Below are 113,697 nucleotides of genomic sequence, written 5' to 3' on the forward strand. Positions count from 1 at the left end.
CGCGATGCCGGCGGCGTCAGCGCCCACGATGCGGCGCTGCGCATGGGCGCGCCCGACACCGCGGCGCTGCTGGCGCCGGCTGCCTGATTACGCGCCTGTCAATCCCGGCGCGCCCGCCGCCGGCGCGCGAACCCGATGGCCGCCAGGCCCAGGCCGGCGAGCAGCACGCTCGACGGTTCCGGCACCTCGCCTTCGATCGACGCGCCCGCCAGGTAGCCGGTCGAACCCGAGCAGGGATCGGAGAAGTAGTTGCACCCGAATGGTTCGTCGCTGTGCGCATTCACGACCGTGAACAGGCCGCCGAGGCTCGCGATCTCGACGTGCGAGTTGCCGTCATTGGCGTAGATGTATCCGTCCAGCAGGCCGCCGGGCAGGAAGGTCAGGTTCAGCCGGATTCGATCGAAATAGTGCGCGGGCAGCTTGCGGTGGCCATAATCGATGTAATTCGCACGACCTTCGTCCGCCCACGGCTCTGCATACCAGTAGCGCAGCGACAGCAGGCTGTCCTGCCCATCGAGGCAAGGCTCGCCCAGGTCGCACATGTTCACGAAATCGAGTTCCAGCTTGCCCTGCGCGACCGCGTCGTCCGAAAACACGAGTTCCATGTTCAGGCCCGGCGGCGAGATTGGCGAAGTGCCGACCTCGTGCCAGGAATAGGTGACCGCGGCCTGCGCCGGCTGGGCCAGCAGCGCGGCCGCGAACAGGTAGGGGATGATGGGCGCCATCGACATGCTCCTTGTGGTTATTCACCTCGGGTGAGCAAATAGATGAGCAAGAAGCGGGCCAAATATGGTCGGAATGGCAACTCTTTGATTCTACGAAATATTTCCGCAGCCGCGTCAATACGTCGGCGAACCGTGTTAAATTTTTCGACAGCGCCCTCTTACGCCCAGGCGCGATCCGTCCGGCGCGACCGCCCCGGCTGAAGTGCGCCTCGCTCAGGCGGGCGTGTACCTGCGCACCACCACCGGGCGGTCGACCAGCGCCGGCAGGTCGGCCACCAGGGCGGCCATGTGGGCGCTGGCGTCGTGCAGTGCTATCGCCTCGGCATCGCGCCAGTATTCCACCATGATGAACTCGCGCGGGTCCTCGTCCGAGCGCTGCAGCTCGTACAGGATGCAGCCGGCTTCCTTGCGGGTGGCGTCGATCATCTCGTGCATGCGCGCCGCGAGCGCGGCTTCCTGGCCGGCCTTCGCGTAGAGGGTGGCGATGATCGTCACTTGCTGGCCTGGGGTGTCGTTCGGTTGCTGATCCATGATCTTCCTTGGTTTGGGATGGCGCGCCACGGTCTGGAGGTGCCTGGCGTCGCAGCAGTATAGAACGTCCCGCGCGCGGCTGCCGGCCGGCCCACGATTTCCCTTCATGCATCGGCATCCCCTATAATCGTAGCCGCCCAGGGGCGCGCCCGCGGGCAAGCTTCCACCTTTACCTAGGATTCCGATGAAAGCCCTGCCTCTTGCCGCTCTGCCTCTTGCCGCACTGCCTCTTGCCGCACTGCCCCTTGCCGTATTGCTGCTCGCCTCCGGCTCCGCGCTCGCCAATGCCAGCCCTGGCGATGCGGCGCTCCTGACCTGCCGCGCCATGACCGATGTCGCATCGCGCGTGGCCTGCTATGACGCGATCCCCGTCGGTGTGGCGAGCCCGGCGACGGCGGCCCGGGCGGCAAGCGCGCCGGCCCCGGCCGGCGCCGAGGACAATTTCGGCATGGAGGCGGTGAAGCAGCGCGAGACGCAGCCCAGCTCGGTCCAGAGCACGGTCGTCGGCAGGTTCGAGGGCTGGGGCCCGGGTTCGCGGATCCGCCTGGCCAACGGCCAGGTGTGGCGCGTCGTCGACGGCAGCGACGCGGTCCTGGCCCCGCGCGACGACGCCAAGGTCAGCATCGAACGCAATCTGTTCGGCACCATCTTCATGCGCGTGGAAGGCAGCAACGCCTCGGCCAAGGTGCGCCGCGTCGAATGATCCGTCCAGCAAATTAAGTGAGCGGGCGCGCCATATGGACGGCGCCCGCCGGATACGTGAGCAGGCCCGCATCGCCGGTCGAGCGCTCCTTGAAGCCGAGGCCGCTCCAGAAGCGCGTGCTGTCCTGCACCGAGACCAGCGCCGCATGGGTCAAGCCCCGGGACGAATCCAGGCGTCGGCCGCGGCCCAGCAGATGCGCCACCAGCGCGCGCGCCAGTCCGCGCCCGTGCGCGCGCGGATCGACCGCCAGGTCGTGCAGGTACAGGGTGTCGGCGTCCGGCGCGATCTCGAACGGCGCGCCCAGGGCGGTGACCCGTCCCAGGCGCGACGGGTAGGCGAACAGGTAGCCGCACACGCCGCCGGCATCGCACGCGGCCAGGCAGGTGGCGGCGGCCGCATCCAGCCGCGCCTTCACCACCGCCGCCGCTTCCTGCATCGCCGGCGGATAGCAGGCCGCCTGCACGCGCAGCACGGCGTCCAGGTCGGCGGGCAGCAGCGGACGGATGCGCATCGAGGTCGGGATCGGCATGGCGGGACGGTCAAAAGCGCGCATGGTAGCATGCCTGACCTGGATGCTTGACGGCGTCGGCCGCATCCCTCATTCTATATATTCTGACAACATCGCCTTGCCAGCGTCGCCGACCCGGCGGCGCCGGATACCAGAGCTGCCGCCGGCCCACCTGGCCGGTGTCGCGTGACGGACGACTACATTGCAATTTGCCCCTAACCGACAGGAATCACTCATGAGCAGCATCGCCCCGGCGCCAGCCGGCCGCATCGAATACATCCTCAACGCCAGCTGTCCGGCCGGCACCGGCATCGTCGCCGCCGTCGCGACCTTCCTCGCCGAGCGCGACTGCTATATCTGCGCGCTGGAACAGTTCGACGACGATTCGACCGCGCGCTTCTTCATGCGCGCCGTGTTTCGCCAGCAAGAAAATTCACCACCGATCGACCGTATCCGCAGCGAATTCGCCGACCTCGTCGCCGGCCGCCTCGAGATGCAGTGGAAGATGTTCGACCCGCTCGACCCGGTACGCACCGTGATCATGGTCTCCAAGACCGACCACTGCCTGGACGACCTGCTGTACCGCCGCCGCAATGGCGAACTGAACATGCAGATCACGGCGGTGGTGTCGAACCACCTCGACCTGCGCCCGATGGTCGAGCGCGAAGGCATCCGCTTCGTATTCCTGCCGGTAACCAAGGACAACAAGGCGCAGCAAGAGGCGCGCCTGCTCGAGATTGTCGAGGAGACCGGTTCCGAGCTGGTGATCCTGGCGCGCTATATGCAGATCCTGTCGGACGAGCTGGCGCGGCGCCTGGCCGGCAAGTGCATCAACATCCACCACTCCTTCCTGCCCGGCTTCAAGGGCGCCAATCCCTACCAGCAAGCCTTCGACCGCGGGGTCAAGCTGATCGGCGCCACCGCCCACTACGCCACGCCCGACCTCGACGAAGGCCCAATCATCGAACAGGTGCTGACCCGGGTCGACCACAACTACCGGGTCGACCAGCTGACCCGCGTCGGCCGCGACAACGAGTGCCTGGCGCTGGCGGCGGCGGTCAAGTTCCATATCGAGCGCCGTGTGTTTGTCGACGGCAACAAGACGGTGGTCTTCCGCGGTCCCTGAGCAAATTGGCAAGCAACCTCGGGAATAGGTGCGTCACCTAACCGTGACGCACCACCTGCACGGGTAAGGTCATGGCTTCTCATAGAGAGGAATGACCATGGAACTTCACCAGCAGTATCCGGTCCGCCTGCGTATCAACGGGCAAGACCGCGAATTCAACGTCGAGTCCTGGGTGACCTTGCTTGACCTGTTGCGCGAGCGCGCAGGCATGACCGGCACCAAGAAGGGTTGCGACCAGGGACAATGCGGCGCATGCACGGTGCTGGTGGACGGCAAGCGCATCAATTCCTGCCTGACCCTGGCGGTCATGCAGAACGGCAAGGAAATCACGACGGTCGAGGGCCTTGCCAACGGTGAAGACCTGCACCCGCTTCAGCAAGCCTTCATCGAGTGCGACGCTTTCCAGTGCGGCTACTGTACCCCGGGACAGCTGTGTTCGGCCGTGGGCCTGATGAACGAGGGCCAGGCCAGGTCGCGCGACGACGTGCGCGAACTCATGAGCGGCAATATCTGCCGCTGCGGCGCCTATCCGCAGATCGCGGACGCCGTGGTCCAGGTGATGGAGCTGCGCCGCGGCGAGCACGCGCGCGATGACGGCGACAAGCCGGCCTTTACCACCGGGGCGGTGCTGGCATGAATCCCTTCACCTTCACCCAATCGAAAGACCTCGACGCCGTGCTGGCGGCCCTGAGCGGCGGCCAGGCGCGCCCGATCGCGGGCGGCACCAACCTGCTCGACCTGATGAAGGAAGGCGTGATGCGTCCTTCGCAGCTGGTCGACATCAACGGGCTCAGGGTCGAGGGCCTGGCCCTGGACCAGGTCGCGCGTGATGCCGACGGCGGCCTGCTGCTGGGCGCCCTCGCCCGCAACGCCGACACCGCCTACGACCCGCTGGTGCGCGAGCGCTATCCGCTGCTGTCGAGCGCGATCCTGGCCGGCGCCTCGCCCCAGTTGCGCAATATGGCGAGCAACGGCGGCAACCTGATGCAGCGCACCCGCTGCGTCTACTTCTACGACGTCGGCACCGCCTGCAACAAGCGCGAGCCCGGCACCGGCTGCCCGGCCAGGGACGGCGTCAATCGCCAGCACGCGATCCTGGGCACGAGCGAAGCCTGCATCGCGACCCACCCGTCCGACATGTGCGTGGCCCTGCGCGCGCTGGATGCCACGGTGCACGTCCAGTCCAGCAGCGGCAAGCGGCAAATCCCCTTCGCCGACTTCCACCGCCTGCCGGAAGACCGTCCCGAGGTCGACAACACCCTGCAGCCGGGCGAACTGATCACCCATATCACGGTCCCGCAGGCCGACCGCTTCATCGCCCACAGCGCCTACATCAAGGTGCGCGACCGCCTGTCCTATGCCTTCGCGCTGGTGTCGGTGGCGGCCGCCCTCGACCTCGAGGCCGGCGGCGCCATCAAGGCCGCGCGCATCGCGCTGGGCGGCGTGGCCCACAAGCCGTGGCGCATCGAAGCAGCCGAACAGCAACTGGTGGGCAAGGCGGCCGGCGAGGAAGCCTTCGCCGCCGCGGCCGACGCCATCCTGCAGGGCGCGCGCGGCTACGGCCACAACGACTTCAAGCTGACGCTGGCGAAGAACGCCATCGTCCAGGCCTTGACCAGCGCCGCGCGCGGCACCGATATCGCCAGCGGCGCAGCGCAGCCCCAGGCCCGACATCCAGAGGGAGACCGAGCATGACCGACCTGATTCCAGAATTGCGCGCCCCGAGCGCGCCGGCCGGCACCGGCCGCGTCAAGAGCGGCATGTCCGTCTCGCGCGTCGACGGCCGCGCCAAGGTGACCGGCCAGGCCCAGTACGCGGCCGAAGTGTTCGCGCCCGACCTGTGCTACGGCGTAGTCGTCAGCAGCACCGTGGCCAAGGGCCGCATCACCCGCATCGACACCGTCGACGCCCTCACCGCGCATGGCGTGATCTCGGTGATGACCCACGAGAACCGCCCCAAGATGCGCTCCTTCGACATCGCCTGGAAGGACATGACCGCTCCCGCCGGCTCGCCGTTCCGGCCGCTGTTTTCGGACCAGATCTTCTACAGCGGCCAGCCGGTCGCGCTGGTGATCGCCGACACCTTCGAGGCCGCGCGCCACGCGGCCCAGCTGGTGCGCGTGCACTACGACGTCGAGGCGCACGAGACCAACCACCTCGAACGCCTCGACCAGGCCTATGAGCCGAAGAAGATGAAGGCCGGCTTCACGCCGCCGAGCTCCACCGGCGACGGCGAGAAGGCGTTCGCCGAGGCCCCGGTCAAGATCGACTCGCAGTACTACAACGGGGTCGAGCACCACAATCCGATGGAGATGTTCGCCTCGACCGTGATCTACGGCGAGGACGGCCACCTGACCATCTACGACAAGACCCAGAGCTCGCAGAACAGCCGCTGGTACGTGTCGCACGGCTTCGGCATCTCGAAGGACAAGGTCACGGTGCGCAATCCCTACGTCGGCGGCGCGTTCGGATCCGGCCTGCGTCCGCAATACCAGCTGCCGCTGGCGGTGATGGGCGCGCTGCAGCTGAAACGCTCGGTGCGCGTGGTGCTCACGCGCCAGCAGATGTTCAGCTTCGGCCACCGTCCCGAGACCTGGCACCGCATCCGCCTCGGCGCCGACCGTGACGGCACGCTCAAGGCGATCTGGCACGAGGCGATCCAGGAAACCTCGCGGCTCGAGGACTACGTGGAAGTGATCGTCAACTGGTCCGGGCAGCTGTACGCCTGCCCCGACGTCAAGCTCGGCTACCAGGTGGTGGCGCATGACCGCTTCACGCCGCTGGACATGCGCGCGCCCGGCGCCACCCACGGCGTGCACGCGCTCGAGGTGGCGATGGACGAGCTGGCATACGAACTCAAGATGGACCCGCTGGCCCTGCGCCTGAAGAACTACACCGACGTCTCGCCGATCGAGGACAAGCCGTACTCGACCAAGGAGCTGCGCGAATGCTACCGCCAGGGCGCCGAGCGCTTCGGGTGGGACAAGCGTGCGCTCGAGCCGCGCTCGATGGTGGATGGCGACGAGCTGGTGGGCTGGGGCATGGCGACCGGCATCTGGGATGCGCTGGTGATGGTGGCGCGCGTCTCGGCCGTGCTGCACGTCGACGGGCGCCTGGTGGTGAGCAGCGCGGCGACCGACATCGGCACCGGGACCTATACCGCGATGTCGATCGTCGCCGCCGAGCAGCTTGGCCTGCCGCTGGAGCAGGTGACCTTCCAGCTGGGCGACTCGACGCTGCCGATGGCGCCGATCGAAGGCGGCTCGTCGCACATGGCCACCGTTGGCTCGGGCGTGCACGGCGCCTGCGAAAAGCTCAAGAACCAGCTGCTCAAGATGGCCTCGGCAATGCAGGACTCGCCACTGGCCAAGGCGCGCATGCGCGACGTGGAGTTCGGCGACGGCGCGGTGTTCCTGAAAACGGACCCGGCGCGCCGGATCGAGCTGGCCGCCGTGCTGCGCGACGCGGGCCTGGACCGCCTGGAAGAAAAATTCTTCATGACGCCGCAGATGCTCAAGCAGCGCAAGTACGCGCGCGCGGTGCACTCGGCCGTGTTCTGCGAAGTGCGCGTCAACGAGAAGCTGGGCATGGTGCGCGTGACCCGCGTGGTCAGCGCGGTCGCGGCCGGACGCATCATCAGCGCCAAGACCGCGGCCAGCCAGATCAGCGGCGCGGTGGTCTGGGGCATCAGCCAGGCCCTGCATGAAGAAACCCATACCGACGAAAAGTACGGGCGCTTCATGAACCACAATTACGCCGAGTACCACGTGGCGGTGAACGCCGACATCCACGACATCGACGTGATCTTCGTGGAAGAGGACGACCGCATCGTGAGCAAGCAGCTCGGCGTCAAGGGCGTGGGCGAGATCGGGATCGTCGGCGTGGCCGCGGCGGTATCGAACGCCATCTTCCATGCGACCGGCAAGCGCCTGCGCACCACGCCGATGACTCCAGCCAAGATGCTGCTGGGCGACCGTGAACTGCCGGTGAATCCGCCGGTGTAAGCGCCGGTCTGAGCGCCTTTGCTGGCGCCGCTGCAGGTGCAGTTTCGCGCGCGAAACGGGCGGCGTTTTCACGTCGCCCTGATGTCGTTCTTACGCCGACAGCGCCCGCTGTCGGCGTCATATTTACCGAATTCCCGTCAGTATTTGTGTCCCGCGCCATATCGCTTTTGCTGACCCTCGTCACAGCTATGCGACATACGTATTTCCACGTAGTTGCATATCAATATGTTTACTGGTACAACCCTAGCTGCGTAAGACAACGCTAGAGCGCAGCAGCGCACCGCAAGGTGCGGTGCCGCCATCCCATACCAAGAACGAGATTTACGAGGACGACAAACATGAAGCTCAAGATGCTGTGCGCTGTCGCGTGCCTGACCGCTTTCGGCAGCGGCCTGGCCCAGGCCCAGAACTATCCCAACAAGACCATCACCATGATCGTGCCGTTCGCGGCCGGCGGTCCGACCGACACCGTGGCGCGCCTGGTGGCGCAGTCGATGGGCACCACCCTCAAGCAGCAGATCATCATCGAGAACGTCGGCGGCGCCGGCGGCACGATCGGCGCGGCGCGCGCGGCCAAGGCCGCACCCGACGGCTACACCGTGTTCCTGCACCACATCGGCCAGTCGACCGCCCCTGCCCTGTACCGCAAGCTGCCGTACAACGCGATCGACAGCTTCGAGCCGATCGGCCTGATCACTGACGTGCCGATGACCGTCGTCGCGCGCGCCAACTTCCCGGCCAAGGACATGAAGGAGCTGATCACCTACGTCAAGGCCAACAAGGACAAGGTCACCTACGCCCACGCCGGCCTGGGTTCGGCCTCGCACCTGTGCGGCATGCTGCTGCAGACCGCGATGGGCGTCGAGCTGACCACCGTGCCCTACAAGGGCACCGGCCCGGCGATGAACGACCTGCTGGGCGGCCAGGTGGACTTCATGTGCGACCAGACCACAAATACCACCAGCCAGATCAAGAGCGGCAAGATCAAGGCCTATGGCGTGACCACCAAGACGGTCGTGCCGTCGCTGCCCAACCTGCCGACCCTGGCCTCCGGCGCCCTGCCGAACTTCGAGGTCGGCGTCTGGCACGGCCTGTACGCGCCGAAGGGCACGCCGAAGCCGGTCGTGGACGCGCTGGCGAGCGCCCTGCGCGCCTCGCTGCGCGACCCGAACGTGATCAAGCGCTTCAACGACCTGGGCACCGAGCCGGTCCCGACCAACCAGGCGACGCCGGAAGCCCTGCGCACCCACCTCAAGCAGCAGATCGACCTGTGGGGTCCGATCATCAAGAAAGCCGGCGCCTTCGCCGACTGAGCATGAGGAATTGACACTGCGCACCGCGCCGGGTTCGCCGGGCGGTGCGTTTTGTTGTACCTGCCGTAGCCACGGCGCCGTCGCTGAAATACACTTCGAACCACTGCATCTGTAATACCGCATTTGCATCACAAAAAAAGGGGACCATCACGTGCCAGCATTCATACGCCACCCAAAGGATTTTTGGAGTGGCATCGTCTTTCTCTTCTTTGGCCTTTCCGCCATCATCATCGGCCAGGACTATGAAATGGGGACGGCCGGCCGCATGGGTCCGGCCTACTTCCCGACGGTCCTCGGCGGCATGTTGTCGCTGGTCGGCGCAGGCTCGCTGATTCGCTCCTTCTTCCGACAGGGCGAACCGGTCGGCCGCCTCTACTGGAAGGAACTGCTGCTGGTGCTGGTCGCCGTGCTGCTGTTCGGCTTCCTGATGCGCAACGCGGGCCTGGTGCCGGCGACGCTCCTGCTGATCATGATCAGCAGCTATGCCGGCCGCAAATTCAACCTGGCCAAGGCCGTGGCCCTGGCCGTGGGCGCGACGCTGTTCGCCGTGGGCCTGTTCGTCAAGTTGCTCGGTTTGCCGATGCCTATCTTCGGTCCATGGTTCGGTGGGAATTAAAACAATATGGAAATCTTCAGCAATCTCGCACTCGGCCTGGAAACGGCCTTTACCCTCCAGAACCTGTTCTACTGCCTGGTCGGCGTGTTCGTCGGCACCGCCGTCGGCGTGCTGCCGGGCCTGGGTCCGGTCGCCACCATCGCCATGCTGCTGCCGGCGACCTTCGGCCTGCCGCCGGAATCGGCCCTGATCATGCTGGCCGGTATCTACTACGGCGCCCAGTACGGCGGCTCGACCACCGCGATCCTGGTCAACCTGCCCGGGGAGTCATCCTCGGTGGTCACGGCCCTGGACGGCTACCAGATGGCGCGCAACGGCAACGCCGGCAAGGCGCTGGCCACGGCGGCGATCGCCTCGTTCTTCGCCGGCTCGGTCGCCACCGTGCTGCTGGCGCTGTTCGCGCCGCCGCTGGCCGATGTCGCGCTCCAATTCGGCCCGGCCGAATACTTCTCGCTGATGGTGCTCGGCCTGGTCGCCTCGGTGGTCCTGGCCAGCGGCTCGCTGCTCAAGGCGATCGGCATGGTGCTGCTCGGCCTGCTGCTGGGCGTGGTCGGCACCGACGTCAACTCGGGCTCGGCGCGCTACACCTTCGACCTGCCGGAACTGGCCGATGGCATCAACTTCGTGATCGTGGCGATGGGCATGTTCGGCATCGGCGAAATCATCCGCAATCTGGAACACGACGAAAGCCGCAACCTGGTCATGAAGAAGGTCCAGGGCCTGATGCTGAGCAAGGACGACTTCAAGCGCATCATCGCGCCGGTGCTGCGCGCGACCGGCCTCGGCTCGGTGCTGGGTATCCTGCCGGGAGGCGGCGCGATGCTGGCCTCGTTCGCCTCGTACTCGCTCGAGAAGAAGGTGTCGAAGAACGCGGCGCAGTTCGGCAAGGGCGCGATCGAAGGCGTGGCGGCGCCGGAAGCGGCCAACAACGCCGGCGCCCAGACCTCGTTCATCCCGATGCTGACCCTCGGCATCCCGTCGAACCCGGTGATGGCGCTGATGATCGGCGCGATGATCATCCAGGGCATCCAGCCGGGTCCGGCCGTGATGACCGAGCAGCCCGCCCTGTTCTGGGGCCTGATCGTCTCGATGTGGATCGGTAACCTGTTCCTGGTCGTGCTGAACCTGCCGATGATCGGCCTCTGGGTGCGCATGATCATGGTGCCTTACCAAATGCTGTATCCGGCCATCCTGATGTTCTGCGCGATCGGCGTGTTCAGCCTGAACAACAGCACCTTCGACGTCTACCTGATGGCCCTGTTCGGGCTGCTGGGCTACCTGTGCGCGAAGCTGGAACTGGAACCGGCGCCGATGCTGCTCGGCTTCATCATCGGCCCGATGATGGAAGAGTACCTGCGCCGCGCCCTGCTGCTGTCGCGCAGCGATCCGATGGTGTTCATCGAGCGTCCGATCTCGGGCGTGATGCTGGGCCTGGCCGCGGCGGCGATGATCGTCGTGATGCTGCCGTCGCTGCGCAAGAAGCGCGAAGAGGCGTTCCAGGAAGACTGATGCACTGAAAGCGGTATCCACACCCGCGCGCCGCCCGGCGCCGGCCTTTGCAGGCTGGCGCCGGGCGTTGTCTTTTCGGGGTGCAATCCGGGCCACCTCCGGGCGTCGCCGGACCAAGCCGGCGACCAGGGCCAGGGCCGCGAACGACGCCACCGTCGGGGTTCAATCGAACCTGCGCTGCATGGCCAGCAACACGGCGCCGGCCAGGCCCACCCACATCACGATCCAGAACAGGTCCTGGCCCGCCAGCAGGCCGGCCTGGCGCGCCAACTCCAGGCCGCCGTCCCCGATCGCGCCGGCCTTCTCGGCCAGCCGCGACGCATGCAGGGCGGTGCGTTCCTGCAGCGCGACATTGGTCACGCCAACGCCCAGCGCCAGGCCCACCTGGCCCAGCATGTTCTTCAGTTGCTGGCCGTGCGCGAAGACCACGTTGTCGGCCTGCAGATCCTTGAACGAGTGGATCGCCGCGGTCGCCATGCCGAGGGTCAGGAAGCCGCCGAACAGGCCCAGCCACAGCATCACCGTGTCCCAGGCGTCGGCGCGCGGATCGAGGGTGGCGAAACGCCAGCCCAGCGCCGCCAGCATCAGGAAGCCGGTCACGAAGAACCTGGTCGGATGCGGATTGCGCTTGACCATCTGCAGCATCACCACGAACACGACGAAGGTCGACAGCAGGCCGATGCCTTGCAGGACTCCAGCTTGCTCCAGTCCCATGCCCAGGCCCTTCTGCACCGCCTGCGGCAACAGGGTGTTGACCATCCCCAGCACCGCGTAGCAGACCGCGAAGATGACCAGGCCCAGCCGATAGCGCGCGCTGGCCAGGATGTTCAGGTGCAGGAAGGGTTCGCGGCGGCGCGCCTTGACGAGGCCAAAGGCCAGCAGCAGCGCGAGGCCCAGCGCCAGGTGGCCGAGCAGCGCGCCGCGCTCGCCGCCATGCCAGTCGTACGTCAGGTGCTGCAGGGCGAACAGCGTGATGGCGGCGCCGCCGCCGAGCAGGATCGCATCCGGTACATGCAGGCGCGTCGGCGTGCCGTCCAGCGTGTCGGCGCCGAGCGGCAGCCAGCGCGCCGCGATGCCGGCGCCGATCACGGCCAGCGCCGCCAGCAGCAGGAACATCCCGCCAGAGGCTTCGTGCCCGATGAATTTCGCCGCGGCCAGCGGGCCGAGCGCCAGGCCAAGCGAGAGCGCGCCGCCGAAGGCCGCGATGCCCTGCAGGCGCTGGGGCGAAGGCGGAATCAGGTTGACCATCATGCGCGAGGCCGTCATGAACACGCCGCCACCCATTGCCATCAGGAGCCGGCCGCCGGCGAAGGCGGCGACGCTGCCGCTGCCGGCGCAGATCCAGGCGCCGACCAGGTAGAACAGCACGCCGCCGAGCAGGTAGTTGCGCCAGCCCAGGCGCTGCACCAGCACCGTCAGCTGCGAGATCGACAGCACCGCCACCGCCGCGTACAGCGCCGAGACGGTGGCGTATTCCTCGGGCGAGGCGCCGACGTGGCCCATGATGGCCGGCGCCGCGAACACCGTCATGCCGGTCGCCAGGAATTCGATGAAGTTGAAGACGAAGATCGCGGCCAGCAAGGCCGGACGCGGAATCGAAAGCGGAGCAGCTGGTCTAGCAAGGGCGTTCATCGCCTGCCCTTTCCATCAACGCGACGCTACCGCGCCCGGGCGGCCGAGCGCGCGCCGGATCGCCTCCTCGGCGCCATGCGACTCGGTCTCGAACACGACGGTCTGGTACTGCTGGCGCGCGGCGCCGGCCTGCATCAGGCTCGGGCCCTGCTTGCTGCTGGTGTCGATCGCCACCTTCATCGACAGGCCCAGGCGCAGCGGATGGCGCACCAGGTCGGCCGGGTCGAGCGCGATGCGCACCGGCACCCGCTGCACCACCTTGATCCAGTTGCCGGTCGCGTTCTGCGCCGGCACCGCGGCGAAGGCGCTGCCGGTGCCGGCTTCCTGGCCGGCCACGCGGCCGTGGAACACGACCTCCTTGCCGTACACGTCGGCCGTCACCGCCACCGGCTGGCCGATGCGCACGTCCTTGAGCTGGGTTTCCTTCAGGTTGGCGGTGACCCACATCTGGTCCAGCGGCACGATCGCCATCAGGGGCGCGCCCTGCGCCACGCGCTGGCCGATCTGGACGTTGCGGCGGGCGACGATGCCGCCCACCGGCGCGGCCAGCGTGGTGCGCGCCAGGCCCAGCGACGCGTCGCGCAGCTGCGCGATCGCAAAGCGCACGTCGGGATGGCTCTCGACCGTGGTGCCGTCGACCATGGCCAGCGCCGAGCCGGCCTGCTGGCGCGCGGCGGCGAGCCCCGCCCGGGCCGCGGCCACGGCGTCTTCGGCGTGGCGGATGTCCTCGCCCGACACGGCGCCGGTGCCGGCCAGCCCGCGCCGGCGTGCCAGGTCGCTGGCGGCCTTGCCGAGATCGGCTTCGCGCTGGGCGACCGTCGCGCGCAACTGCTCGACGCCGGCAAACTGGGCCCGCACCTGGCGCGCCGCCTTGGCCAGCGCCGCCTCGGCGCGCTCCTGGGCCAGGCGGGCGTCGACCTCGTTCAGCTGCACCAGCACGTCGCCGGGGCGCACGAAATCGGTGTTGTCGGCCGCGATGCGGGTCACGGTGCCGCCGACCTGTGGCGTCACCTGCACCAGGTTGCCCTCGACGTAGGCGTCTTCGGTGTGCTGACTGTTCCAGCCGATGCCCAGCACCTCGGGCGAGGACCAGGCGATGCCGCCGGCGGCGGCGAACACCGCGACCGTCAGGCCCAGCGCGAGCCTGCGGCGGCCCTGGGGAGCAGGATTCGTATTGTTCGTATTGTTGGTGTCCATGGCGTTCTCTCGATTCTTCAATGCGCGCCCAGGGCGGGAGGCGCGGCGGCTGCCCGGTAGCCGCCACCCAGGGCGCGCACCAGGTTCACGTCCAGCTCGTAGGCGCGGGCGTCCAGGTCGGCCTGGGCGCGGCGCTGGGCCACGACCTGGGTTTCGGCGATCAAGACCTGCACGAAGTTGCCCAGCCCCGCGCGGTAGCGCTGTTCGGCCAGCGCATGGGCCTCTTCGGCCGCCGCCAGCGCCTGGTCCTGCTCGCGCACCCGTTCGCCCAGCCAGCGCAGCGACGTCAGCTGCGCCGTCACGTCGCGCAGCGCGTCGATCACGGCGGCGTTGTAGTTCTCGACCGCGACGTCGAATTCGGCGCTGCGCGCCGCGAGGTTGCCGCGCAGCCGGCCGCCGTCGAGCAGCGGCAGGGTTATCAGCGGGCCGGCGGCAAAGCTGCGGCTGCCGCCCTGCAGCAGGCGCTCGAACCCCAGGCTGGCCAGGCCAGCGGAGACGCCCAGGTTCACGGTTGGATAGAACTGCGCCCTGGCGACGTCGATCTCGCCGCTGGCCGCTTCGACCTGCCAGCGCAGCGCGACGAGCTCCGGCCGGCGGCCCAGCAGCGCGGCCGGAATGTCGGCGCTCGCCGCGGCCGGGCGGTAGAGGCGCAGTTGCGGGCGGGCGATCGCCCCGGCCGCATCCTGGCCCTGCCCCCCCAGGGCCGCGATCTGGCCGCGGGTCAGCGCGATCGCCTCGTCCAGCGCCGCGATCTGGCCGCGCACGGCCGGCACGCCGATCTCGGCCTGCTTCAGCTCCGCCTTGCTGTCGAGCTGGGCGGAGACGCGCTGCTGCACCAGCTCGAGAATGCGACTGCGCTGGCGCAGCTCCCGGCCAGCCAGGTCGCGTTGGGCGTACAGGTGGTCCAGGCGCAGGTAGGCCTGCACCACGGCGCTCGACACGGCCAGGCGCGCGGCCTGGGCTTCGGCCTGGCGCGCATTGACGCGGCCGGCGGCGGCGGCCACGCTGGCGGCGTTCTTGCCCCAGAAATCGAGTTCATAGCCCAGGTTGACGCCGGCGTCGGCGGCCCACTCCCAGCTGCCGGCCAACGGCTTGGGCACGCTGCCATGTTCGCTGTAGCGCTGGCGCGCGGTGTGGACCGACGCACTGGCTTGCGGCCCCAGGCTGGCCGCGGCCAGGCCCTCGAGGGCCGCCGCCTGGCGCACCCGTGCGAGCGCAGCGGCGATCGTCGGGCTGGCGTCGCGTGCACCCTCCACCAGCCGGTCGAGCTGGGGGTCGCCATAGGCGCGCCACCAGTCCTGGGTCGGCCAGGCGGCGGTCTCGGTCGTCAACGACCCAATAGCGCGCGATGAATTCAGGGGCGCGTCCCCGTTCAAGCGCGCCAATGGCGGCTGCGCGCCCATCGACACGCAACCGCCCAGGACGAGCATGGCAGAAACGAGCGCCAGGCGGGTCGCCGACCGGCCTGGCGCGGGGTGGAATGGAAGCATGGAGTGCCTCGGCAAAATACAGGAAGCCGAAGCATAGTTGCTGTGAGTTATTTAGGCCATGCCATAAGCGGCATGAACGTCATGCAGAATCTGCATGATGGTCGTCGCCGCCCAGCGTGTTGGTGAGGGTCGTGAGCACGAAGTCGCGCAGCCAGCGGTTGGCCGGGTCGCGATGGCTGCGCTCGTGCCAGTACAGCGCCAGCTGCAGCGGCGGCAGCTCGACCGGCATCGGCGCCAGCACCAGGCCCAGGTCGCGCGCCAGCGGCCGCGCCAGGCGCAGCGGGATGGTGGCGATGGCGTCGGTGTGCAGGGCGATATGGGCGGCCGAGGTGAAGCTCGGCACGTGGCACAGGATGCGGGTGGGCTCGAGCAGCGTTTCGAGCTTGCGGGTCACGGCCACGTTGTGATGGCTGGTGTGCTCCATCTCGATCAGCACGTGGCGGTGGGTCAGCCAGGTGTCGTGGTCGAGTTGCCCGGCCCAGGGGTGGCTGCGCCGCATCAGGCAGGCGTATTCGTCGTCCCACAGCTTGCGCTGGCGGATGTTGTTGAGCAGGTGCGGAAAGCGGCCGATGGCCAGGTCGATATGGCCGCGCTCGAGCTGGGCCTCGAGCGAGCCGGGATCGATGTGCACGCTGCGCAGCTGCAGGCCGGCAGCGCCGTTTTCCAGCCTGGCCAGGCCGTCCAGCAGTTGGGGCAGGATGTTCACCACTGCGCCGTCGACCATGTACAGGCCGAAGGAACGGGTGGCGTTGAGCGGATCGAACGCGGCCGGGCCGCCCTCGAGCTGGCGCGCCGCGTCCAGCACCGCCGCCACCGGGCCGGCCAGCTCGAGGGCGCGCACGGTCGGCTGCATGCGCTGGCCCGAACGCACGAACAGCGGGTCGCCGAAATGGCGCCGCAGTTTCGCCAGAGCACGGCTGACGGTCGGTTGGGTCATGCCGAGCAGTTCGGCGGTGCGGGTCAGGCTGCCCTCGCGCAGCAGGCTGTCGAGGATCAGTAATTGGGAAAGGTCGGGGATCACGGCCGCATCATAGCATCGCGGCAACTAGCTCATCATCCCCGGGCGCCGGATCAGCCGCCCAGCACCTTGCGCAGGGTGCGCGACAGGTCTTCGGCCGAGAACTTGGCGACGTAGGCGTCGGCGCGCACGTTCTTGACGTGCTCTTCGTTGGTGCTGCCCGACAGCGACGAGTGGATGACGACCGGCAGGTTGCCGAAGCGGTTGCTCGACTTGATGTTGCGGGTGAGCGTGAAGCCGTCCATCTCCGGCATCTCGAGGTCGGTCAGCACCATGGCCACGCGGTCGTACACGGTGCGGCCTTCGGCTTCGGCCGCCGCGGCGATCGTGCCCAGCTGGTCCCAGGCTTCCTTGCCGCTCTTGGTCATGATGTAGGGCAGGCCCATCGCTTCCAGGCCCTGCTCGATCAGTGCGCGCGCCACCACCGAATCGTCGGCCGCCAGGATCACGGCGCCCGGCTTGATCGTGATCCTGGCGCCCACGGCCTGCTCCATGTTCTCGCGCTCCTGGGTCGGGTTCAGGTTGCGCAGGATGGTCTCGACGTCGAGCACCTGGGCCAGGCGCGCCGGCTGGCCATCCTGCTCGGGCAGGCGCGCGATGCTGGTCACCATGCCGCTGCCGGCGCTGTGCTCGGCGGTCATCACCTGGCTCCAGTCCAGGCGCACGATCTCTTCCACGCTCTCGACGGCGAAGGCCTGGGTGGTGCGCGCGAACTCGGTCACCAGCATGATGTTCAGGCCTGACCTGGGCTTGACGCCGGTGATGCCCGGCAGGTCGAGCACCTGGATGATCTGGCCGCGCAGGTTGACCACGCCCAGCACGTGGCGCGGCGCGCCGGCCACCGCCGTGATCTCGGGCATGGCGACGATTTCGCGGATCTTGAAGACGTTGATGCCGAACAGCTCGTTGTGGTTGCCCTGCTCGTCACCGCCCAGGCGGAACAACAGCAATTCGAATTTGTTGGTGCCGGTCAGGTTGCTGCGCTCGTCGACTTCTTGTTGTACCGATTTCATGTTCCATCCTGGAGTAATAGTGCTGCACGGAAACCATTTCGGAAGTCATTGTAGTCGCGCGGCTGTTTCTTGGGTCAAGACACGCCACAAGCCTTGCTGATATTGCAGGAACCAGTGCAAAAAAACCACGATTTGTCACACGACGCCGAAGACGTAATAGACACCGATGACAAAGAACACGGCCGCCGTCTTGATCAGCGTAACGGCGAAGATGTCGCGGTAGGCTTCGCGATGGGTCAGGCCAGTGACCGCCAGCAGGGTGATCACGGCGCCGTTGTGCGGCAGGGTGTCCATGCCGCCGCTGGCCATCGCCACTACCCGGTGCATCACCTCGAGCGAGATCCCGGCATGCTCGGCGCCGCGAATGAAAACGTCGGACATCGCGGCCAGCGCAATGCTCATGCCGCCCGAGGCCGAGCCGGTGATGCCGGCCAGCGAGCTGACCGAGACCGCCGCGTTCACCAGCGGATCCGGAATGCTGCGCAGCGCATCGCTCACCACCAGGAAGCCCGGCAGCGCCGCGATCACGCCGCCGAAGCCATACTCCGACGCCGTATTCATCGCCGCCAGCAGCGCGCCGCCGACCGCCGCCTTGCTGCCATCGGCGAAGCGCCCGGCCACGCGCCTGAACGCGGTCGCGACCACGAACAGGATCCCCAGCCGCAGCGCCGCCTGCACCGCCCAGATCGCGGTCACGGTCTTGATCGTGGTGGTTACCGGCGTGGAGATACCCGGCAGGATCGCGGGCGGCACGGTGTGGCTGTCGGCGCCATACCAGACCGGGATCATGCGGGTGAAGACGAAGTTGGCCACGCCCACCAGCAGCAGGGGCGCCAGCGCCAGCAGCGGATGCGGCAAGCCGCCGGCATCGATATCCACCCGTTCCGGTTCGTTCACCAGCGAGGCGCCATAGCCCTCCCCCTTGCCGGCCGCCGTGCGGCGGCGCCACTCGAGGTAGCAGAGCCCAACCGCCAGGATGAACAGCGCGCCGATGGTGCCCAGGACCGGGGCCGCCCACGCGGTGGTCTGGAAGAAGGTGGTCGGTATGATGTTCTGGATCTGCGGCGTGCCGGGCAAGGCGTCCATCGTGAACGAAAAGGCCCCCAGCGCGATCGCTCCCGGCAGCAGGCGCTTGGGGATATCGCTCTGGCGATAGAGTTCGGCCGCGAACGGGTAGACCGCGAACACCACCACGAACAGCGACACACCGCCATAGGTGAGCAACGCGCACACGGCGACGATGACGGCATTGGCGCGCGCGGCGCCGATGTGGCGGATCGCGGCGGCCACGATGGACTCGGAAAAGCCCGACAGTTCGATCACCTTGCCGAACACCGCGCCGAGCATGAATACCGGGAAGTACAGCTTGACGAAACCGACCATCTTTTCCATGTAGATGCCGGAAAACACCGGGGCCACCTGCGCCGGGTCGGTCAGCAGCACCGCGCCGAGGGCGGCGACCGGCGCGAACAGGATGACGCTGTAGCCGCGGTAGGCGGCGAACATCAGGAATACCAGTGCGGCCAGGACGATCAGGAAGGACACGACGACTCCATGGTGATGGCGTGTAATGACGGGATCATTATAGAAAGGGAGCGCGGTCGCGGGCCAGCGCTTGCGACGCCGCCGCGCGCGTTCATGCGGGCGGCATCGAAACCTTGCCTTGGGGCCATGTCGTCATCGAGCGGCGGCGCCGGATCCTGCCGGCAGTCCAGCGAGCAATAGCGAAGCATGACGCGGGCGACGGTGATGCTAGAACAGCGTCTGCTGCGGGCTCGTCAGATTGGCGAAGCTGTCGCCCAGGAAGGGCAGGATGGCGTCGGCCACCGGTTCGAGCTGGCGCGTGAGATAGTGTTCGTAGTCGATGGCCCCACGGCGCGCTTCCATCGGCTCGGGGCCGTTCGAGGTCATCACGTAGCGGATCCAGCCGCCCTTGCGGTACAGCGCCGGGCGGCCCTGGCGCAGGTGGTGTTCGTCGGCCATGCGCGCGGCGCGCACGTGCGGCGGCACGTTGCGCTGGTATTCCTCCAGCGGCCGGCGCAGGCGCTTGCGGTAGACGAGGTCGTCGTCGCATTCGCCGCGCAACATGCGCGCGACCAGCTCGCGCACGTAGTCCTGGTAGGGCTGGCCCTTGAAGATGCGTTCGTAGAGCCCCTGCTGGAAGGCTTGCGCGAGCGGGGTCCAGTCGGTGCGCACCGTCTCCAGGCCCTTGTAGACCATCTCTTCGCCGCCGTCCGCGTTCGCCGCCAGTCCGGCGTAGCGCTTCTTGCTGCCTTCGTCCGACCCGCGCACGGTGGGCATCAGGAAGCGGCGAAAGTGCACGTCGTATTCCAGTTCGAGCGCGCTCTCGATGCCCAGCTCGGCCTGCAGGTGCGCACGCCACCAGCCGTTCACGTGCTCGACCAGGGCCTGCCCGATGCGGCGCGCCTCGCCTTCGGCATGCGCGCGCCCCAGCCAGACGAATGTCGAATCGGTGTCGCCATAGATCACCTGGTAGCCCTGCTCCTCGATCAGCTCGCGCGTGCGGTGCATGATGTCATGGCCGCGCATCGTGATCGACGAGGCCAGGCGCGGGTCGAAGAAGCGGCAGCCGGTGGTGCCCAGCACGCCGTAGAAGGCGTTCATGATGATCTTGAGCGCCTGCGACAGCGGCGCATTGCGCTCGCGCTTGGCGGCCTCGCGGCCGGCCCAGACCTGGGTCACGATGCCGGGCAGGCAGTGCCTGGTGCGCGAGAAGCGCCCGCCGCGGTAGCCCGGCACCGTGGCGTCCTCGGGCTCGCGCAGGCCTTCGACCAGGCCGAGCGGATCGATCAGGAAAGTGCGGATGATCGACGGATACAGGCTTTTGTAGTCCAGCACCAGCACCGAATCGTAGAGGCCCGAGCGCGAATCCATCACGAAGCCGCCGGGGCTGTCGGCGCCGGCGACGTCGCCGATGTTCGGCGCCACCCGTCCCTGGCGGTGCAGCAGCGGCATGTACAGGTGCTCGAACGCCGCCACCGAACCGCCGCTGCGGTCGGCCGCGAGCCCGGTCACGCTGGCGCGCTCCAGCAGGAAGGCCATCAGCTTCGTCTTGTCGAAGATCCGGGTGACCAGCTCGCAATCCTTGAGGTTGTACCAGGCAAGCGCCGGCTTGTCCTCGGCGAACATGCGGTCGATCTCGGCCATGCGGTCGTGCGGATTGTCGATCGCCTTGCCTTCGCCGAGCAGGGCGCGCGACACGTTCTCGAGACTGAAGGACGGGAAGCTCCAGGTGGCCGAATGCAGCGCGTCGATGCCGTCGATGACCAGGCGGCCGGCGATGCAGATGAAGTAGTGTTCCTGCTTGCCGCCATGCTCGCGCCACTCGATCGCGCTGCCGTCACGGCCCAGGCGCAGCGGGCGGTTGAAACGCTCGGCGTGCTTTTGCAGCACGCGCAGGTCGAACTGGATCAGGTTCCAGCCGATGATGGCGTCGGGGTCGTGGCGGATGATCCACTGTTCCAGGCGGTCGAGCAGTTCGAGCCGGGTGTCGCAGTAGTCGAGTTCGAAATCGCGCTCACCGTCCTGGCCATTGGGCGGACCGAGCATGTAGACCTGGCGCTGGCCGCAGCCTTCGAGCGCGATCGAGCGCAGTTCGCCCTGAAAGGTGGTCTCGATGTCGAGCGACACGGTGCGGATCGCCGGCCGGTAGCCCGGCGCCGGTTTCAGGACCGCGTCGACCAGCAGCAACGGATCGCCGTCGACCGGCGTGCCGCCAAAACTCACTGGCGCCGTGATGAAGCGCTCCATCAGGTAGCGCTCGGGCGGACGCACGTCGCCCTCGAACACGTCGAGGCCATGCTGGCGCAGCTGCTTTTCGATGCGCATCAGCTGGCGGTACTTGCGACAGTACAGGCCGGCGACCGGCCGGTGGCGAAAGTCGCGCAACTCGAGCGCACGCAGCTCCCATCCGCGCTCATCGACCAGCAGTTGTTCGACGGCGGCGCGTTGTTCCTCGGGAATGAAAGCCACGGGCGTTTGCAGCGGCAGGCGCAGGCGGCGCGGGCCGGCATCGGTGGCGAGCCAGAACTCGACCTCGCAGCCGGCGGCGGTGTCGCGCCAGTGACGCGTCAACAGGAAGCCCGTTTCCACACCCGTCTCCATCAGCGGTAGCGCTGCAGCTCGGCCTCGGTGAAGCCGGCCTGGCGCCGGCCCTCGATATTGAACGGTCCCTTGAGGACGGGCGCCTTGTAGCGCGCGGTCAGTTCATCGTAGGTGGCGATCGGCTCGAGCCCGCGTTCGCGGCACAGGCTGAAGTACCAACGATTGCCGATCTCGACGTGCCCTACTTCGTCCACCAGCAGCCGGTCGAGGATCAGGGCTGCCGCCAGGTCGCCGGCCTGGGCGATCTTCTTGCGCAGCGGCGGAATCGCATCGAGCCCGCGCGCTTCCAGGGTGCGCGGCACCAGCGCCATGCGCGCCATGACGTCGTCGCCCGTCTTGGCCACCATCTCCCACAGGCTGTCGTGGCCGGGAAAGTCGCCGTAGGCGTAACCGAGCGTGGCCAGGTGCGCGCTGAGCATCGTGAAGTGCAGCGCCTCTTCGTCGGCCACGCGCAGCCAGTCGAGGTAATACTGCGCCGGCATGCCGTGGAAACGCCACAGCGCGTCGAGCGCCAGGTTGATGGCGTTGAATTCGATGTGCGCCAGCGCGTGGATCAGCATGGCCCGGCCTTCGGGCGTGGCCATCGAACGGCGGCCGACCTGCAGCGGCGGCACCAGTTCGGGGCGCAGCGGGCGGCCGGGGATGCCGGCGGGCGCGGCGAGCGCGATGGCGGTGTCGATGCGCACGGTCCCGGCCTTGCTGGCGGCGGTCAGGGCGGCGACCGCCCGGGCCTTGGTTGCGGGATCGGTTTCGAGCAGCGCATGCAGTGCGGCGGCGCGGAGTTCCATGGTGAGGTGTGTGCTGGCAAAACCCGCATTTTACTCAATTCCAGTGCATGCTCTTGAGGGGCGCCAAACTACATTTTCGGGAGACATGGAACACTCAAACGTTGATTCGTACCAGGAGTTTCAGAATGCCCACATCGGTACTAATGAAAATTTGGAAACTCAGCAATAGCGAGAAAGTCTACTTGATGATGTACCCAGAGCATGCGGCCTCGATCGACGAGGCAGCGCGTGCTGCAACCGAAGAGACGAAGCGGCGATTCGGCAGACACGACCACAACGGCCAGGGTGACGCGTTTCGACATTGCTTCTGGTCTGCAATTCTCTGTCGCGAGATTGGGTATAACAATGCGCTCAGATACACGTCGGCGCACGAAGATTTCCCGGAGAACCCACCGGACGAAAAAGCCATGGATCTGCATAACAATGAAGTCGGTCTCAGGATTGGTCGCATTCCCACTTCGAATCAATTGCTCGGTCAACTTTGTATCAGTGCTTTACGGTCGGGCCAGTTAAAAGTAATCAGACAGTGAGATGAGCAGATGCCGACCCGAGCGCAAGTCTTATTGCTTTCGATTCTACTTTCCGGCTGCTGGAACTCAGTCGAGGATCAAGCCAAAAAACTGGGGGCGCGTGAGTTTACCACGCAGACGTGGGCAACCGCCACTGACCTGCAGCGTGGCGAGATGACTGCCTCGCTTCTTAGAAAGCATGACGTCACCAGCTTTCATCGTAAGGAAGTGGTTGCACTGCTTGGGGCGCCAACGGGATACTACGACTATGACACCAATCCAGCCTATTTTGTTGGGCCAACGACCGTCGAGAGTATGTACGGAAAAGGCTACTTGCTGGTATTTGAGACCGACAAATACGATGGGGAGGTCGACAGAGTATTCTTCCTACCCGAAGTGGAATGAAAGCTGATCGCACGCATGTCTGACAGCGTTACTGTGCTTGCCCACCTTCAGTCGGTCCGGTTGACCGCCATGCGCGTAGTCTGTCCGCTATTGCTTTCGATGCTCGGGCTAGCCGGATGTTGGCTGAACTCGGTTGAGGATCAGGCGCGCAAGCTCGGAGGGCGCGAATTCACGCCCGAAGCTTGGGCGTCTGCGTCTCAGGTGGAGCGGGCGAAAATGACCGCGTCCTTCCTCGAACAGCACGACACCAGAAATTTCACCAGAAAAGACGTGGAGGCGTTGCTCGGCACTCAGACCGCCTATTACGACTACGATACGAACCTGGCCTATGTTGTCGGGCCGGACACCGTCAGTAGCATGTACGGAAAAGGGTATCTGCTGGTCTTCGAAGCCGACAAAGACGACGGCAGGATCGACAGTGTATTTTTTGTCCCGGAAGTCGAATAAGCCACCCAGCCCCCTACATGTGTCTGAACAAGTGCGCATACACCGGGCTGACCCGCGGCTTGTCCGACCGCCCGCGCAGGTTCAGGGTCACCTTGCCCATGTCATCGCGCCCCGCGCTCAGCACGCACGCCATGTTCACCACCATGCTGCGGCTGACCTGCCGGAACTGCCCCGGATCGAGCTGCGGCAGCAAGTCCTTCAGCGGCACCCGGATCAGCGCCTCGCCGTCCGCCGTCACCACGTTCACGTACTTGTCGACCGCCTGGAAGAACACGACGTCGGCCACCGGAATCATGCGCACCACGTTGCCGACCGCCGCGCGCACCGTGCTCAAGCGCTCGCTCACCGCTGACGCCGGCAGCAGCGCCTGCAGCTGGCCGAGCAGCCGGCCCAGGGCGTCCGCATCCGTGGCGTCCACTGCCGCCGCATGCCGCGCCCCGACCAGCGCGCGCAGGCGCTCCACCGTCTTGCCGAGCCGCCCCGCGCTGACCGGCTTGAGCACGTAGTCCACCGCGGCGCGCTCGAAGGCCTCGACCGCGTAGTCGTCGAAGGCGGTCACGAACACGATGTGCGGGAGCGGCTGCGGTCCTTCCCAGCGCTCGGCCAGTTCCTCGGCCGCCTCCAGCCCGGTCTGGCCCGGCATGCGGATATCAAGGAACAGCACGTCGGGCCGCAGCGCCAGCGCCTGCTCCACCGCCGCCACGCCGTTCGGCGCCGTGCCCACGATGTCCAGCCCAGGCCACAAGTCCCGCAAGGTCCTGGCCAGGGTGGCGGCCAGGATCGGTTCGTCTTCGGCAATCAGGGCGCGGGTCATGCGGTGGTCTCCAGGGGAAGGCTCAAGCGGGCCAGCGCGCCGCGTGGCGCGGCCGGCGTCAGGAACAGCGTCGCGCGCTCGCCGTACAGGGCCTCGAGGCGTTCGCGGGTGGTCGACACCCCCACCCCGCCGCCGCGCCGGCCATGCAGCTGGCCCAGGCCAAGACCGGTGTCGCGCACCTCGATCACGAGGCTGTCGCCGGCCACGCTGGCCTTGACGACGACCTCGCCGCCATCGACCTTCGGCTCCAGACCATGCACGATCGCGTTCTCCACCAGCGGCTGCAGCAGCATCGTGGGCAGGCGCGCCGTCGCCAGCGCGGGCGGCAGGTCGAGGCGATAGGCCAGCCGCTCGCCCATGCGCACGCCCATCAAGCCCAGGTAGGCGTCCATCGCCGCGAATTCCTGCTCCAGGGTCGTGGTCTCGGCGCGCGAAACGCTCAGGGTCGCGCGCAAGTACTGGATCAGCTGGTCGAGCATCTCGCTGGCGCGGTCGGGGTCGATCGCGATCAGGCCCTGCAGGTTGGCCAGCGTGTTGAACAGCATGTGCGGCTCGATCTGCGCCTGCAGCAGGCGCAGTTGCGCCTGCAGCGCCTGGCGTTCAATGACCTCGGCGCGCAGCCGCGCCGCCGCATGCTCGTCCTCGATGCGGCGCACCCGTTCGCGGTATCTCACCAGCACCACCATCGTCATCGTTCCGAGCATGGTGAAGAGGATCATGCTCATGCGGCCGGGCGTCGGATACTCGGCCAGCGCCGGGGTCGGGATGCCGAGCATCGCGCCGCCGGCGCTCAGGCCCATGAAATGCGCCACCGGTGCCGCCGCGATCGCCAGCGCCAGGAACGGCGCCCATTCGCGCAGGCCCCAGTGCGGCCGGTCCCACCACAGCAGCCTGCCGCCATTGACGATGGTGAAGGCCACGATGCCGATCAGGATCGACACCAGCAGGTTTTCGAGGAACTGCCCGGATACCAGGCCGATGAAGGCGGCGAGCACGGCGCTGATGGCGATCGACAACGGCAGATCGGCGAGCAGGCGCCGCAGGCGCGAACGCGGGGCTGGCAGGAGGCAATGGATGGAGCTGGACATGCTGGCTCGCTTGACTGAAAGTAAAGCCATTGTGCCCAGCAGCCGGGCGACCGGCAAGATGCGCTGCGACGAACCGGAGAATGGATGGCGCGAAGCGGCTCCGGCGTCGACCGAAACGGCTTGGCGCAAGCACCGGAGCGCGGCGTTCACAAGCGATCATCACCGTCACCGACGTCGCCCGTCCGCGCGGATCGCCCTGGGGTGATCGAAGAAGGCGATCGACGAAGCCCGCGACGGACGCTCGCAATACGTGCGCCTCTCGCTCCAGCCTCGATGGACGGGTGCGCAATTTGGCGGCATGTGTCAGGCGATCAGAGGCGCGCCGCGACCGTCCCTGGGCGCTTGAGTGGCAGGCCGGGCGTGAAGCGGGCCGCCGCGAATGCGATGACTGGACCTTCGTTGGATGCCCGTGCAAGACCTCTGATACCGGGCGCAAATGCCATGCCAGACGAACCAATCAAACCATGCCAACACAACGCGCCATGAGAACGCTTGGTTTACCAGGCAATTGACCGCAGTTACCTGGCATGTCATATTGCAATTTTTTTACCCCCCAAGGAAGTCCACGCATGCGTCACCTCGTCTCTGCCCTCGGCCTCAGCCTTGCCCTCGCCGGCTGCGCGACCCAGACCGATGCGCCCCGCGCGTTCGCCCAGGATGCGCTCGCCAGCCACATCTCGGCCGACTCGCTGCGCGGCCACCTGTCCTTCCTCGCGTCCGACATGCTCGAGGGCCGCGGCACGCCCTCGCGCGGCGTCGACCTGGCCGCCGAATACATCGCCGCCCAGTTCCGCCGCGCCGGCCTGGAAGCAGCCGGCGACGACGGCTACTACCAGACCGCCAACTGGCAGTACGCCAGGCGCGGCGAGAAGGACATCACGATCACGGTGACGGCGGGCGGCAGGACGATCGAGGTCCCGGCCGGCAGCGCCTCGGCCAACTTCGTCGATCCGGTCGCCCTCGGGACCACGCCGGCCGTGTTCATGCAGTGGCAGGCGGCGCTGGACGACGAGAGCGCGGCCAATGGCAAGGTGCTGGTCGTGCCCGCGGCGGCGATTCCCGGCGCGGCCGGCGTGCTGAAAGCGAAGCTGCGCAGCAAACCCGCGCTGGTCGTGATGATCGACCGCGAACGCCGCCACGGCCGCACCCGGGATGGCTGGCTGATCGACCCGAGCCAGCCGGTGCCCAAGGACGGCCCGCCGGTCGTGCTGCTGCACGCGGCCGACGTTGCCGCCACGCTCGAACGGGGCGGCGCGAGCATGGCCGCCAGGGTGGCCGCGCCGACCGTCAGCCCGGTCAAGCTGCGCAACGTGATCGGCGTGCTGCGCGGATCGGATCCGCAACTCAAGCACACCTACGTCATGCTCAGCGCCCACTACGACCACCTGGGCATCCGCGACGGCGAGATCCATAACGGCGCCAACGACGACGGCAGCGGCACCGTATCGGTGATCGAGATCGCCGCAGCCATGGCGGCGCAGAAGGAGCGTCCACGGCGCAGCATCGTGTTCGTGGCCCTGTTCGGCGAAGAGCTGGGCCTCCTGGGGTCGCGTTACTATGCGAAGAACCCGGTGTTTCCGCTGAAGGACACCGTGATGAACCTGAACCTCGAGCAGCTGGGCCGCACCGACGACAGCGAAGGAGCGCAGGTCTCGTCCGCGACCATGACGGGCTTTGACTACTCGACCGTGGGCACGACCATGCAGCGCGCCGCCGAGCGCACCGGCATCCGTTTCTGGAAGCATCCGACCAACAGCGACCGCTATTTCGCGCGCAGCGACAACCAGGCCCTGGCCAACGCCGGCGTGCCGGCCCACACGCTGGCGGTGGCCTTCGGCTTTCCCGACTACCACGGCAAGGACGACACCTGGGACAAGATCGACTACGACAATATGGCGCGCGTGAACCGCATGATCGCCGTCGCCGTGCAGGACATCGCCAACGACCCGGCCAAGCCGGCCTGGACCGACGTGCCGAATGCCGCCAGGTACCGCGAGGCGGCGCGCGCGTTGCACGCCGCCCCATGACGTCAGCACCCGCCAGGTGATCGCCGACCTGTCGATCCGCCCGGCCGGCGCACCCGCGCCGGTGCGGGTCGACGCCATGTGCCTGGTCGCAGGCAGCGGCGCCGCAGGGGACCGCCATCTCGATCCGCTTTCCCCGCGCCAGCTGCTGCTCGCTTCCAGCGCCAGCTATGCCGCCCTCGCGCTGGCGCCCCAGGCGCTGCGCGAAAATCTCCTGCTCGACGACGACATCGACCACCTGCCATCCGGCACCGTGCTGCGCATCGGCGCAGAGGCGCAGGTGCGCCTGATGTTCGCGTGCGAAGCCTGCGCACGGCTGGACGGTCATGGCGAGCGCCTGGCGGCCCGGATCGGCACGCGCCGCGGCGTCCTGGCGCGCGTCGTCGCAGCCGGGATCATTCATCCGGGCGACCCGGTGCGCGACCTCGGCCAGCGCTTCCCGTCATGGGCCGACGACTGGCGCCTGCGGGTACGGCAGGTGCTCGACGCCGTTGCGCCGGGCGCGGTGGTCGAATACGCCCAGCTGGCGCGTCTGGCCGGGATTCAGTCGAGCTACTGCCGCGCCTTTCCGCGTCTGCTGCGCGCGCTGGGGCCGGCTTACGCGCAGAAGGCCATTGCGGCGCGGAGCGTCGTTCCCCAGGCACGCTGGGCGGGCGCTGGCCTGTTCGACGCCGTTACGAGCGGTCGGGGGAGCGCTTCGGCGCCGGTTTGAGCCGGCTCACGCCGAAGATCACCAGCGCCAGCCCGCCCAACTGGTACGGCGATACCGGCTCTCCCAGCAGCAGCCACGATGCGAACACGGTCAGCACCGGTCCCAGGTTGCCCACTGCCGCCGCCTGCGCCGCGCCCATGCGACCGATCGCCAGCGCCAGCCAGTAGATCGGCAGCGTGGTCGAGACCACGGCCATCAGGCCGCCATTGAACCAGACCGCCGCCGGCAGCGCCGGCAGCGCGGCCGCATCGCCCACCGCCATGAAGTGCCCCAGCACGAACACGCACGATGCGCTGCCGGCCAGCCCGGCCAGGCGCATGGAGCCGATACGGGTCACCAGTGCCCCGGTGCCCAGGTAGTACAGGGCGTAGGTCACGGCGCTGGCGAATACCCAGGCCGAACCCACCATCACGTCGCGGCTCCAGCCCGCCACCTGCAGGTCGTGCACGAAGCCGATGCCCAGGCCGAGATAGCAGATCGCCAGCGCCTGCAGGGTACGGCCGGAGGGCTGCTCGCGCGTCAGGCAGACCTGGAACAGCAGCACCAGCGTCGGGTACAGGTAGAGAATCAGCCGCTCCAGCCCAGCCGTGATGGTCTGCAGGCCGTAGAAGTCAAACAGGCTGGAAAGATAGTAGCCGAGGAAGCCCAGCAGCGCGATATGGATGCCGTCCCTGACCGACAGCGGCGCGGCGGCATGGGCGCGCGCCAGCCAGGCCAGCCACAGGAACAGCGGCAGCGCGAAGCCCATGCGCACGGCCAGCAGCGTGAGCGGCTCGACCGGCGCCGCTGCATAGCCCAACTTGACGAATACCGCCTTCATGCTGAAGCCGGCGGCGGCCAGCACCGCGTACAGGCGGCCATCCTGCGACCAGCGGCGCAGACGTACCTGGGTTGGACTCATGTTCGGATTTCGGTGGCAAAGACCTTATTCTGCCAAGAAAGTATCTGCGCTGGAATGCGTGATTCCCGGACCGGGCCTTCGCGAGAAGAGAAATCCCGTGCAGGTCGACCAAACGGGCAACTCCGTGTGTGCTTCGCTCATCCGCAGACCTCGGCTCAGCAGCCAGACATGTTGTTAAGTTATCTAGCGCACAGCCGATGAGTGTTGGAAATGTTGTAATAGCTCCATCGCGCACGATTGAGGTCGTGGCGTGAGTCAAAAATTAGCAGCTGGTGTAAGCTAAACGACAACATTTATTTTAGGAGCCCACAATGAAAACCACTATCGCCCTGTCCGCCATCATGCTGTCCGTCGCCGTCCTGGCCACTGGTTGCAACAAGAACGACAATATGGGCCCGGCGCAAGAAGCCGGCGCCGCCATCGACAACGCAGGCCGTAACGTCGCTGAGGAAACCCGCGAAGGCGTGGCTGCCGCCGACGCCGCCGCTGAGCGCGCGGGCGACAACATCGAAGCCGCCGGTGAGCGCGCCGAAGCCGCTGCCGAGCGCGCTGGCGACCGCATCGAAAACGCCACCGCCGAAGTGCGCCAGGAATCGCGTGAAGCCGCCGCCGAAGCCAAGGACGCCGCCAGCGACGCCACCGCCGCAGCTGGCCGCAGCGTCGAGCGCGCTGGCGAAAAGATGCAGGACGCTTCGAAGTAATCCTGTCGCGTTTCAATCATCCACGCCGCGCAACCGGGTAACCGGTTGCGCGGTTGTTCCGCTTTCCTGGCGCGGCGCTTCTTCGGCCGGCCACTCCTCTGCTATGCTGGCATGCCCGACAACCAGCATGCGCCTGCGCTCATGCCCGCGCCTATGCCCCGCCCGCCCCTGTCCCTACTGACGCTCGGCCTTGCCTGCCTGTGCGCCGCCACGTCCGCGTTTGCGCGACTCCCCGCGCACCGCCTCGACAATGGCGTGATCGAGGCGCGCGTCGCCGACGTGGCTGGCGGCCGCCTGCTGTCGTTCGCACTCAAGGGCAAACCCAATTTCCTGCTCGTCGACGAAACGGCCGGCGATCCCGCGCTCGCGCCGGACGCGATGTCCAACCACGTCCGCTACCAGGGCCATGAGGTCTGGATCGGGCCGCAACACGAATGGTGGGTCCACCAGGAGGTCAATCCGGCGCGCGCCGCGGCGAAGGCGAGCTGGCCGCCCGATCCCTGGTTGAGCCTGGCGAAATACTCGGTGGTGGAAAAAACACCGGGCGAGATCGTGCTCGACAGCCCAGCCAGCCCGGTGTCCGGGATCCAGTTGCGCAAGCGCTATGCCCTGGTGCCCGGCCGGCCCGACAGCCTGCAGCTCGATGCCGAGGCCACCAACCGCAGCGCCAGCCCCGCGGGACGCGACATCTGGTTCAACACCCGCGTGCCGGCGCACACCCGGGCCTACGTGCCGGTGGCGTCGCACGACGACGTCCGGCTCGAGCCGGGCGCGGCGCTGCGCTACACACTCGAACGCGGCATGCTGTCGCTCGATTTGCCGGTGCCGGGTGACGCCGCGCGCAAGGGCAAGCTGTTTGCCCAGCCGTCACGCGGGTGGCTGGCGGCGTTTGGCGACGGCCAGGCCCTGGTGATCCAGTTCGCGCACCAGCCGCGGGCCGCCATCCATCCGGCCCAGGGCCAGGTGGAGCTGTACCAGGACGCCGATGCCGACGCGCCAGGCAAAGGGATGCTGGAGCTGGAAGTGCACGCGCCCTATGTCGAATTGGCGCCCGGCCAGACGATGCGGGCGTCCGAGCGGTGGACCATCCTGCCCTACGACGGGCCCGCCACGCGCGGCGCCCACCTGGCATTCCTGCGGCGGCATGCGGCGCAGCTCGGAATAGCAGGCATCCCGTAGCGGGGGCGCCGCCCACGCACGTGGTCGATCCCAGCCTGCGCGCCGGCCCGGCGCCCCATGCACGGCTGGAATCTCAGCGTTCGATCGGGCAGGTTTCGTCGCGCGCCCAATCAGAAAAGCTCAGGTAGTAAACGCGCACGTTGTGGTAACCGGCATGAAGGGCAGCCGCTGCCGCCAGCGCGGCGCGTCCTCCCCGTCGCAATGCGTGATGATATCGTCGCCGGACTGAAATCCTGCCTCAGCAAGAAGCTGACGCAGCTCGTCGCTGTGCCGAAGCCGGTTTTGAATCAACAGCGCGCCGTGCGGAAGGTGCCGCGCGCCAGGAATGTGGCCCCCACGCTTGTTACGACGCAGGTCCTCGCCACGAAACTCGGCGACGGTACGGGCATCGAGAATGTCGATGCCATCCTCTAATTCGGATTGAAGCGTGACCCTGTCGGTCAGCCCGACACGGCCGCTATCCGGGCTGGCATGGAAAGCGGCGCTGCCGGAGGCAATCCATTCCGCAGGAATGTCAGGCGATGACAGCGCAGGCCAGCCGCCGTTCAGGATGGTCGCGCGGACTCCGAAATACTGCAGGATGAACCAGACGCGCGCGGCTTCGGTCATGCGCCCATCGTCATAGACGACCGCCAGGGCGTGATCGTCGATGCCGAGTTGGCGAATGGCCTGCTCCCAATAGGCGACGTTGTCGAGCCCGGTGGTGTCGGCCTTGGCGGCCGCTTCCCACTCCTCGATCGGTACGCGTATCGCCTTGGTTGCGTGGGCGGCGTCGAACGCCGGGACGTCACGCACGTCGAGCAGGCGTAGAGGGCGCCCCGCGGCGAGCGCATCCGGTTCGATGACGGAGGCAGTGTTCATTATTTTCTCCCAAAAAAGTCTACAGCGTCCTGGACACCATCCCGGCTGCTGCAAGCACCACCACCAGAGTCCATGGTGGCGCCTTCCAGGCGGTGAGCAGCACAAAACCTCCGAGCGCGACCGCAAAGTCGCGTGCATCGAGCACGGCGCTGGTCCAGACCGGGTCATACAGCGCGGCGCCAAGGATGCCGACGACTGCTGCATTGGCGCCGAGCATGGCGTGCTGGGCGAATGGATGCATGCGCAAACGGTCCCAGAATGGCAGCATTCCATATACGAGCAACAGACCAGGAAGAAAGACCGCGATAAGGGCAATGGCTGCGCCGGTCAGCGGATCCGCAGTCTGGTTGGCTGCGGCGCCCAGATAGGCGGCGAAGGCAAAGAGTGGACCGGGGACCGCTTGCGCCATTCCGTACCCGGCAAGAAAGGCTTCATTGGTGACGTGCCCAGGCGTGACCATCTCTGCCTCCAGTAGCGGCAGCACGACGTGGCCGCCGCCAAAGACCAGCGCACCTGACCGGTAGAAGGCATCGAAGAAGGAAAGTTGCTGGTTTCCTGTCAGGGTAACGAGAACAGGCAGTCCGATCAGCAAGGCGGCGAACAAGACGATTGCAGCAATGCCGGCGCGACGTGTGATCGGAAAAGCGGAATGTCCATGCGTCGGAACATGCTGCCCCCGGCAGAGCCACAGCCCTGCAAGGGCTCCCATGGCAATGGCCGCAATTTGCCCGATCGCGCCGCCATGAAAAACCACGATCAGGACGGCGCCCAGTGCGATCGCTGCGCGCTGCCGGTCGGGTGTCAGGCTTCTTGCCATGCCCCAGATCGCTTGAGCCACAACGGCCACTGCAACCAGTTTGAGTCCATGCAAAAAACCTTCGGCCAACGGGCCGGTAAATGCAGCGGCTCCCAGAGCGAACGCAGCCAGGACGATGGCCGACGGCATGGTGAAGCCCAACCACGCCGCCAGTCCTCCCGACAAGCCATTACCGCGCAACACGCCCAAAGAGAAGCCGACCTGACTCGAGGCCGGCCCTGGCATGAACTGGCACAGTGCTACCAGATCGCCATAGCTGGCATCGTTCAACCAGCGCCGCCTTGTTACGAACTCATCCCGAAAATAGCCAAGATGCGCTATCGGGCCACCAAATGAGGTCAGGCCGAGCTTCAGGAATATCCAGAAAATGGAAAGAAAGGAGTCGGTGCCGTGCGAGCAGGTCGTGCCATCATGTGAAAGAGGCGTTTTATCGCGCAAGTGCATGGAACATCCCGAAAAGCCATATTTTCATTATCATCTTGAACAATCGTTCAGCAGGGCGGACTCGGAAGCTGCCCACCCTTTAGTTCGGCAAGAAAAACCGCTCGATCACCCACCAACTCCCGGCCAGCAATCCCCAGGAGGTTGCGCATGCAACAAGCGCCAACACCATGCCGACGAGAATGGCTACACCGTCACGTTGCCCCAATCCTAAGGCAAGCAATAGCACGGCCAGGCCCGGAACGGTATTTCCGAACGGGATGGGTAAGGCGATAAGAACCCCCATGACGCATATGACCAATCCAATTGCACGTGTGGCAAAAGGCGTCACCAAGCTGGACAAACGTGGTCGTATCCAGCGCTCTGACTTTTCCAGATAGGGAACCGTGCGCGCGATGACGCGATGCAGCGTCGCATGCTCGATGCGCAAGCCGGACAGGCCTGGAGGAATGCGAATCGGAAGTATGCCTAAAGTCATTTGCAACCCTACGAGCGTCAGCAGCGAACCGAACAACATTCCCGCGGGTACCCCCGGAGTAGGAACGATGGCAGGCAGCGAAAATAGAAGCAGGACAAGCGCGGCAGAGCTCTCCCCCAGCGTTGCGAGGATCTCGCGCAACTGAGGCCTTTGCGCATGCAGGCGCTCAGGAAGCGTTCGTAATTGGTCGATCAGTTTCATCAATTAACTTTCGGAGACAGTTCCCCCGTCCAGACGCCAGTCAACCGCTCATGAGCATGCACATTCCATCGGACCGGCAGGACCGGCGTGGTCACGACATCATCGTGGTATCCAGCGTTCTTGCATGAGTGTACCTGAGCCGCAGATCGTTCGGCTGTAAGGTGAACTGAAAAAATATTCTTCGCCAGGGATCGCAAGGCGACGTACCCACGCGGATGGCGTCCGGGTCGGCGTCCGGGTCGGCGTCCGCGTTGGCGTCTTCGTCGGCGTGCGGGATCGGATTGCGTCAGCACCCATTGCCCGCGTGTTAAGCTGCCGAGTCAGCCGTCAAATACGTCGTCCCCGCGCAGGCGGGGACCCAAGTTCTGCAAACGTCGTCGAAACGCTTGCAGGATTGGGTCCCCACCTTCGTGGGGACGACGTTTTTACGCTAACTCAAGAAAACTCTCGCTTTAACTTAGCGTCATTAACGCTTGCTCGGGCTTTTTTTCGCTCCAGCACTGGCCGCAGCAACCTTGCCCGATTTGCCAGTCCATTTTCTTCATGTAGGCTACAATCGAAGACCAACCAGGCGAGCGCACGACGCAAGCGATCTATACAACCTGTCAGCGAAAGAGACATGAGCACCTCGAACGAGCACGATAACGGCCTTCCCCTCGACATGACCATCTTCGGCGGCATGGGCGACCTTGCCATGCGCAAGCTGTTGCCCGCCCTGTACATGGCCTTCCTGCACGGCAACCTGCCGCCGTCGACCCGCATCCTGTCAACCGGTCGCCAGGACTACGATCGCGCCGCCTATCTGGCCTTCGTCGAGGAGCATTCGCGCTCCTTCATCAATGCCGCCAATTTCAACGAAAAGAGCTGGGCTGGCTTTCTCGACCTGCTGGTCTACGTGCGCCTGGACGTCTCGAACGCCGAGATCTTCGACACCCTGCGCGAAGCCTCGCGCGACGGCGCCCAGCGCGTGTTCTATCTGGCCACCGCGCCGGCGCTGTTCACCACCATCTGCGACAAGCTGGCCGCCACCGGCCTGGTCGACGCCAACGCGCGCGTGGTGCTCGAAAAACCGCTGGGCCGCGACCTGGCCTCGGCGGTCGAGATCAACGAGGCCGTCGGCAAGCACTTCGCCGAGTCGCAGATCTACCGTATCGACCACTACCTGGGCAAGGAAACGGTGCAGAACCTGATGGTGCTGCGCTTCGGAAATTCGATCCTCGAACCGCTGTGGCGCGCGCCGAACATCGCGAGCGTGCAGATCACGGTGGCCGAGGAAGTGGGCGTGGGCAGCCGCGCCGGCTTCTACGACAGCGCCGGCGCGATGCGCGACATGGTGCAGAACCACCTGATGCAGCTGCTGTGCATCGTCGCGATGGAACCGCCGACCTCGCTGTCGCCGGACGCGGTGCGCGACGAGAAGCTGAAAGTGATCCGCTCGCTGCGCCGCATGACGCTTGCCGACATCGCGCGCGACACCGTGCGCGGCCAGTACACGCGCGGCGTGAGCGGCAACCAGGAGGTCAAGGGCTACCACGAAGAAAACAACGTGCCGCCGCAGAGCCATACCGAGACTTTCGTCGCCCTGCGCGCGCGCATCGATACCTGGCGCTGGTCGAAGGTGCCGTTCTACCTGCGCACCGGCAAGCGGATGGCCCGCCGCTCGTCCAAGATCGTGATCGAATTCACCAATCCGCCGTTCCCGCTGTTCCCGGAAACCCCGGGCGGCGTCGCCAACCGCCTGGTGATCGAGCTGCAGCCCGAGGAGGCGATCAAGCTGCAGATCTTCGCCAAGCAGCCCGGCAGCGGCATGCAGATGCAGCAGGTCGAGCTCAACCTCGACCTGCAGTCGGCTTTCCAGCAGCGCCGCGCCGAAGCCTACGAGCGCCTCCTGATCGACGTGGTGCGCGGCCGCCTGACCCACTTCATGCGCCGCGACGAACTGGAAGCGGCCTGGGAATGGGTCGAACCGATCATCAAGGGCTGGGAAACCCTGAACGAGAAGCCGCATCCGTACGCGGCCGGCTCGTGGGGTCCGGCCGAGTCGTTCGCGCTGCTGGCGCGCGACGGATTCGGCTGGGTCGAGTAATCAACGATCGCCCGGCGGGCTAATCGGCCCGCTGTCGTTCCAGGTTGGCGCGCACCCGCGCCAGCAGCGCCATCAGCTGGGCCTGTTCGTCCCCGGACAGCCCGGCGAGCGCCGCCGCCCCCAATGCGCCGCTCTCGCGCTGCAGTCCGGCAAACACCTCCTGCCCCGCCGCGCTCAGCGTCAGCCGCGTGCTGCGCCGGTCGTGTTCATCCGGGGCCGCCTCCAGCAGCCGCGCCTCGCGCAGCGCACGGATCAGGCGCGCCACCTGCGCCTTGTCCCGTCCCGAATGCGCCACCAGATCGCTCTGCGTGGCGCCGGGGTGGCGCGCAAAATATCCGAGCGCTCTCATCTCCATCTGCGCCAGCTCGTGCGGGCCGCCGCGCAGGTCGCGCAGCTGCCGTGAACGGTAGAGATGCACGATCGCGTGCATCGTCTCCAGGGGATCGTCCGCCCGGCCGTCATCCGCCCGCCCGTCGTTCGCCCGGCCCTCGCGGCCCTGGTTGACTCTATCAACTTCTTTTCGCATAATGGTGGACACTATCAACTAATTCTGGAGTGTAGCATGGCCGACTCCCGCATTCCCGCGCCAATTCCCGCCATCGAGCGCGTTCGCCATGACCTCAAGCTGCGCGAGGTCGAGGTGGCGCGCATCGCGCGGCTCAGCCCTGGCTTTGCCAGCATCACTTTCCGCGGCGCCGCGCTCTCGGATTTCACCTCGCTGTCGTTCGACGACCACGTCAAGTTCATGTTCATTGATGCCGACGGGCAGCAGGTTCGGCGCGACTGTACGCCACGCCGCTTCGACCGCCAAGCCTGCGAGGTCGACCTCGAGTTCGCCCTGCACGGCCATGGCGCCGCCGCCGAGTGGGCGCGCAACGCCGCGATCGGATCGAAGGCCGTCATCGGCGGCCCGCGCGGCTCGATGATCCTGCCGCTGGTCATGGACTGGCACCTGCTGGTCGGCGACGCCAGCGCGCTGCCGGCGGTGACGCGGCGCCTGGAAGAACTGCCGTCCGGCGCCCGCGTCCAGGCCGTGCTGCTGGTCGATGCGGCCGACCGCCGCGCTTTCGCCACCGAGGCCGACGCCGACGTCCACTGGGCGGCGTCGAACGAGGAACTGCTGCAGGTGCTGGGCGATCTGCGATTACCGGGCGGCGCGGGCCTGGCCTGGGGCGGCGGCGAGGCTTGGCTGATGGCCCAGGTGCGCCAGCGGTTGATCGACAAGGGCCTGCCACGCCAGGCGGGCCGGATCTCGGCCTACTGGAAGCTGGGAGTGGCCGATCATCACGAGCATCTGGACTGAGCCGGGACGCGCATCTTCCGCTTCATCGTCGACCACCCTGCCCGTCAATGGCCATGGGTGGCGACTCTGCCAGAGGAACAAGCCCTGGGGCGGACGCCGTTGTGTTGCCGGCGGCCGGATTCCCGTACAATCCCGGCCGATATGAACCCGAGTACCTCCCCCCTTCCAATCCACGACGCGAGCAGGCGCATCGCCTCCATCGACGTCGCCCGCGGCCTGGTCATGCTCCTGATGACGGTGGACCACGTGCGCGAGACATTCTTCCTGCAGCACCAGGTCGGCGACCCGATGGACGTGGGCGCGACCGATCCCGCCCTGTTCTTTTCGCGCCTGGCCGCCCATTTCTGCGCGCCGATGTTCGTGTTCCTCACCGGCCTGTCGGCCTGGCTGTACGCCCACCCGGCGGACGGCCCGCGCAGCGCCACGGGGTTTCTCGCCAGGCGCGGCGCCTTCCTGATCCTGCTCGAAATCGTGGTGATCAACTTCGCCTGGACCGGCAGCTTCACGCCGCACATCGTCTACCTGCAGGTGATCTGGGCCATCGGATTGTCGATGCTGGCGCTGGCCGTGCTGCACCGGCTGCCCCTGGCGCTGCTGGCGGCGATCGGGATCGCGATCGTCGGCGGCCACAATGCGCTGTCCGGGCTGTCGTTCGAACCCGGCTCCTGGGCCGCCTCCGCCTGGACCGTGCTGGAGCAGCGCGGCTACCTGCTCGAAGAGCCGGTGCGGGTGCGCATCAGCTATCCGCTGCTGGCCTGGATCGGCGTGATCCTGCTGGGCTATGCCTGCGGACCCCTGTACGCCCGCAGCCTTGACCCCGCCCTGCGCCGGCGCTGGCTGGTCGCCGGGGCCCTGGCCTGCCTGGCCCTGCTCGTGGTGCTGCGCACCTGGAACATCTATGGCGAGACGCTGCCGTGGGCGCCGCAGGCCGAGCCGCTGCGCAGCGCGATGTCGTGGCTGAACTTCACCAAATACCCGCCCTCGCTCGACTTCCTGCTGCTGACCCTGGGCGTGGGCCTGCTGGCGCTGGCCTGGATCGAGCGCGCCGAAGCGGGTTGGATGCGGGTGGCGGCGGTGTTCGGCGGCGCGCCGCTGTTCTTCTACATCCTGCACCTGTACGTGCTGCTGGCCACGCAAAGGATCGCGGCGACCGTGCTGGGCGTGCCGCGGGCGGATTTCACGCAGGTATGGCAGGTATGGCTGGCCGCGGTGGTGCTGGCGGCGCTGCTGTACTGGCCGACGAAACGCTTCGGCCAGTACAAGCGCAAGAGCGGACAAGCCTGGGTCAAGTATCTGTGAGCGCAATTCGATTCCGCTCGGATATATCTGTTCGTGCGTTGTTTTACCTAGCGCAAACAGGGCCGCGATTCGAAACGTGCGCGGTTGGAGCCGGACGGGAGTTAGCGTAGAGTCTCGTGATCGCCAATTCGACGGGATCGCCATCCATGTACGCAAGCAACTGGAACAACCTCGGGGCCTTCGCACACCTGGGAACCCACGCCCTCAAGCAGATGGACCGCAGCCGCCAGGCGCGCGGCAAGATGCTGGAGCGGGCCGGTTACGGGCCGCAGCAGACCCCGTCCACCGTGATCCTCGAACAGCCCGGCGTCAAGCTGCACCGCTACCAAGACGCTCCCGGCGGCGGCCCGGCGGTGTTGCTGGTGCCGGCGCCGATCAAGCGCGCCTACATCTGGGACCTGGCGCCCGACATCAGCGTGGTGCGGCGCTGGAGCGAGCGCGGCTACCGGGTCTACCTGGCCGAATGGCTGCCAATGCCTGACGGCGACGGCGACGTCGGCCTTGACGACTATGGCGAGCGCATGCTGTCGGCCTGCCAGCGCGCGATCATGGAAGACAGCGGCCAGGAACAGCTCACGATCGTGGGCCACTCGCTCGGCGGCATCCTGGCCGCGATCTACAGCTGCATGCATCCCGAGCGCGTGGCCGCGACCATCCTGCTCGAGTCGCCGCTGCACTTCGAGCAGGCCAGCTGCTGCTTTACGCCACTGGTCAACGCCACCCCGCACGCGCGCGGCATCGCCGACGCCTTCCGCCACGTGCCGGGCGCCTATCTGAACATGATGAGCGCCATCGCCGAACCGCAGGCGTTCCAGTGGGAGCGCATCGCCGACCGCTGGCTGTCGCTGCTCGACCCGAAGGCGCTGGCCACCCATATGCGCGTCGAGCGCTGGACCCATGACGAATTTCCGCTGCCCGGCCGGCTGTTCACCGACATCGTCGAGTCGCTGTACCGCAACGACGAGTTCATGCAGGGCCGGCTTGACATCAATGGCCGCGCGATCGGCCCGCGCGACCTGCGCGCGCCGCTGCTGTGCGTGGTCGACTTCCGCAGCAAGGTGATTCCGCCCGCATCCGTGCTGCCCTTCCACGAAGCCGCCGGCAGCGAACGCAAGCGCGTGCTCGCCTACGACGGCGACGTCGGCGTCAACCTGCAGCACGTCGGCGTCCTGGTCGGCCGCAACGCGCACGCCGCGATCTGGCCGGCCATCTTCGAGTGGCTGGGCGCGCCCGCGCTGGCGCATGCATCGGACGACGGACGCACGCCGGCGTTGCCTGCGGTCGCGGCCAGCGCCGGGGCCGACGCCAAGGCTTCCCCGCCAGCAGACTGAGAACCGGTTACGGCAGCGCTCATGCTGCCGGCACGGCGCGGCGCCCGGCCGCGCCGCGCACGGACTATAGCGTCGCACGTTGCCTCCACACTGTATTTATCTTTATAGCAATTCAATCGCGCGCCATCTGCTCTGCGGTCTGGATAACATCCAGTACCGAAAAACGGGTGAGCGCTGGTGTCTGTACAGGCTCCCCATGTGCAACCAAGCGCGACGCAGCCACCGGCCGCTGCCGTGCCCAACCGATCACGACATGGATGCCATAGAAGCGCAGCGTACTGTTTCAGCCCCTCACGATACCCGACCCCGCCCCACCATCGGCCTGCGCGAAGCGGTTGCCGTCATCGTCGGCGTCGTGATCGGCGCCGGCATCTTCAAGGCCCCATCCCTGGTCGCCAGCATGAGCGGCGGGGCGACGGCCATGTTCACCCTGTGGATCATGGGCGGCGTGGTCTCGCTCATCGGCGCCCTGTGCTACGCCGAGCTGACCACCGCGTATCCGCATACCGGCGGCGACTACCACTACCTGCACCGCGCCTACGGCCGTTCGGTCGCCTTCCTGTTCGGCTGGGCGCGCTTCTCGGTGATCACCACCGGCTCGATCGCACTGCTCGGCTTCGTCTTCGGCGACTACATGCAGCAGGCGATTCCGCTGACCATGCTGCCGGCCGGCTGGGGCAGCACCGTGTACGCCGTCGCCGTGATCACCGGCCTGTCGGCGCTCAACCTGCGCGGCATCCGCACCGGCGCCAACACCCAGACCTTCCTGACGGTCGCGGAAATCCTCGGCCTGCTGCTCATCGTCGGCGCCGCCGCATTGTTCACCGACCCGGCGCCCGCGCCGGCAGCCGCCGCGACCGCTGCCGGAGGCGCATCGGGCCCGGCCGCCGCCGCCCTCGGCATGGCGATGGTCTTCGTCCTGCTCACCTATGGCGGCTGGAACGAGGCCGCCTACATCAGCGCCGAGATGCGCGGCGGTCCGCGCGAGATGGTCAAGGCGCTGACCATGGGCATCGTCGTCATCACCGCGCTCTACCTGATGGTGACCTGGGCTTACTGGAAGGTGCTGGGCATGGACGGCATGGCCGCCTCCGAGGCCGTCGCGGCCGACGTCATGAAGGTCGCCTTCGGCCCGGCCGGCGAGAAAATCATTTCGGTGCTGGTGGCGATCTCGGCGCTCACCTCGATCAACGCCACCATGATCGTCGGCGCCCGCACCAGCTACGCCATCGGCCTCGACTGGAAGAAATTGGGCCGCCTGGCCGAGTGGGATAGCGAGCGCGGCACGCCGACGGTCGCCATGACGGTGCAGTGCGTGGCGGCCCTGGCCCTGGTCGCGACCGGCGCCGCGCTGGGCGGCGGCTTCAAGGCCATGGTCGAATTCACGGCGCCGGTGTTCTGGCTGTTCTTCCTGCTCACCGGCATCTCGCTGTTCGTGCTGCGCCGGCGCGAGCCGCACACGCCGCGGCCGTTCAAGGTGCCGCTGTATCCGCTGCTGCCGCTGCTGTTCTGCGCCAGCTGCGCCTATATGCTGTGGTCGAGCCTGTCGTACGTGTACAGCCAGCAGCTCGGCGGCCTGAACGCGGCCTGGATCGGCGTCGCCGTGCTGGCCGTCGGCGTCGTGCTGCTGCTGCTGCTGCGCTCGAAAAGCGATCGATAATGTCCAAGAGAGTTTTTACCCCCAAGACCCCACCTGACCAAGGAGCTGTGCTGATGAATCCGCAACCTCGCCGTCGTACCCTGCTGCTGTCCACCGCCGCCGCCACCGGCCTGATGATGTTCCCGTTCGGCCGCGCGCTGGCCCAGGCCACCGCGGCCACCGCCGCCACGCCGCGCCTCGACGTGCCTTACGTCCCGACCCCGCAAGAAGTGGTCGACAAGATGCTCGACCTGGCCAAGGTCGGCAAGAACGACACCCTGTTCGACCTGGGCTGCGGCGATGGCCGCATCGTCGTCACCGCCGCCAAGGAACGCGGCGCGCGCGGCACCGGCATCGACATCGACCCGACCCGCATCGCGGAAGCCAAGGAAAACGCCAAGAAGGCCGGCGTCTCCGACCGCGCCCAGTTCCGTGTCGGTGACCTGTTCAAGACCGATTTCTCGAACGCGACCGTCGTGACCCTGTACCTGCTGCCGACCATCAACGCCAAGCTGCGTCCGCAGCTGTGGAAGCAGCTCAAGGTCGGCACCCGCGTGGTGTCGCATGCCTTCGACATGGGGTCGGAATGGCCGGCGGAGAAGACGGCCGAGGTCGATGGCCGGACGATCTATTACTGGACCATTACCGAAGCGAACAAGAAAGAAGTGGCCTGATCCGGCCACGCCCTGTTTGAGGGCCACCATTATCCATCCTGATGGATCATGGTGGCCCATGTGCTTTTCCATCCCGCTCGCCTGTGCATGCACCAGTTCCTGGCCATGCGCGCCTTCCCCCGCGCGACCGACACCGGCTCATTCAGCCGCCTCGCAGCAGCTAGGCCTGCCCGCGCCACGGCCAGCCAGCCGACCGGCGATCTTGAGGTCCGTCTCGGCAACAGACTGACGCCGAAGAATTTGCCTGATCCATTGCACCACCTGTCCAGTGCTGTCGTCGACGTGACACCTGCTTGCCCATCCAGAACCGGCCGATAGAGCCTTGCCCGCTCTCGGCCATCCTGCATTTACGCGATCCTCGCTTCAGGACAAGGTCATTGCCATACTTGACACTCATAGATGAGAATGCTTATCATTCTTAATCGCATTCAAGTTATTGCAGGGCGATGCACGCTCATCGAGCGCTGGTCCGCCCCCACTCATCGTTAAGAACAGGAAAAAAGATGGAAAAGCAGGTCAGCGCAATCCCAAGCCATACACTGAAGACCCTGACGTTCTGTGTGGGCCTCGCGCTCCCGCTCCTCGCCCAGGCCCAATCCACCGAGGCCAGCAATACCGCCGCCGGCACGACCTCGATGCCGCAGGTGCAGGTGCAGGCCCAGAAACTGGCCGACGACGTCGGTTCGTACACCATCGGCCGCACCCGCACCGCGACGCCGCTCGACATGTCGCTGCGCGACACCCCGCAATCGGTCTCGGTCGTCACCCAGCAGCGCATCGAAGACCAGGGCCTCCTCACGATCACCGACGTGGTCAACAACGTCACCGGCGTCTCGGTCAACCAGTACGAGACTCACCGCGGCAGCTTCACGGCGCGCGGCTTCGAAGTGACCAACCTGCAGATCGACAACATCCCGACCACCTGGGACGCCGCCTGGAGCGCCGGCGAAGTGCTGGGCAGCCTGGCGCTGTACGACCGCGTCGAAGTGGTGCGCGGCGCGACCGGCCTGATGACCGGCGCCGGCACCCCATCGGCCGCGCTGAACCTGGTGCGCAAGCGCGCCTTCAGCAAGACGCTGGGCGGCCGCATCGAAGCCACCGTCGGCCGCTGGGACAAGCGCCACGTCATGGCCGACGTCTCGACCCCGCTCAACGAATCGGGCAGCGTGCGCGGGCGCTTCGTCGGCGAGGTCGGCGAAGGCGACAGCTGGGTTCGGCACCTGGAGAACAAGGACCGCACCTTCTACGGCACGGTCGAAGCCGACATCGGCCGCGACGGCACCTTCTCGGCCGGCTTCAGCCGCCAGAAGATGAGCCCGCGCGGCCCGATGTGGGGCGGCCTGCCCTACCGCTACGCCGATGGCTCGGTCATCCCCGAAGACCGCTCGCTGACCACCGCCACCCCCTGGGCCGGCTATGACAACCAGTACGACAACTTCTTCGCCGACTACGAGCACCGCTTCGCCAACGGCTGGAACCTGCGCTTGACCTATACCGACGCCACCCGCGACGGCGATTCGCGCCTGCTGTACCTGTCCGGCGTGCCGGATCGCCAGACCGGCGCCGGCATCGGCTCCTTCGCCGGTTCCTATGTCACCCAGACCAAACAGAAGGACTTCGGCATCCACGCCAGCGGTCCGTTCTCGGCGTTCGGCCGCGAGCACCAGGCGGCCATCGGCTACCTGCATGCCGATACCGACTTCTATGCCAACAACCGCATCGCGACCTTCCCGGGCATGGCCACAGGCATGACGCCGCCGGTCACCGACTTCAACGGGTGGAATCCGGCCGCCTACCCGACGCCGACCTGGGGCGCGCAAGCGCGCTACCAGGACAGCGAAACGACCCAGCAAGGCCTGTACGGAATGGCGCGTTTCTCGCTCACCGACCAGCTCAAGGCCATCGTCGGCGCGCGCGTGACCAACTATGAGAAGCACGGCGGCGGCGCGTGGGAAGCCCCGTATTCGATCAAGCACACGAACGAGATCACGCCGTACGCCGGCCTGGTGTTCGACCTGAACGACACCTATTCGCTGTACGCCAGCCACACCAGCATCTTCCAGCCGCAGAACCTGAGGGACCTGGCCAACAACCTGCTCGACCCGATCGAGGGCAAGGCGAGCGAAGCCGGCATCAAGGGCGAGTTTTTCGACCGCCGCGTGAACGCCTCGCTGGCCGTGTTCCACCTGAAGCAGGACAAGCTGGGCCAGGCGGCCGGCCGCATCGATCGTGACGGCCCGTCCGGCCCGCTGCTGGAAGAAACGCACTACCGGGCGGCGGACGGCGCCACCAGCAAAGGCATCGAGCTGGACGTCTCGGGCGAGATCGTCTCTGGCCTGAACGCCAGCATCGGCTACGCGATCTTCCGCGCCAAGGATGAAACCGGCGCCGACTTCAATGCGATCTACCCGCGCAAGACCCTGCGCGCCTTCGCTTCCTACCGCCTGCCCGGCGCCTGGAGCAAGCTCACCATCGGCGGCGGCGTCAACTGGGAAGGCAGCACCTACACCATCGACGGCACCGTGGCGCCAGGCATCGACGGCCGCATCGAGCAGGAGTCGTTTGCCCTGGTCAACCTGATGGCGCGCTACGATTTCACGAAGCAGCTGTCGGCCCAGCTCAACGTCAGCAACGCAACCGACGAAACCCACTTCGCGATGTTCTCCGCCTTCAACCAGATCACCTACGGTGCGCCGCGCAACACCTCATTGACCCTGCGTTACCGCTTCTGATGTCCTGAAGGTGAAGTCCTGGACGGGGCGCCGCGGCAAGGCGGCGCCCCGTTTCCTTGGGGCCTGCGCGCGGATTTATCTCAGCCGGTAGAATGAGGTCCAACTGTTACATCAGGAGTACTTACATGAAACGAACCGCACTGGTCGTCGGCGTCACCGGCATCGGCGGCAACCACGTCGCCCGCGAACTGCTGGCCGGGGGCTGGGAGGTGGTCGGCCTGTCGCGCCGCGCCCCGCAAGACCTGCCCGCCGTGCGCCACGTGGCCGCCGACCTGCTCGACCCCGCAGCCCTGGGCGCCGCGCTGGCCGACGTCGATCCGACCCACGTCTTCATCACCACCTGGATGCGCCAGGACAGCGAGGCCGAGAACATCCGCGTCAATGCCGCCCTGGTGCGCAACCTGCTCGACGCGCTGGCGCCAAAGAAGAGCGTGCGCCACGTCGCGCTGGTGACCGGCCTGAAACACTACCTGGGCCCGTTCGAAGCCTACGCCAGTTCGGGCACCCTGCCCGACACCCCGCTGCGCGAAAGCCAGCCGCGCCTGCCGCTCGAGAATTTCTATTACGCGCAGGAAGACGAAGTCTATGCCGCGGCCGAGCGCGACCGCTTTACCTGGACCGTGCACCGCCCCCACACCGTGATCGGTCTGGCGGTCGGCAACGCGATGAACCTGGGCACCACCCTGGCCGTCTACGCGACCATCTGCAAGGAAACCGGGCGCCCGTTCCAGTTCCCGGGGTCGAGCGCGCAGTGGAACGGCATGTCGGACGTCACCGATGCGCGCATGCTGGCCAGGCAGCTGGTATGGGCCGCCGACACCGACGCCGCCCGCAACGAAGCCTTCAACATCGTCAATGGCGACGTGTTCCGCTGGAGCTGGCTGTGGCCGAAGCTGGCCGCGTTCTTCGGCGTGCAGGCGGCGGGCTTCAACGGCACGATCCAGCCCCTGGAGGCCGCGATGGCGAACGACCACGCGGTGTGGCGCGAGATCGCCACGCGCCACGGCCTGGTCGAAGCCGACCTGGATCGCCTGGCCTCGCCCTGGCATACCGACCTCGACCTGGGCCGCCCGCTGGAAGTAATGACCGACATGGCCAACAGCCGGCGCCTGGGCTTTGCCGCCTGGCAGGCCACCGACGATTCGTTCTACGACCTGTTCGCGCGCCTGCGCGCGGAGCGCCTGATTCCCTGACGGTTCAGCCGGCCGGACAGGCCGGCGCCGCCCCCCCGACCTGTCCCTCCTGCTGGGCGCGCACCGCCAGCACGATGGTGGCCGAGAGCTTGTCCAGCGCCGCCCGGTGGCCCGCCACCAGGGCGTCGTGGCCCATCCCCACGGGTTCCTGGAACACGCTGCGGCAAGTCTGCATCTGGCCGCCAATCTGGCCGCCATCGAGCCTGCGCACGCTCCACACCACATCGATCAGCGCATGGCTCCCGGGGCGCGATTCGAAGCGCTGGACGTCGGCGCCGATCCGGTACAGCGTGCTGCCGTCCGGCGCCGCGCTGCGGTAGACGTCCACCCCGCCCACACGGGCCGCGATCCCGAGCGACAGGCTGTTGCCGATTTCCTCGGCCAGCGGCCCGGCCCAGCGATGGTGTTCCTCGAGGTCGATCGTGCCTTCTCCGGTGCTCACCACCATCTGCGGACGGCGCAGCTGGGCCGGCACCGTCACCGGCCGCATCTCGAAATACAGCGGCGCGGCGCCGCCGGCGGGCGGCGCGACCGTCGGGCCGCCGCTCAGCGTATAGAAGCGGTCGACCGGCGTGCTGCTGCAGGCGCCGAGAAAGGCGCCGAGCAGGCCGGCGGCGCAGGCGGTGGCAAGGGCGCGGCGGCGCAACGGGAATGACGTCATCACTTCTTCTCCTGGGGTTTGCCGCGGATGATCGACTGCGGATTGCGTTCGAGGTAGTCGGCCAGCGCATTGAGCTTGGCCATCGTGTCCGTCACTTCCTGCAGCGCCTGGCGCAGGTCGGACTGCAGCGGCGAATCCTGGGCCAGCAGGTTCTCGGCGCGCGCGAACGTGCCCTTGGCGGCGGTGAGCGTGCCCGTCATCTCCGGCAGCACCTCGCCTTCGAGGCGCGCGAGCGTCGCGTTCGCCTGCGCCAGCGTGCGGTTCAGGTTGGCGCCGATCTCGTCGAACGGCACCTTGTCCAGCTTGTTGGCGATGCGCGCCACCTGGGCTTGCAGCTCGTCGAGCTGGCCCGGCACGGTCGGCAGCACCACCAGCTCGCCCTGCTGGCCGATCGCGGCCTTGGCCGCCTTTGGGAAGAAGTCGAGCGCCACGTACAGCTGGCCGGTGAGGATGTTCCCGTTGCGCAGTTGCGCGCGCAGGCCGCGGCCCACCATCATGCCCAGCATGTCCTGGCCGGCGCGGCCCTGGTTCAGCGCGTTCATGAAGTCCTGGCCCAGGCGCCCCGGGTACATGTCGATCGTCACCGGCATATTGAAGCGGCGGCGCTCGCGGTCCCATTCGATGCCGACGGTGCGCACCTCGCCCAGCGCCACGCCGCGGAAATCGACCGGCGCGCCCGGCGCAAGGCCGCGCAGCGTCTGGTCGAAGTACAGCACGGCGCTGGTGGCCGGGCCGTCGGGCGGCCGCAGGGCCGCGGCGCGGTCTTCGGCCAGCCGGTAGCGGCTGCCCGCCGGGGCCGGCACGGCCGGCTTCTTGCCGTCGGTCGATTCGAAGGCGATGCCGCCGGTGGCCAGCGCCGCCAGCGACTGAGTATTGAGCTTCAGGCCGCTGGCGTCCAGGCGCAGGTCGACGCCGCTCGCGTGGTACCAGCGCGTGTCCGTGCCAACGAAGCCGATATACGGTTCCTCGACGAATACCGACATGTCGACGCCCTGGCCGGCCTTGTCCAGTTCGACCTTGGCCACCTGGCCGACGCGCACGCGCCGGAAGTAGACCGGCGAGCCGGGCGCGACCGACCCCAGGCTGTCGGCATGCAGCAGGTATTCGCGCCCCTTCAGGCCGATCGGGATCGGCGGCGCCGTCTCCAGCCCGGTGAAGGCGTCGCTGGACTCCTCGGACACGCCGGGCGCGGCGCCGATGTACGGGCCGGACAGCAAGGTGCCGAGTCCCGACACGCCGCTGGCGCCGATCTGCGGCCGCACCACCCAGAAGCGCGAATCCTTCGCCGTGAAACGGCCCGCCTCCTTGACCATCGCGATCTTGGCCACCACCCGGTTGCCGTCTTCGGCCAGCGTCACCGACACCACGCGGCCGATGTCGACGTCCTTGTACTTGACCCGGGTGGTGTTCGCCTCCAGGCCTTCGCCGGTGGCGAAATAGACGTACACCGTGGGGCCCTTGTCGGTCACCCACTGCACCACCTGCCAGGCGCCGATGACGGCCGCCAGCAAAGGGATCAACCAGATCAGCGACGGCAGCCAGCGGCTCGGCCGGTCGACGTCGGGCGAAATGGGGCCCGGGGCCGGCGGCCCCTGCGGCGCTCGTACGCCGTCCTGTTCAGGCATGTCGTTCTCCATTCGATTCAATAGGGTCCCAGATCAGGCGCGGGTCGAACTGGTGCGAGGCGACCATCGTCACGATCACCACGCAGCCGAAGGCGATCGCGCCGGGCCCCGCGGTGATCGTGGCCAGCGCGTCGAAGCGCACCAGCGCCACGGTCAGCGCGACCACGAAGATGTCGAGCATCGACCAGCGGCCGACGAATTCGACCACGCGGTAGGCGCGCGTGCGCGCCAGCGGCGCCATGCGCGAACGCAGCTGCGCGGTCGCATTGAGCCAGGCCAGCGCCACCAGCTTCGACACCGGCACCACCATGCTGGCGATGAAAATGATGATGGCCAGGCCCGGCGAGCCGGTGTTCCAGAACAGCACCACGCCGCTCATGATGGTGTCGCCCTCGGCGCCGCCGCCGATCGTGCGGGTGTACATGACCGGCAGCACCATGGCCGGAATGTAGAGCAAGGTGGCCGCGGCCAGCATCACCCAGGTCCAGCCGATGCTGTTCGGGATCCGGCGGTACAGCGCGGCGCCGCAGCGGCGGCAGTGCGCCGCGCCATTCTTCGCGCGCTGCCAGGGATGGCCGTTGACCAGGCCGCAGGCGCCGCAGGAGACGAGCGCGCCGGCCACGTGGGCGCCGGCGTGCGGATGGGCGCCACCACCGGCCGCCTGGCCTGGACGCGGCGCCAGGCGGTCGGCCAGTTCCCACAGCGCCTTGGGTTCGTAGCGCATCACGAGCGCGCACAGGATGGTCAGTACACCGAAAGCGAACAGGCCCGGATGAGGCACCACCCGCGCCATGCTGGTCATCTTGATCACCGTGATCAGGATGCCGATCATCAGCACTTCGGTCATGGCCCAGTGGCGCGCGCCCTGCACCACGCGCAGCACCATGTTAAATCCCGGAACGCGCCGGCCACGGCGCAGGCCGACGGCGACATACAGGAGCGATGCCAGCTCCAGGCCGGGGAAGACGATCGCGCACAACAGCACCATCGCCGCGATCACCTGCATTCCTGCGTTCCACAGCACGCCCACCGCTTCCAGCAGGGTCGCGCTGGACGCCATGCCGCCCATCTCGAGCGTGACGATCGGGAAGCTCTGGGCCAGCAGGTAGACCAGCACGGCGCCCAGGGTCAGCGCCACCAGCGAATCAGCGCGGCGCAGGGGCCCGCCGGCATGCCAGCGATACAGTTCGTGGCGGCAGCGCACGCAACGCGCGCGCTCGCACGAATTCAGCGGCTCCCGGTGGTACAGGCTACCGCAATCATGACAACCGATCAGATGCTCCGCGCTCAATCGCTCTCCTCGCTCCGCTACATTAGTGCTTTCGCACTATGTATTATGACCGGAAGCAATTGAGCGTGCAGTCCAAGAGGAATCGCGTGCGCCTCGCCGGTCAGAAACGGACCTTGACGAAGGCCGATGGGCCCTTCAGTTTCAGGTCCAGGTCGGCGGTGCGGTCGCCGTTGCGGTGCAGGTCGATCTTCTGGACGGTGTAGTCGAGCACCAGGCCGACGTTCTGGTGCGGGAACCATTCGACGCCGACCGCGCCGTTCCAGATATGGCCTTCGACCGTGCCGCCATTCTTCTTGATGCCCGAGGCCTCGGCGTAGAAGCGCCATTGCTCGTTCAGCGCGTGGCGCCATGCCAGCTCGACGGTTGGCGCCCAGACGCTGTCGCTGCCCGAGGCCGAACCGCTCCACGAATAATTCTCGACCGGATTCGAGGCGCTCAGGTTGGCATCGACCGAGCCCGAGACCTTGGCGCGCAGGTAGGCCGCGCCCAGGCCGACCCCGAAGGCGTTCCTTTCCTTGCCCATCCACCATTTATAGGCGAAGCGGGCCATTTCGAGGCGCAGGTCGGCTTCGGCGCTGATGGTGCCGCTGACCGGCCGGCCTTCGTAGACGGTATCGCCGCTGGCGCTGCCGGCCCAGTCTTCATCGAAGCGGAAGTAGTCGAACGACAGGCCATGCCTGTCGCCGATCAGCATCTCGGCCTTCACGCGCGGCAGGGTGACGTCGTCGATCTTTTCGTCGGGCGTATCGACGCGGCCATAACGGGTGTCGCCGCCCAGGTGGATCGTCGGCTCGGCATGGAAGGCGCCGGCCGAGATGCTCATGCGGTCGAGGGCCGGCGACTGCTGGGCCTGGGCCATGCCGGCGCTTGCCGCACCCAGCACGATGGCGCACTTCAGGGCCAGGGCGAGTGTGGTGGGAATGGTGGACAATGTGAAGCGCGGCGCGATGCGGGACATGGGTTCTCCGATAAAGAATGATATTCAATTGCCCGCCAGACCATGTCTAAGCGTAGCGACATTCATTATCGCAAGATGGCATTTGAGCAATGCGCACGATTGATGACTTTGTGGTCAACAAGCGACAATTTACTAAAAGTAGAAACATATGTTAGCTGGCGTACCGCGCCATGCAAAAGGCAGCCGTGGTCGCAACGCCATGGTTTATCATCAGGAAACATTAACCATTTCGCCTTGCGCCTCACCGATGAAGCAATTCACGCTGCCCCAGAACTCCTTCCTCCTGTTACTGGCGATCGTGACGATCGCGTTCTTCTGGGTGCTGCTACCCTATTCCGGGGCCGTGTTCTGGGGCGTGGTGTTCGCCATCCTGTTCGCGCCGCTGCAATCGCGGCTGCTGCGCGCGACCAAGGGGCGGCCGACGGCCGCCGCCCTGCTCTCGCTGCTGGTGATCGTCCTGATGGTGCTGTTGCCGCTGGCCGTGATCACCTCGTCGCTGATCAATGAAGTCACCGCCATCTACGCGCGCCTGAGCGCAGGCCAGCTCGATGTCGCCTCGTACTTCAACCTCGTGGTCGGTGCACTGCCGGACTGGGCGATCTCACTGCTCGAGCGGTTCGACCTGACGAACCTGGCTTCGCTGCAGGAAAAAATCACCGAAGGCGCGGCCCAGATCAGCCAGGCCACGGCGCAATACGCGCTCAATATCGGCCGCAACACGCTCGATTTCGTGATCAGCATGGCCATCATGCTGTATCTGCTGTTCTTCCTGCTGCGCGACGGCCGCATCCTGGCGGCGCGCATCCAGCGCGCAGTCCCCTTGTCGAGCGAGTACAAGGGTCGCCTGTTCCAGAACTTCACCACGGTGATCCGCGCCACGGTCAAGGGCAATGTGCTGGTGGCGATGGCCCAGGGCGCGCTGGGCGGCCTGATCTTCTGGGCGCTGGACGTCAGCGGCGCGCTGCTGTGGGGCGTGGTGATGGCGTTCCTGTCGCTGCTGCCGGCGGTCGGCGCGGCCCTGGTGTGGGCGCCGGTGGCGGTGTACTTCCTGGCTACCGGCGACATCTGGCAAGGCGTCGTGCTGGCCGCCTATGGCGTGCTGGTGATCGGGCTGGTGGACAATATCCTGCGCCCGATCCTGGTCGGCAAGGACACCAAGTTGCCGGACTACGTGATCCTGCTCTCGACCCTGGGCGGCATGGCCCTGTTCGGCCTGAACGGTTTCGTGATCGGGCCGGTGATCGCGGCGCTGTTCATCGCGGCCTGGGATCTGTTCTCGCGGGCCGATGAATTTCACGAGCCGCCGGAGGACTAGTCGCACAGCCCGTTCTGCCGGGCAAGGCAGCGTGCGCCAAGCAAAACGCCCTGCTCGAAGCAGGGCGTCTGTTCGTGGCGCGGCGCGCCGGTTACTTCTGCTGTGCGTGCGCTTCCAGGCGGCGGGCGACTGCCGGCGAGATGGCGTCCGCGCCGCGGGTCATGCGGTACAGCGCCCAGACGTCGCCGGCGTCGGCGCTGCGCGGGACGGCGACTGGCGCCGCCTTTGCACGCAGGAAGTTGGTGAGGGTTGCGGCGACGGCCGACAACTGGGCTGCAAAGCTGGGGCGAAGCGACAGGGTGGACATGATCTTCTCTTTCGTGTGTGAACTGGTATGACTCCAGTATGCGCCCACTGAGATAGAAATCAAATTGCGATCCATGATGATCGCCATTCACAAACCATCTATCTCATCGACCGCCAGTCATACTGATCCTGTATGACCGCTATCGCCCTATGACCCGCCGCTACCGCCTTGCCAGGGCAATCAGGCCAGCAATCTTGTCAATGATCTTCGTCAGCTGGGCGTCGTCGGTGAAGGTGACGTCGGTCCGTTCCAGCTTGCTGCGGCGCTCGACCCAGTCCTGCTTGTGGGTGTTGACCAGGATGTCCGACACGCTCGGGTCGGCAAGCAGACGCTCCAGCGGGCCAAAGCCCACCATCTCGTTCTGGCTGTTGCGCGTCAGCGTCGTGCGCCCGGCGTCGTTGATGACGAGGCCAGGGGGGCGTTGCTTGTGGTTTGGCTCACAGCGGCAGTTCCCCGTGCGCACGGGTCCACAGCACGCAGCCGATGGCGGCGGCCGCGATCGCCACCGCGTACGGCAGGCGGCCGCTGGCTGCCTCCGGCGGCGCGGGCGGGGCGGCGGTGCGGCCGGCCAGCGCGGAAAAGACGGCCCGCATGACCATCTGCCAGGCATTTCCGGCCAGGCGCCGCAGGCTGCCCTTCCAGGCGGCGAAGGCCGCCGCCAGCAGGCCGCCGGCGAGCAGCGTGACCAGGCCGACGGTCAGGGTCTGGCCGGCGCCGACGAACGCGCCCACCATCGCCAGCAGCTTGACGTCGCCGGCGCCCATCAGGCGCAGCGCATACATCGGCAGCAGCAGCGCCAGGCCCAGTCCCCAGCCGCCCAGCGACTGCAGCAGGCCCAGGCCACCGACCTGCGGACCGAACAAACCCGGCCCCGCCGGCAGCAGCGCGTGCAGCGCGAACGCCGCCAGCATGCCGGGGAACATGACGGCATTCGGGATGCGGCGCGCGCGCACGTCGTGCCAGACGGCGGCGCCGAGCAGCGCAAGCAGCAGCATGAGTGGCAGCGTCGTCATGTTCGACTCCGGTCGAAAAAAAATCCGGCAGCGGAAAGACCGTGCCGGATCGGGGCCGCCGTCGGGCGGTGGGATGTCTCAGGGCTTGCTACTTGATCTTTGCCGCCAGGGCGTTGAACAGGACGCTGATGTTGCTGCCCAGCAGAGTGATCACCGCGATGATGACGCCGGCGATCAGCGCGGCGATCAGCGCGGCGATCAGCGCGTACTCGATCGCCGTGACGCCATCCTCTTCCTTGATCAGGTTGGCGATGAAGTTCATGGTCGTGCCTTTCGTTGATATGAATAAGTCGGGCTTCATGCGATCGTCCACACGGCCATCGCCGCGATGAAGCAGACGACTGCGAGCAGGACGCTCAGGACCAGGTACGACATTGCCGGGCTGCTGTTTCTTTCGTAGTTGTGCTCCGGATTGTCTTCCCGCGTGGGTTCCATGTCGTCCACGTTCGCTCCTGTCCTGTTGCCGCCATGCCGCGTGAAACGGTACGCGGCGCACGGGTCGAATCTTACGGATCGGCGGTTCTGGCGCCATCCGTCAAAACTACCTTTTCGCGGGGGACTTGTTGCCACGGCGGTCTGGGACAAATGTCCCAGACGCCATGTGGAGAGGATCGCCAGGCAGGCTGGAGAAGTGAGCGGCGCCCGGGAGCGCGCCGGCGGGGAGGGTCAGGACAGTCCGTGCCTGGTGGCGTAGACGTAGAGTTCGAGGCGGTTCGCCACGTCCAGCTTCTGGTAGATGGTGGTCAGGTGGTTGCGCAGCGTGCGCTCCGAGATGAAGGCGCGCTCGGCCAGGTCCTTGTTCAGGGCGCCCTTGCCCTGCACGATCATGCCGATCACCTCACGCTCGCGCGCAGTGAGCGAGGCGATGCGCTGCGCCTCCGGATCGGCCTTCGGCGCTGGCGCCACCAGCTGGCCCAGCAGGACCTGCATCAGCGTCTGGTCGAGCCACAGCTCGCCGCCATGCACCTTGCGCACGGCGGCCAGCACGTCCTCGGTCGGCGCCTCCTTGCTGACCACGCCGCGCGCGCCGGCCTTGACCGCCGCCGCCAGCGTCGCCTGGTCGCGATTGGCGCTCAGGATGACGACCCTGGTGGTTCCGTTCTGGATCAGCGTCGGCAGGAAATCGATCGAGCAGGTCCCCTTCAGGTCGAGGTCGAGCAGCACGATGTCGGGCTTGAACTCGGCGCACAAGGCCCTGGCCTCGATGCCGTCGCTGGCGCTGCCGACCAGCTGGAAGGCATCGCCCTCGGCCTGGATCAGGCGCTCCAGTCCCCACAACATGGTTTTATGGTCATCGACCAATAAGATACGAATGGTCATGTTTCTCCTTGCAACTTTGCGTGTTCAGATCGGTATGTGGATGCGCAGCAGGGTCTGGCGGCCGTCGGCTTCCATCTCCAGTTTGCCACCCAGGCCCTGGACCCGTTCGGCGATCGAGCTCGGCACGAAGGCCGCGGCGGCCTTTCCGCCCACGGCTGTCGGATTGACAATATCGATGGCGAGCGTACCGCCCTTCGCTTCCACCACCACGCCGGCCGTGCGCGCCCGCGTGTGCTTGCAAATATTGCTGATGCCTTCGGTGACGATCTGGAACACTTCGGCCGCCATGCGGTCCTGGATGGGGCTGTCGGCATGCATTTCCAGCATCACATCCAGGCCATAGAAGGTCTCGACCTGGTGCAACTGGCGCCGCAGCGCGATCAGCAGTTCCGGTTCTTCCTGGCGCCCGCTGCGAAAACGCTGGGCGAAGTCGCGCATGTCACCGATCACGCCCGAGCACATTGCCAGCAAGCGATCCAGCTCCGGCGCGACCGCGCTGTCGTCACCGGCCTGGTTGCGGATCGCGGCCACCGCGTGGCGCAGGCCGATATACGGCTGGATTGTGCTGTCGTGCAAGTCGCGGGCGATGGTCTGGCGCTCGCGGAACGCCGCTTCCGACGCCAGCCGGTCGAGCAGGTCGATGGTTTCGATGACCGGGAATGCCTGTTGCACGATGTGCTTCAGGAAACTGGCGTCGCTGCGCTTGAGCCGCGCGCCGGTGACGATGATGCGACCGCTGCCCTTGCGCAGCGGCAGCGCGGCGCTGATGAACCCCTCGGCATCGAGCAGGTCGGCGACATGGCGGCAGGCGTGGGGGTCGGCCTGGCGCCACTCGCGCGTGTCCTTGCCCTGGTTCAGCGCCGTGGCGCGACCCAGCGCGAACAGGCCGAGGTAGCGCGGCGGCGCCTGGTACAGGCTGGCGTCGTCCTCGAGCCTGAGGAGCGGCGCGATGTCGGCCGCATCCGGCCGGCTGCGGCTGATCGCACGCCCGCTTTTCGGATGGTGAGCCGTGCTCATGACCCAGCGCTCGTGGCTGTCCTGCATCAGCAGCACGCAGCTGTCGGCGCCGTAGAAGCGCAGGATCTTTTCCATCAAGGAGTCGAGGGTGTGCTGCACCCCGAAGCGCGGATTGGACAGGCGGCTCACGTCGCGCAGCAGCGCCAGGCGTCGGCGCTGGTCGACCGCCAGTCCGCCCCAGAACGCGACCATATAGCCGAGCGCCAGCATGAAGGTCGCGCGCAGCAGCAGGATGTGCAGCGACGCCAGGCCTTGCGCCGCCGCCACCGACAGCGCCACCACGGCGACCGAACCGAGAGTGAGCTTGGCGCCGGCGTCGAAGCCGTGGCGGAACGAAGCGGCCAGGATGGCGAAGAAGAAAAACGGGAAGAAAGGGCTGGCGCTGCCGCCGCTGGCCCAGACGAACAGGCCGTACCAGGCGATGTCGATCCAGTACACCAGCGGACCATGCGAAAAGCCGGCGCGGTAACCGGCGAGCGCCAGCAGGGTCAGGCTGTGGAGGACATAGGCGGCGAACACGGCCCAGGTCCATGCGCCCGGGGCCGTCATGCCGCCCGGCCCGATGAACAAGGTGAGCAGCGCCGACACGGCCAGCAGCCCGCGCATGCCGAACACCATCCAGACCTCGGCGTCGGCGTTGGCCACGCGCTGCTCGGCGCTCGACTGGCGCGTGCGCGCGCGACCCGTTGAACGAAGAAAGGAAGGGACGATGCTTGCTAGCCAATTCATGTTGTGCGGCGCCGACGGAGGCGTTGAATCCTTTCTAAAACCGATGCGGGAAATGTTTTTTTCCCTATAGAATCCCGAAGCTTACCGCATGACTGGTCAACCCTTCCGTAAAATGTCCTGAATTACGATGTATCCGCCGTCAGTCCGACGCCACGATCGTCGCGATGGCGATCGCCGCACCGGTGTTCCTGCTGGTGGTCGCGATCATCGAGTTCAGCACGGTGTTCCTTGCCACCCTCACGCTGCAGCATGCCGTGCACGAGGGCTCCCGCTTTGCCATCACGGGCGACAGCGCAGCGTCGCAACAGGCAGCCGGCTGCGCGACGAGACCGTCGTCGCCAATGCGCGACAACGCGCCCGGCATCGTCGAGCGCAACGACATCTAGCCATGCCCCAACTTGAAGCGCGGAAAACTGTCACGACTGTAGCGAAAATCCGCGCATGTGAGCGCGGCCTTGCGGCGGTCGAGCTTGCTGATTAGCGCCTCCACGTTCGGCGAGAATGCCCTGCCCGCCTTCGGAGCCGACCTGTGTTCCATGCGCGTGGTCGGATAGGCGCCCGACTCTTTACCGGCAGCGCGGCGCCGGGCCATCATCGACGTCGAGGCGGACGCGAAGACGCCGGTGTCGATCATGCAGCGATGGGCCTCGGGTCGCTGATCCCGGTGGCCTGGCCTGCGCCATCCTGCGCACCCCGAGATCGGCGCCGGGACGCCCGGCAAGCGTCCCGGGCGCCCTCACCGCCCGATCACATCAGCTTGTCGAGTGTGATCGGCAACTCCCGCACCCGCTTGCCGCAGGCATTGTAGATCGCGTTGGCGATCGCCGCCGCGGTGCCGGTGATGCCGATCTCGCCGATGCCGCGCATGCCGGCCGGCGCATGCGGATCGGGAATGTCGAGCCACATCACCTCGATCGGCGGCACGTCGAGATGGGCCGGCACGTGATAGTCCGACAGGCTCGGATTGGCGATGCGGCCATTGCGCTCGTCGAAATGCGTCTCTTCCATCAGCGCCGCGCCCAGGCCCATGATCATCCCGCCCCGGAGCTGGCTGGCGGCCGTCTTGGCATTGAGGATGCGGCCGCAATCGAAGGAGCCCAGCAGGCGCGTCACGCGCGGCTCGCCGGTGACCACGTTGACCCGCGCTTCGCAGAAGATCGCGCCGTACGAGTGCATCGACCAGTGCAGGCTTTCCTGCGACGGCGCCGCCTCGGCCGTCACCTCCACCTCGGCGCGCCCGGCCCTGGCAAGGATGCCGGCATAGCTTTCCCAGCGGCCGGCGTCATCGATCTTGCACAGGCCGCCGCCACGCGCGCGCACCTGCTCGGGCTTCAGGCCCGCCAGCGGCGAATCGCGCCCGGCGAACTTCAGCAGCTCGGCGCACAGCGCCTCGTGCGCGGCCTTGACCGAAGCCGCGATCGCGGCGGTCTGCTGCGAGCCGCCGGCCAGGATCGCCCCCGGCAGCGACGAGTCGCCGTAGTCGAAGCTGACCTTGTCCAAGGGCAGCCCGAGGCGCGCCGCGCACAGCTGGGACTGGGCGGTGGCCGTGCCCATGCCCATCTCGTGCGCGCCGACCGATACCCGGGCGCGGCCGTCGCGGCCCAGGACGATGCGGGCTGCGCCGCCATTCATCCGGTAATAGGGAAACACGGCGCTGGCGCAACCCAGGCCGACCAGCCACTCGCCCTCCTGGCGCATGCGCGGCTTCGCATGGCGTTCCTGCCAGCCGAAGGCCTGGGCCCCGGCGCGGTAGGCCTCGATCAGGTGGCGCGACGAGAACGGCGTGCCCTGCGTCGGGTCCTGGACCGGCTCGTTGCGCCGGCGCAGCAGGATCGGATCGATGCCGAGCAGGTCGGCCAGCTCGTCCACCGCGCACTCCAGGGCGAAAGACCCCACCGACTCGCCCGGCGCGCGCATGGCGGTATTGGCCGCCATGTTCATGTTGACCGTCCGCACCTCGAGCTTGATATTGCGCGCCGCATACAGCGCGCGCGCATTGTGGATGAACGGCTCCGGGAAAGCGTTGTACTCGGTCATGACCGTCGTGCCGGCATGGATCAGGGAGTCGAAGCGGCCGTCGCGGTCGGCGCCGATGGCGACCCGCTGCTCGGTCGGCGCGCGCCCACCGACCACGCGGTAGACGCCCGCGCGCGACAGCATCATGCGCACCGGCCGCCCGGACACTTTCGACGCCGCCGCCGCCAGCAGGTGGTGCTGCCACAACAGCTTGGCGCCGAAGCCGCCGCCCACGAAGGGCGACGTGACCCGCACCTGGTCGTGTCCAATGCCGAACACCTGCGCCAGCGTCCAGGCCGTGCTGGCCACCCCCTGGCTGGCGTCGTGGACCCGCAGGACGTCGCCTTCCCAGACGACGGTCACCGCATGCAGCTCGATCGCATTGTGGTTGTGGCGCGGCGTGCGGTAGACCGCATCGACGCGGTGGGCCGCGGCCATCAGCGCGCCCTCGGCGTCGCCGATGACGTCCTGCAGCGGCTCGCCCTGGAACTGGCCGAGCCTGTCGCCGGCGGCGCGGGCGGCCTCCATCGACGTCAGTGCATCCTCGCTCTCGTAGCGCACCCGCACCAGCGTCGTCGCATGGTCGGCCTGTTCCCGCGTCTCGGCCAGCACCAGGGCGACGGGCTGGCCGTTCCAGTGCACGCGGTCGTCCTGGAATACCGGCAGTGCGTCGCCGCTCGCCCCCATGGGCTCGCGCATCAGCACGGCCGGGGCCCACATCCTGGGTGCGTTGCGGTGACTCAGCACCAGCACGACGCCGGGGGCGGCCTCGGCGTCGGCCGCGTCGATGGCGGCGATGCGCCCCTTGGCCACCGTGCTGTGCACGAGTGCGGCATGGACCATCCGGTCCAGCGCGAACTCGGCGGCGTATTTTGCCTCGCCCTTCACCTTGACCGGGCCGTCCAGGCGCGATACCGGCGCGCCGATCAGCGGATCGTCGCTGGACGTGAGCGGATCGGGCTTGCCGCCGGTGACGTAGCGGTCGGGCGCGAGCGCCACCGCCTTCTGCATGATCGCCTGGCCGGCCTTCTGGATGTTCTGCACGATCTTCATGCTCTAGCTCCTCAGGAATGGGCGGTGGCCAGCCGGTCGAGCACGGCCACCATCGTGCGCTGGGCCAGCGGGATCTTGAACGCGTTGTCGCGCAGGGGCCTGGCGTCGGCCATCTCGGCGCGCGCCGCTGCCTCGAAATGGGCCGCGTCGGCCGGCTGGCCGCGCAGCATCTGCTCCAGCGTCGACGCGCGCCACGGCTTGTGCGCCACCCCGCCCAGCGCCAGCCGCACGTCGCTGACCAGCCCGTCCCGGACCTCGAGCGCGGCCGCCACCGACACCAGCGCGAAGGCGTAGCTGGCGCGGTCGCGCACCTTGCGGTAGGTGGAGTTGGCGCCGAAGGCCAGCGCCGGAATCTCGATCGCCGTGATCAGTTCGCCGCTCTGGAGGACGGTCTCGCGCTCGGGATGGTCTTCGGGCAGCAGGTGAAAGCCGGTGAACGGCACCTGACGCGTCCCGCCCAGGCCCTGCAGGTGGACCACGGCGTCGAGCGCGGCCAGCGCCACGCACATGTCGGACGGATGGGTGGCGATGCAGGCGCTCGAGGCCCCCAGCACCGCATGCATGCGGTGCACGCCCTGGAGCGCGTCGCAGCCCTCGCCCGGATTGCGCTTGTTGCAGTGGGCGCCGTCACGGTCGTAGAAATAGGCGCAGCGGGTGCGCTGCAGGACGTTGCCGGCGACGGTGGCCATATTGCGGATCTGGCCCGAGGCGCCGGACGCGATGGCGCGCGCCAGCAGCGGAAAGCGCGTGCGCACCGTGCGGTGCTCGGCCAGCGCGGTGTTCTTGACCGCCGCGCCGACCAGCAGGCTGCCGTCGGCGCGCTCGTCGATCTGTTGCGACAGGCCGCTGACGTCGACCAACTGCGCCGGCCGCTCGATGGTCTCGCGCATCAGGTCGACCAGGTTGGTGCCGCCGCCGAGATAGCGGCTGCCCGCCGCCGCACCCTTGCGCACGGCGTCCTGCGCGTCGTGCGCGCGGGCAAAGGTGAACGGGTTCATGACGTCTCCCCGGCCGGCGCCCTGGCGTGCGACTGCATATGGTGCTCGGTCACGGCGGCGACGATGCCGTTGTAGGCGCCGCAACGGCACAGGTTGCCGCTCATGCGCTCGCGTACCTCGTCTTCGCTGAACGCGATCGTATCGAGACCGAGGTCTTCGGTGACGTAGCTCGGCACGCCGCGCCGCAGCTCGGCCTCCATGCCCAGCGCCGAGCAGATTTGGCCTGGCGTGCAATAGCCGCACTGAAAACCGTCATGCTCGATGAACGATTGCTGCAGCGCATGCAGCTGTTCGCCGCTGGCCAGCCCCTCGACCGAGGTGATCGCGCGGCCCTGGTATTGCACGGCCAGCGCGAGGCACGACAGGATGCGCTGCTCGCCGTCGAGCAGCACGGTGCAGGCGCCGCAGGCGCCCTGGTCGCAGCCCTTCTTGGTGCCGCTCAGGTGCAGGTGCTCGCGCAGGAAGTCGAGCAGGGAGACGCGCGGATCGGTTGGCAGTGCGACGACGTTTCCGTTGATGGTGATGGTGGTCGACACGGTGAAATCTCCTTCTCGGGTGGCGGGCGCGGGCCCGCCAGGTCATGCATGCAATCATGCGGGGAAGTGACCGTATGTGCTCCGACAACGAGTACCAAGTCTAGAGTCAGCCGTGCCGAAAAGGCGCACGCTTGCGGGTCAGGATGGCGGTTCGGAGGATCGTGCAGTGCGCGGATGCGCACCCGGAGCGGCCGAGCTGATCGAGACGGCCACGGGGTCGCTGGCAGGGAAGGATTCGGCAAGCGCTTCGTCGAGCGCCTCTTCCAGGTGTGGGTCTGGCCCCCCTTGCACCTCGCCGCTCGTTTGCCGGAGGGGTGCTTCCTCGCGCTGCTTCACCCCGGGGCTGGATATGTTCATCTGTTGGCTCCCATGCGATGCGGCCGCCCGACGGCGCCCGCCTTGTTTCAAGGTCGTGCAGTGCGGGCGGCGGCGCCAGCACGGAATCCATCCTGCCCCGGCATCCCGCCCGGCGTCAAGCAGCCGCATCCGCGCGGGCGCCATGCCCGAGCGGCAGGCCGCGCTCGTCCATGCGCCGGCGCACAGCCAAGGGCGGGCGTGGATGGACGCGGATGGGCACGCACCGGCGCCGTGCTATAGAATCCGCATCCTCCCTTTCATGTTCAGAGGTACGCCTTGTTCCCCGTTTCCGCCCTCGACATGGGCGCCGCCATGAAGACCCTGGTGCTGACGCTCGACCTGGTCGGCACCTTCGTGTTCGCCCTGAGCGGCGCCACCGCCGGCGTGCGGCGCCACCTCGACCTGTTCGGCGTGCTGGTGCTGTCGTTCGTCGCCGCCACCTCGGGCGGCATCGTGCGCGACCTCTTGATCGGCGCCACGCCGCCGGCCGCCTTCACCGACTGGCGCTATCTTGGCGTGTCGCTGCTGGCCGGGGTGGCGATCTTCTTCTGGTCGCCCGCCCTGCACCGCCTGCGCCACCCGGTGCTGGTATTCGACGGCGCCGGCCTGGCCCTGTTCTGCGTCGCCGGCGCCCAGAAGGCGCTGGTGTTCGGCCTGGAGCCGGTGATGGCGGCGCTGCTCGGCATGTTGACGGGGATCGGGGGCGGCGTCGCGCGCGACGTCCTGCTGTCGAACGTGCCGGCCGTGTTCAGGTCGGACATCTACGCCGTCGCCGCCCTGGCCGGGGCCAGCGTGGTGGTGGCCGGCGACGCCCTGGGCCTGCCCAGCACCCCGACGGCGCTGGCCGGCGCGGCGCTGTGCTTCGGCCTGCGCCTGGCGGCCATCCGCTACGGCTGGCACTTGCCGACGGCGCGCGCGCAGGAACAGGCCGAGGGCGATCAGGAAGCCGGCCGCGACGGCCGTTAGGAGCCTGTCCCACCTACCGGGGTAGGCTCTTAAAAGTATTTCGACAGGTAGAACGCGCCGGAGTCCGGGAAGATCGTCACGATGCGTGCATTGCCCAGTTGCGGCAGCAGGCGGGCGATCCCCGCCGTCACGCAGGCGCTCGAACCGCCGGCCAGGATGCCCTCTTCGCGCGCCAGCCGGTGGATCCAGGCCAGCGCTTCTTCATCCGGCACCTGGACCACGTCGTCGACCACCTTTGGATCGAACACCGGCGACGGACAGCCCTTGCCGACGCCCTCGATCGCGCTGGCGAATTCGCCGCCCGCCGGCTGGTCGGTGACCAGTGTCCGGTAGGCCGAATCGCGCGGTTCGACCCCGATCACGCGGATCGACGGATCGCGCTCCTTCAGGTAGCGCCCGATGCCCGAGATCGTCCCGCCCGAGCCGACGCCGCACACGAAGACGTCGATCTGGCCTTTCATCTGCGACCACAGTTCGGGCGCGGTGTCGGCGTAGTGCGCCTGGCTGTTCAGGCTTGACCGGTACTGGTCGAGATGATGGGCGTCGCCCTGGCGCGCGATGCCCAGGGCAGTCTCCTGGTAGTCGGGGCCCCGCTCGGCGTCGCACACCCGCACCGTCGCGCCATAGGCTTCGATGCGCCTGATCTTTTCCCGGCTGGTGGTGAGCGGAACGGCGACCTCGCAGTCCAGGCCAAGGACGGCGCTGGCCATGGCCAGCGCCGCCCCCGTGTTGCCGGAGGACGCCTCGACCACGCGCGTCGCCTGAGGCGGCAGCTTGCGCAGCATGGCCCGCACCATGCGGTCCTTGATGCTGCCGCCCGGATTCATGAATTCCAGCTTGGCCACCACATTGGCCGCCGCGAATACGCGGCCGAGCCTGACCACCGGCGTGTTGCCGATCGCTTCCATGACAGATGACTTGATCTCGGTTTGCACGCCACTTCCTTTCGAACCAGGCCCGCGATGCGAACTCCGCCGGGGCGGATATGCCAGCTGCATGCGAGGCACAACGAACGAGCGCCCGCACAAGGCGGGCGCTGACGGGTGCATCGTGACGACAGGATGCATTTCGATTGTAGTGGCTATTCTGCAAAGATGTCAGCAATATTATCGGCACTTTCTCCCAGGCTATAAAACTGGCGCGCTTCAGGTGCGCGCCCCAAGGCTGATCTCCGGCTCCATCGGACCCATGCCCGAGGGCTCGGCCGGCTCGCGCTGCAGCACCTTGCGGTACAACACGCCGGCCAGCGTGCCGCCGAGCAAGGGAGCCAGCCAGAACAGCCATAGCTGGGCCACCGCCCAGCCGCCGACGAACAACGCCGGGCCGGTGCTGCGCGCCGGGTTGACCGAGGTGTTCGTCACCGGGATGCTGATCAGGTGCACCAGGGCCAGGGCCAGGCCGATCGCGATGCCGGCGAAACCGACGGGGGCCCGCGGGTGGGTCGCACCCAGCACCACCAGCACGAACATGAAGCTCATCACCAGCTCGCACACGAAGGCCGCCTCGAGCGAATAGCCGCCCGGCGAATGCACGCCGTAGCCATTGGCCGCGAAGCCGGCCTGGACGTCGAAGCCGGCCTTGCCGCTCGCAATCACATAGATCAGGGCGGCGGCCAGCACGGCGCCGGCCACCTGCGTCACGACGTAGGGCGCCACGTGGCGCGCCGGGAAGCGCCCGCCGGCCCACAGCCCTACCGACACGGCGGGATTGAAGTGGCCGCCGGAGATCGGGCCGAGCGCATAGGCCGCCGTCAGGACGGTCAGGCCAAAGGCCAGCGACACCCCGGTCAGGCCGATGCCGACCTCGGGAAAGGTGGCGGCCAGCACCGCGCTGCCGCAGCCGCCCAGCACCAGCCAGAATGTGCCGATGAACTCGGCCAACAGTTTGTTCAACATGACGCTCTCCCCATCTTGCCGGACGCACGTACGGCGCGCGCCTGCGGATCGCCATCCTGCCCTGGCCGATGGCAAGTGCCTATTGGACCAAAGGGCGATGCCGGCGAATGGGGGCGCTTGGCCGCGGGGCGCCGAATGTGGCCGCCGTCACAGCGCATCCTTGTCGACGCCGTCGCCGGCGAATACCGCCCCCGCCTCGAGTTCCAGCGTCTCGCGCACCAGCTGGGCCAGCGAGGTCGCCCCCATCTTTTCCATGACCCGGGCGCGGTGCACCTTGATCGTCTTTTCGGCGATGCCGAGGTCGAAGGCGATCTGCTTGTTCAGGCGGCCGGACACCACATGGCGCAGCACCTGCTGCTCGCGCCGGGTCAGGGTGTCGAGGTGGGCGCGGATGCGCTGCAGCTCGACCCGCACCGCGCGCTCGTGGGCATCGCGCGCCAGCGCATGGCGCACCGCGGCGATGAAGCCATCCACCTCGAGCGGCTTGATCAGGAAGTCGACGGCGCCGGCCTTCATGGCCCGCACGCCCAGCGCCGCATCGCTGGCGCCGCCGGCGACGAACACGATGGCGCGCTCGGCGCCGCCCTCCTGCAGTTCGCGCAGCAGCGCCAGGCCGTCCAGCCCCGGCATCCGCACATCGATCACGGCGCAGCCGGGGGCGGTCGGATCGTGGGCCTGCAGGAAGCTGTCGGTGCGGTCGAAGGCGGCCACATGCAGGCCCGCCGCCTGCAGCAGGCACGCCATGTCCTTCAGCGCCCCGGCATCGCCATCGACGAGATAGGTCAGGGGTTCGATCGTTTGCATAGCCAACTCCCGCTGCAAGAATGCACCGGAAGCCACCTCCATACTTTCAGGCGCGGCGTCTTCCGCTGTCAACCATGATCCTGCGCATGCCAGCGCGGTGCAGACGATTCTAGATGCGCGGTCACCCACGCACGGGACGACACATGGCCTATTTGATATGTCACAAACATCAAGGGCACTTAGCCAGCCTCCTGTGAAACCAATCTTGAGTAACGCGGTCACACAGCATCAACCTTTCCGTGCAACCCTATTTTGAACGCATATAGACCGTAAAAATTGCCGATCAGAAGCGGAAGCCAACACCGACATACAGGCCCTGCATCGTCGTGTCGACGTCGACGCGCTCGCCGTCGTACTTGGTCTTGAGCTGGCGATAGCCAAACTTGAGCGAGCGGTCGGGCCGCCAGGCATAGCTTGCGCCCACCAGCAACTGCCACGCGTAGTCGCTGCCGTCGAACGTGCCGACGTCGAGGTAGCCGACCAGCGTCCAGCGCGGGTCCAGCGGATAACGGCCGCGTACGCCGACATAGGGATCGAGCGCATCCTTGCTCTGGCCGCGCTCGACGCCGCCCAGTTCGAGCGTCGGCTTCAGGTAATTGAAGCGCAGGCCGGCGATCAGGTCGACCGGGGCCGGACCCTCGAGCGCACGCCAGGCGCCGCCCAGCGTGTACATCTGCTGCACCACTTCCACATCCACCGGTCCGCGTGCCGTGGCGACGTCGTCCGAGAGCTTGATGTAGATGCCGTCGAACAGGACGCCCCAGCGCCCCTGGCGCGCCTCGAAGCTGCCGCTCAAGCCGAAGTCGAGCTTGTCCACCAGGTCTGAAAAGCTGTGCTCGCTCTCGACCGACAGATCGCCCACCGTCGTCGTGCCATCGAGGCCGGCCGCCCACAGATAGGGCGAAAATTCGTAGTCCCAGCGCTCGCCCGCCTGCGCCTGGGCCGCAGCCGGGGTGGCCATCGTCGCCAACGCTGCACAGCTCGCCAGTGCCATTGCCGTCTTGCTCGTGGTACGGATGTTCATGCCAGCCTCCGATTGTCATGATCCATGGTGGTAAAGGACGCGGCAACGTCGCCATGGTTGCGGACCGGCCTGCGATGGCGGCACGCGCAAGCGCCGCATCAAGGCAAACCGATGAACAGGTACAGCGACGAGCGGCCGCCCTGCGCCAGTCCGGCGCCGAAGTACAGCGGACCAAGCGGCGTCGTGCCGCCCAGGTAGATGGCGGCCGCGGCCTGCCAGCCGTCGAGCCGGGTTTCGGTGAAGCGGTTGCGCGCACTGCCCGCCTCGAGCGACAGGCCGACGCGCAGGTCGCCGCGCAGCCCCAGCGGCATGCGCCCGATGATCTTTTCGCCGCGCAGGCTGGCGAAGCGCACATCGTCGGCCAGGACCTGGTTGCGCACATAGCCGGACAGATTCAGGAAGCCGCCCAGCGCGGCGGCGTCGGCCAGCGGCATCCGCCCCTGGGTCGAGCCGGTGTAGTGCAGCCGTCCATTGAGCACGTACTCACCCCAGACGTACGCGGCGCGCAGCTCGGTCGCCAGCCGGCTGTAGTCGCCATCGTCGTGGCGGAACCAGGCGGCGCGCGCCGCCCAGCCGCGGCTGGGGAAGAAAGCGCTGTCGAACTGGTCGAAGTCGGCCACGACCTGCCAGCCACGCAGGGTCGACTCGCCGGTCGGCAAGGACGCCGGCCCGGTCTCGACCGTGGCTTCGATCTTGCGCACCGTGCGTTCCAGGCGCAGCTGGCCGACGGTGCCGGCATTCATGCCCAGCCCGAGGCTGGCGCCGCGGCTGCGCAGCGCATATTCGGCGATGCGGCGGTCGTCCTGGTAAACATTGAGCCGGTCGCGCACCAGCGCCAGCGCCGGCTGGAGGAAGAAGCGCTGGCGCGGCCCCAGCGGCTGGTAGAACTGGGTGAACAGCGTGGCGCGCTCGCCGATCTGGGCCCCGGACAGCCATTCGCCGCCAAGCGGATTGAGCCATTTGCGGTGGTAGGCCATGCGCAGCGCGAAGTCGTTCTCGTCGTTCGCGGCCTGCAGCTCGACACCGAAGCGCAGGTAATCGGGGCCCCAGCTCTTCTCGGTGGGCGTGACCTGCAGGATGCGCCGCGCGCGGGTGCCCAGCAGCGCGTAGTCGACGCTTTCGAAGTCGCCTTCGCCATACACGCGGGCCAGGCCAGCCTCGAGACGATTGGTGTCGAGCGGCTGCCCGGGCACGATATCGAGGTGTTCATGCACCAGCACCGGGTTCACATGGCGCAGCCGGGCGACCTCGACGCGGTCGATGACGGGCGGCGGCGGCGCCGGGCTGCGCAGGCGTGCGGTCCACGCCGCGTAGTCGGCGACCGGCAGCGCGAGCCGCGCCAGCTGCGGCGCCACCGCCTCGGCCGCCGCCTTGCCGCGCGCCGCGCCCTCGCGGAACTTGCCGAAGTCGGCCGCCGTGATGCCTGTCAGGTCGGGCTTGATATAGATGTCGCCCGGCCCCAGTTGGGCGCGCGAAGCCTCGGCGTTCTGCTCCGTCAGGATATTGATCATTTGCAGGGACACGGTGGCGACCGACGCGACCTGCTGCGGCTGCAGCAGCGGCGAGCCGACGTCGACCGCGATGATGACGTCGGCCTGGCAGCGCTCGCGCGCTTCGCGCACCGGCAGGTTGTCGACCAGGCCGCCGTCGACCAGGTAGCGGTCCTGGTAGCGCACCGGGGCCAGCACCGCCGGCACGCTCATGCTGGCGCGCATGGCGGCCGCCAGTTCGCCGCTGCGGAACACGACCCGCTCGCCGGTGCCGATGTCGGTGGTCACGATCGACAGGGGCAGCGGCAGGCTCTCGATGGTGCGCTCGCCGCGGTCGGCGCCGACCAGGGTATTGAAGAACAGCTTGATCTTCTGACCGCCCAGGAGACCGCGCGCCATGCGCAGTCCGTCCGGAGTGATGCCGGCCTCGAGACCGGGATAATAGCTTTGCGCCAGGCGCCGCTCGCGGTAATTGGTCTGGCCGCGGGCGGTCGCGTCGTCGAACAGGTCGCGCCAGTCGACCTTGCCAATGCGCTCGAGCATCTGCGGCGGGGTGAGTCCGCCGAGCCAGGCGCCGGCCACCAGCGACCCCATGCTGGTGCCGGCCACGCAATGGACCGGCACGCGCAAGGCGTCGAGCACGTCGAGCACGCCGACGTGGGCGGTGCCGCGCGCCCCACCCCCGCCCAGCACGAGGCCGATGCGCGGCGCGGCCGGCTGCGCGCCCGCCGCGGCATCGGCTGCGGTGTCGGCTGCGGTGTCGGATGCGGCAGCGGCATCGGCGACTGCACCGGCGGCGGCCGGGGTCAGCGCCAGGGGGAGCATCCAGATCAGTGCCAGTCGCAGCCAGGTCGTCGCCGTCATCCTCGTCTCGTCCTTTGCGCCGCCGGGCCGCGCATCGTCTGTGTCCGTCTGTCCGAGGTAGGACCAAAGGACAATGGCCTTGTTCCCGCGATTCGACCACGATGACGATGGCCGTCAGACCTTCGGGGGATCCTTTCGATGAACACTTCCATCGGCACAGTGCCCGTGGCCACGGTGCTGGCAGGCTGCCAGGCGCGCCGGACCACCCAGCCCGGCGCTGCCGGCGCGGCCCGGGCGCTGCGCTCGGGTTTCCCGGGCAACTATTCCCAGCCAGCGCCGGAGCGCACCATGTCGCTCACGCGACGGCTCACCCGCCAGCTCGGCTGTGCGGTCCTGCTGGCCGCCAGTGCGACGGCGGCCCAGGCCCAGCGCCCGATCGCCTATCCGTCCCAGGGCCAAAGCCAGGCGCGCCAGGAGCGCGATGACGGCGAGTGCACCACCTGGGCCAGGAAGCAGACCGGGATCGATCCGGCCGCCCTCGCCTCCCAGCCGCCGCCGCAAGAGACCGGCCCGGCCGTCGGCGGCGGCGAACGGGTGCGCGGCGCCCTGCGCGGCGCGCTCGGCGGCGCCGCCATCGGCGCGATCGGCGGCGACGCCGGCGAAGGCGCCGCCATCGGCGCCGGGGTCGGCACCATCGCCGGCGGCCATCGCGCGCGCCAGAACCAGGCCGGCCGCAACGCGGCCAGCGCCGGCGCGCAGCAGGCGGCGCTGGACGACTACGGGCGCGCCTACAGCGCCTGCATGCGGGGGCGCGGCTACACCGTCGAGTAGCCGCAGAGACAGCGCCACACCGGCTAAGACCGCAGGATGCAGCGAAAGCCCAGGTGGCAGGTCGCGGTGTCGAGCGGATGCGGATAGCGCGCCGCCGGCCGGTAGCGCCGGCAATAATTCGGCGCGCACAGGTGCGAACCGCCCTTGATGGTCTTGCGTGCGATCCGGGGGCCGCCGCGTTCGCGCCCCGCCTCGACACTGCCGTCCTGCGCGCCGCCGCGCGGGTTGAGCGGCACGCAGCAGGCCTTGTGCGCCGCCGCCGGATGCCGCGCGCGGTACCAGTCGGCCGTCCATTCCCAGACATTGCCTGCCATCTGGTACAAGCCATAGCCGTTCGGCGCGAAAGCGCGCGCCGGCATCGTGCCACGGGCGGTCGAGGGCGGCAGGCGCTGCCAGGGAAATTCGCCATGCCAGGTATTGGCCATCGGCGCGCCATCCGGCATGAAGTCGCCGCCCCACACGTAATCGGCGCCGTCCAGGCCGCCGCGCGCGGCGAATTCCCATTCGGCCTCGGTCGGCAATTCGAGCCCGGCCCAACGCGCATAGGCGAGCGCGTCCTCGTACACCACCTGCACCACCGGATGCTCGTCCAGGCCGTCGAGCGCGCTGTCGGGCCCGCGCGGATGTTTCCAGTCGGCGCCGCCCACATAGGCCCACCAGTTGCCGATGTCGCGCAGGTCGACCGGTCCCGGCGGCTTGAGGAACACCATGCCGCCCGGCACCAGCATCTCGGGCAAGGCGCCCGGATACAGGGCCGGATCGGGATCGCGCTCGGCCACGGTGACGTAGCCGGACGCCGCCACGAAGCGGGCGAATTCGGCATTGGTCACCGTGCTCGTGGCCATCCAGAAGCCGGACACCCGGACCGGATGGGCCGGCGCCTCTTCGGGATAGTGGCGGTCGGACCCCATCCGGAATTGCCCGCCGGGGATCCAGGCCAGGCCTGGACGGGGCGCCAGCCCCGGGGCCGGCGCCGCTTCCAGATAGGCGTCGCGGCGGTCGGCGCCGGCCGCCGTCTTGCTTGTTGCTTCCGGCATATGCCCTCCTGGTCAGTGACAGGCGCCGCTGGCGGCGGCGATGCGTCCCGGCCAGCGCACCGCCATCGGCACCCGGGACGCGCTTTTCCGGTTGGTGTTCTTTGATGTGTTCGCCATGCTGACCTGCCTCTCGCTGCCTGTGGATTCATACCACCGACCCAAAGCCCAGCACCATGTCCCCGATCGCGAACAGGCCGATCAGCAGCATGGCCAGGGCCACGATCAGGGTCAGCGAAACCGGGAACGCGCTCTCGCCGTGGATCAGTCCCTGGGCCTTCAGTTGCGCGCGCTCCCTGCGCAGGCCGCGCATGAAGGCCACGTGAAAGCCGATGCCGGAGACCAGCATCGCGATCCCGAGCAGCACCAGCGACACGCCGAAGCCGCGCACCGCGCCGCTGCCTTCATCGAGCACCTCGGCCTGGGCCAGCTTCAGGAACAGCTGGAAGATGGTGAAGCCAAAGCTGATCAGGGACAGCGAGGTGCGGATCACCGACATCAGGGTGCGGTCGGCGCTCATGCGGGTGCGCTGGAACGACATGCCGGTGCGGCGCGCCGACAGCTCGACCGCCGGGTCCTCGAAGGGGGACGCGCTGACAGTATCCATGGCCGGCCCGCCCTTTACGCCACCAGCCCGGCGGCCGGGATGGTCCAGCCCCCCGGCAGCAGTTCGGCGTCGTCCACGTTCACCGGAGCCGGGCGGCCGCGCGCCGGCTCGGGGTTGATCGGTTCGTTCATGGTTTCTCTCCTCATTCGCCTGGAAGCCGTGCTAGCGGCGCCGGAATCCGCCGCGATGCCCGCCGAAGCTGCGCTGCAAGTTCATCGATGAACGGTCGAAATTCCGGGTGCGCACCTCGCCCATCTGGCGCGCGCCGCGATCCACGTCGAGCCGCTGGCGCAGCGTCGCGGCGCCCTGGCCGCCACCGGCCGCGCTCCAGCCCTGGGCGCCGTGCCGCTCCCAGCCGGCGCCGGTGTTGCGATACACCCGGCCATCGCGTCCGGCGTACACGTCGTTGCCGACCCGCGCCACCGCACCGCCTCCGGCCCCGCGCGCGCCGGCCACCCGTTCGGCCTGGCCGCTGGCGCGGTCGACGACCACGCCGCGTCCGCCCTGCACCGCCCTGCCGCTGGCCGGGTCGGCGATCACGCCCCGGCGGCCGGCGGCCGCGACCCCGCGCGCGGGGTCGGCCACGATGCCACGCCCGCCAGCGGCCAAGCCGCCGCGCGGCCCCTGGGCCACGCCGCGCGCGCCGGCGGCGAATTCGCCCGTATACACGTTGCGCACGGCGCTGCGCTGGCCGGCGGCGGCCACGCCGGTGCGCGAGTTGTACGAAGAACCGACCCGGCTGGCCCAGGCGTTGCCGCTCCAGGCATCGAAGCCGCCCGCGGCGCGGCCCACGCTGGCGCGGCTGCCCCACTGCGAGTAGATATTCCCCGTATAGCCGGCCCAGCCGCGCGCGCCATAGGCGGCGCCCCATGCCGGCGCCGCCCAGGCGCCCCAGTACGGATAGGGGCCCCAGCCCCAGCCCGAGGACGAGACGGCCGCGCCCCAGGCCCAGCCCAGGCCGAAGGCCACCGCCCAGCCGGTCCAGGGCGTGTAGGCCACCGACGCGCCATAGCCATAGGTGACGGGCGCGCCATACCAGGCGCTGCCCATCCAAGGCTGGTAGGCGTAGCCGGTGCCGTAGACCACGACGCCGCTGCCGGGATCGACCAGGGTGCCCTGGTAGGCCGGCGTATAGCCGACCGTCACGCCGCCGTCGTCGACGCCGTAGATGCGCACCGCCGTCACGAAGTACAGCGGCGACTCGGGCGGGATCGCATAGATCTCGGCCGGCACGCTGGTGGCCACCCGGTATGGGCCGGCGGGCGCGCTGGCGGTGAACCAGACGCCATCCTGCACCGCGTAGTAGCTGGCCGGAGCGGCCTCGATGATGGTGGTGGCGGTATTGACGATGTAGCGCAGCGAGGTGCCGTCGATCGGCCTGAACTGGGGCGCGCCATCGAACACCGGCGTCGGCAAGGTGGTCTGCGCGATCTGCACGGTCGCCGTCTGTGGAATGGCGGCGGCGATCGCCGCCTCGCGCGCCTGGGCGGTGCCGGCAACCGACGCCTTGACGTTTTCCTTGGCGCTATCGTCAGGAATCGCCGCGAAGTCGGGCGGCAGCGCGGACGGCGCCACGTATTCCCAGGGCCCGCTCTCGTCGGCGGCGCCGAACCAGCGGCCGGAAGCCAGCACGTAGCTGCGGTTGTCGAGCGTCGACTTGAACAGGTTGCCGGTGGTGTTCTCGACGTACAGCAGGCGGGTGCCTTCGATCGGGACGTAGCGCGGCGCGCCGTCGGTCACCACCAGCTCGGTCGGCACGGTGGCGAAGTACAGCGCCGGCGCGCCGTCGGCCAGGCGCGGCGCCGGATCGTCCGGCCCCGCCTGGCCAGTCAGCGGATCGGCCAGGTGCGCGTCCGACACCTGGCGCCAGGCGCGTTCCAGGTCGGCGCCGGGCGCCGCCAGCACGCGCCAAGGGCCGTCCAGGGACGGCGCGCTCATCCAGCCGTCGAAGATCTTCAGGTAGTGCACGCCGCGCGCATCGCGCAGCAGCAGCGGCCGGGTGTTGATCACGCGCTCGAACGGCAGCCCGGCCAGGCGGCGGTACACCGGCGCGCCGTCGATGCTCACCAGGAGCGCCGGCACGGTCGAAAAGACGAAGCGCGGCGGCGTATTACGCAGCGCCTGTTGCGCGCTCGCGCGCCCGGCGCCGAGCGCCTCCATGGCCGCCTCCAGGCGGTCGAGTTCGATGGTGCGCGAACGGCCTTCGAGCTCGGCGCGGATCGCCGCCTCCCAGGCGCTCTTCTCGGCAGCGGAGGCGGACGGGAACTCGGAGCCCACGATGCGGGCCCGCACCAGGGTCACGCTGCGGGTGCCCTTGTCGACCAGGGTGTCAGCCTCGAGCGTCATCACGCCATAGCGGGTCTGCGGCGGCGCGCCGGCGCTGGCCCCGACGGCGGCGCGCGCCTGCAGCCGCGCGCCATCCCAGGCATCGAGCTGGGGCTGGTACATGGTCAGGGTGGTGGCGCCCGCGCGCACCTGACGCGGCCAGGGCGCGGCTTGCGGCGACGCGACATCCTCCTGGCGGCCCTGCGGATCGTCCTGCGGCGCGGTGGGCCCCTGGGCGGCGCCCAACGGGCCGGACGCCACCAGCGCCAGCATCACAAGCTGCGCCAGGACCGACCAGGATCTGGAGCCGGGCCTCATCACAGCGCTCCCGCGGGCGGCGCGAACACGGTGCGCCAGGCGCCGGCCATGGCGGCCACGGTCCAGCCATCGCGGGCCGCGCGCAGCAGCGCCGCCTCGGCGCCGCCCGTGTAGGCATATTCGCGCGCGGCGTCGTCGTGGTGGATCAGCAGGCACATCGACGCGCCAGGTCCGCGCGCGCAATAATCGAGCATCTGGATGTCGCCGTTGGCATTGCCGGCGGCGAAGATCGGCCGCCGTCCCAGCCGGCTCCAGATGCGCACCGGCTTCATCGGCCCGTCGTCGAACACCTCGACCGCGACGGTATGGACGATGTCGCCCACGTCCTCGCGGTATTCGAGCGCGACCGAACTGCCGATCACGTTCTCGGGCTGGATGCCATACACCTCCTCGGTCACCGTGCGCATGAAGTCGCGCGTGCCGCCGCTGGCGATGCAGTTGGTAAAGCCGTGTCCGGCGAGGTAGCGCAGCAGCTCGGTCATCGGCGTATAGGTGCACTCGACATAGGGCCGGCCCAGCTGCGGATGGCGCGCGACGTGCAGGAAATCGGCGGCCGCGCGCGCGAACTCGTCGGTGCTCAGCCCGACATAGCACTGCAGCAGGCCATCGACCATGGCATGCAGGGCGGCGCCGTCGCCCCGGTAATGCTGCTCGATGGCGGCGCCCAGCCACGCATGGTCGCGCGCCAGCGCCGCCTTCCACGGCTGGCGCACGACCAGCGCCGGCTCGCGCGCGGCCATGCGCGCGAGCCGGTGGAACAGGAACTCGGCCTGGATCGGACCGGGCTTCTCACACCATAGCGTGCCATCGTTGTCGAACACGGCGATCCGGCCGGCGGGCGGCACATGGGCGCTCGACGCCTCGTCCGTCACCCGCCGCACAAAATCGATGATCCGGTCGCGGGCGGGGCCGTCGGCCCAGGATGGCAGCGCCGGCGTCATCGGCGTCTCCTTACTGCGGCGCCAGCGCCTGACGGCGCAGCCAGAGCTGGTAGGGAACGATCGCCACCAGGCCGAGAACGACGAACAGCACGACCGTCGCCCGCACCTCGTCGCCCAGCGCATTGGCGCCGGCGACCAGCATCGCGATGGCGGGATGGCGCGTCGCACACGACAGCGCCAGCGCGACCCGGTCGTGCGGATCGGGCCCGCCCAGCAGGTGGCCGGCCACCAGGCCCGCCAGCACCACGGCCAGGATCGCCAGCGCCGTGCCGTCGCCGATCAGGCGCGCCAGCTCGGGCGCCACGGTCACCAGCAGCGGCAGGCAGGCCAGCGCCAGCAACCCGAAAGCGAAATTGCCGACCAGCGGCGCGGCGCGCGCCGCCGGGCCGGGCGCCAGCGCGCGCAGGCCCAGTCCCAGGCCCAGCGGCACGAACAGCGAAACGAACACCAGTTGCGCCACCGCCAGCGGCGACACCGCGGCGTGGGCGTCGAACAGCCAGGCCAGGATCGCCACCGCCGCCGGCACCGTCACGATCGACAGCGTTGCCATCGCCACCAGCAGGCCGTAGGCGTAGGGCTTGCGGGCGCCGAACCGGATCTCCCTGGCCAGCACGATCGGCGGCAACGGCGACACCGCCATCAGCACGATCGCGATCTCGACCGATTCCCTCAGCGGCAGCAGCGCCACCAGCAGCGCCGCGACCAGCGGCACCACGACCACCACCGCCAGCAGCGCGCGCAGCAGCAGGCGCGGTCGGCGCAGCAGGTACAGGCCGTCGCCCTTGGCGATATCCATGCCGATGCCCAGCGCCAGCAGCAGCAGGCTCGCGTGCGTGGCCAGCGTCAGCAGTTCGTGCAGTATGTCCATCGTGTCTCCCCAACCCGGCGCCTGGCCGCCAGCGCAGGCCGTCCACCGATGTTAGGCGCGGCGGCCGCGCGGCGGCATTGGACCATGGTCCAAAGGAATCGCCGTGTACGACGAAAGTCCAATGGCGCCGGCGCCCGCGGCGGCGTTAGGCTGTGCTGCCCGGGCAATCCGCCGCGAAGGGATGGATACCGGATGTTCTACCCGATGATGTCGTTCCCCGCCATCATCGGGAGCAATGCGCTACAAGCCAGGCGATGTTGAGCCGGCACTTACCCTACCGCCATCTGCGAGGTGATCATGTCGACGTCATTGCACAGTACCGCGCGGCGCAGCCGCGTGCTCGCCGCCGTTGCCGCGTTCGGGCTCGCCGCCTGCGCCAGCGAGCCGACTCTTGACGACACCCGGGCCCAGGTCGACGCGGCCCAGGCCACCCTGACCAACTTCGTGCGCGACCCCGACATGACGTGGTTCCGCGAACACGTGGGCAGCGCCAGGGCGATCCTGATCAGCCCCCAGATCGTGCAGGCCGGTTTCATCGTGGGCGGCTCGGGCGGTTCGGCGGTTCTCATCGCACGCCATGGCAACGACTGGGCCGGCCCGGCCTTCTACCGCATCGCCGCAGGCTCGGTGGGATTGCAGGCCGGCGCCCAGGCGTCCGAAATGGTGGCCCTGGTGATGACCGAAAAAGGCCTCGATTCCCTGCTGTCGACGTCGTTCAAGCTGGGCGGCGAAGTGAGTGTCGCGGCCGGCCCGGTCGGCGCCGGCACGGGCGCGCCGATCAATGCCGACATGGTGGCGTACACCCGGTCGAAAGGGCTGTACGGCGGCGTGAACCTCGACGGCACCGTGATTTCGGTCGACGAGGGCCGCAACCACGCCTATTATGGCCGCGCCGTGACGCCGGTCGACATCCTCGTTACGCGCACCGTCAGCAATCCCCATGGCCAGGGCCTGGCCCGGGTGGCGTCGAGCGCGATCAAGGGCGCGCGCTGAGGTCGCGCGCCAGCAGGCGGCGCAGCTGGGCCGCCTGGTAGGCCCCGAAGGTGTCGCCGAACAGGCAGCGGATCAAGGGGTCGTCGATCACGTCGGCCTCTTGCAGTTCGCGCTCGACAGCGGGCTCGAACTGCACGTCATTGATCCGCATGTACATCGAGGTCAGCGACTCGCCCAGCGCGAGCGCCGCGTACAGCTTGGCGGCCGGGATCTCGGTGCTCCAGCCGAGCGGGCCGGCCGTGGCGTCCACCAGCGCCGCGTCCTCGCCGTCGAGGCGGTAGTGATAGTGGCTGGGCTGGCCCGCATGGTCGAACACCGACAGGCGCCAGATGCGGGGACGGTCGAAATAGGCCGAGCCGGCTTCGGTGTCACGATACTTCGTCACCAGTCCCCGGCGGCAGTACTCCATGACGCGCGCCTGTTCCTGCGCGCCCAGCGGCGCGAAGTGGCGCGCGATCTCGCCCGTGGACGGGGGCGCCGCATTTCCCTCATAGGCGTAGTCGACGTCCTGCTCGCCCACCGGAATGACCCAGGCCAGCGGCGGCGCCGGGTGCAGGCCGGCGGCGTCGAGCCGCACCGCCACCGAGGGGTCCAGGCGCACGATGCGCGCGTCCGGCAATGCCGCTCCCACCTCCTGCGCGAAGCGGGCGTAGGAGATCGGGAAGAACGCGCGGTTATACCAGGACCACGGCTCCTGCAGGAACTGGCATGAGCTCGGGACCACATGGCGCGGCGCCAGCGCCCGCAGCTGGTCCAGCCATTCCGCGGGCACGCCGGGCGGCGCCGCGGCGTGACGCGACGGCGCCAGCACCTCGAGCTCGCGCATCGTCTGGAACGGCCACAGCACCATGTCCCATGGCCCCAGGCCGGCCAGCTGGCCGAGCGTGTCGTCGTCGATCCATGAATCGACCACGTTGAGCACGTTCATGCCGGCGGCGCGCACCTGGAACATCGAATCGACCTCGCGATCCATCGCCTCGCGCGGCGTGACGGTGAACGGCCCGACCTCGACCACCCGGTCCAGCGCCAGCGCGTGCACCCGGGTGAAGCCGAGCTGGCGCACCATCTCGAACAGCGCGTCGAACTGGCAGTAGATGTACAGCGGCGTGGTGCGCTCCAGCAGGTCCAGGCTCTCGAGCGAGCAGTGGTCGTCGTGGAAATGCGAGATGAAGACGGCGTCGAACCGCTGGCGCCGGATGGCGTCGAGGTCGAAGCGCACGTCGGGAAACGCGTGGCAGTTGCGGCTGAAGGGATTCTCGAAAATCGTGTCGAAGGCGATACGGCTGCCCTCGCATTCGAAGACGTACCCCGCATGCAGGATTCTCGCGATCGTCAGTCCCGCCGTGTCCATGGTTTTCTCCGTGAAAGGCGGCAATTCTACACCCCGGTCGCCCGGCGCCGTCCGTCAGGCTGTAGAATCGCGCCTTTGCCCAGCAGTTTTCCATGCCGACACCCCCAAGCCAGCACGCCGTCCAGGCGCCCCCACCGGAACTGATCCTCGGACTGGACGACCGTCCGCCCCCGCTGCTCGGCATGCTGGCCGCCCTGCAGCATCTGCTGGCCATCATCGTTCCCATCGTCACCCCTGGCCTGCTGATCTGCCAGGCGCTGGGCGTATCGAGCCGCGACACCAACCTGATCGTCTCGATGTCGCTGGTCGTCTCCGGCATCGCCACCTTCGTGCAGTGCCGCCGCTTCGGTCCGTTCGGCGCGGGCCTGCTGATCGTGCAGGGCACCAGCTTCAACTTCGTCGGACCACTGATCGCCGGCGGCGCGCTGATGGTCAAGCAGGGCACGCCGGTGGAAGCGGTGATGGCGGCGATCTTCGGCGTCGTGGTGGCCGGCTCCTTCATCGAGATGGGCGTCTCGCGCGTCCTGCCGTTCGTCAAGCGCCTGATCACGCCGCTGGTCACGGGCATCGTGGTGCTCATGATCGGCCTCACCCTGATCAAGGTCGGCCTGACCAGCATGGGCGGCGGCTATGCGGCCATGGCCGACGGCAGCTTCGCCAACGGCGAGAACCTGCTGCTCTCCGGCGTGGTGCTGGCCATCATCGTGATCCTGAACCGGGTGCCGGTGGCCTGGATGCGCAGCGCGGCCATCGTCATCGCGCTGGCCGTCGGCTACGCGCTGGCCGGCTGGATGGGCCGCCTGGACTTCAGCGGCATGCACGAGGCCCCGCTGTTCCAGGTGCCCGCGCCGCTGCACTTCGGCCTCGGCTTCTCGTGGTCGCTGTTCATCCCGATGATCGTGATCTACCTGGTCACCTCGCTGGAAGCGATCGGCGACGTGACGGCCACCAGCAAGGTCTCGCGCCAGCCGGTCGAGGGTCCACTGTGGATGCAGCGCATCAAGGGCGGCGTGCTGGTCAACGGCGCCAACTCCCTGCTGGCCGGCATCTTCAACACCTTCCCCAGCTCGATCTTTGCCCAGAACAACGGCGTGATCCAGCTGACCGGCATCGCCAGCCGCCACGTCGGCATGTGGATCGCCCTGTTCCTGGTGATCCTGGGCCTGTTCCCCGCGGTCGCCGGCGTGATCCAGGCGGTGCCGGAACCGGTGCTGGGCGGCGCCGCCATGGTCATGTTCGGCGCCGTGGCCGCGGCCGGCATCAACATCCTGGCCGGCGTCACGCTCGACCGGCGCGCGCTGCTGGTGATCGCGGTGTCGCTGGCGCTGGGCCTGGGCGTGTCCCAGGTGCCTGAATTCCTGGCCCATATGCCGGCCGCAGTGCGGGGCGTGCTCGAATCGGGCGTCGCCACCGGCGGGCTGTGCGCGCTGCTGCTGAACTGGTTCTTGCCCGAACAGCCGGCGGCGCCGCAGGAAGCGCGGTGAACCGCAGGCGCCTGGTCCGGAGCCTGTCGGCGCTGCCGGTCGTGGCCGTCACGACATGGGGCGCGGCCGCCCTATGGTTTCAGCTGGCGCCCGCGCCGGCGCTGGCCGTGGGCGGCGCCTGGACCCTGCTCGGCCTGGCCGTGGCGCTGGTGCTGGCGCGCGCGCCCGGCTGGCAGCACGAGCGCAGGCTGCTGCTGGCCGGCGCGTTGGCGTTGCTGGCGATGCTGGGATGGTGGCAGTCGCTCGCGCCGTCGCACGCCAGGGCCTGCGCCGACGACGTCGCGCGCCTGCTGGAAGCCTCGGTCGACGGCGAGCGCCTGACACTACGCAACGTGCGCGCCTTCGAGTGGCGCACCGAGACCGACTATACGCCGCGCTGGGAAACCCGGCGCTACGACCTGTCCCGGCTCGAGACGGCCGACCTGGTCCTGTCGTACTGGATGGGACCGCACATCGCCCACACGCTGGTGTCGTTCGGCTTCAGCGACGGCCAACGGCTGGTGCTGTCGCTCGAGATCCGCAAGGAACGCGACGAGACCTTCTCGGCCGCCGGTGGGTTCTTCCGCAAGTTCGAACAGGTGATCGTCGCGTCCGACGAGCGCGACCTGATCCGCACGCGCAGCAATGTGCGCGGCGAGCAGGTCTATCTATACCGGCTGCGCGCCACGCCGGCGCAGCTGCGCGCGGCGCTGCTGGACTACCTGGCGCGCGCCGAGCGGCTGCGCCGCCAGCCCGAGTTCTACAACACCCTGACCAGCAACTGCACCACGATCCTGTTCGAGCTGGCGCGCCGGATCGATCCCGCCCTGCCGCTCGACTATCGCCTGCTCGCGTCGGGGCACTTCGCCGAATACGCCTACGAGCAGGGTGCGCTCACCTCGCGCCTGCCCTATGCGGTCTTGCGCGATCGTGGCCACATCAACGCGCGCGGGCGCGCCTCCGACACCGGTGCGCACGACTTTTCGCAGGCGATCCGGGTCGGCGTGCCAGGCGTCAACGCGGCGGCGCCCTGACGCCGACTCCCGGCCCCTGAGGCCGGTGCGCCTCAGCGCGACTGCAGGGCCGCGATGCGTTCCTCAATTGGAGGATGGCTCGAGAACAGCGCCAGCGCGCCGCCCTTGCCCGAGATGCCGAATGCGCTCATGTTCTTCGGCAGCGCGCCTTCGGCCATGCCGCCCAGGCGGCGCAGGGCCGCGATCATCGGCTGCGGCTGGCCCATGATGGTGGCGGCGCCGCGGTCGGCGCGGAATTCGCGCTGGCGCGAGAACCAGGCCACGATGATGCTGGCCAGGATGCCGAACGCGATCTCGCACACGATCACGGTGGCCATGTAGCCGATGCCGGGACCGGTGTTTTCCTGGTCATTCTTGCGCAGCATGCCGTCCACGAAATAGCCGACGATGCGCGCCAGGAAGATCACGAAGGTGTTGACCACGCCCTGGATCAGGGTCAGCGTGACCATGTCGCCGTTGGCGATGTGGGCCACCTCGTGGGCCAGCACGGCTTCGACTTCCTGCTGGGTCATCGACTGCAGCAGGCCGGTCGAGACCGCGACCAGCGACGAGTTCCTGGTGGCGCCGGTGGCGAAGGCGTTCGGTTCGCCCTCATAGATCGCCACTTCGGGCATGCCGATGCCGGCGCGCCGGGCCTGGGCCGCCACCGTGTCCAGCAGCCACTGTTCGGTCGAATTCGACGGCTGCCCGATGACGCGCGCGCGGGTGCTCCACTTGGCGATCGGCTTGGACAGCAGCAGCGAGATGAAGGCGCCGCCAAAGCCCATCAGGCCGGCGAACATCAGGAGCTTGGTGAGATCGAGGCCATTCGAGGTCAGGAACCGGTTCACGCCCAGCAGGCTGGCGGTGATGCCCAGCACCAGCATGATGCCCAGGTTGGTTGCAATAAACAACAAAGTACGTTTCATGATGTCCTTCTTGGTACGGTTACGGTAAAAAGCGGTGTCAGGCGGCCAGCCCGGCATCCTCGGCCACGATGCGCTGGACCAGCACCCGCGCGATGCGGCGCTCCTCCACGCTCAGGATGCGGTAGCGCAGGCCCTCGATCTCGAGCTCCTGGCCAAGCTCCGGCATGCTCTCGAAGCGCGCCAGCAGGAAGCCGGCCAGCGAGGTGTAATCGTCGTCGCTGCTGACCAGCCCCTCGGTCTCGAGCACCTGCTCGAGCTGGTGCAGGTCGGCCGTGCCCATGACTTCCCATACGCCGGGGCCCACCGGCTGGATCGCCAGCTGCTCGTCCTCGTCGGGGAATTCGCCGGCGATCGCCTCCAGGATGTCGACCGGGGTCAAGAGGCCCTGCACGATGCCGAATTCGTCCGTCACCAGCACCAGCTGGCCGTGGGCGCGCTTGAGCGTGTCCATGGCCTTGAGCACGCCGGCGGTGTCGGGCAGCAGGATCGGCTTGCGTATCGATCCATTGGAGCCATTGCCGTCGTCGACGACGTCGTCGATGCGCGCCTGCAGTACCAGCTGGCTGATCAGGTCCTTGGTGCGGGCGATGCCGACCAGGTTGTCGAGCTGGCCGCGGCAGACCGGCATCCGGCTGTGCGGCGTTTCCTGCAACTGGCGCAGGATGGCGTCGGCTTCGTCGTCGAGGTTGACCCAGGACATCTCGGAGCGCGGCGTCATGATCGAACGGATCGAACGGTCGGCCAGGGTCAGCACGCCGCTGACCATATTGCGCTCCTCGACGCCGAAGGCTTGTGGCTCCCCGGCCTGCGTGTCCTCTGGGTCCGGCTCGGCATCCTGGCGCCGCTTGCCGCCCATCAGGCGCAGCACGGTGTCGGCGGTGCGGTCGCGCAGCGGGACGCGCGCCTCGTTCTTGAGGAAGTTACGGCGCGCGAACTGGTTCAGGGTCTCGATCAGGATCGAGAAGCCGATCGCCGCGTACAGGTAGCCCTTCGGAATGTGGAAGCCCAGGCCCTCGGCCACCAGCGACAGGCCGATCATGAGCAGGAAGGAGAGGCACAGCACGACCACGGTCGGGTGCGCGTTGACGAAGCGGGTCAGCGGCTTGGACGCCAGGATCATGACGCCGATCGAGATGATGACGGCCGCCATCATGACTTCCAGCTGGTCGACCATGCCGACCGCGGTGATCACGGCGTCGAGCGAGAACACGGCGTCGAGCACCACGATCTGCGCCACCACGGCGCCGAAGCTGGCGTACACCTTCGACTGGGTGTGGACGTGAGTCACGCCTTCCAGGCGTTCGTGCAGCTCGACGGTGGCCTTGAACAGCAGGAATACGCCACCGAACAGGAGGATCAGGTCGCGCCCCGAGGGCGCCCACGGCCCGAGCGCGAACAGCGGCGTCGTGAGCGTGACCAGCCACGACACGATCGTCAACAGGCCCAGGCGCATCAGCATGGCCAGGGAGAGGCCGATCAGGCGCGCCTTGTCGCGCTGGTGCGGCGGCAGCTTGTCGGCCAGGATCGCGATGAAAATCAGGTTGTCGATGCCCAGGACGATTTCCAGGACAATGAGTGTGAGCAGACCCGCCCAGATTGCCGGGTCGAATAGCCATTCCATGGTATTACCTCGTTAATTTGCTAAAAGTGAATCGCGGCCGCGATCGCGGGCACGGCGGCGCGGTCGTGTCGACATGCGCCGTCCATGCGGGGATCGTGATCGGCCAGGGGCGCCGCGGCAGCGGCGAAGGCAGGCCTCCAGGGCCGGCGCGGGGGTTTCAGCAACGGGAACGAGGAGTGATTGGCGCGCGGCGGCGCCGGGGGTCCGATCGCGCCTTCCGCCAGGCCGGACAGCCGCAGGCCGAGCTCTTCGTACACGGAGTCGTGGACGTCGGCGCCGGCGGGCGGTTCATCGGGATCGATATCGCAGGCGGACTGACAATCGGCGCCGCCGGCCAGGTAGGCGTCGGCGAACAGCGGCACGGCGGCGTCGGTCTCGAGCGCAGCCGTGTGGATGAGGACTTCGGAAGGTGTGACGTGTTCCGCCGCTGCGGCGGGCTGCATCGCGGATGCGGCCATGGCCAGGGCAAACATATTCAGGGGTAGCAGAAGGGTCAGGCAGATGACGAAAAATCGTCTCATATACGATGCAGGAGTCGGAACGGCGCCAGTATAGCATGGCCGCGCACCGCGCCGACGTCGGTCAGCTCGGACGGCCTTGCCGGCCGGTTAACGAAAAACGGCGCCGCCGGCAGCCGTCGATCTGACGAATGCCGACGGCGCCGCCGTCCGATACGGCATCAGTGCCTGGTATTGCCCTGGTCCGCCGTATGGATCTCGTGCTCCTTCAACAGCTTGCGCACCTTGGCCACGTCGGCCGCGCCGACCGGCGAAGCCTGGTTGCCCCAGCTGCTGCGAACGAAGGTGGCCAGACGCGCCGCCTCGTCGTCCGACAGGCGCCATGCGAAGCCCGGCATGCCCAGGTCGGACGGCGCCGTGTGGGTCGATGGCAACCGTGCGCCGGCCAGGATCACGCGGATCAGCGAGGTCGGGTCGGCCGAGAGCGCCGTCGGATTGCCCGGCAGCGCAGGGAACACGTCACCGGCGGCCTTGCCGTCCACGCGGTGGCAGGCCGCGCAGTTGTCCAGGTAGAGCTGGACGCCGCGTTCGCTGTCGTTGCCCGCCATGATCTTCTGCACGGTGGCGTCGCTGGCGGCGAAGCTGGCCTTCTTGTTGCCGGTCTCCGGCAGGCTCTTGATGTAGAGCGCCATCGCCATCAGGTCGTCGTCGAGCATGTTCTGGGTGCTGTGCTTGACCACGTCCTGCATCGGCTCGCCCAGCACGCCCGAGTGCTTGTTGCGGGCGGTCTTGAGCGTGTCGACGATGTCCTGCGCAGTCCAGTTGCCCATGCCGTCGACCCTGTCGCCGCGCAGGTTGACCGCCAGCCAGCCGTCGATCAGCGGGCCGCCCGCCAGGTATTCCGGGCCGGATTCGTCCAGCGCCAGTTCACCCAGCGTCACCGCACGCGGGGTGTGGCAGCTGCCGCAGTGGCCCAGGCTCTGCACCAGGTAGGCGCCACGCGCGATGCGCTGGTCCGAATACTTCGACAAGTCCATCGGGCCCTGCACCGGCACGAAGGTCTTGCGCCAGATGCCCAGCGGCCAGCGCATCGACAGCGGCCAGCTGATCTCGTTGTCGCGGTTGGCCTGCCTGACCGGCTCGACGCCGTGCATGAAGTAGGCATACAGGGCGCGCATGTCGACGTCGCTCATCCGGGCGTAAGACGGGTACGGCATCGCCGGATACAGCGTGCCGCCGCCCGGCACGATGCCGTGGCGGACCGCACGATCGAAGTCGTCCAGCGAGTAGTTGCCGATGCCGGTTTCCTTGTCCGGCGTGACGTTGGTCGCGTACATATTGCCGATCGGCGACTGGATCACGCGGCCGCCGGCGAACTCCTTGCCGGCGGGCGCCGTGTGGCAGGCGATGCAGTCGGACGCGGTGGCGACGTAGCGGCCCTTCTCGATCAGGCCCGCATCCGGCCTGGCGCCGGCGGCCAGGCCGGCCAGTTGTGGTCCGGGTTCGATCTTGCGGGTTTCGGTCGGCGCCACGGCGTAGCCATAGGCGCCGGCAAGAATCACCGCGCCGGCGATGGCCAGGCCAAGGACGATTTTCTTGACAGGTTTTTGTTGGGTCATGTGGTCCTCTTATGCCTGCACCAGCGGGCCGGGGTTCTTGATGTATTGTTCCCGGATCGCTTTCGCGCACCAGTACGCCAGCGCGCCGACCATGCCGGTCGGGTTGTAGCCGTTGTTCTGCGGGAAGGCGTTGGCGCCGGGCGCGAACACGTTCGGCACGTCCCACGACTGCAGGTACTTGTTCAGGGCCGAGGTCTTCGGGTCGGCGCCCATGATCGCGCCGCCGACCGTGTGCGTGCTCTGGTACTGGTTGATGTTGTAGTGCGTGCCCGGCTTCTTGGCGTCGCCCTTGGTCGCCAGCGGGTTCAGCACCTTGCACATCTCCTGGGCCTTGTCGACCAGGTAGGCCGACGCCGCGATCTCGTTGTCGTGCCAGTCGAAGGTCATGCGCAAGAGCGGTCGGCCGAACGCGTCCTTGTAGTTCGGATCGAGGTCGAGGTAGGCGTCGTCGTAAGCCATGCAGGAACCCTGCACTTCGTAATAGAACGAGTGACGCATCGCGTCCTTGGCGCCCTTTTTCCAGTCGCTACCCCAGTTCGGCACGCCCGGCGCGGTCGCGATGCCGCGCACCGGACCACCGCCCGGCTGGCGCGCCCAGATCACGCCGCCGCCGACGAAGCCCGACTTGGTCGGATCGTTGCGGTTGCCGTTCAGGTCGTCGAAGGTGGTGCCGCCGCCGCCGATGCCCATGAACTGGTTGGCGTGCACGTTCTTGTCGAAGAACAGCGAGACGCGGTTCAGGTTCTGGTACGAGTAGTTCTTGCCGACGGTGCCGGTCCTGGTGACCGGGTCGTAGGCCGGGCCGATCTTCGACACCAGCATCAGGTGCACGTTGTACAGCGAGAACGCGCCCAGGATGACGATGTCCGCCGGTTGTTCGCACTCTTGTCCGCCGGCGTCGAGATAGTTCACGCCAGTGGCCATCTTGCCGTCCGCCGTCAGGTTCACCTTCAAGACCTGGGCAAGCGTGCGCATTTCGAAATTCTTGCGCCCGCGCAGCACGGGGAAGATGTTGATGTTCGGGCTGGCCTTCGAGTAATTCAGGCAGCCGTAGTCCGAGCAGAAGCCGCAGAAGTTGCACGGACCCATCTGGCAGCCGTACGGGTTCGTATAGGTCGCCGAGGTGTTCGAGGCCGGGATCGGGAACGGGTGGTAACCCATTTCGCGCGCCGCCGTGTAGAACATTTCGCCGCCCAGGTAGTCCGGGTTCGGTCCCAGCGGGTATTCGCGCGAGCGCGAGCCTTCGAAGGGATTGCCGCCTTCGACCACCTTGCCGTTCAACACGCCGGCCTTGCCCGACGTGCCGCACACGTATTCGAAATGCGAGAAATGCGGCTCCAGCTCTTCGTAGGTGACCGGGAAATCCTGGATCGACATGCCGGTGGGCATGATCTTCTTGCCGTAGCGCTGCTCCATGGTGCTGCGCAGGTTGAAGTCTTCCGGCAGCGCGCGAAAGTGCACGCCCGACCAGTGCGAGCCCGCGCCGCCCACGCCGGTGCCCGGCTTGAACGAGCCCATGCGGCGCTTCGGCACCGCCACGGTGTTCAGGTTGTGGCGGATGGTCACGGTCTCTTGCGCCAGCGACTGCAGGTATTTGCGGTGCACCGAGCCTTCGAGCTCGTCGATCACGCGCGGATAGGCGAAGTCGGTCTGCGTGTCGCGGTCGGGGCCGCGTTCGAGGATGACTACATTCAGGCCGGCGTCCGTCAGTTCCTTGGCCATGATGGCGCCGACCCAGCCGGCGCCGACGATGACCGCGTCTTTTTTCTCTTTTACGATTGCCATATTCTCTTATCCCCTCCGTCCAGCCAGGTCCACCGGTCCCAGCGGATACGGTTTGTCGCGAATCTTCACCCACTCCAGGTAGTCGCCCCGCATCCCGGGGTAACCGATCATCTTCCAGGCGCCCATGTCCTTGTTGCCGCCGTGGCTAGGATCGGAGAAGTAGCCGGCGCGGGTCTCGGACAGGAAATCGGCGAAGAACTGCTTCGACGAAATATCGTTGAGCTTGATCTTGCCGCCCTCGAGTTCCTTGAGGACGGATTCCTGCATGCGCACGTCGAGGTCGGCGAAGGCCTTGCCCGAGTAGGTCCTGGCGCAATACGCGTCCACGTTGGCGATGCCGACGCGGATGATGTCCTTCAGCGCCAGCTTGCCCTGGTAGCCGAAGTCGCCGGTTGCTTCGAGGAACGGGCCCTGCATGTACCAGATGCTGCCGGCGGCGTACGGCGACTGCATGTGGCGATCGATGAACTCCGGCACGCCGAGCTCGACGGCGCCAGGGCCGTGCTCGTCATGCGGGATCAGGCGATCGACCGCGGCGATCACGAATGTCCATTCCTTCGCGTTGAAGAACTTGGGCGTATAGGGATTCGGCTTGCCTTCCGCGGGTGCGCTGGCGGTGGCGTTGGCGTTGGGCAGCCCCTGGTGAATGGCTGCCGCCGCTCCCGCGCCCATCGGCACGAACACCAGGCTCTTGATGAGGCGCCGCCGCGATGGGGATTGTTGATCGTCGGACATGAAGTCTCTCTCTCGGATTGAAAAATGTATTTTGTATGCAAAATGCAAGATACATCGTACCAATAACTCAGGGGGGATGCCAATCCCCGCCACCAGCATTGGATAGCTTCTACAGAGAAATTTCGTCTCGATCCGGCATTCCAGGGGGCATCGGCTGCGCGTCGAACGCCCCCTCGCAACCGTCGCATCACTACCATAAGTTACAACGCTGGTAGCGTGGGCACTGCTAAAATGGCAGTTTCGGAGTTTCAGAAATTTTGGAATATTTCCATCGAGGTGATGGGCGGTAAGGGATCCCTTGATCTGGTCGCCTCGACCGGCTCAGCGCCCCCTTGCCGCTGCCAAGAGGCCGCGCGATCTGCATCACGCGCGTGACGCAAAGCGCCGAGCGCCAACGGATCCCCGATATGATCGGCGTGTGCCAAGGAATCCTGTTTGATACTTGGTCAACGCGCATGGCGGCCAATGGCAGCCATCGTCACTGGCTGGATTTGTTGCAGAATTGAAACATACTGACACCCAGGCTTATGCAAGGCCGATCATTATTTTTCAGGAAGTCAGGTCGACGTTCAGTAATGCAAATACAACCGGGTGATAGAATCCCACCAAAATTATGAAAGTGGAGACATTGAATGCAAGACGCGGAAGTTGATCCGGTTTCGGCAAACGGCGCCGCGGCGCCGGCGCTTCCCAAGCTGGCCAGGCAGCACCTGCACGACACGGTGGTGTCGCATCTGCGCCGGCTGATCGTCGAGTCCGTGTTTCCTCCCGGAATGAAGCTCAATGAGCGCGAACTGTGCGAAACCATGGGCATTTCGCGTACGCCGTTGCGCGAAGCGCTGAAAGCGCTGGCCGCCGAAGGCCTGATCGAGATCGCGCCGAATCGCGGCGCATCGGTCTACAAGATGACGCAGCAAGAAGTATGGGAAACCTTCGAATTCGTCAGCGGCCTCGAAGCCCTGGCGGGCGAATATGCGTGCGCGCGGATCACGCCCGAGGAAGTCGCCGAGATCCGGGCGCTGCACGACGCGATGCTGGCCTGCCGTGAGCAGGGCGACCTGCCCGGCTACTACAGCCGCAACCAGGCGATCCACAACAAGATCTCGGAGGCCGCCCGCAACTCCGTCCTCCATCACACCTATCTGAACATGAACCGGCGCCTGCAGTCGTTGCGGCTCAAGTCGAATATCGTCCCCGAAAAATGGGACCAGGCGATCGAAGAGCACTGCCAGATGATGGAAGCGCTCGAAGAGCGCGACGGCAAGCGCCTGGCGGCGATCCTGTCGCGGCACCTGCTGGACAAGCGTGATTCAGTGATGGAGATGGCGGCCGACGCCGCGCCGCCGCGCACGGGGTCCTGACCCGGCCGAGCCGACCAGCGGCGCACGCCCGCACCGGGGCGCGGTCGCGGCCCTGCCCGCCTTCGCGTCGCCGGGGCCACGGCAAGGCGGACGCCGGCGTCCGTGGACGCGCGCACGCTACATCCGGAACCTCAGGCTCAGGCCATAGGTCGTCGGGTTGTAGCGTACGTCGCGCGGCATGTACTCGCCCAGCGTGCTCTCGAACTTCGTCCTGGTCAGGTTGATCGCATCGAACTGCAACGAGACGGTGTCGTTGATCTCGTAGCCGATGCTCAGGTCGACGAAGGTCGCCCCCTTGACCACGCGGTCCTGGTTGAACGGCGCTTCGGCGATCTGCTCGACGTAGTCGCCGCGGCGGGTGGCGGCCAGGCGCCCGGTGATGCCGTTGCCCTCGTACAGCAGCGCGAGGTTGTAGCTCTTCCTGGCCACGCCGGTCAGCGGCGTGGTGGTGTAGGTGTCGCTGTCGAAGGCAGTACGGCTCTGGTTGTCGCCGTCGATCCACGTAGCGTTGGCCTGGGCGCCGAAGTTGGCCCATGGGCCGGGCAAGAAGTCGAAGAACTTCTGGATCCCGAATTCGGCCCCGCGCAGCCGGCCCTTGCCCGAATTCTGCGGACGCGTCACACGGTAGACCTGGCCGCCGATGACTTCATCGCGCGTGAAGCTCTGCTCGTAGCCGTCGATGTCGCGGTTGAACAGCGCGACCTGGGCGAAGCCGTTTTTCTGGAAGTAGTATTCGAGCGTGGCGTCGATATTGGTCGAGCGGGTCGGCGCCAGGTACGGGTTGCCGGCGCCGCCGCTGCCCGGCAGATTGACGGTCGACGGCACCAGGGTCAGGGCCGGATTGAGCGTGCCGAAGTTCGGACGGGTGATGGTCTTGCCGACCGAGAAATGCGATTGCAGATCTTCGGTCCAGCCGACCACCGCCGAAGCGCTTGGCAGGTAATTGGTTTCGTAGGTCGACAGGTCGACGTTCGACACCGCGTCGCCGATCCGGGTCATGCCGCTCAGCTCGCGATTGAGGCGCACGACGCGCGCACCGATCTCGCCCTTGACGTCGATGCCGCCCGGGTTGGCTGCCCAGCGCGCCGCCAGGTACAGGGTCGCGTTGCGCTCGCGCTGGTCGAACAGGCGGCCCGGGTCGTCCGGCACGCGGCCGCTGGCCGCGCCGTACAGCGCGCGCACGGCGTCGGCATCGTCGATCAGGAAGTCGGATGACGGGCCGTACCAGGCGCCGCCCAGGCGATCGAGGCCCGGCACCCGCGCCTGGAACGCCGGGCCGAGGGCGCCGGCAGCGCCTGGACGCTCGCCGCTGAAATCGGCGTAGCCTTCGGCGCCGTGATAGCTGGCCTTGCGCGAGGACAGGCGCAGGCCGCCCAGCAGGGCCGTGAAGAAACCGTCGCCGCCAAGGCGCCAGGTGGCGTCGGTGCGCCATTGCAGCTGGCTGCCGGCCTGCTCGTTCCAGTTCTGCACCAGGCCGCGCAGCACGTAGTTGCGCGGGTCCTGCAGGGCATTGCCGCCGCTGCCCGGCAGCGTGATCGCGTTGAAGCCGCCGTGGCCGTCGGCGCCGTACGAGTACACGCTGGCGCTGGCGCCCGGCACCTGCTGGTCGACGATCACGGTGTCGTTGACGAACCTGGAGCGGGTGTAACCGAACTGTGAGTCGACGCTGAGCGGGCCATCGGCGTACTTCAGGCCAAGGTTCAGGTAATGGGTGGCGGTGCGCTCGTTCTGGCCCCAGCTGCTCGACGCCGTGTACGGATCCCAGTCGTAGGCGTTGCCGAACCGCGCGGCCGGCGCGCTGGCGGCCAGGATCGGGCAGATCGCGCCCTGCGGCGTGGCGCAGGCGCTGCCTTGCGGCGCCAGCACCACGTCCGTCAGGCGCGGCGCCCAGGTGACGTTGCTCATCACGTAGTTGACGCCGGAGCGGCCCTGGTAGCCCATGCCCAGGTACTGGGCGCTGGCCGTCAGGCGTGGATTGACCTTCCACTGGAAGGCGCCGTGCACGCTCTGGCGCTCGCGCTGTCCGGCGTTGTAGATGCCGCCGATGTTCGGCAGCTGGCCGAGCACGTCGTCCGGCGCGGCCGGCGCATACGGACCGACGTTGCCGAGGCGGGTGGCGCTGCCGTCCGGGCGCACCGAAAACACATTGTCGGGACGGTCGACGTATTGCACCGGGTAGGCCCAGTTGTCGCGGTTGACGGCGACGTCGAACAGCGCGCCCATCTCGCCGAAGGCGGTGTTCCAGCGGTTGCTGACCAGGAAGCCGCCGCCCGGGCTGTGCTTGTCCGGGGTATTGCCGCTGCCATTGGTCTGGTTGACGCGGTCCTCGATGTAGCCGGTCCCGGTGAAGCCCTTGTTGTCGAACGGCGCGCGCAGGCGGATGTTGACGGCGCCGGCGATGCCGCCTTCGAACTGGTTGGCGGTGGCCGACTTGTACACTTCCATGCCGGCGATCGACTGGACCGGCAAGTCCTGATAAGACAGGCGGCGGCCGGCGGCGGTGAAGATCTCGTTGCCGTCGAGCGTAGTGGCGACGTCCGGCAGGCCGCGGATGATGACGGTGCTGGTTTCGCCGCGGTCGCGCCCTACCTGCACGCCGGCGATGCGCTGCAGCGCGTCGCCGGCCTGGCGGTCGGGGAATTTGCCGATGTCGTCGGCGTTGATGGCGTCCACCACCTGCGGGGCGTCGCGCTTGATGTCTTCGGCCGAGCGCAGGCTCTGGCGCAGGCCGGTGACCTGCACCACGGCGGCGGCAGGAACGGCGGCGGCCTCTGCGGCTGGAACGGCCTGCGCGGCCGTGGCGGCCTCGGTGTCGGTCCGGGCCTCGATCTCGGCGTTGGTCCCGGCGACGGTTTGCGCCAGGGCCGGCGCGCCATAGGCCGACATCAGCATGATGGCGGCGCAGATCGGCTTGACTCTCATTCATTCTCCAGTTCTGTGATGCGCTCTGGCGTGCACGTCCTGTGCACGACGGTTGCGCCCTTCGATACCAGGCTCAACGCTTCGCCATCGGATTCCGTTGACATAAATACACAAATTAGTTCATACATCTTTTTACAAACGACGAACCAGTCCGGCAAATACATCGAACAAGCGCGCCGTAGCGCGCTGGTTACTTCCAGATGGCGATGGCAATGTGTCGTGGCGCCGGTGTATGGCGCGGTGATGCCGGAGCCCCGGCGCCCGGCGACAAGGGGCGCCGTTGCGCACAGGTCGAGCGGGCCTGCCTGCAGGTGTAAGGTGGAGACCGGACGCGCCAAGGCCGCACGGCGGGGGCCGTGCGGATGCGCCGGTGTTGGCAGCGCGCGCGGCGCCATGTATGCTGCCGGGCATACCACTCCGGCAACTATCAAGAAAGAAGCCTATGAAACACCTGCTGTCCTCCTGCGTCCTCGGCCTGGGCCTGACGCTGGCGCTGGCCGGCTGCGACCGCGCCCAGGCGCCGCAGTCGGCCGCGTCGGCCGTCGCCTTCCAGAAGATCGACACCATTCCCGGTACCGGCAAGGAAGCCGTGGCCGGCGCCACCGCTGTCGTCAACTACACCGGCTGGCTGTACGAGCCGGGCAAGGAAACGCTGCGCGGCGCGCAGTTCGATTCGTCGGCCGGACGCGCGCCGTTCAGCTTCCAGCTGGGCGCCGGCCAGGTCATCCGCGGCTGGGACGAAGGCGTGCAAGGCATGAAGGTTGGCGGCAAGCGCACCCTCATCCTGCCGCCCGAGATGGGTTATGGCGCCGGCGGCGCCGGTCCGATTCCACCGAACGCGAGCCTGATCTTCGACGTCGAGCTACTCGACGTGCGCTAAGAGCCTATTCCGGACCACCCCCAGGGCGGCCCTGGGCGCGCGTCCTGGCCCACGCGCAAGCGCGATGCGGGACTATGCCGGCGCGACCGGCGGCGCAGCGCGCCCCCGCCTGAAGTCGCGCAGGATCTCGCGCGCGGCGTTGTGCCCGGGCGCGCCGGTCACGCCGCCGCCGGGATGGGTGCCCGCGCCGCAGGTATACAGGCCCGGCACGGGGCCACGGTAGTCGGCGTGGCCGAGCATCGGACGCGCCGAGAACAGCTGGTCGAGCCCCAGCGCGCCATGAAAGATGTCGCCGCCGACCAGCCCGAACGTGCGTTCCAGGTCGAGCGGGCTCATGATCTGGCGGCCCAGCACCGCGCGTCTGAAGTTCGGCGCATGGCGGTCGACGGTGTCGATCATGAGGTCGGCCACCTGCTCGCGGTGCTCGTCCCAGCTCGCGCCATCGGGCAGTATCGGCGCGACGTGCTGGCAGAACAGGCTCGCCACATGCTGGCCCGGCGGGGCCAGGCTCGGGTCGAGCGTCGACGGGATGAGGAGCTCGACGATCGGCGCCTGCGACCAGCCCTGGGCGCGCGCGTCGTGGTAGGCGCGCTCCATGTAACGCAGGCTGGGCGCGATGATGATGCCGCTGCCGTGGTGTTCGGCGATGCCCCGGCCTGGCAGGCAGCGAAAGTCCGGCAGTTCGGACAGCGCGACGTTCATGCGGAACGTGCCCGAACCGCAGCGCCACGCCCCGATGCGGCGCAAAAAGTCGGCCGGCAGCGCGCCAGGGTCGACCAGCCGGGTGTACAGCAGTCGCGGATTGAGGTTGGAGACGACGGCGCGCGCATCGAACCGCTCGCCATCGGCCGTGACGACGCCGGTGGCGCGACCCTTGTGCAGCACGACTTCGGCTACCCCGCATCCGGTGCGGATCTCCACGCCCAGGGCCTGCACCGCCTTTGCCATCGCCTGGGTGATGGCGCCCATGCCGCCGATGGCGTGGCCCCAGGCGCCCTTTTTTCCATTGACCTCGCCGAACACGTGGTGCAGCAGCACGTAGGCCGATCCCGGCGTGTAGGGACTGGCGTAGTTACCCACCACGCTGTCGAAACCATAGGCCGCCTTGATTGGATCGCTCTCGAACCAGCCGTCCAGGACGTCGCCGGCCGACTTGGTGAACAGGTCCAGCAGTTCGCGCTGGCTGGCCAGCGACAGCTTGCGCATGCGGTTGCCGATGCGGCCGGCCTCGAGCAGCTCGGGCAGCGCGGCCAGCCAGCCGCCCTGGCTGCGGTTCGGTGGCGTGCGCAGCACCAGCTCGCGCAGCAGGTCGGCCGCGTCGTCCAGGTGCCGATGGTAGTCGTCCAGACGCCCGGCGTCGCGCTGCGAGAACCTGGCGACTTCCAGGGCGGTCCTGCCGGCGCCGACCTTCAGGTAGCGGCCATCTTCCAGCGGGAGAAAATTGGAAAGCGGACGTTCGACGATGCGCAGGCCGTGCCGGCCCAGCGCCATGTCGTGGATCACCTTGGGATTGAGGAGCGAAACGGTGTAGGCGGCCACCGAGTTGCGGAAACCGGGATGGAATTCCTCGGTGACCGCGGCGCCGCCGACGACGTCGCGCCGCTCGAGCAGCGTCACCTTCAACCCGGCGCGGGCCAGGTACCAGGCGCAGACCAGGCCGTTATGGCCGGCGCCGATGATGATTGCGTCGCGCATCTGGCGTCTCCCCGGGCGTGCAAGCGAAGACGCCGATTCTACCGAGGGAATCGCCCGATGGCAAAAAAATGCCCCTGCGGACAGGGGCGCGATCATGCTTGCCTTATGCTTGCCTTACCTGGCGCCCGCCGCCTTCGCGCGCGCCGCGTGCAGCTTGCGGTAGCTGTCGATCAGGCGGTGGTGGCGCTCGAGCCCTTCGAGCCGCATGCTGGTCGGGGTCAGGCCATGGAAGCGCACCGTGCCTTCGACGGACCTGAGCACCGCGTCCATCCTGGCGTCGCCGAACATGCGGCGGAAGTTGGCGACGTAGTCGCCCAGTGCCAGCTCGTCGTCCAGCACCACCTCGAGCACCACGTTCATGGCCTGGTAGAACAGGCCTCGCTCGACGGTGTTGTCGTTGTACTGCAGGAAGGCGCCGACCAGTTCGTGCGCGTCCTCGTAGCGCTTGAGCGCGAGGTTGATCAAGAGCCGCAGTTCGAGCACCGTCAGCTGGCCCCAGTCGGTGTTCTCGTCGAACTCGATGCCGATCAGGCTGGCGATGTCGGAATACTCGTCCAGCTCATTGTTTTCCAGGCGCTCGAGGAGCAGCGCCAGTGCTTCGTCGTCCAGGCGGTGCAGGTTGAGGATGTCGGAGCGGAACAGCAGCGACTTGTTGGTGTTGTCCCAGATCAGGTCTTCGACCGGATACACTTCGGAATAATCGGGCACCAGGATGCGGCAGGCCACGGCGCCCAGCTGGTCGTAGACGGCGGTATAGACTTCCTTGCCCATCTCCTCGAGGATGGCGAGCAGGGTCGCGGCTTCCTCGGCGTTGGCATGCTCGCCCTGCGCGGTGAAGTCCCACTCGACGAAATCGAAGTCCGATCTGGCGCTGAAGAAGCGCCACGAGACGACGCCGCTCGAATCGATGAAGTGTTCGACGAAATTATAGGGTTCGGTCACCGCTTCGCTGGCGAAGGTCGGCCGCGGCAGGTCGTTCAGGCCCTCGAAGCTGCGCCCCTGCAGCAATTCGGTCAGGCTGCGCTCCAGCGCCACCTCGAAGCTCGGATGGGCGCCGAAGGACGCGAAGACGCCGCCGGTGCGCGGGTTCATCAAGGTCACGCACATCACCGGATACTGTCCACCCAGCGAGGCGTCCTTGACCAGCACCGGGAAGCCCTGCTCTTCCAGGCCCTTGATGCCGGCCACGATGCCAGGATATTTCGCCAGCACCGCCTGCGGCACGTCGGGCAAGGCCAGCTCGCCTTCCAGGATCTCGCGCTTGACCGCGCGCTCGAAAATCTCGGACAGGCACTGCACCTGCGCCTCGGCCAGCGTGTTACCGGCGCTCATGCCGTTGCTGGCATACAGGTTTTCGACCAGGTTGGACGGGAAATACACGACCTCGCCGTCCGAATGGCGCACGAAAGGCAGCGCGCAGATGCCGCGCTCCACGTTGCCCGAATTGGTGTCGATCAGGTGCGATCCGCGCAATTCGCCATCGGGATCGTAGAACGCCAGGCTGGAGTCGTCGAGGATGCCTTCCGGCAGCGCATCGTCCGGGCCCGGCTTGAACCAGCGCTCGCTCGGGTAATGCACGAAGTCGGCGTTGGCGATGTCCTCGCCCCAGAATGCGCCGGCATAGAAGTGGTTGTTGTTCAGGCGTTCGATGAATTCGCCCAGCGCCGAAGCCAATGCGCTTTCCTTGGTCGCGCCCTTGCCGTTGGTGAAGCACATCGGCGAATGCGCGTCGCGGATGTGCAGCGACCAGACGTTGGGGACGATATTGCGCCAGGACGCGATTTCGATCTTGATGCCCCAGCTGGCCAGCATGCCCGACATGTTGGCGATGGTCTGCTCCAGCGGCAGGTCCTTGCCCGCGATATAGGTGCGCGATTCCGCGTCGGGCTGCAGGGTCAGCAGCGCCTGGGCGTCGGCGTCCAGGCTGGCCACCTCCTCGATCACGAATTCGGGGCCGGCCTGGACCACTTTTTTCACCGTGCAGCGCTCGATCGAGCGCAGGATGCCCTGGCGGTCCTTGTCGGAGATGTCCGCGGGGAGCTCGACCTGGATCTTGAAGATCTGCTGGTAGCGGTTGTCCGGGTCGACGATATTATTTTGCGACAGGCGGATATTCTCGGTCGGGATATTCCGGGTGTTGCAGTACAACTTCACGAAATACGCCGCGCACAGGGCCGACGAGGCCAGGAAGTAATCGAAAGGGCCCGGCGCCGAGCCGTCACCCTTGTAACGGATCGGCTGGTCGGCGATGACGGTGAAATCGTCGAACTTGGCTTCCAGGCGAAGCTTGTCGAGGAAGTTGACTTTAATTTCCATGAAAAATCCAGAAACGATGGGGTAAAAATAGAAAGCCCTGCCGGGACAGTAATACCGTTAAGTTGAGCTGCTGAGCTAGCCGTCAAATACGTCGTCCCCGCGCAGGCGGGGACCCAAGTGCTGCAAACGTCGCCGAAACGCTTGCAAGATTGGGTCCCCACCTGCGTGGGGACGACGCTTTTACGCTAACTCGAGAAGACTTTCGCCTTAACTTAACGTCATTACTACCGGGACAGGGCTCATGGTCGCTGATTACAGTACCGAATTTCTCGTGGGAGTCGCACTTCGCTCGATCCGCTACTGCCAGGGATAGCGCGCGCATTTTATCACGGGGCGCCGTATCGCCTGCCGGCCGGAGGATCATTCTACTGCTCCGCCGGCCGCCGCCAGCCTGGACGTATCGGCGCAACAACGTGGAAATTGGCGAGTTTTGCCCGTCGAGGCGTCCGGTAGAATGATTCGCGAGTAAAACTAGGAGTGCACATGGCAACGCTGATTCCTTCGATCGGCGCTTGCGCCTCGCGAATGACGCCCGGGGAACGGCGCCTGGCGACCCGTCTCGAAGACAAGCTCGAAGACGACTACCTGTGCTGGTACGACGTGTCGATCGGCGAGCGCACCCAGCACCCGGACTTCGTCGTGTTCCATCCGAACCGCGGCCTGTTGGTCCTCGAGGTCAAGGACTGGCGTCCCGATACGATCCGCAGCATCGACAAGCAGACGGTGGCGATCGTCGCCGGCGACGGCGTCAAGCACGTGCAGAATCCACTGGAACAGGCACGTCAGTACATGTACGCCGTGATCAACAAGCTCGAACGCGACCCGCAACTGGTATGGCCCAGCGGCTCGCTGAAAGGCAAGCCGGCATTTCCTTACGGCCATGGCGTAGTGTTGACCAATATCACCCGCAAGCAGTTCGACAAGGCCGAGCTCGATGGCGTCCTGCCCCCGCACCTCGTCATCTGCCAGGACGAGATGACCGACGCCGTGGACCCGGAAGGTTTCCAGCAGCGGCTGTGGCAGATGTTCCCCATCAAATTCACGCGGAAACTGACGCTACCGCAGATCGACCGCATCCGCTGGCACATCTTCCCCGAGGTACGGATCCCGCCCCAGCCGGGCGCGTTCGACGAACCGGGGCAAATGACGGTCGAGCTGCCGGATGTCCTGCGCGTGATGGACCTGCAGCAGGAGCAACTGGCGCGCAGCCTGGGCGAAGGACACCGCGTCATCCACGGGGTCGCCGGCTCGGGCAAGACGCTGATCCTGGGTTATCGGGCCGAACACCTGGCGAAATCGTCCACACGACCGATCCTGGTGCTGTGCTACAACAAGACGCTGGCGACCAAGCTCGCGAGCGTGATGGCGGCGAAGGGCTTGCAGGACAAGGTTCACGTTGCCACCTTCCATGCCTGGTGCGTGCGCCAGCTCGACGCCTACCATGCGGGCAAGCCGGTCAACGACGGCGACGCCAACGCCTTCTTCGAAGCCTGCGTGGAGCGCGTGATCCGCTCGGTCGACCAGAAGCTGATTCCATCGGCGCAGTACGACGCCGTGCTGGTCGACGAAGGGCACGACTTCAGGCCGGAATGGTTCAAGCTCGTGGTCCAGATGGTGCACCCGGATTCGAACTCGCTGCTCGTGCTGTATGACGATGCCCAGTCGATCTATGGCGACCGCAAGCGACCCCGGTTTTCGTTTTCCAGCGTCGGCATCCAGGCAAAGGGCCGCACCACCATCCTGAAGCTCAATTACCGCAACACCGCCGACATCCTGGCGGTGGCGCGCGCCTTTGCCGACAACCTGCTCTCGCCCAGCGATGCCGAAGAAGACCAGGCGCCGACCGTGCTGCCGATGAGCGCCGGGCGCCGCGGCCCGAAACCGCTGCTCGTCACCTTGCCGACGCTGAAGGATGAAGCCGCGTTCCTGGCCGATCGCCTGACCGAAGCCAATCGCCTGGGAACGCCATGGAACGAGATGGCGGTCGTCTACCGCCGCTATGGCATCGGCAAGCTGCTCGTCGACGCCCTGGAGCACAAGCGCATCCCCTTCCAGTGGCAGCAGGACCGCAAGGGATCGTTCACCCCGGAGCACGACAGCGTGAAACTGATCACCATGCACAGCAGCAAAGGGCTGGAATTCCCGCTCGTCTGCATTCCCGGCATCGGCGCACCGGCAAGGGACGGCGAGGACGAGCGCGACGAGGCGCGCCTGCTGTATGTGGCGATGACCCGCGCCACGCAGGAGCTGGTCATGACGCACAGCGACACGTCGCTGCTGTCGGAAAAGCTGGCCGGCGCCATGGGCGTGTTGCGCGCCCTCTGAGCGATCGATCGGCGCCATCCATGCGGCGCCGCCTGCGGACGCCGACCGGGGTCCGGCTCGCCCCCTCTCCTGCAAGCCTTGCGTGAGTAGGGTTAGCCTGTTCGTAGTCGTCAGCGTTCAGGTTTTTCTTTGGTGTGTGCGTAATGTTGGTTAGTTACGTTTTATGGTATGGTGGCGCCATCTCCATCCAATGCGCCGCGCCATGCACACCGCCACCTCCTGGGACGCCGACCCGGTCACCTCATTCAACGCGTTCGTGTCGAGCACGGCCTTCGCCGAAACCGGCCGGCGCCAGCGCGCCGACGGCACGCTGCGCGTGCTGTCGGCCGAGTCGGCGAAGATCTACCTGTTCATGTTCAACAACCTGGCCGGCTGGCTGCGGGAACAGCGCCTGCCCTTCTCCAGGGTGTCGAAGGCAGACCTGCTGCGCTTCATCAACCGCACGGTCAAGGGCAAGCGCGTCCTGAACAGCAAGATCGCCTACCGCTACCTGCGCCTGCTGGAACGCTGCTACGAGCATCTCGGGGTCGTGCCCAATCCGGCGCAAGAGGCGATTCTCGGCATCGACCGCGCCCACATGGCGAAGGACGAGGCCGGACGCACCCTGTCGGAAGACCAGCTGGCGCGCTTTTTCGCGGCGCTGCCGGCCGAGGCGCCGCGGCGCCGGCGCTCTACCCCGTTCGATGGCTGGAAGCGCCGGCGCGACCGCGCCATGCAGGTGGTCATCGCGCTGGCGGGGCTGAAGGTATCGGAAGCGGTTGGCCTGTTGACCACGGAAGTCGGCCGCCAGGCGTCGATCGACGGCGCGATCGTGCTGACGATCACCCCGGAAGAAAAGCACGACACCAGCCACGAACACGAGGTCGCCCTGCCCGCCGAAGGCGCCGACGAACTGCGCGCCTGGCTGGACGAAAGAGAAACGATGGCGATCCCGGGCGAGTTCGTGTTCCCGGCCAACCTGACCGGCGCCCGGATGACCAGGAAAACCGTCTACATGCAGATGCGCGCCACGTTCGAGCGGGCCGGCATGGACTTGTCGCGCTCCGGCGGGCGCACCTTGCGCAACACCTTCGCCAAGCGCCAGCTGGACGCCGGCGCGGATCCCGACGAACTGAAGGACACGCTGGGCCTGGCGCTCGAGCGTTCCGCCGCCGACTACAAGCTCACCCGCGTGAAACCGGACCCGGACGGCTGAGCGCCCTATCCGAAAGTCAGGCCGCCAGCAGCTCCGGCCCGATCTCGCTCACCGCACGCACGCCGGTCAGGACCATATTGGTGCGCAAGTCCTTTTCCATGATCTGCAGCAGGCGCTCGACCCCGGCCTGGCCTTGGGTGGCCAGCGCATAGACGAAGGCGCGCCCCAGCAGCACGCCGTCCGCCCCCAGCGCCAGCATGCGGAACACGTCGGTCCCGGTGCGCACGCCGCCGTCGGCGAAGATCGTCATCCGCCCCTTGACCGCGGCGGCGATGGCCGGCAGCACCGCCGCGCTCGACGGCGCGCCATCGAGCTGGCGGCCGCCGTGGTTCGAGACCACGATGCCGTCGGCGCCGAAGGCCAGCGCAGCGCGCGCATCCTCGGGGTCGAGGATGCCCTTGATGACCAGCTTGCCCTGCCACTCGTCGCGGATCCATTGCAGGTCGGGCCAGGCGATGCCGGGGTCGAAATTGGCGCCGAGCCAGCCGATGTAGTCGGCCAAGCCAGTGGCGCTGCCGCGATAGGCGGTGATGTTGCCCAGGTCATGCGGACGCCCGAACAGCCCCACGTCCCAGGCCCAGCGCGGATGGAGCGCGGCCTGCAGCAGGCGCCGCAGCGGCGCGTTCGGCCCGCTCATGCCGCTGTGGGCGTCGCGGTAGCGCGCGCCGGGCACCGGCATGTCCACCGTGAACACCAGGGTGCGCGACCCGAGTTCCCATGCACGGCGCATGACGTCGCGCATGAAGCCGCGGTCTTTCAGCACGTACAGCTGGAACCAGATCGGGTGGGCGGCCTGGGCCGCCACCTCGGCCAGCGGACAGACCGAGACGGTCGACTGGATGAACGGGATGTTGCGGCGGCAGGCGGCGCGCACCGCCTGCACCTCGCCGCGCCGGGCATACATGCCGGTCAGGCCCACCGGCGCCAGCGCGATCGGCAGCGCATAGCCTTCGCCGAACCACTCGACGCCCAGGTCGAGCTGCTCGGACCCGCGCAGCACGCGCTGGCGCAGCTTGATCGCCTGCAGGTCGTCGACGTTGCTGCGCAGGGTCTGCTCGGCGCCGGCGCCGCCGTCGAGGTAGTGAAACAGGAAGGGTGGCAGCCGGCGGCGCGCGGCCTGGCGGAAGTCGGTGGCGGACGAGATGATCATGTGCGGATAGCGGATGAACAGATGAGCGGATCGAATCCGCAGTCTACGCCGCCGCGCGCGTGCTCGTCCATCGCAGGGCCAGCATATCTTCTCCTCGTCCCATCCACATCCTGCGGCTCGGCCGCGATCTGCGTGCCGCTGGTCGCCATCGATGGCGTCGGGTGGTAAGCTCCAGGCGATCCGACCATGACGAGGAATGCGATGTTCAATCCCACCGACCACCCGCACCGCCGTTACAATCCGCTCGGCGGCGACTGGGTACTCGTATCACCCCACCGCGCCAAGCGCCCCTGGCAAGGGCAGCAGGAAGCCCCCGACCGCGCCACCGGGCCGGCGCACGATCCCGGCTGCTACCTGTGCCCCGGCAACGTGCGCGTCAACGGCGAGCGCAACCCCGACTACAAGGGCACCTATGTGTTCGCCAACGACTTCGCGGCCTTGACACCCGACACCCCGGAAGCGCCGCCCGGCGCCGACCCGCTGTTCCAGAGCATGAGCGCGCGCGGCACCAGCCGCGTGATCTGCTTTTCGCCCGACCATGCCAAATCGCTGCCCCAACTGCCCCTGCCGGCGCTGCGCGAGGTGGTCGACACCTGGTGCGAACAGGCGGCCGAGCTGGGCGCCAGCTACCGCTGGGTCCAGGTATTCGAGAACAAGGGCGCGGCGATGGGCTGCTCCAACCCGCACCCGCATGGCCAGATCTGGGCCACCAGCTTCCTGCCCGACCTGCCGGCGCGCGAGGACATCCATCAACGCGCCTATCATGACCAGCATGGCCGGCCGCTGCTGCTGGACGTCGCCGGGCGCGAGGCGCAGGCAACCGAGCGGGTGGTGGTCGAGACCGCGCACTGGCTGGCGGTGGTGCCGTACTGGGCGGCCTGGCCGTTCGAAACACTGCTGCTGCCGCGGTTCAAGGTGGCGCGCCTGGAAGCATTGAATGACGCGCAGCGCACTGACCTGGCGCTCGCCCTCAAGCGCCTGACCACCCGCTACGACAACCTGTTCCAGACCTCGTTCCCGTATTCGATGGGCTGGCACGGCGCCCCGTATGGGCAAGACGGGCAAGACGCCGACACCGCGGCCTGGCAGCTGCATGCCCACTTCCATCCGCCGCTGCTGCGCTCGGCGTCGGTGCGCAAGTTCATGGTCGGCTTCGAGATGCTGGCCGAGCCCCAGCGCGACCTGACGCCGGAACAGGCGGCCGCCATGCTGCGCGCGGTCTCCGACGAGGTGCACTACCTCGACGCCGCCGCTGCCCCTACCCCTTGAGCGCACGCTGCGCGGCCTGTCGACGGCACAGCCAGCCGATCGACAACGCCAGCGACGAGTGCGGCCCGGCCGGAATCAGACCCCGACCATCGAGACGGCCTTGGTGTTGAGGTAAGATTCCAGCGCCTCGGGACCGCCTTCGGAACCATAGCCCGAATCCTTGACCCCGCCGAACGGCAGCTCGGCGCTCGGCGTGGCGGGCTGGTTAATCCACAACATGCCGACTTCGATGCGGTTCATCAAGAGCTGGGCGTTCTTGATCGAGCTGGTGAACGCATAGGCGGCCAAGCCGTACGGCAGGCGGTTGGCCTCGAGAATCGCATCCTCGAGGCTGTCGAAACCGCGGATCGCCGCCACCGGGCCGAACGGCTCGTCATTGAATACGCTCGCCGCCAGAGGCACGTCGGCCAGGATGGTCGGCGCGAAGAAGTTGCCGGCATCACCGACGCGCACGCCGCCGGTGGCGACCACCGCGCCCTTGGCGCGCGCGTCGTCCACCAGCTGCGACATCGCCGTCAGGCGGCGCGGATTGGCCAGCGGCCCCAGCGTGGTGCCTTCCTGCAGGCCGTCGCCCAGCTTGAGGCTTTCGGCGTGCTTGACCAGCGCGCGCGTGAACTCGTCCTTGATCGCGTTGTGCACCAGGAAGCGGGTCGGCGAGATGCACACCTGGCCCGCGTTGCGGAACTTGGCGCCGCCGGCGGCCTTGACCGCCAGCGCCACGTCGGCATCGGCCGCCACGATCACCGGCGCATGGCCGCCCAGTTCCATCGTCACGCGCTTCATGTGGGCGCCGGCCAGGGCCGCCAGCTGCTTGCCGACCGGGGTCGAGCCGGTGAAGGTGACCTTGCGGATGACCGGGTGCGGAATCAGGTAGCCCGAAATCTCGGCCGGGTCGCCGAACACCAGTCCCACCACGCCCGGCGGCACGCCGGCGTCGACGAAGCACTGGAACAGCGCCGCCGGCGACGCCGGCGTTTCTTCAGGCGCCTTGCACAGGAAGGAGCAGCCGGTGGCGAGCGCCGCGGCCAGCTTGCGCACGACCTGGTTGATCGGGAAGTTCCACGGCGTGAAGGCAGCGACCGGGCCGACCGGCTCCTTCAGCACCAGTTGCTGCGCGGCCGGATTGCGCGACGGCACGATGCGGCCATATACGCGCATGCCTTCGGCGGCGAACCAGTCGATGATCTCGGCGCCGGCCATGGCTTCCATCTTCGCTTCGGCCAGGGGTTTGCCCTGTTCCTGGGTCAGGAGGCGCGCGATGTCGCCGGCGCGCTCGCGCAGCAGGCTGGCGGCGCGGCGCATGGTGGCGGCGCGCTCGGCGGCGGGAACGACGCGCCAGGCCTCGAACCCTTTCTGGGCGGCGGCCAGGGCGCGGTCCAGGTCGGCGATGGCGGCATGGGCCACGGTGCCGATCGGCTGTCCGGTGGCCGGGTTGACCACAGGAATGGTCTTGCCGCCGGTGGCGTCGACCCATTCGTTGGCGATCAGGAGGCGGATGTCGGGATAGCTGGAAGTCGTCATGAGCATCAAGGTCCGGGTTGATAAAGCGATCATGATAGTCCTTTTCGCGCAGCTTGGCCGGGCGTGGCGCAGCCGCGATATGGGCGCTGGTATCCGCCCCTGCCGGCCACGGTCGGGATCGGCATCCATGTTCAACAAATGCGCTGCCGGGACGCCCGGCGTCGCGCCCGGCGCCTCGCCGGCGGCTGCCCTCATCGCCGCCGCTGCCCCCACCAGCAACACGCGGGCGCCGTCCGGCATGCCGCGCGGACCGCAGGCACGCTTGACGGTCCAGCCATATCGGCGGATAAAGATAGATTCCGCATCGGCGAGGGAGGCGCGCCATGGTCAGGGTCACCACATCGGACATCGCCCAAGGGCTGCGTAACAGGGAATTCATCCTGCATTACCAGCCCAAGGCATCTCTGGTCACCGACCGCATCGTCGGCGCCGAGGCCCTGGCGCGATGGCAGCGGCCCGACGGCACGATGCTGCCACCGGCCACCTTCATCGAGGTGGCTGAGCACAGCGGCCTGATCAAGGAACTGACCATGCAGTTGCTGTCCACGCTGGTCCACGACCTGGTGGGCAAGCACCTGGAAGAGGGCTTGCACTTTTCGCTCAACGTGACCGCCCGCGATCTCGAGGACGCCCTCGTCACCAGGGCCATCCTCGATGCCGTCTTGCAGTACGGACTGTCCCCCACCACCCTCGAGCTCGAAATCACCGAAACCCAGGCCTTGCAGGGTGGTGCGTCCATGCTCTGGAACGTCCAGGAGCTGGCCGACGTCGGTGTGGGACTGGCAATGGACGACTATGGAATCGGTTACTCCAGCATGGACACGCTCAGCCAGTGGCCGTTCACGACGATCAAGCTCGACAAGGGAATCATCGGCCGCATGCTCGACTCGGCCAAGAACGCGACCATCGTGCGCTCCTCCATCCGGCTCGGGCACGAGCTGGGCCTGACCGTGGTGGCCGAAGGCGTGGAAACGCCGGAGCAGCATGATTTCCTGGTCGAGGCGGGCTGCAAGGTGGCGCAGGGCTACCTGATCAGCCGCCCGCTCCCCCTGGACCAGTTCGACCTGTTCCGGCGCGACAACGGCAAGCGCCGCGGCATGCCGATCGGGCTGGTGCACATGGCGATCGTCGACCACATCCAGTGGCGCCGTCAGATGGTCAGCTACGTCATCCAGCGCGCGGCGCTGCCGGCCGATTCGCCGCTGCGCCAGATGGACGGCTATCCAGCCATGGGCGTGACCAAGTGCGCCCTCGGGGCGTGGTACGTGGGCGACGGCCGCTACTTCGCCGATACGCCGATGTACCAGGCGATCGACGCCCCGCACCGCGCGCTGCACGAGGCCGGCGCCCGGCTCATCGAGCGGGTGCGGGCCGGCGCCGCGCTGGCCGACATGATGCCGCTCCTGTACGAGTGCAAACAGGCGTCGGCCACCCTGATCCGCCTGCTGGAAGACCTCGAGGACGAGGGCCTGGCGGCGCTCTACGCCGCGCCGCCGGACTATTCCACCCCGCCGGCCTGACGCCGCTTCCAGCGCTCGGGGCCGCCGCCGGTCATCCCGGACCGGAGCGCATGTGCCGGCCCTGCCCGCTTCCGGCCGCCCGCTTCAGAACGCGCCCACGTAGTTTTCCGCCAGCGCCGTGCGCATCGCGCGTGAGGACACGACGTTTTCCAGCTCCGCACGCTGCACCTGGCGCTCGAATGGCGACGCGTCGGCGAAGGTGTGCAACAGGCGCGTCATCCACCACGAGAAGTATTCGGCCCGCCACACGCGCTTGAGGGCCGCGTCCGAATAGCCGTCCAGCAGCTCTTCGGTGCCGCGCTGGTAGAAGGCCTCCAGCGCGCGCGCGAGCAGGCGCACGTCGGAAATCGCCAGGTTCATCCCCTTGGCGCCGGTCGGCGGCACGATGTGCGCGGCGTCGCCGGCCAGGAACAGGCGGCCGGAACGCATCGGGGCGCAGACGAAACTGCGCATGCCGATGATGTTCTTCTGGAAGATCCGGCCCTCGTTGAGCTTCCAGCCGCCGTCGCTCGCGGTACGCGCATGCAGTTCGGACCAGATGCGGTCATCCGACCAGTTGTCGACATGGTCTTGCGGATCGCACTGGAAATACAGGCGCTGCACGGTGGGCGAGCGGGTGCTGACGAGGGCAAACCCGCGCTCGTGCTGGGCGTAGATGAGTTCGTCGGACGACGGCGCGGACTCGACCAGGATGCCGAACCAGCCGAACGGATAGGTGCGCTGGAAGTCCTGGCGCACACCCGCCGGAATCGCCGGGCGCGACACGCCATGGAAGCCGTCGCAGCCGATGACGAAGTCAGCCAGAAGCCGCTGTGCTTCGCCCTGGTGCGAGAACGTGACCGACGGCTGCGCGGTATCGGTGCCGTGCAGCGCCACCTCGCTCGCTTCGAACAGCAGTTGGCCGCCGGCCGCCAGCCGCGCCGCGACGAGGTCGATGATCACCTCGTGCTGCGGGTAGACCGTGATCGCCTTGCCGGTCAGTTCGGTAAGATCGATGCGATGGCGCTTGCCGCCGAAGGCCAGCTCGAAGCCGTGGTGAAGCGCCCCTTCCCTGCGCATGCGCTCGCCCACGCCGGCCTGGTCCAGGATGTCCATGCTGCCCTGTTCGAGGACGCCGGCGCGGATCGTGGCTTCGATATCGGCGCGACTGCGCGTCTCGAGCACGACCGACTCGATGCCGTTCAGGTGCAGCAGGTGGGAAAGCAGAAGGCCGGCAGGACCGGCGCCGACGATGGCGACCTGGGTACGCATGATGTTGTCTCCGTTTGTGTTTTGTTGACATCATCGTAGTACCCAGGCGCGCGGATAAGAATGGATAGAACGCGGAAAAACTTGTACTATTTTTACATTCGCTTCCCGTGCCCGTTGCCCTCATGCCCAAGCCCGCACCATCCCCGAAGATCCCCGAATTCGCGCTCTATGGCGAGCTGACACGGGGCACGGACGCCGAGGGCGTGCATATCGAGCTGATCGAAACACGCAGCCGCCAGCATGACTGGCACATCGGGGTGCACCGGCACGCGGGGCTGTTCCAGGTACTTTTTTTATTTGGCGGACGGGTCGTGGCCGACATCGAAGGCGAGCGCTGGGAGTGCGCCGGCCCGGTCGCCCTGACCATCCATCCGTCGCTGGCGCACGGTTTCGCCTTTTCCGAGGAAGCGCATGGCTATGTGCTGACCCTCGACCAGAACGTGCTGTTCGCCGCCGCCGGCCACGAGGGCGACCTGTTCGCCGCGCTGTTCGTGCAGCCCCTCGCCATCGCGCTGGACCCCGTGCCAGAAGTGCGCGAGCGCATCGAGGCGCTGCTGCGCAACCTGATCCTCGAAGCGGCATGGCCGCGCCAGGGGCATACCCTGATGCTCGAATGGCTGGCGCGCTGCGCGCTCCTGAACCTGGTGCGGGTGCAGGCCGAGCGCCGCCTCGCCGACAAGTCCGGCCGCGGCGACTTCGAGCTGTTCAGCCGCTTCCGGGTCGAGGTGGAACGCCATTACCAGGAACAGTGGCAGGTCGGCCGCTACGCGGACCTGCTGCGGATCCCGCCGGCCCGCCTGAACCGGCTGTGCCTGAAGCTGGCCGGCAAGACGGCCTTCGACATCACCCAGGACCGGCTGATGCTGGAAGCCTGCCGCAAGCTGACCTACGTACCGGCCAGCATCGCCAGCATCGCCTATGAACTGGGGTTTCAGGATCCGGCCTATTTCAGCCGGCTGTTCAAGAAACTGATCGGGGTGACGCCGAAGGAGTTCAGGCGGCAGACCCAAGCCGCGGTGACGACTTAGAACGCCTAACCTCTTACTTGTTCCGGCAGTAACAACCTCGTACACTGAGCCGACGTCCTCTATCGGCCCAGCCCGTGTAAAAACTCAAATCGATGGACTGGGAGCCCAATTTTCCCGACCAGGGCTGCTCTTGGAATGTAGAGAAACATTCCAGGCCGCGTAGTCCGATTTGGCTACTTTGGCCCGGCAAAGGTGCAGGGTCACGTTCATGGGCAGCTGGTGATAGGCTGCGAAACCGTGGCCTCGGCAGCCAAGACGCAGCCTTCGGGCAACAGAGCACAGGGGGCGATCGCGACCTGGCGCCGACCTGCGTTACCGATGGCGCGCATCAGACGCCTACCGGTCCCGCGACGCCTGCGGCGGCCGCATGGACGTCCACGTGTGCAGATCCTCGTACGCAGCAGCGGCGCGGAAGATATCTGTTTCGCAGTGCAATTTCGCCACCAGTTGTAGTCCGACAGGCAAGCCGCTCGCAGTGAAACCCACCGGAAGCGACGCTGCGGGCTGCCCGGTCAGGTTGAACGGATAGGTGTAGTACTGCCACGAGCACGCATTGCGGTCGGCAAATTGCGGCGGGACATTGACCTCGACGTCGAACGCGCAGACCGGCACCGTCGGCGTCAACAGCAGGTCGAAACCGTCGAACATCGTGCGTACCTTTTCGCGGAACCGATAGCGCTCGAACACCTGGGTATAATAGCCGAGCAGTGACTGGTCCAGGGCGCTCTCCAGCAGGGACGACACCGCAGGGCAAAGCAGGTCGCGGCTGTTGCACATGGCATCGTTCAAGCGGGTCCCGACGCCGGCATAGAATTCAGCCATCCACACGTCGGCCGGATCGCTCCCGAACGCTTCACCGAGGTCGATGATTTCGCAGCCCATCGCCTCGAACGCGCGCACGGCGCGTTCGGTAATGGTCACGATTTCCCGATCAGGCTTGGCGTAGCCCAGGGTCGGACTCCAGGCCAGCTTCATGCCTTTGACGGGCTGACCGCAAGCCCCCAGGAAATCGGGCACAGCCGCCGTGATCGAAAACGGGTCGCGCGCATCATAACCGGATATCGCCCCCAACAACAATGCCGCATCGCGGACCGTGCGTGCCAGCGGCCCGACGTGTGCCAGCGTGGGCGTTGCCGACGCGGGAAATACCGGCACCCGCCCGAACTGCGCCTTGATGCCGAACAGCCCGGTGAACGAAGATGGTTCGCGAATCGAACCGCCGCCGTCCGTGCCCAGCGCGAAGGGCGTCACGCCCGCGGCCACGCTTGCGGCAGCGCCACAGCTCGAGCCGCCGGGGGTCTTGTCGGTATTCCACGGATTGCGCGTCACCCCGGTCAGCGGCGAGTCGCCCACCGCCTTGCAGCCGAATTCGCTGGTGGTGGTGGTCCCGACGATACAGGCGCCGGCGGCCTTGATGCGCGCCACCGCCGGTGCGTCGCACTGGGCGACGTGATCCTTCATGACGCGCGAACCGAAGGTCTGGTGCACGCCGCCAATGGCGATCAGGTCTTTCACCGAAATCGGCAATCCGTGCAGCGCGCCCGGCTGCGCGCCCCGCGCCAGGCACTGGTCGGCACGGTGCGCCGCCGCCAACGCCATCTCCGGCGTACGCGTGACGAAGCTGTTCAGCCGCGGCTCGGTTTCCTCCTGGCGTGCCAGGCAGGCCTGCATGACCTCCAGCGCCGAGACTTCCTTGCTCAGCATCGCGTCGCGCAGTGCGATCGCGCCAGGGTATTGAGTCAGCATGTCATTCCCCGGATTCAAATCATGCACAGCGAGCGGTCCAGCGTCGCCGTCTCGGCCGCCACGCACTGCGCAAAACCGCTGGCGATCTCTTGCCTGTCGAGCTGCTTGCCGATGATGACCATACGCGTACTGGTATCGCCGCCGGGCCATTGTTCCGCATAGGCCAGCGGGCTGAATACGGTTTGCACGCCCTGCAGGATCACGGGCTTGTCGATGCCTGAAAAGCGCACCAGCCCCTTCACCCGATACAAGTTGGCGCCATGCACATTTGACAGGCGCTCGAGAAATTCCATCAGCTTCTGGTAATCCATGGCGTGCACTTCGCGCAGGCTGATCGCCGTGATGCCGTCCAGGTGGGCGGCGTGGCGGTGTGCCGGGTCGTCCAGGCAGGCCGGGCAATCGTCCGCGGCGCCATGCACGTGTCCTTCATGGTCGTGATGGTGATGCCCCTGCGCTGCCGGAGCCGCGGCTTCCCCCAGCCAGGCGGCGATCGCCGATTCCTTTGCGTTCGGGTCGAACAGGTTCAGGTCGACCAGGTTCCTCAGCTCGAGCGAACCGTAGGTCGCGGTTTCCTTCGGCGAAAACGGATTGAGCGCATTGACCGCATCGACGACGCGCGCATAATCGGCGTCGCCGACCAGGTCGCGTTTGTTGAAGATGATCTTGTCGGCCATCGCCAACTGGCGGCGCGCCTCCGGCGCGTCCCTCAGCTGGGATTCAATATGCTTGACGTCGACCAGCGTGATGATGGCGTCGAGCCGGTAGGTCAGGCTCAAGGACATGTCCCTGTAAAAGGCCTGCGCCAGCGGGGTCGGATCGGCCAGGCCGGTGGTCTCGATCACGATGCGGTCGAACTCCACCTTCGGTTCCGCCAGGCCAGCCTTGCGCATGTACAGCTTGTAGAGCGCCTCGATCAGGTCGTCCTTGCTGGAACAGCAAATGCAACCGTTGCTCAATTCGAGCATGTCGTCGGAGGTCTTGGTGATCAAGTCGCCGTCGATGCCGATGTCGCCGAATTCATTGACGATGACGGCGGTCTTGCCGCTGTCGGGTGCCGACAGAATCCGGTTGACCAGGGTGGTTTTTCCGGCGCCGAGAAAGCCGGTGAGCAGCGTGATCGGAATCCGCTGATCGGTCGTGTTCGTGTGCGTCATCATTGCTCCGGTCAGAAAGTGCGGACGTGGCCGCGGCGTATCATGTGCGCTGCGCGGCCGTCAGGCAGGGGTTACAGGGTGGACGCTCAGTCGTTCAGCACGGCCCAGGCGCGCACCGGCGAACCGCTGCCCTGATGGATCTTCAGGGGTGGACCGTAAAACATGAACTCGCCTTTCCCCACCAGCTCTTCCAGATTGACCAGCCACTCATAGTGCGTAATGCCACGGTCGCGGCACACCCGGTGGCTCGGGAACAGGTTGTGCGACGGCTTGTCGGTCGAGGGTCCTTCCACGCCATGCAGCCTGGAGCCGCGGTCGGCCAGCCAGTGGGTCGCTTCGGCGGTCAGCCCGCAATTGCTCCACACGACTTTAATGTCGGGATAGTGCCGCTTGTGCAAGCCGGTGTTGAGCAGCACGATGTGGCCGTCAACCTTGATGCCGGTCTTGCGCTCGGCTTCCTCGAGATCGGCGACATCGATATCGCCGAGATCGGGGATATGCGTCATGTCGAAGCAGACTGCCTTGCCCATGAACATTTCAAGCGGCATGTCGTCCACGCTCATGCCGTTCGGATCGGTGTGGTAGAACGCATCGACGTGGGTCGCGATGTGATCGAGGGTACTGATGAAGGTGGTCGCGAAGGTCATCGCATCGCCCGGCACCCCGAGCCCGAGCGACTTGGTTTTTTCATGCGTCATGTGCGGCGCCACGATGGGGCGCTGGAACAATTTGTGGGCCGGCATGTTGTCCGACAAGGTCAGCGTCAGGTCGACGATACGTTGTTTCATTTGCATAACTCCAGAAAATACGAGTGTGGGAAAAGACAGCCTCCGCCAGCGGAAGCCGGTACTGCGCGCAACAAGGGCCAGGCCCGTGGTGATCAGTGCTGTTTGCCCAGGTAGGCCTCCATGACGGACGGGTCGCGCATCAGCTGTTGCGACGGTCCGCTCTGCGTGACGCTGCCGTTTTCCATGACGTAGGCGCGCGACGTCACCGCCAGCGCACGGGTGGCAATCTGCTCGACCAGCAAGATCGCCAAGCCCTGCCGGTTCAAGTCTTGCAGCACCGGAAACAGCAGTTCCAGCACCTTGGGCGCCAGTCCGAGCGACACTTCATCGATCATCAAGAGCCGGGGCCGCGACATCAAGCCGCGTGCAATCACCAGCATTTGCTGTTCGCCACCGGACAGCGAACCGGCAAGCTGGGTGCGCCGCTCCTTTAGCCGTGGAAACAGCTGGTACATGCGCTCCATGTCGTCCTGCAGTGCGGCCGGGCCGCCGCGCTCGGCACGGATGTAGCCGCCGAGAATCAGGTTGTCCTCGACGCTCTGGTCGGCAAAGACGAAGCGCCCTTCCGGCACCAGGGCCACGCCATGCCGCACCATCTCGTGCGAGCCGCAGCCGTGCACCGGCTTGCCCGCCATGGTGATCGTCCCGGCGGCCGGCCTGACGACGCCCGCCACCGCTTTCAGGGTGGAACTCTTGCCGGCGCCATTCGATCCGATGATGCCGACGAACTCGCCTTCGCCCACTTCGATCGACACTTGGCGGGAGGCCTGGATATGGCCGTAGTTCACCGAGAGGTTTTCAACCTTTAACAATGGGGCGCTCATGCGTACTCCTTGGATTCGACTGCGGGCGCCGCGCCGAAGTAGGCTTCGATCACCGCTGGGTCATTGCGCACTTCGGCCACGCTGCCGGACGCAATCACCTTGCCGTAATCGAGGACCGTCACGTGATCCGACACCGCCATGATCATGTCGACGTGGTGCTCCACCAGCAAAATGGTCAGCCGGTGCGATGCCAGGTTGCGGATCAGCTTGATCAGGTCTTCGATTTCGCCATGGGTCAGGCCGGCAGCCGGTTCATCGAGCAACAACAGCTTCGGCGACATCGCCAGGGCGCGGGCGATTTCCAGCCGACGCTGGTGACCAAACGGCAGGTTGCGCGCCTTTTCGTCCGCGTACTCATCCAGGCCGACGTAGGCGAGCAGTTGCCTGGCCTCTTCGGTGTACTTTTTTTCGTCGCGGAAGAAGGACGGCAGGCGCAGCAAGGTCGCCACCAGTCCGCTCCGGTAACGCGCGTTGGCGCCCACCAGCACGTTTTCCAGCACCGTCATGTCGCCGAACAGTTCGGTGTTCTGGAACGTGCGCGCCAAGCCCATGCGCGCCAACTGGTGGCTGACCTTGGCGGTCACGTTCTCCCCTAGGAAGCGGATCGTGCCGCCGGTCGGCGTATAAAATCCCGACACGCAGTTGATGAAGGTCGACTTGCCGGCGCCGTTGGGGCCGATCACCGCATGCACCTGGCCAGCTTTGAGCGACGCGCTGACGTCCTGGTTGGCGACCAGGCCGCCGAACGCCATCGTCAGGTTGACCGTCTCCAGGCAGGCTGCGCCGGCCACCGCTTCGACGCCGAGCAGGTTCTGCGCGTCGTTATCCGGGCGCGGCCAGGGGCGTGAACGACGGCTGACTTTCTTGCTGAAGCGCGTAGCCCAGGCATTGGCCGTGCCGACGATGCCCAGCGGCATGCCGAACATGACCAGCGCCAGCAACGCACCATAAGCGAAGCGCTGCCAACTGCCGAACGCTTGCAGGTACTCGGGGATAAAGGTCAGCACCGTCGCGCCCAGCACCGGGCCGATCACCGTGCCGGAACCGCCCAGGATGACCATCAGTAAGAAGCGCACCGAATCGTCGAAGCGGAAGGTGTCCGGATTCACGTACAGATTGAGGTAGGCATACGCGCCGCCGGCGGCGCCAGCGAAGGCTGCGGCAATCACGAAGGACATCAGGCGCATCATCACTGGATTGATGCCGACCGTGCGCGCCGCGGTCTCGCTCTGGCTGACCGCACGCATCGCGCGGCCATAGCGTGATTTGATGAGGTTGTAGTGAAGAATGAACGCCACCATCGCCAGCACTGCCAGCGCCGTAAAGTAGCCGGTTTCGTCCAGCGTGGCTCCCAACAGCGCCGGGCTCGGAATGCTGGAAATGCCGGCCGTTCCGCCGGTCAGGCTTTGCCACTCGATCGCCACGTTCTCGACGATGATGCCGAAGGCGATCGTGATCACGGCCAGGTACACGCCGCGGACCCGTACCGTCGGGTAGGCCAGGATTGCGCCGAACACTGCCGCAAGGGCGGTGGCGATCAGCATGCAAG

The 113,697-nt window shown here is 67.4% G+C and carries 99 protein-coding genes and 1 pseudogene (2 of these 100 only partly in view); 38 read left to right on the forward strand and 62 right to left on the reverse strand.

Annotated elements, in window-relative coordinates:
* On the forward strand, window positions 1–87 hold the 3' end of the coding sequence (locus ABIB38_RS04275; RefSeq protein ID WP_429202032.1) for an ankyrin repeat domain-containing protein. The gene continues 447 nt to the left of window position 1, outside the view; only the last 87 of its 534 coding nucleotides appear in the window; its start codon lies beyond the left edge, outside the window; the stop codon is at window positions 85–87.
* Between the two features lie 11 nt (window positions 88–98).
* Here the strand turns inward: ABIB38_RS04275 and ABIB38_RS04280 are convergent, their stop codons facing one another.
* Both ABIB38_RS04280 and ABIB38_RS04285 read right to left on the reverse strand, forming a co-directional pair.
* Complete coding sequence (locus ABIB38_RS04280; RefSeq protein ID WP_429202034.1) at window positions 99–725, reverse strand: PEP-CTERM sorting domain-containing protein; 627 nt, start codon at window positions 723–725, stop codon at window positions 99–101.
* Between the two features lie 213 nt (window positions 726–938).
* Window positions 939–1,256, reverse strand: a complete 318-nt coding sequence (locus ABIB38_RS04285; protein WP_429202036.1) for a putative quinol monooxygenase — start codon at window positions 1,254–1,256, stop codon at window positions 939–941.
* Window positions 1,257–1,440: 184 nt separating this feature from the next.
* On the opposite strand from ABIB38_RS04285, the gene ABIB38_RS04290 reads away from it, so the two are divergent.
* Entirely contained in the window at window positions 1,441–1,959 is a 519-nt protein-coding gene (locus tag ABIB38_RS04290; RefSeq protein ID WP_429202037.1) for a hypothetical protein, read from the forward strand.
* A 13-nt stretch (window positions 1,960–1,972) separates the two neighbouring features.
* On the opposite strand, the gene ABIB38_RS04295 is transcribed toward ABIB38_RS04290, so the two are convergent.
* Complete coding sequence (locus tag ABIB38_RS04295; protein ID WP_429202039.1) at window positions 1,973–2,512, reverse strand: GNAT family N-acetyltransferase; 540 nt, start codon at window positions 2,510–2,512, stop codon at window positions 1,973–1,975.
* Window positions 2,513–2,702: 190 nt separating this feature from the next.
* Between ABIB38_RS04295 and purU the strand changes: the two genes are divergently transcribed.
* The 7 genes from purU (at window position 2,703) to ABIB38_RS04330 (ending at window position 11,035) form a co-directional block, all read left to right on the forward strand.
* Window positions 2,703–3,593 carry a formyltetrahydrofolate deformylase gene (gene purU / locus ABIB38_RS04300; protein WP_429202041.1) on the forward strand — a complete coding sequence of 297 codons (891 nt, stop codon included), beginning with the start codon at window positions 2,703–2,705 and terminating at the stop codon, window positions 3,591–3,593.
* Between the two features lie 97 nt (window positions 3,594–3,690).
* Window positions 3,691–4,230: a (2Fe-2S)-binding protein gene (locus ABIB38_RS04305; RefSeq protein WP_429202042.1), complete on the forward strand. Its 540-nt coding sequence runs from the start codon at window positions 3,691–3,693 to the stop codon at window positions 4,228–4,230.
* Window positions 4,227–5,288, forward strand: coding sequence for an FAD binding domain-containing protein (locus ABIB38_RS04310; protein ID WP_429202045.1), 1,062 nt, complete (start codon window positions 4,227–4,229; stop codon window positions 5,286–5,288). Before ABIB38_RS04305 ends, ABIB38_RS04310 begins: the two co-directional genes overlap by 4 nt.
* Window positions 5,285–7,597, forward strand: a complete 2,313-nt coding sequence (locus ABIB38_RS04315) for a xanthine dehydrogenase family protein molybdopterin-binding subunit (RefSeq protein WP_429202047.1) — start codon at window positions 5,285–5,287, stop codon at window positions 7,595–7,597. The genes ABIB38_RS04310 and ABIB38_RS04315 overlap by 4 nt, the downstream gene beginning before the upstream one ends.
* A gap of 338 nt (window positions 7,598–7,935) precedes the next feature.
* Complete coding sequence (locus ABIB38_RS04320) at window positions 7,936–8,910, forward strand: tripartite tricarboxylate transporter substrate binding protein BugD (RefSeq protein ID WP_429202049.1); 975 nt, start codon at window positions 7,936–7,938, stop codon at window positions 8,908–8,910.
* Window positions 8,911–9,061: 151 nt separating this feature from the next.
* Window positions 9,062–9,526, forward strand: a complete 465-nt coding sequence (locus ABIB38_RS04325) for a tripartite tricarboxylate transporter TctB family protein (protein ID WP_429202050.1) — start codon at window positions 9,062–9,064, stop codon at window positions 9,524–9,526.
* Window positions 9,527–9,532: 6 nt separating this feature from the next.
* A complete protein-coding gene (locus ABIB38_RS04330; RefSeq protein ID WP_429202052.1) occupies window positions 9,533–11,035 on the forward strand; it encodes a tripartite tricarboxylate transporter permease in 1,503 nt (500 codons plus the stop codon).
* A 162-nt stretch (window positions 11,036–11,197) separates the two neighbouring features.
* Here the strand turns inward: ABIB38_RS04330 and ABIB38_RS04335 are convergent, their stop codons facing one another.
* The 8 genes from ABIB38_RS04335 to ABIB38_RS04370 form a co-directional block, all read right to left on the reverse strand.
* The gene (locus ABIB38_RS04335) at window positions 11,198–12,667 is read right to left on the reverse strand and encodes an MFS transporter (RefSeq protein ID WP_429202054.1); all 1,470 of its coding nucleotides are present in this window, start codon (window positions 12,665–12,667) and stop codon (window positions 11,198–11,200) included.
* A 15-nt stretch (window positions 12,668–12,682) separates the two neighbouring features.
* Window positions 12,683–13,864 carry an efflux RND transporter periplasmic adaptor subunit gene (locus tag ABIB38_RS04340; RefSeq protein ID WP_429202056.1) on the reverse strand — a complete coding sequence of 394 codons (1,182 nt, stop codon included), beginning with the start codon at window positions 13,862–13,864 and terminating at the stop codon, window positions 12,683–12,685.
* A 17-nt stretch (window positions 13,865–13,881) separates the two neighbouring features.
* Window positions 13,882–15,354, reverse strand: coding sequence for an efflux transporter outer membrane subunit (locus ABIB38_RS04345; protein ID WP_429202057.1), 1,473 nt, complete (start codon window positions 15,352–15,354; stop codon window positions 13,882–13,884).
* A 79-nt stretch (window positions 15,355–15,433) separates the two neighbouring features.
* The gene (locus ABIB38_RS04350; protein WP_429202058.1) at window positions 15,434–16,375 is read right to left on the reverse strand and encodes a LysR family transcriptional regulator; all 942 of its coding nucleotides are present in this window, start codon (window positions 16,373–16,375) and stop codon (window positions 15,434–15,436) included.
* Between the two features lie 50 nt (window positions 16,376–16,425).
* A complete protein-coding gene (locus ABIB38_RS04355; protein ID WP_429202060.1) occupies window positions 16,426–17,385 on the reverse strand; it encodes a chemotaxis protein in 960 nt (319 codons plus the stop codon).
* Window positions 17,386–17,520: 135 nt separating this feature from the next.
* A complete protein-coding gene (locus ABIB38_RS04360; RefSeq protein ID WP_429202062.1) occupies window positions 17,521–18,930 on the reverse strand; it encodes a GntP family permease in 1,410 nt (469 codons plus the stop codon).
* Between the two features lie 207 nt (window positions 18,931–19,137).
* Window positions 19,138–21,510: a DNA polymerase II gene (locus ABIB38_RS04365; protein ID WP_429202064.1), complete on the reverse strand. Its 2,373-nt coding sequence runs from the start codon at window positions 21,508–21,510 to the stop codon at window positions 19,138–19,140.
* Window positions 21,510–22,298 carry a ferritin-like domain-containing protein gene (locus ABIB38_RS04370; protein ID WP_429202066.1) on the reverse strand — a complete coding sequence of 263 codons (789 nt, stop codon included), beginning with the start codon at window positions 22,296–22,298 and terminating at the stop codon, window positions 21,510–21,512. The genes ABIB38_RS04365 and ABIB38_RS04370 overlap by 1 nt, the downstream gene beginning before the upstream one ends.
* Before the next feature lie 125 nt (window positions 22,299–22,423).
* On the opposite strand from ABIB38_RS04370, the gene ABIB38_RS04375 reads away from it, so the two are divergent.
* Genes ABIB38_RS04375 through ABIB38_RS04385 form a run of 3 tightly spaced genes read left to right on the forward strand, consistent with a single transcriptional unit; the run spans window position 22,424 to window position 23,659 of the window.
* A complete protein-coding gene (locus tag ABIB38_RS04375; RefSeq protein WP_429202068.1) occupies window positions 22,424–22,828 on the forward strand; it encodes a DUF6973 domain-containing protein in 405 nt (134 codons plus the stop codon).
* A gap of 9 nt (window positions 22,829–22,837) precedes the next feature.
* Window positions 22,838–23,212 carry a hypothetical protein gene (locus tag ABIB38_RS04380; RefSeq protein WP_429202069.1) on the forward strand — a complete coding sequence of 125 codons (375 nt, stop codon included), beginning with the start codon at window positions 22,838–22,840 and terminating at the stop codon, window positions 23,210–23,212.
* 15 nt (window positions 23,213–23,227) lie between these two features.
* Window positions 23,228–23,659 carry a hypothetical protein gene (locus tag ABIB38_RS04385; protein ID WP_429202071.1) on the forward strand — a complete coding sequence of 144 codons (432 nt, stop codon included), beginning with the start codon at window positions 23,228–23,230 and terminating at the stop codon, window positions 23,657–23,659.
* 13 nt (window positions 23,660–23,672) lie between these two features.
* Here the strand turns inward: ABIB38_RS04385 and ABIB38_RS04390 are convergent, their stop codons facing one another.
* Window positions 23,673–24,473, reverse strand: a complete 801-nt coding sequence (locus ABIB38_RS04390) for a LytR/AlgR family response regulator transcription factor (protein ID WP_429202072.1) — start codon at window positions 24,471–24,473, stop codon at window positions 23,673–23,675.
* Window positions 24,470–25,561 (reverse strand): sensor histidine kinase, encoded by a 1,092-nt coding sequence (locus tag ABIB38_RS04395; RefSeq protein ID WP_429202074.1) that lies wholly within the window; start codon window positions 25,559–25,561, stop codon window positions 24,470–24,472. Before ABIB38_RS04395 ends, ABIB38_RS04390 begins: the two co-directional genes overlap by 4 nt.
* A gap of 569 nt (window positions 25,562–26,130) precedes the next feature.
* Between ABIB38_RS04395 and ABIB38_RS04400 the strand changes: the two genes are divergently transcribed.
* Both ABIB38_RS04400 and ABIB38_RS04405 read left to right on the forward strand, forming a co-directional pair.
* Window positions 26,131–27,588 carry a M28 family peptidase gene (locus tag ABIB38_RS04400; RefSeq protein ID WP_429202076.1) on the forward strand — a complete coding sequence of 486 codons (1,458 nt, stop codon included), beginning with the start codon at window positions 26,131–26,133 and terminating at the stop codon, window positions 27,586–27,588.
* The gene (locus tag ABIB38_RS04405; RefSeq protein ID WP_429202078.1) at window positions 27,539–28,297 is read left to right on the forward strand and encodes an MOSC domain-containing protein; all 759 of its coding nucleotides are present in this window, start codon (window positions 27,539–27,541) and stop codon (window positions 28,295–28,297) included. Before ABIB38_RS04400 ends, ABIB38_RS04405 begins: the two co-directional genes overlap by 50 nt.
* Here the strand turns inward: ABIB38_RS04405 and ABIB38_RS04410 are convergent.
* On the reverse strand, window positions 28,260–29,198 hold the full coding sequence (locus tag ABIB38_RS04410; RefSeq protein ID WP_429202080.1) for a DMT family transporter: 939 nt from the start codon (window positions 29,196–29,198) through the stop codon (window positions 28,260–28,262). The genes ABIB38_RS04405 and ABIB38_RS04410 overlap by 38 nt on opposite strands.
* Before the next feature lie 311 nt (window positions 29,199–29,509).
* Here ABIB38_RS04410 and ABIB38_RS04415 point away from each other — a divergent pair, with 311 nt between their 5' ends.
* Entirely contained in the window at window positions 29,510–29,899 is a 390-nt protein-coding gene (locus ABIB38_RS04415) for a hypothetical protein (RefSeq protein WP_429202082.1), read from the forward strand.
* Between the two features lie 153 nt (window positions 29,900–30,052).
* Window positions 30,053–31,078, forward strand: coding sequence for a DUF4380 domain-containing protein (locus ABIB38_RS04420; RefSeq protein ID WP_429202084.1), 1,026 nt, complete (start codon window positions 30,053–30,055; stop codon window positions 31,076–31,078).
* A gap of 120 nt (window positions 31,079–31,198) precedes the next feature.
* Here ABIB38_RS04420 and ABIB38_RS04425 read toward each other — a convergent pair whose 3' ends face one another.
* From ABIB38_RS04425 to ABIB38_RS04435, 3 genes are all read right to left on the reverse strand, one after another.
* On the reverse strand, window positions 31,199–31,939 hold the full coding sequence (locus tag ABIB38_RS04425; protein WP_429202086.1) for a sulfurtransferase: 741 nt from the start codon (window positions 31,937–31,939) through the stop codon (window positions 31,199–31,201).
* 19 nt (window positions 31,940–31,958) lie between these two features.
* The gene (chrA, locus tag ABIB38_RS04430) at window positions 31,959–33,200 is read right to left on the reverse strand and encodes a chromate efflux transporter (RefSeq protein WP_429202088.1); all 1,242 of its coding nucleotides are present in this window, start codon (window positions 33,198–33,200) and stop codon (window positions 31,959–31,961) included.
* A gap of 79 nt (window positions 33,201–33,279) precedes the next feature.
* Window positions 33,280–33,876 carry an exopolysaccharide biosynthesis protein gene (locus ABIB38_RS04435; RefSeq protein ID WP_429202090.1) on the reverse strand — a complete coding sequence of 199 codons (597 nt, stop codon included), beginning with the start codon at window positions 33,874–33,876 and terminating at the stop codon, window positions 33,280–33,282.
* A gap of 619 nt (window positions 33,877–34,495) precedes the next feature.
* Here ABIB38_RS04435 and zwf point away from each other — a divergent pair.
* Window positions 34,496–35,962, forward strand: coding sequence for a glucose-6-phosphate dehydrogenase (gene zwf / locus ABIB38_RS04440; protein ID WP_429202092.1), 1,467 nt, complete (start codon window positions 34,496–34,498; stop codon window positions 35,960–35,962).
* 19 nt (window positions 35,963–35,981) lie between these two features.
* Here the strand turns inward: zwf and ABIB38_RS04445 are convergent, their stop codons facing one another.
* Complete coding sequence (locus ABIB38_RS04445; protein WP_429202093.1) at window positions 35,982–36,500, reverse strand: MarR family winged helix-turn-helix transcriptional regulator; 519 nt, start codon at window positions 36,498–36,500, stop codon at window positions 35,982–35,984.
* 24 nt (window positions 36,501–36,524) lie between these two features.
* Here ABIB38_RS04445 and ABIB38_RS04450 point away from each other — a divergent pair, with 24 nt between their 5' ends.
* The 7 genes from ABIB38_RS04450 (at window position 36,525) to ABIB38_RS04480 (ending at window position 46,133) form a co-directional block, all read left to right on the forward strand.
* The gene (locus ABIB38_RS04450; protein ID WP_429202095.1) at window positions 36,525–37,265 is read left to right on the forward strand and encodes a siderophore-interacting protein; all 741 of its coding nucleotides are present in this window, start codon (window positions 36,525–36,527) and stop codon (window positions 37,263–37,265) included.
* Window positions 37,266–37,406: 141 nt separating this feature from the next.
* The gene (locus ABIB38_RS04455; RefSeq protein WP_429202097.1) at window positions 37,407–38,564 is read left to right on the forward strand and encodes a DUF1624 domain-containing protein; all 1,158 of its coding nucleotides are present in this window, start codon (window positions 37,407–37,409) and stop codon (window positions 38,562–38,564) included.
* Window positions 38,565–38,710: 146 nt separating this feature from the next.
* The gene (locus ABIB38_RS04460; RefSeq protein ID WP_429202099.1) at window positions 38,711–39,895 is read left to right on the forward strand and encodes an alpha/beta fold hydrolase; all 1,185 of its coding nucleotides are present in this window, start codon (window positions 38,711–38,713) and stop codon (window positions 39,893–39,895) included.
* 253 nt (window positions 39,896–40,148) lie between these two features.
* On the forward strand, window positions 40,149–41,555 hold the full coding sequence (locus ABIB38_RS04465; RefSeq protein ID WP_429202101.1) for an APC family permease: 1,407 nt from the start codon (window positions 40,149–40,151) through the stop codon (window positions 41,553–41,555).
* A gap of 53 nt (window positions 41,556–41,608) precedes the next feature.
* Window positions 41,609–42,208: an SAM-dependent methyltransferase gene (locus ABIB38_RS04470; RefSeq protein WP_429202103.1), complete on the forward strand. Its 600-nt coding sequence runs from the start codon at window positions 41,609–41,611 to the stop codon at window positions 42,206–42,208.
* A gap of 503 nt (window positions 42,209–42,711) precedes the next feature.
* The gene (locus ABIB38_RS04475) at window positions 42,712–44,940 is read left to right on the forward strand and encodes a TonB-dependent siderophore receptor (protein ID WP_429202105.1); all 2,229 of its coding nucleotides are present in this window, start codon (window positions 42,712–42,714) and stop codon (window positions 44,938–44,940) included.
* Window positions 44,941–45,065: 125 nt separating this feature from the next.
* Window positions 45,066–46,133, forward strand: a complete 1,068-nt coding sequence (locus ABIB38_RS04480) for an SDR family oxidoreductase (RefSeq protein WP_429202107.1) — start codon at window positions 45,066–45,068, stop codon at window positions 46,131–46,133.
* 4 nt (window positions 46,134–46,137) lie between these two features.
* Here ABIB38_RS04480 and ABIB38_RS04485 read toward each other — a convergent pair whose 3' ends face one another.
* The 4 genes from ABIB38_RS04485 to ABIB38_RS04500 all read right to left on the reverse strand — a co-directional run bounded on the left by ABIB38_RS04485 (window position 46,138) and on the right by ABIB38_RS04500 (window position 50,668).
* Window positions 46,138–46,794 carry a PqiC family protein gene (locus tag ABIB38_RS04485; protein ID WP_429202109.1) on the reverse strand — a complete coding sequence of 219 codons (657 nt, stop codon included), beginning with the start codon at window positions 46,792–46,794 and terminating at the stop codon, window positions 46,138–46,140.
* Window positions 46,794–48,419, reverse strand: a complete 1,626-nt coding sequence (locus ABIB38_RS04490; RefSeq protein ID WP_429202111.1) for an intermembrane transport protein PqiB — start codon at window positions 48,417–48,419, stop codon at window positions 46,794–46,796. Before ABIB38_RS04490 ends, ABIB38_RS04485 begins: the two co-directional genes overlap by 1 nt.
* Entirely contained in the window at window positions 48,412–49,710 is a 1,299-nt protein-coding gene (locus ABIB38_RS04495; protein WP_429202113.1) for a paraquat-inducible protein A, read from the reverse strand. The genes ABIB38_RS04490 and ABIB38_RS04495 overlap by 8 nt, the downstream gene beginning before the upstream one ends.
* A 100-nt stretch (window positions 49,711–49,810) precedes the next feature.
* Window positions 49,811–50,668 (reverse strand): hypothetical protein, encoded by an 858-nt coding sequence (locus tag ABIB38_RS04500; RefSeq protein WP_429202115.1) that lies wholly within the window; start codon window positions 50,666–50,668, stop codon window positions 49,811–49,813.
* A 247-nt stretch (window positions 50,669–50,915) separates the two neighbouring features.
* Between ABIB38_RS04500 and ABIB38_RS04505 the strand changes: the two genes are divergently transcribed.
* A complete protein-coding gene (locus ABIB38_RS04505; RefSeq protein ID WP_429202117.1) occupies window positions 50,916–51,983 on the forward strand; it encodes an AI-2E family transporter in 1,068 nt (355 codons plus the stop codon).
* A gap of 91 nt (window positions 51,984–52,074) precedes the next feature.
* Here ABIB38_RS04505 and ABIB38_RS04510 read toward each other — a convergent pair whose 3' ends face one another.
* The 7 genes and pseudogenes from ABIB38_RS04510 to ABIB38_RS04540 all read right to left on the reverse strand — a co-directional run bounded on the left by ABIB38_RS04510 (window position 52,075) and on the right by ABIB38_RS04540 (window position 56,369).
* The gene (locus ABIB38_RS04510) at window positions 52,075–52,290 is read right to left on the reverse strand and encodes a hypothetical protein (RefSeq protein WP_429202118.1); all 216 of its coding nucleotides are present in this window, start codon (window positions 52,288–52,290) and stop codon (window positions 52,075–52,077) included.
* 178 nt (window positions 52,291–52,468) lie between these two features.
* Window positions 52,469–52,693 (reverse strand): annotated as a pseudogene (locus tag ABIB38_RS04515) (CpaF family protein); the annotation flags it as partial.
* Window positions 52,694–52,727: 34 nt separating this feature from the next.
* Entirely contained in the window at window positions 52,728–53,303 is a 576-nt protein-coding gene (locus ABIB38_RS04520) for a prepilin peptidase (RefSeq protein ID WP_429202120.1), read from the reverse strand.
* 88 nt (window positions 53,304–53,391) lie between these two features.
* The gene (locus ABIB38_RS04525) at window positions 53,392–53,565 is read right to left on the reverse strand and encodes a Flp family type IVb pilin (RefSeq protein ID WP_429202122.1); all 174 of its coding nucleotides are present in this window, start codon (window positions 53,563–53,565) and stop codon (window positions 53,392–53,394) included.
* A 35-nt stretch (window positions 53,566–53,600) separates the two neighbouring features.
* A complete protein-coding gene (locus tag ABIB38_RS04530) occupies window positions 53,601–53,747 on the reverse strand; it encodes a hypothetical protein (RefSeq protein WP_429202124.1) in 147 nt (48 codons plus the stop codon).
* A 222-nt stretch (window positions 53,748–53,969) separates the two neighbouring features.
* On the reverse strand, window positions 53,970–54,623 hold the full coding sequence (locus tag ABIB38_RS04535) for a response regulator (protein ID WP_429202126.1): 654 nt from the start codon (window positions 54,621–54,623) through the stop codon (window positions 53,970–53,972).
* A gap of 24 nt (window positions 54,624–54,647) precedes the next feature.
* Entirely contained in the window at window positions 54,648–56,369 is a 1,722-nt protein-coding gene (locus ABIB38_RS04540) for a sensor histidine kinase (RefSeq protein WP_429202128.1), read from the reverse strand.
* A 164-nt stretch (window positions 56,370–56,533) separates the two neighbouring features.
* Between ABIB38_RS04540 and ABIB38_RS04545 the strand changes: the two genes are divergently transcribed.
* A complete protein-coding gene (locus ABIB38_RS04545; RefSeq protein WP_429202130.1) occupies window positions 56,534–56,755 on the forward strand; it encodes a TadE/TadG family type IV pilus assembly protein in 222 nt (73 codons plus the stop codon).
* On the opposite strand, the gene ABIB38_RS04550 is transcribed toward ABIB38_RS04545, so the two are convergent.
* The 4 genes from ABIB38_RS04550 to ABIB38_RS04565 form a co-directional block, all read right to left on the reverse strand.
* Window positions 56,752–57,003, reverse strand: coding sequence for a hypothetical protein (locus ABIB38_RS04550; RefSeq protein WP_429202132.1), 252 nt, complete (start codon window positions 57,001–57,003; stop codon window positions 56,752–56,754). The two genes, ABIB38_RS04545 and ABIB38_RS04550, sit on opposite strands and share 4 nt — an antisense overlap.
* Before the next feature lie 113 nt (window positions 57,004–57,116).
* Window positions 57,117–59,438, reverse strand: coding sequence for a xanthine dehydrogenase family protein molybdopterin-binding subunit (locus ABIB38_RS04555; protein ID WP_429202134.1), 2,322 nt, complete (start codon window positions 59,436–59,438; stop codon window positions 57,117–57,119).
* 11 nt (window positions 59,439–59,449) lie between these two features.
* Entirely contained in the window at window positions 59,450–60,436 is a 987-nt protein-coding gene (locus tag ABIB38_RS04560; protein WP_429202136.1) for an FAD binding domain-containing protein, read from the reverse strand.
* Complete coding sequence (locus tag ABIB38_RS04565) at window positions 60,433–60,972, reverse strand: 2Fe-2S iron-sulfur cluster-binding protein (protein WP_429202138.1); 540 nt, start codon at window positions 60,970–60,972, stop codon at window positions 60,433–60,435. Before ABIB38_RS04565 ends, ABIB38_RS04560 begins: the two co-directional genes overlap by 4 nt.
* Window positions 60,973–61,605: 633 nt before the next feature.
* On the opposite strand from ABIB38_RS04565, the gene ABIB38_RS04570 reads away from it, so the two are divergent.
* Window positions 61,606–62,295, forward strand: a complete 690-nt coding sequence (locus ABIB38_RS04570) for a trimeric intracellular cation channel family protein (protein WP_429202140.1) — start codon at window positions 61,606–61,608, stop codon at window positions 62,293–62,295.
* A gap of 29 nt (window positions 62,296–62,324) precedes the next feature.
* On the opposite strand, the gene ABIB38_RS04575 is transcribed toward ABIB38_RS04570, so the two are convergent.
* The 5 genes from ABIB38_RS04575 to ABIB38_RS04595 form a co-directional block, all read right to left on the reverse strand.
* The gene (locus ABIB38_RS04575; RefSeq protein ID WP_429202142.1) at window positions 62,325–63,230 is read right to left on the reverse strand and encodes a PLP-dependent cysteine synthase family protein; all 906 of its coding nucleotides are present in this window, start codon (window positions 63,228–63,230) and stop codon (window positions 62,325–62,327) included.
* Between the two features lie 210 nt (window positions 63,231–63,440).
* Complete coding sequence (gene aqpZ, locus ABIB38_RS04580; protein ID WP_429202144.1) at window positions 63,441–64,190, reverse strand: aquaporin Z; 750 nt, start codon at window positions 64,188–64,190, stop codon at window positions 63,441–63,443.
* 147 nt (window positions 64,191–64,337) lie between these two features.
* Complete coding sequence (locus ABIB38_RS04585) at window positions 64,338–64,994, reverse strand: response regulator transcription factor (protein WP_429202145.1); 657 nt, start codon at window positions 64,992–64,994, stop codon at window positions 64,338–64,340.
* 283 nt (window positions 64,995–65,277) lie between these two features.
* Window positions 65,278–66,018 (reverse strand): outer membrane protein, encoded by a 741-nt coding sequence (locus ABIB38_RS04590; protein ID WP_429202147.1) that lies wholly within the window; start codon window positions 66,016–66,018, stop codon window positions 65,278–65,280.
* Between the two features lie 98 nt (window positions 66,019–66,116).
* Complete coding sequence (locus ABIB38_RS04595; protein ID WP_429202148.1) at window positions 66,117–68,372, reverse strand: patatin-like phospholipase family protein; 2,256 nt, start codon at window positions 68,370–68,372, stop codon at window positions 66,117–66,119.
* Between the two features lie 138 nt (window positions 68,373–68,510).
* Between ABIB38_RS04595 and ABIB38_RS04600 the strand changes: the two genes are divergently transcribed.
* Complete coding sequence (locus ABIB38_RS04600) at window positions 68,511–69,143, forward strand: glycine zipper family protein (RefSeq protein ID WP_429202149.1); 633 nt, start codon at window positions 68,511–68,513, stop codon at window positions 69,141–69,143.
* 23 nt (window positions 69,144–69,166) lie between these two features.
* On the opposite strand, the gene ABIB38_RS04605 is transcribed toward ABIB38_RS04600, so the two are convergent.
* The 5 genes from ABIB38_RS04605 to ABIB38_RS04625 form a co-directional block, all read right to left on the reverse strand.
* Window positions 69,167–70,180, reverse strand: a complete 1,014-nt coding sequence (locus tag ABIB38_RS04605; RefSeq protein WP_429202151.1) for a formylglycine-generating enzyme family protein — start codon at window positions 70,178–70,180, stop codon at window positions 69,167–69,169.
* A 145-nt stretch (window positions 70,181–70,325) separates the two neighbouring features.
* Complete coding sequence (locus ABIB38_RS04610) at window positions 70,326–70,784, reverse strand: YidH family protein (RefSeq protein WP_429202153.1); 459 nt, start codon at window positions 70,782–70,784, stop codon at window positions 70,326–70,328.
* A gap of 162 nt (window positions 70,785–70,946) precedes the next feature.
* Window positions 70,947–73,427, reverse strand: coding sequence for an autotransporter (locus tag ABIB38_RS04615; RefSeq protein ID WP_429202155.1), 2,481 nt, complete (start codon window positions 73,425–73,427; stop codon window positions 70,947–70,949).
* On the reverse strand, window positions 73,427–74,368 hold the full coding sequence (locus ABIB38_RS04620) for an HAD family hydrolase (RefSeq protein WP_429202157.1): 942 nt from the start codon (window positions 74,366–74,368) through the stop codon (window positions 73,427–73,429). The genes ABIB38_RS04615 and ABIB38_RS04620 overlap by 1 nt, the downstream gene beginning before the upstream one ends.
* Before the next feature lie 10 nt (window positions 74,369–74,378).
* Window positions 74,379–75,236, reverse strand: coding sequence for a hypothetical protein (locus ABIB38_RS04625; RefSeq protein ID WP_429202159.1), 858 nt, complete (start codon window positions 75,234–75,236; stop codon window positions 74,379–74,381).
* A 297-nt stretch (window positions 75,237–75,533) separates the two neighbouring features.
* Here ABIB38_RS04625 and ABIB38_RS04630 point away from each other — a divergent pair, with 297 nt between their 5' ends.
* A complete protein-coding gene (locus tag ABIB38_RS04630; RefSeq protein WP_429202160.1) occupies window positions 75,534–76,229 on the forward strand; it encodes a lipid-binding SYLF domain-containing protein in 696 nt (231 codons plus the stop codon).
* Here the strand turns inward: ABIB38_RS04630 and ABIB38_RS04635 are convergent.
* Window positions 76,213–77,580, reverse strand: a complete 1,368-nt coding sequence (locus ABIB38_RS04635; protein WP_429202161.1) for an MBL fold metallo-hydrolase — start codon at window positions 77,578–77,580, stop codon at window positions 76,213–76,215. The genes ABIB38_RS04630 and ABIB38_RS04635 overlap by 17 nt on opposite strands.
* 92 nt (window positions 77,581–77,672) lie before the next feature.
* On the opposite strand from ABIB38_RS04635, the gene ABIB38_RS04640 reads away from it, so the two are divergent.
* A complete protein-coding gene (locus ABIB38_RS04640) occupies window positions 77,673–79,064 on the forward strand; it encodes a nucleobase:cation symporter-2 family protein (RefSeq protein WP_429202163.1) in 1,392 nt (463 codons plus the stop codon).
* On the forward strand, window positions 79,061–80,077 hold the full coding sequence (locus ABIB38_RS04645; protein ID WP_429202165.1) for a DUF4105 domain-containing protein: 1,017 nt from the start codon (window positions 79,061–79,063) through the stop codon (window positions 80,075–80,077). The genes ABIB38_RS04640 and ABIB38_RS04645 overlap by 4 nt, the downstream gene beginning before the upstream one ends.
* A gap of 32 nt (window positions 80,078–80,109) precedes the next feature.
* Here ABIB38_RS04645 and htpX read toward each other — a convergent pair whose 3' ends face one another.
* The 6 genes from htpX to ABIB38_RS04675 all read right to left on the reverse strand — a co-directional run bounded on the left by htpX (window position 80,110) and on the right by ABIB38_RS04675 (window position 87,203).
* Entirely contained in the window at window positions 80,110–80,985 is an 876-nt protein-coding gene (gene htpX, locus ABIB38_RS04650) for a protease HtpX (RefSeq protein ID WP_429202166.1), read from the reverse strand.
* Between the two features lie 37 nt (window positions 80,986–81,022).
* Complete coding sequence (locus ABIB38_RS04655) at window positions 81,023–82,606, reverse strand: TerC family protein (RefSeq protein ID WP_429202167.1); 1,584 nt, start codon at window positions 82,604–82,606, stop codon at window positions 81,023–81,025.
* 20 nt (window positions 82,607–82,626) lie between these two features.
* Entirely contained in the window at window positions 82,627–83,127 is a 501-nt protein-coding gene (locus ABIB38_RS04660) for a hypothetical protein (protein WP_429202168.1), read from the reverse strand.
* Between the two features lie 158 nt (window positions 83,128–83,285).
* On the reverse strand, window positions 83,286–84,683 hold the full coding sequence (locus tag ABIB38_RS04665; protein ID WP_429202170.1) for a c-type cytochrome: 1,398 nt from the start codon (window positions 84,681–84,683) through the stop codon (window positions 83,286–83,288).
* A 9-nt stretch (window positions 84,684–84,692) separates the two neighbouring features.
* On the reverse strand, window positions 84,693–86,468 hold the full coding sequence (locus ABIB38_RS04670; RefSeq protein WP_429202172.1) for a GMC family oxidoreductase: 1,776 nt from the start codon (window positions 86,466–86,468) through the stop codon (window positions 84,693–84,695).
* Window positions 86,469–86,474: 6 nt separating this feature from the next.
* Window positions 86,475–87,203: a gluconate 2-dehydrogenase subunit 3 family protein gene (locus tag ABIB38_RS04675; protein WP_429202174.1), complete on the reverse strand. Its 729-nt coding sequence runs from the start codon at window positions 87,201–87,203 to the stop codon at window positions 86,475–86,477.
* A 632-nt stretch (window positions 87,204–87,835) separates the two neighbouring features.
* On the opposite strand from ABIB38_RS04675, the gene ABIB38_RS04680 reads away from it, so the two are divergent.
* Window positions 87,836–88,564: a GntR family transcriptional regulator gene (locus tag ABIB38_RS04680; protein WP_429202176.1), complete on the forward strand. Its 729-nt coding sequence runs from the start codon at window positions 87,836–87,838 to the stop codon at window positions 88,562–88,564.
* 117 nt (window positions 88,565–88,681) lie between these two features.
* On the opposite strand, the gene ABIB38_RS04685 is transcribed toward ABIB38_RS04680, so the two are convergent.
* Both ABIB38_RS04685 and ABIB38_RS04690 read right to left on the reverse strand, forming a co-directional pair.
* Window positions 88,682–91,486: a TonB-dependent receptor gene (locus ABIB38_RS04685; protein ID WP_429202178.1), complete on the reverse strand. Its 2,805-nt coding sequence runs from the start codon at window positions 91,484–91,486 to the stop codon at window positions 88,682–88,684.
* Entirely contained in the window at window positions 91,483–91,881 is a 399-nt protein-coding gene (locus ABIB38_RS04690; RefSeq protein ID WP_429202180.1) for a hypothetical protein, read from the reverse strand. Before ABIB38_RS04690 ends, ABIB38_RS04685 begins: the two co-directional genes overlap by 4 nt.
* Before the next feature lie 47 nt (window positions 91,882–91,928).
* On the opposite strand from ABIB38_RS04690, the gene ABIB38_RS04695 reads away from it, so the two are divergent.
* Window positions 91,929–92,366, forward strand: a complete 438-nt coding sequence (locus tag ABIB38_RS04695) for an FKBP-type peptidyl-prolyl cis-trans isomerase (RefSeq protein WP_429202182.1) — start codon at window positions 91,929–91,931, stop codon at window positions 92,364–92,366.
* Between the two features lie 72 nt (window positions 92,367–92,438).
* On the opposite strand, the gene ABIB38_RS04700 is transcribed toward ABIB38_RS04695, so the two are convergent.
* On the reverse strand, window positions 92,439–94,061 hold the full coding sequence (locus ABIB38_RS04700) for a phytoene desaturase family protein (protein WP_429202184.1): 1,623 nt from the start codon (window positions 94,059–94,061) through the stop codon (window positions 92,439–92,441).
* A 114-nt stretch (window positions 94,062–94,175) separates the two neighbouring features.
* A complete protein-coding gene (locus tag ABIB38_RS04705) occupies window positions 94,176–96,377 on the reverse strand; it encodes an OsmC domain/YcaO domain-containing protein (RefSeq protein ID WP_429202186.1) in 2,202 nt (733 codons plus the stop codon).
* Between the two features lie 483 nt (window positions 96,378–96,860).
* Between ABIB38_RS04705 and ABIB38_RS04710 the strand changes: the two genes are divergently transcribed.
* Window positions 96,861–98,702 (forward strand): DEAD/DEAH box helicase, encoded by a 1,842-nt coding sequence (locus ABIB38_RS04710; protein ID WP_429202188.1) that lies wholly within the window; start codon window positions 96,861–96,863, stop codon window positions 98,700–98,702.
* 202 nt (window positions 98,703–98,904) lie between these two features.
* On the forward strand, window positions 98,905–99,897 hold the full coding sequence (locus ABIB38_RS04715) for a site-specific integrase (protein WP_429202190.1): 993 nt from the start codon (window positions 98,905–98,907) through the stop codon (window positions 99,895–99,897).
* A gap of 16 nt (window positions 99,898–99,913) precedes the next feature.
* Here ABIB38_RS04715 and lldD read toward each other — a convergent pair whose 3' ends face one another.
* Complete coding sequence (gene lldD, locus ABIB38_RS04720) at window positions 99,914–101,047, reverse strand: FMN-dependent L-lactate dehydrogenase LldD (protein ID WP_429202191.1); 1,134 nt, start codon at window positions 101,045–101,047, stop codon at window positions 99,914–99,916.
* Window positions 101,048–101,248: 201 nt separating this feature from the next.
* Between lldD and ABIB38_RS04725 the strand changes: the two genes are divergently transcribed.
* Window positions 101,249–102,316 (forward strand): UDP-glucose--hexose-1-phosphate uridylyltransferase, encoded by a 1,068-nt coding sequence (locus ABIB38_RS04725; protein ID WP_429202192.1) that lies wholly within the window; start codon window positions 101,249–101,251, stop codon window positions 102,314–102,316.
* 75 nt (window positions 102,317–102,391) lie between these two features.
* On the opposite strand, the gene ABIB38_RS04730 is transcribed toward ABIB38_RS04725, so the two are convergent.
* A complete protein-coding gene (locus ABIB38_RS04730; protein ID WP_429202833.1) occupies window positions 102,392–103,837 on the reverse strand; it encodes an NAD-dependent succinate-semialdehyde dehydrogenase in 1,446 nt (481 codons plus the stop codon).
* Window positions 103,838–104,160: 323 nt separating this feature from the next.
* Here ABIB38_RS04730 and ABIB38_RS04735 point away from each other — a divergent pair, with 323 nt between their 5' ends.
* Window positions 104,161–105,357: an EAL domain-containing protein gene (locus tag ABIB38_RS04735; protein ID WP_429202193.1), complete on the forward strand. Its 1,197-nt coding sequence runs from the start codon at window positions 104,161–104,163 to the stop codon at window positions 105,355–105,357.
* 84 nt (window positions 105,358–105,441) lie between these two features.
* Here the strand turns inward: ABIB38_RS04735 and ABIB38_RS04740 are convergent, their stop codons facing one another.
* On the reverse strand, window positions 105,442–106,608 hold the full coding sequence (locus tag ABIB38_RS04740; RefSeq protein WP_429202195.1) for a 4-hydroxybenzoate 3-monooxygenase: 1,167 nt from the start codon (window positions 106,606–106,608) through the stop codon (window positions 105,442–105,444).
* Between the two features lie 122 nt (window positions 106,609–106,730).
* On the opposite strand from ABIB38_RS04740, the gene ABIB38_RS04745 reads away from it, so the two are divergent.
* The gene (locus ABIB38_RS04745) at window positions 106,731–107,636 is read left to right on the forward strand and encodes a helix-turn-helix domain-containing protein (RefSeq protein ID WP_429202197.1); all 906 of its coding nucleotides are present in this window, start codon (window positions 106,731–106,733) and stop codon (window positions 107,634–107,636) included.
* A 336-nt stretch (window positions 107,637–107,972) separates the two neighbouring features.
* On the opposite strand, the gene ABIB38_RS04750 is transcribed toward ABIB38_RS04745, so the two are convergent.
* The 5 genes from ABIB38_RS04750 to ABIB38_RS04770 form a co-directional block, all read right to left on the reverse strand.
* Complete coding sequence (locus ABIB38_RS04750) at window positions 107,973–109,382, reverse strand: amidase (protein WP_429202198.1); 1,410 nt, start codon at window positions 109,380–109,382, stop codon at window positions 107,973–107,975.
* A 14-nt stretch (window positions 109,383–109,396) separates the two neighbouring features.
* Complete coding sequence (locus ABIB38_RS04755; RefSeq protein WP_429202200.1) at window positions 109,397–110,536, reverse strand: CobW family GTP-binding protein; 1,140 nt, start codon at window positions 110,534–110,536, stop codon at window positions 109,397–109,399.
* Between the two features lie 86 nt (window positions 110,537–110,622).
* Entirely contained in the window at window positions 110,623–111,324 is a 702-nt protein-coding gene (locus tag ABIB38_RS04760) for a cyclase family protein (RefSeq protein ID WP_429202201.1), read from the reverse strand.
* 92 nt (window positions 111,325–111,416) lie between these two features.
* Window positions 111,417–112,148 (reverse strand): ABC transporter ATP-binding protein, encoded by a 732-nt coding sequence (locus tag ABIB38_RS04765; protein WP_429202203.1) that lies wholly within the window; start codon window positions 112,146–112,148, stop codon window positions 111,417–111,419.
* Window positions 112,145–113,697: the 3' portion of an ABC transporter permease subunit gene (locus ABIB38_RS04770; protein WP_429202205.1), read on the reverse strand. Its footprint extends 259 nt past the window's final position; 1,553 of the gene's 1,812 nt are visible here — the last part of the coding sequence; the start codon falls outside the window, past its right edge — the gene reads right to left on this strand; it ends in the stop codon at window positions 112,145–112,147. The genes ABIB38_RS04765 and ABIB38_RS04770 overlap by 4 nt, the downstream gene beginning before the upstream one ends.

Source organism: Massilia sp. UYP11 (genome assembly GCF_050434805.1).
Taxonomy (GTDB): domain Bacteria; phylum Pseudomonadota; class Gammaproteobacteria; order Burkholderiales; family Burkholderiaceae_D; genus Telluria.

Excerpts from the sequence above, each read along its gene's own strand:
- ABIB38_RS04280 (WP_429202034.1), bottom strand. The coding sequence starts at position 725 with ATGGCGCCCATCATCCCCTACCTGTTCGCGGCCGCGCTGCTGGCCCAG.
- ABIB38_RS04285 (WP_429202036.1), bottom strand. The coding sequence starts at position 1,256 with ATGGATCAGCAACCGAACGACACCCCAGGCCAGCAAGTGACGATCATC.
- ABIB38_RS04290 (WP_429202037.1), top strand. The coding sequence starts at position 1,441 with ATGAAAGCCCTGCCTCTTGCCGCTCTGCCTCTTGCCGCACTGCCTCTT.
- ABIB38_RS04295 (WP_429202039.1), bottom strand. The coding sequence starts at position 2,512 with ATGCGCGCTTTTGACCGTCCCGCCATGCCGATCCCGACCTCGATGCGC.
- purU (WP_429202041.1), top strand. The coding sequence starts at position 2,703 with ATGAGCAGCATCGCCCCGGCGCCAGCCGGCCGCATCGAATACATCCTC.
- ABIB38_RS04305 (WP_429202042.1), top strand. The coding sequence starts at position 3,691 with ATGGAACTTCACCAGCAGTATCCGGTCCGCCTGCGTATCAACGGGCAA.
- ABIB38_RS04310 (WP_429202045.1), top strand. The coding sequence starts at position 4,227 with ATGAATCCCTTCACCTTCACCCAATCGAAAGACCTCGACGCCGTGCTG.
- ABIB38_RS04315 (WP_429202047.1), top strand. The coding sequence starts at position 5,285 with ATGACCGACCTGATTCCAGAATTGCGCGCCCCGAGCGCGCCGGCCGGC.
- ABIB38_RS04320 (WP_429202049.1), top strand. The coding sequence starts at position 7,936 with ATGAAGCTCAAGATGCTGTGCGCTGTCGCGTGCCTGACCGCTTTCGGC.
- ABIB38_RS04330 (WP_429202052.1), top strand. The coding sequence starts at position 9,533 with ATGGAAATCTTCAGCAATCTCGCACTCGGCCTGGAAACGGCCTTTACC.
- ABIB38_RS04335 (WP_429202054.1), bottom strand. The coding sequence starts at position 12,667 with ATGAACGCCCTTGCTAGACCAGCTGCTCCGCTTTCGATTCCGCGTCCG.
- ABIB38_RS04340 (WP_429202056.1), bottom strand. The coding sequence starts at position 13,864 with ATGGACACCAACAATACGAACAATACGAATCCTGCTCCCCAGGGCCGC.
- ABIB38_RS04345 (WP_429202057.1), bottom strand. The coding sequence starts at position 15,354 with ATGCTTCCATTCCACCCCGCGCCAGGCCGGTCGGCGACCCGCCTGGCG.
- ABIB38_RS04355 (WP_429202060.1), bottom strand. The coding sequence starts at position 17,385 with ATGAAATCGGTACAACAAGAAGTCGACGAGCGCAGCAACCTGACCGGC.
- ABIB38_RS04365 (WP_429202064.1), bottom strand. The coding sequence starts at position 21,510 with ATGGAGACGGGTGTGGAAACGGGCTTCCTGTTGACGCGTCACTGGCGC.
- ABIB38_RS04370 (WP_429202066.1), bottom strand. The coding sequence starts at position 22,298 with ATGGAACTCCGCGCCGCCGCACTGCATGCGCTGCTCGAAACCGATCCC.
- ABIB38_RS04375 (WP_429202068.1), top strand. The coding sequence starts at position 22,424 with ATGCCCACATCGGTACTAATGAAAATTTGGAAACTCAGCAATAGCGAG.
- ABIB38_RS04380 (WP_429202069.1), top strand. The coding sequence starts at position 22,838 with ATGCCGACCCGAGCGCAAGTCTTATTGCTTTCGATTCTACTTTCCGGC.
- ABIB38_RS04385 (WP_429202071.1), top strand. The coding sequence starts at position 23,228 with ATGTCTGACAGCGTTACTGTGCTTGCCCACCTTCAGTCGGTCCGGTTG.
- ABIB38_RS04390 (WP_429202072.1), bottom strand. The coding sequence starts at position 24,473 with ATGACCCGCGCCCTGATTGCCGAAGACGAACCGATCCTGGCCGCCACC.
- ABIB38_RS04395 (WP_429202074.1), bottom strand. The coding sequence starts at position 25,561 with ATGTCCAGCTCCATCCATTGCCTCCTGCCAGCCCCGCGTTCGCGCCTG.
- ABIB38_RS04400 (WP_429202076.1), top strand. The coding sequence starts at position 26,131 with ATGCGTCACCTCGTCTCTGCCCTCGGCCTCAGCCTTGCCCTCGCCGGC.
- ABIB38_RS04405 (WP_429202078.1), top strand. The coding sequence starts at position 27,539 with ATGCCGCCAGGTACCGCGAGGCGGCGCGCGCGTTGCACGCCGCCCCAT.
- ABIB38_RS04410 (WP_429202080.1), bottom strand. The coding sequence starts at position 29,198 with ATGAGTCCAACCCAGGTACGTCTGCGCCGCTGGTCGCAGGATGGCCGC.
- ABIB38_RS04415 (WP_429202082.1), top strand. The coding sequence starts at position 29,510 with ATGAAAACCACTATCGCCCTGTCCGCCATCATGCTGTCCGTCGCCGTC.
- ABIB38_RS04420 (WP_429202084.1), top strand. The coding sequence starts at position 30,053 with ATGCCCCGCCCGCCCCTGTCCCTACTGACGCTCGGCCTTGCCTGCCTG.
- ABIB38_RS04425 (WP_429202086.1), bottom strand. The coding sequence starts at position 31,939 with ATGAACACTGCCTCCGTCATCGAACCGGATGCGCTCGCCGCGGGGCGC.
- chrA (WP_429202088.1), bottom strand. The coding sequence starts at position 33,200 with ATGCACTTGCGCGATAAAACGCCTCTTTCACATGATGGCACGACCTGC.
- ABIB38_RS04435 (WP_429202090.1), bottom strand. The coding sequence starts at position 33,876 with ATGAAACTGATCGACCAATTACGAACGCTTCCTGAGCGCCTGCATGCG.
- zwf (WP_429202092.1), top strand. The coding sequence starts at position 34,496 with ATGAGCACCTCGAACGAGCACGATAACGGCCTTCCCCTCGACATGACC.
- ABIB38_RS04450 (WP_429202095.1), top strand. The coding sequence starts at position 36,525 with ATGGCCGACTCCCGCATTCCCGCGCCAATTCCCGCCATCGAGCGCGTT.
- ABIB38_RS04455 (WP_429202097.1), top strand. The coding sequence starts at position 37,407 with ATGAACCCGAGTACCTCCCCCCTTCCAATCCACGACGCGAGCAGGCGC.
- ABIB38_RS04460 (WP_429202099.1), top strand. The coding sequence starts at position 38,711 with ATGTACGCAAGCAACTGGAACAACCTCGGGGCCTTCGCACACCTGGGA.
- ABIB38_RS04465 (WP_429202101.1), top strand. The coding sequence starts at position 40,149 with ATGGATGCCATAGAAGCGCAGCGTACTGTTTCAGCCCCTCACGATACC.
- ABIB38_RS04470 (WP_429202103.1), top strand. The coding sequence starts at position 41,609 with ATGAATCCGCAACCTCGCCGTCGTACCCTGCTGCTGTCCACCGCCGCC.
- ABIB38_RS04475 (WP_429202105.1), top strand. The coding sequence starts at position 42,712 with ATGGAAAAGCAGGTCAGCGCAATCCCAAGCCATACACTGAAGACCCTG.
- ABIB38_RS04480 (WP_429202107.1), top strand. The coding sequence starts at position 45,066 with ATGAAACGAACCGCACTGGTCGTCGGCGTCACCGGCATCGGCGGCAAC.
- ABIB38_RS04485 (WP_429202109.1), bottom strand. The coding sequence starts at position 46,794 with ATGACGTCATTCCCGTTGCGCCGCCGCGCCCTTGCCACCGCCTGCGCC.
- ABIB38_RS04490 (WP_429202111.1), bottom strand. The coding sequence starts at position 48,419 with ATGCCTGAACAGGACGGCGTACGAGCGCCGCAGGGGCCGCCGGCCCCG.
- ABIB38_RS04500 (WP_429202115.1), bottom strand. The coding sequence starts at position 50,668 with ATGTCCCGCATCGCGCCGCGCTTCACATTGTCCACCATTCCCACCACA.
- ABIB38_RS04505 (WP_429202117.1), top strand. The coding sequence starts at position 50,916 with ATGAAGCAATTCACGCTGCCCCAGAACTCCTTCCTCCTGTTACTGGCG.
- ABIB38_RS04510 (WP_429202118.1), bottom strand. The coding sequence starts at position 52,290 with ATGTCCACCCTGTCGCTTCGCCCCAGCTTTGCAGCCCAGTTGTCGGCC.
- ABIB38_RS04520 (WP_429202120.1), bottom strand. The coding sequence starts at position 53,303 with ATGACGACGCTGCCACTCATGCTGCTGCTTGCGCTGCTCGGCGCCGCC.
- ABIB38_RS04525 (WP_429202122.1), bottom strand. The coding sequence starts at position 53,565 with ATGAACTTCATCGCCAACCTGATCAAGGAAGAGGATGGCGTCACGGCG.
- ABIB38_RS04535 (WP_429202126.1), bottom strand. The coding sequence starts at position 54,623 with ATGACCATTCGTATCTTATTGGTCGATGACCATAAAACCATGTTGTGG.
- ABIB38_RS04540 (WP_429202128.1), bottom strand. The coding sequence starts at position 56,369 with ATGAATTGGCTAGCAAGCATCGTCCCTTCCTTTCTTCGTTCAACGGGT.
- ABIB38_RS04545 (WP_429202130.1), top strand. The coding sequence starts at position 56,534 with ATGGCGATCGCCGCACCGGTGTTCCTGCTGGTGGTCGCGATCATCGAG.
- ABIB38_RS04550 (WP_429202132.1), bottom strand. The coding sequence starts at position 57,003 with ATGATCGACACCGGCGTCTTCGCGTCCGCCTCGACGTCGATGATGGCC.
- ABIB38_RS04555 (WP_429202134.1), bottom strand. The coding sequence starts at position 59,438 with ATGAAGATCGTGCAGAACATCCAGAAGGCCGGCCAGGCGATCATGCAG.
- ABIB38_RS04560 (WP_429202136.1), bottom strand. The coding sequence starts at position 60,436 with ATGAACCCGTTCACCTTTGCCCGCGCGCACGACGCGCAGGACGCCGTG.
- aqpZ (WP_429202144.1), bottom strand. The coding sequence starts at position 64,190 with ATGTTGAACAAACTGTTGGCCGAGTTCATCGGCACATTCTGGCTGGTG.
- ABIB38_RS04585 (WP_429202145.1), bottom strand. The coding sequence starts at position 64,994 with ATGCAAACGATCGAACCCCTGACCTATCTCGTCGATGGCGATGCCGGG.
- ABIB38_RS04590 (WP_429202147.1), bottom strand. The coding sequence starts at position 66,018 with ATGAACATCCGTACCACGAGCAAGACGGCAATGGCACTGGCGAGCTGT.
- ABIB38_RS04595 (WP_429202148.1), bottom strand. The coding sequence starts at position 68,372 with ATGACGGCGACGACCTGGCTGCGACTGGCACTGATCTGGATGCTCCCC.
- ABIB38_RS04600 (WP_429202149.1), top strand. The coding sequence starts at position 68,511 with ATGAACACTTCCATCGGCACAGTGCCCGTGGCCACGGTGCTGGCAGGC.
- ABIB38_RS04605 (WP_429202151.1), bottom strand. The coding sequence starts at position 70,180 with ATGCCGGAAGCAACAAGCAAGACGGCGGCCGGCGCCGACCGCCGCGAC.
- ABIB38_RS04610 (WP_429202153.1), bottom strand. The coding sequence starts at position 70,784 with ATGGATACTGTCAGCGCGTCCCCCTTCGAGGACCCGGCGGTCGAGCTG.
- ABIB38_RS04615 (WP_429202155.1), bottom strand. The coding sequence starts at position 73,427 with ATGAGGCCCGGCTCCAGATCCTGGTCGGTCCTGGCGCAGCTTGTGATG.
- ABIB38_RS04620 (WP_429202157.1), bottom strand. The coding sequence starts at position 74,368 with ATGACGCCGGCGCTGCCATCCTGGGCCGACGGCCCCGCCCGCGACCGG.
- ABIB38_RS04625 (WP_429202159.1), bottom strand. The coding sequence starts at position 75,236 with ATGGACATACTGCACGAACTGCTGACGCTGGCCACGCACGCGAGCCTG.
- ABIB38_RS04630 (WP_429202160.1), top strand. The coding sequence starts at position 75,534 with ATGTCGACGTCATTGCACAGTACCGCGCGGCGCAGCCGCGTGCTCGCC.
- ABIB38_RS04635 (WP_429202161.1), bottom strand. The coding sequence starts at position 77,580 with ATGGACACGGCGGGACTGACGATCGCGAGAATCCTGCATGCGGGGTAC.
- ABIB38_RS04640 (WP_429202163.1), top strand. The coding sequence starts at position 77,673 with ATGCCGACACCCCCAAGCCAGCACGCCGTCCAGGCGCCCCCACCGGAA.
- htpX (WP_429202166.1), bottom strand. The coding sequence starts at position 80,985 with ATGAAACGTACTTTGTTGTTTATTGCAACCAACCTGGGCATCATGCTG.
- ABIB38_RS04655 (WP_429202167.1), bottom strand. The coding sequence starts at position 82,606 with ATGGAATGGCTATTCGACCCGGCAATCTGGGCGGGTCTGCTCACACTC.
- ABIB38_RS04660 (WP_429202168.1), bottom strand. The coding sequence starts at position 83,127 with ATGAGACGATTTTTCGTCATCTGCCTGACCCTTCTGCTACCCCTGAAT.
- ABIB38_RS04665 (WP_429202170.1), bottom strand. The coding sequence starts at position 84,683 with ATGACCCAACAAAAACCTGTCAAGAAAATCGTCCTTGGCCTGGCCATC.
- ABIB38_RS04670 (WP_429202172.1), bottom strand. The coding sequence starts at position 86,468 with ATGGCAATCGTAAAAGAGAAAAAAGACGCGGTCATCGTCGGCGCCGGC.
- ABIB38_RS04675 (WP_429202174.1), bottom strand. The coding sequence starts at position 87,203 with ATGTCCGACGATCAACAATCCCCATCGCGGCGGCGCCTCATCAAGAGC.
- ABIB38_RS04680 (WP_429202176.1), top strand. The coding sequence starts at position 87,836 with ATGCAAGACGCGGAAGTTGATCCGGTTTCGGCAAACGGCGCCGCGGCG.
- ABIB38_RS04685 (WP_429202178.1), bottom strand. The coding sequence starts at position 91,486 with ATGAGAGTCAAGCCGATCTGCGCCGCCATCATGCTGATGTCGGCCTAT.
- ABIB38_RS04690 (WP_429202180.1), bottom strand. The coding sequence starts at position 91,881 with ATGGCGCCGCGCGCGCTGCCAACACCGGCGCATCCGCACGGCCCCCGC.
- ABIB38_RS04695 (WP_429202182.1), top strand. The coding sequence starts at position 91,929 with ATGAAACACCTGCTGTCCTCCTGCGTCCTCGGCCTGGGCCTGACGCTG.
- ABIB38_RS04700 (WP_429202184.1), bottom strand. The coding sequence starts at position 94,061 with ATGCGCGACGCAATCATCATCGGCGCCGGCCATAACGGCCTGGTCTGC.
- ABIB38_RS04705 (WP_429202186.1), bottom strand. The coding sequence starts at position 96,377 with ATGGAAATTAAAGTCAACTTCCTCGACAAGCTTCGCCTGGAAGCCAAG.
- ABIB38_RS04710 (WP_429202188.1), top strand. The coding sequence starts at position 96,861 with ATGGCAACGCTGATTCCTTCGATCGGCGCTTGCGCCTCGCGAATGACG.
- ABIB38_RS04715 (WP_429202190.1), top strand. The coding sequence starts at position 98,905 with ATGCACACCGCCACCTCCTGGGACGCCGACCCGGTCACCTCATTCAAC.
- lldD (WP_429202191.1), bottom strand. The coding sequence starts at position 101,047 with ATGATCATCTCGTCCGCCACCGACTTCCGCCAGGCCGCGCGCCGCCGG.
- ABIB38_RS04725 (WP_429202192.1), top strand. The coding sequence starts at position 101,249 with ATGTTCAATCCCACCGACCACCCGCACCGCCGTTACAATCCGCTCGGC.
- ABIB38_RS04730 (WP_429202833.1), bottom strand. The coding sequence starts at position 103,837 with ATGACGACTTCCAGCTATCCCGACATCCGCCTCCTGATCGCCAACGAA.
- ABIB38_RS04735 (WP_429202193.1), top strand. The coding sequence starts at position 104,161 with ATGGTCAGGGTCACCACATCGGACATCGCCCAAGGGCTGCGTAACAGG.
- ABIB38_RS04740 (WP_429202195.1), bottom strand. The coding sequence starts at position 106,608 with ATGCGTACCCAGGTCGCCATCGTCGGCGCCGGTCCTGCCGGCCTTCTG.
- ABIB38_RS04745 (WP_429202197.1), top strand. The coding sequence starts at position 106,731 with ATGCCCAAGCCCGCACCATCCCCGAAGATCCCCGAATTCGCGCTCTAT.
- ABIB38_RS04750 (WP_429202198.1), bottom strand. The coding sequence starts at position 109,382 with ATGCTGACTCAATACCCTGGCGCGATCGCACTGCGCGACGCGATGCTG.
- ABIB38_RS04755 (WP_429202200.1), bottom strand. The coding sequence starts at position 110,536 with ATGACGCACACGAACACGACCGATCAGCGGATTCCGATCACGCTGCTC.
- ABIB38_RS04760 (WP_429202201.1), bottom strand. The coding sequence starts at position 111,324 with ATGAAACAACGTATCGTCGACCTGACGCTGACCTTGTCGGACAACATG.
- ABIB38_RS04765 (WP_429202203.1), bottom strand. The coding sequence starts at position 112,148 with ATGAGCGCCCCATTGTTAAAGGTTGAAAACCTCTCGGTGAACTACGGC.